The organism is Sorangium sp. So ce124 (genome assembly GCF_051525235.1).
Taxonomy (GTDB): domain Bacteria; phylum Myxococcota_A; class Polyangia; order Polyangiales; family Polyangiaceae; genus Sorangium; species Sorangium atrum.
In genome coordinates this window covers 4,170,297-4,285,639 of record NZ_CP150312.1, presented here as the reverse complement: position 1 = coordinate 4,285,639, position 115,343 = coordinate 4,170,297, and the positions used below count along the sequence as shown (strand labels likewise).

Here is a 115,343-nt window from a genome sequence, read left to right as displayed (position 1 = left end):
GCCGGCCGCGAGCAGCGGGAGCGCCTCGACGCCGCGCCGATTCGCAGCCTCGAAATCGGCTCTCCAGAAGTGGACGAGCGCCTCGCATGCGAGCAGCGCGCCGCGCGTCGGTCCCTCCGCGCCGCAGGAGAGGCCACGCGCGGTGTGGGAGAGCGCTCCTTCAAGGTCGAAGCCGTCGAGCGCCCTGTCCGCCGCGAGCGAGTAGAACCACGCTGCCCGGTCCGGCTCCAGACCGCGCTCGAAGTGCGCGGCGAGCACGAGCACGTCCGGCTCGCCGCGCTGCTCGAGCCACTCGCCCGCGAGCCGGTGGCCGAGCGCCCGATCCTCGCGGGTGAGCATCGCATGGGCCCCTTCGCGCAGGAGCGAATGCCGGAACGCATACTCCGCCTCTCCGGGAAACCGGCCCTCTCCGCGGCTGACGACGACCTCCCGCGCGACGAGCTCACTGAGCTGCTCCCGTACCCTGGAAGCGCCCTCCGCGCCGCCGAGCAGCGACGCGGCGCCCTCGGCCCAGAACACCTCGCCGAACACGCTCGCAGCCCGGAGCAGGCGCCTCGCCTCATCGTCCAGGGCGCCGAGCCGGGACTGCACCATCGCCACCACCGTCTCTGGCAGGTCGCCGCCTCGCCCCTCCGCCTCGCTGCGGATCAGCTCCTCCAGGTAAAAGGCGTTGCCCTCGGAGAGCTTGACGAGCCGCTCGAGCACGGCCCGGCTCATGCGCTCTCCCAGCACGTGGCGAGTGAGGCGTTCGATGGCCCTCGGGGTGAGCTCGCCGAGGTGGATCTCGTGCAATCGCCGCTCGTTCCAGAGGTTCGGGAAGAGCGCGCGCACCTCGGGCCGAGCCAGCGCGACGACGAAGAGATGTCTGTCGCGCAGATCCCTGAGCGCCTGGTCGAGGAGCTCGATCGTGGGCCGATCTCCCCAGTGGAGGTCTTCGAGCACCACGTGCACAGGGCCGGCCGCACACTCGGCAGCGAGGAAGTCGAGGAACGCTCTCCGCATCTGGTCGCTCATGAGCTGCGGTGCCTTGCGCGCCGCAGAGAGAGGCGGGCTCTCCTCGGCCGGAAACGGCGCGCCGACGATCTCGCCCAGGAACTCGGCGACCCTCCTTCGCTCGCTCTCCGCCACCCGCTCGCCCACGCGGGCGAGGAGCTTCTGCCTCCGGACCTCGATCGGCTCGGCGTCCTGGATCCCGGCGGCGCACCGGAGGACCTGACCGAGCAGGCCAAAGGCCGATCCCGCCCTTCGCTCGTCGCCCCGGCCGATCCAGATCGCGGCGGGCGCCGGAGGAGAAAGCGGCGTGGGGCCGCGCAGAGCCGTGCTGGACAGGAGGCCTTCGCGCTCGTGGACATACCGGACGAACTCGTGCAATAGCCGCGATTTGCCTGCTCCCGGCGGCGCCGTCACGAGCACCGCCTGGGCCACGCGCTCCTCCAGACACTCATCGAAGAGCTGCTCGAGCGTGTGGAGCTCCCGGTCTCGTCCCACGAACGGCGTCGCCTTCCCGAGCAGGGTGCGCGTCCCCTCGCCGAGCTCACGTTCTCCGCAAAGGACGATCCCACGCTCGGTCTCGCGCACGTCGAAGCGCGCGTCGAGCAGCCCCGCCGCGATCTCGTCGAGGAGTACGGGCGTCAGGCTCGGGGCGGCGTCCCCTGGCGACGACCCCCCGACGAGCCGTGCGGCTCGATCGATCGGGAGCCCCGCGAGCGACCGGCGCGCCGCCTGGTCCTGCCCGACGGCGAGCGCGATCACCCGACTCGCCCCGTGTGCGCGCAGCGCGAGGGCGCAGCGCGCCGCCTGGGCAGCCAGATCCGTGGCCAGGGCGGTACGCGTCAGCAGCACTGCCCCGGAGCCGTCCACGAGACGCTCGAAATGGCCGCCGTGGCGCCTCGCCTCGCGCCGGAGGAGATCGTCGGCGCGAGCCTTCATGATCTCCGCGTCGCCGTGGTCGTCGGCGCGCTCTCCCTGGAGCTCCGGCGCGCGGGTCAAGACGACCGCCACGGCGCGCTGCTCGCTGCCGGTCAACGCCGCTCGCGGACCGCACCGGGGCGGCTCGGCCGGAGGTGCATCCAGCCGATCGCCGAGCGCGCAGAGCGCCTCGACGACCGCGTGGCCGTCCGGGGGCCGATCGAGAGGGCGCTTTGCCAGCATCCGATCCACGAGCAGGCAGAGCCGCTCTGGCACCTCGGGGCGCCTGTCGCGCGCTCGCGGCGGCGCGTCGAAGAGCACCCTCGCCAGGCTGGCCATGCGGTGGACGCCCACGAACGCGGGCTCGCCCGTCAAGCACTCGAAGAGGACGCAGCCGAGGGAGAACACGTCTGCCCGCGCGTCCACGTGCGCCTCGCCCCGCGCCTGCTCGGGGGCCATGTAGCCCGGAGTGCCGATCGTCGCGCCGCTGGCCGTGAGGAGCGCGGAGCTCTCGAGCCGCGCGACGCCGAAGTCGAGGATCGTGGCCTGCTCGGGGTCGCCGTCGCGCAGGAAGACGTTCGACGGCTTGATGTCACGGTGAATGATCCCCCGCGCGTGCGCGGCCGCGAGCGCCGCGGCGACGCGCAGCCCGACGGCCCTGCTCTCCTGGATGCCGAGCCGACCGCGCCGGAGACGCCGGGCGAGGTCTTCGCCATCGAGCCACTCCATGGCGAGGAACCCCTCGCCGTCAGCGGTCTTGCCGTGCGCGATGTAGCGGACGACCGCGGGGTGATCGAGCGAGGCGAGGGCCGCCGCCTCGGCGGTGAAGCGGCGGATGCTTTGCGGGTCGGCCACGAGCGCCGCCGGCAGGACCTTGAGGGCGACCTTCCGCCGGCGCTCCAGATCCTCGGCGGAGTAGACGACGCCCATCCCACCGGCGCCGACGCGCGCGACGATCTCGAAGCCGCCGATCCGGGCTCCGATCCGATCGGGCTCGCCGGCGCAGAGCTCCGCTTCGGAGAAGTGAACGACATCCCGGACGAGGGAGTCGATGGCGGACCCGCCTTCGTCGGCGTCCTGCTCGTCCTCGTCCCTGGAGCGGATCATCGTTCGGCGACCCGGGCGCGAGCATACACCTGACCGACGCGCCGCGACAAAGGCGCGTCGTCAGAAAGTTGGTCACAAGCCGGGGCCTCCGGCGGCGATCCACCGAGACGCCAAGGAAGGCTGCCGTAGCGGCGAGCGGAGCAACGACCTTGCTGCCTCCGACGCGCGATGGGCCTGCGAGGACGAGCGATGGGCACGAAAATCGAGATCACGCGAAAGAGTCATCGTCCCCCGCAGGAGTACGTCGTCATCGTCGGGGGCCCCTCCAACATGTTCAACGGTTTTTTCCACGCGGTCGACGAAGACAACGACGCACCGGAGGAAGCCCCCAAGAGCACCGCCAAGGCCGAGATCAAGAAATACATCTATGGCCCCGGCGGCGTGCGCAAGCTCGATAACGCCCCCGACCGGACCGTCACCCACGATCTCTACTGGGCAAACTTCCTCTACACGGCGGTGAAGCTCTTCGAGACACGCCAGGTGCAGCCGCAGCCTGGAGACATCGCGACCATCGTGGTGTACTTGCCGCCCTATCTTCTTCGTCAGGCGACGGATTGGGCTGCATCGCCCTACAACCCTCGGCACTTTGCCAAGGCCTGGGTAAACAACAAATTCCCTTATGATTCCTCCTACCGCATCAGTGAGCAGGGGACCGGGGCCCCGGCCGTGAGGGTCCCCGCGCACTCGACGGCGCCCCCGATCCCCTCGATGCGGGAAGACGACATCGATTTCGAGATCTTCATGAACACCGTCGCAGAGGTCGACGTTCACGGGGTCGATCTCTTCGACGGGGGATTCTACAGGCGGCCGCAGTCCCCTGTCGCCTACCTGGAGCACATTCAGGACGTGCCGTACCGGCTCATCGGCCACGACAGTACGCCCGTCCGGTATGGGCCGCCGCTCCGCAACGTCCTCGTCAAGCTGCTTCTCCTCCGCAACGAGCAAGATCTCCTCGATTACCTCGCCATGGGCACCTGGGCCGGTGCCCCGTGGACGCGGAACGATCGGCTGAGCGACACGCGCACCCACGTCGCTGCGTCCACCTACTACCGCAGGACGCCCCCCGAAGAGTGGAGGGCGACCCCCTCGGTGGACCGAACCAAGGTGAAGATCAAGCGGATCGATTACATCGGCCACTCGGGGTACATAGAGGCTGGCACGCCGACGGAAGACAACGCCTTCTTCCTCCAGTACGGCTGGTACAACACGAAGGGCGAGCTACCTCAGCCAGAGGTGGTGATCTCATCGGTCACTCTCGAGAAGACGCTCTCGCCAGCCCTGTTCACGAAGGACGCGTCCGCCAAGTTCTGGGGCTGTCGCCTCGGGGACCTGATGGCGCCTCGGCTCTCGAAGCTCTTCCCCAACCGAATCGAGGCAACCAAAGCGCTGGTCGATTTCTCGTTCGTCCTCGAGAGCCCCACCGCCCTGCCTGCGCCTTCTAACAGCAGTCACAAGTTCAACAAATATCCGCCAGACCCGTGAGCGTGCGGAGGATTGAATGACGTCTTTTCTGGGATCACTCGCGCTGGCGTTGAAAGAGGCGCTCGATCCGCTGGCCGACAGCCTCTCGAGCCTCGGGGCGTTCCAGGCGCTCCTCAGGCGGCTCGGTTACGGCGTGAGCAGCGTGGACGACTCGTCGATGGCGGCGATCCAGGCCGCCTTCGCGATCGGGGACCTCTTCAAGGCGGCGGAGGCGCTCGCCGACGAGCTGGAGAAAGGGACCGGCGACGACCTCAAGCTCGCCGCCGACCTCGCTGGCGCGCTCGTCCCGATCATCGACGCCGTGCGCAAGCTGGCGACCACGCCGCCGACGGGTCTGCCCTACCCGCTGGACCAGAGCGGCTTCTGGCAGGATGCCCCGCTCGCCCTGGTCGACGATCTCCTGCTCGGCTACCTGGAGCGAAAGCAGCCGATCGCCTTCGGCGCGATCGTGTTCCTGGGGATCGCCGAGGTCGAGCAGGTGCCCGCCGCAGCGCCCGGGCGGATCACCTACGAGCGCCGGCGTCTGTACTGGGATCGGCTCGGCACCTTGCTGTCGGACCCCGAGGCGCATCTGCGCTCGATCTATCACTGGAACGATCCGGCCGAGCCCTTTGCGCACCGGCGGCTGTGGAACGCGTTGCAAAGGCTGCTCTGGTCGGCGGGCGTGCCGGCCCGCCTCCGCGACGCGCCGTCTGCCCTCATCACGAGCTATTACGCCTCTACCAACCCGGCGCTGCCCGCGGTCCGCGAGCTTGCCGTCCCGTTCGCTGCCAGCGAGTCCGGCGCGATGCTCGGCGTATCGCTCCTGCCGATCCCGGAGGGGCTCGCCTCTACCGAGCCGCCCTCCGGTTTCCTCCTGAGCCCTCTCGTGAGCGGCTCGTTCGCAGGAGATGCCGACGGCGGCGGAGATGCCGACGGCGCGCCGATCTTCTCCCTCGACCTGGCCGGGGGCTTCGAGCTCGACGGCGGCCTCGGCCTCGAGGTGCGCCCCGACTCCATCAAGCTCGTCACCGGCACCGGATCCATCAACGCGATCCTCTCGCTCTCCGGCCGCCCGAGCAAGCCATGGCTCCTCGTCGGCAGCCCTGGATCGCACCGCGTCGAGGTGGGCGGCGTCCTGGTCGCCGCAGGCGTGCGCGGAGCGATCACAGATCCGGAGTTCGTCCTGCGCCTGGGCACCGGTGATGGAGCGAATCCTCCCACGATCCGGCTCGTCATTCAGCTGCAGGAAGGCGATGGGTTCCTCAGGAAGGTCTTCGGCGACAAACCGCAGAGCCTCGACTTCGGAGGGGCGATCACGTGGTCGTCGAAGACCGGCCTCGCGCTCAGCGGCAAGGCTGGTATCGCGCTCGTCATCCCGCTCCACGTGAGCCTCGGCGGCGCGCTCGAGCTCGAGACGCTCTACGTGGACCTGGGCGTCTCGGGGAGCGGCGCGGCGTTGACCGTCGCTCTCGATGCGCGCGCCACCCTCGGGCCGGTGGCGGCGAGCGTGCAGCGGCTCGGCGTCAAGCTGGCCCTCGTGCCCGTACCCAGCGGCGGAAAGACAGGGACCTTCGGCGATCTCGATCTCCAGTTCGGCTTCAAGCCGCCATCGGGCATCGGCATCGCGATCGACGCCGGCCCCGTCTCCGGCGGCGGCTTCATCTCGTTCGACCCTGACAACGGGCGCTACGCCGGCGTGCTCGCGCTCTCCCTCTACAGCGTCAAGGTCACCGCCATCGGCCTGCTCGACACCAAGCTCCCCGACGGCAAGCCAGGCTTCTCCTTCCTCATCCTCATCGCCGTCGAGTTCACTCCCATCCAGCTCGGCTTCGGGTTCACGCTGAACGGCGTAGGCGGCCTGTGCGGCATCAACCGCACCCTTGTTACCCAGGCGCTCCAGGACGGCGTCCGCAAAGGGTCGCTCGACAGCATCCTCTTCCCCCGCGACCCGATCAAGCGCGCCGCCCAGATCATCACCGACCTGCGCATGATCTTCCCTCCCGCCGAGGGCCGCTACGTCTTCGGGCCTGTGGTCCGGCTCGGCTGGGGCCTCTGGGTCGAGGCCGAGCTCGGCGTCATCCTCGAGCTCCCGTGGCCTGTCCGGATCGCGATCCTGGGCAAGCTCGACGCGACGTTCCCGGCAAAGGAGGCCGCGGTCGTCGAGCTGCACCTGGACGTCGCCGGCATCATCGACTTCGAGAAGAAGCTGTTCTCCATGGACGCGAGCCTGCACGACTCGCGCGTCGCGCTCTTCAACATCGCCGGCGACATGGCGATGCGGCTGACGTGGGGCGACGACCCGAGCTTCGCGCTCTCGCTGGGCGGGTTCAACCCGCACTTCCAGCCGCCGGTCGGGTTCCCCTCGCTCAAGCGGCTCAGCATCTCGCTCGACCTCGAAGGGGTCGTGCACCTGAGCCTCGAGGCCTACTTTGCGCTGACCTCGAACTCGCTGCAGTTCGGCGCCCATCTCGCGCTCCACGTCACCCTGGAGGTCGCGACGATCGAAGGGTTCTTGAGCTTCGACGCGCTCTTCATCTTCTCGCCCTTCTCGTTCCTCATCGAGTTCGAGGCGGGGCTGTCGGTCAAGCTCGGGTCGCTGACGCTGCTCGGGATCCACCTGGCAGGGGCGCTGTCCGGGCCGACGCCCTGGCACCTCACGGGACAGGCGAGCTTGACGGTCCTGTTCTTCGAGATCGCGGTGAGCGTCGACGTGACGTTCGGCGACGACCAGAAGAACGCGCTGCCGGCGACGGATCCTTGGCCGGCGCTCAAGGCGGCGCTGCAGGACGCCCGCAACTGGGAGGGGCTGTTGCCGCCGAAGGCAGCGTCGGTGGTGAGCTTCTCGGCGCCCGAGGGCAAGGCGGCGCCCGTGCTGGTCGACCCCGTGGGCGCGGTGTCGCTCCGGCAAAAGGTGCTCCCCCTCAACCGGCAGATCACCAGGTTCAACGAGGCCACCCCCACGGGGCCCGACCACTACACGCTGACCAAGGTGACGCTGGGCGGTGAGGTGACGCCGTACGAGCCGCTGGAGGAGGACTTCGCGCCCGCGCAGTACCGTGACCTGCCCGACGACGAGAAGCTCTCGGGGCCATCGTTCGTGAAGATGCAGGCCGGCTTCACGGTGGCGAGCGAGGCCACACGGCTGGGCGCGGTGGTGAGCCTTCCGGTCGAGTACCTGACCACGACCTACGGCGGCGCCGAGGCGGCCGGCACCGGCGCCGCGCTCGCCGCTCGCGCGAGCGGGACGCGCTACGCGCTGGCCGCGAACAGGGCCAGTTGCCTCTCGGGACTCGGGCCGTCGGCGCGCGCCTCGCTGTCGGCGACGGGGATGGGCAAGTACGCGCCCGCGGCCACAGGGCTCGTGCAAATAGAGGACGAGGCCTACACGATCGTCGCGTGGCCGTCGAAGGCCCCGACGACGATCACGGCGGCGACGAGCAAAGGGCTGGCCCAGGCGGCGCTCGCAGAATACCTGTCTGGCCACCCCGAGGCGCGAGGCACCCTCCGCGTCATCAACGTGCACGACATCAACGCTTCGGGCAACGAGGCTGCGTGAGCTCCACCATGAACTCCAATTACCTGTTCATCCCCTGGCTGCGCCGCGGTATCGGAACCCATATCTCCCGCGTCGACGACGGCACGGACACCGCGGGTACAGGGCGGGCCACCTTCGTCGTCGGCGTCGAGCTCAACGACGGCGGGGAGGTCGCCGGAGGCGCCGACCGATCGACCACCGCGATCGAGCTCTCCCTGTACGGTCCGGGCGACATCTCCGCCTTCGACACCCGCGCGATCGTGCGGACGTGGCCGGCGCCCGACGTGTTCGAGGCCGAGACGAACTATTTCCCGCTCATCGAGTTCGGCCCGGCGGATCTCCCGTGGCGCTACACGCCCGCGAGCGCGTCCAGCGCGGACCGGCTGCGCCCCTGGCTGTGCCTCATCGCGCTGAAGGACGACGGCACCGAATACACCTACACGCCGCCCGCCAGGAGCGACGGTCGGCTGGCGCAGGTGACGGTCATCGACCCGAGCAAGCTCCCCGATCTGAAGCAGTCGTGGGCCTTTTGCCATACGCAGGTCCTCAACGTCGGTGCGAGCGCGGCGACCACCGGCGACGGCCGCTCGCCGGGGGCGGCGCTGGTCGCTGCGCTCGACGACCCCTCGCGCGCGGTGTCGCGGCTCCTTTGCCCCCGGCGACTCGAGCCGAAGACCGCCTATACCTGCTTCCTCGTCCCGGCCTTCATGCGCGGGCGGCTCGCCGGGCTCGGCCTTCCCCTCGGCGCCGCGCCCGACGGCATGACACCGGCCTGGGATCCGGCGAGGTCGCCCGCCAACCACACGTTGCCGGTCTATTACCAATGGCGGTTCCAGACGGGCGGAGAGGGCGATTTCGAGTCGCTCGTCATGCGGCTCGCGGCGTGGCCGCCGGACGGCCAGTTCCCCGACGGGTTCGGGCAGCGCGCGCTCGACATCAGCGCGTTCGCGCCGAGCTGGGGCGCGAGCGCGCCCAGGCCACCGTTGAACCCCCTGCCGCTCGCCTCGGCGATCCGGAGGCCCGGCGCGGATCCGACCGACTGGACGACGCTCGCCAGCGACGCCCTCAAGCGGGCGGCGGGCTCGCCGTACCGCGCCGGCTTCGAAGCGTGGGTGCGGGGGCTCGCCGGCCGCCTGAACGATCCGGCCCTGCAGATCGCCGGGACGTCCACGACCGCGGTGAACGACGCCCGCGTCGCTCCGCCGCTCTATGGGCGATGGCACCGCGCTGCCTCGCTCCAGTCTCTGAGCGCCACGCTCAGCGCCGCGCCGGACTGGTTCAACGAGCTCAACAGCGACCCGCGCATGCGCGTCGCGGCGGGGCTCGGAACACAGGTCGTCCAGCGGAACCGCGAACAGCTCCTCGCCGGGGCGTGGAGCGCCGTCGAGCAGCTCCGCAAGGTCAACGAGCAGCTCCGCTATGCGCAGCTGAGCCGCGAGCTCTCCATGAAGCTCTATGCGCGCATGTTCCCCATGGCGACAGCCGCGCTCGCGCCCGCGTCCCCCGGCGGGCCGGCCGAGGTGCGACCGCCCGCCGGCGACGCGGGACGCGCCGCCCCCGGCGCGCCGGCGAGGCGGGCGCGGACGCCGGAACCTTCGCGGCCGGCCGCCTCCGAGCCGACGCCGGCAGATACGGTGGAGGCGCGCTTCGCCGCGCTGCCCGAGCCGCGAGCGCCCCTCGGCGGCGGCGAGCTCCATCCAGCGGCGCTCGACCACGTCCTCGGGTTGACGGCGCGAGCAGTGCCGCTCGACCTCGAAGGGAGCCGCCTCTCCGCCAGCCTGATGTCACCGACGTTCCGGCGGCTCGCGCGGCTCAACGGGCCTGTCGCCGGTCGGCAGGAGCGTCACCTCGAGACCCCCGAGCAGCGGATGGAGCGTCAGGTGCTCGCGCGGTTCAACACCGGCAGCCTCTCGGTCGCTCCACCCCTGCGCGCCCGCAACGGCCTTCCGGCCGTCGAGCCCGGCGCTGCTGCCCCGGTCTCCGCGGAGGCGCGGCCGACGGCGTCCTCGGAAGCCTCTCTCTTGCCGCCGACGTCGATGCCGCAAGCCGCGACGCTTCCGCTCTTCTACGGTTACTTCCTCGACTGGCGCAACTTCAACTTCGGCGTGACGATGTATTACCTCCTCAATGGGAGGCTCACCGTACGCTGGCAGGACTCGACCGATCTCCGCCAACCCTGGAACCCTTACGTGGTGGGCCCGAGGACGATCGAGAACCCCGACGGCGACGCCTACGGCGATCGGAACCACAAGGCCCCTGTGCACGACACCTTTGCCTGGACCGAGGATCTCGCCGGCGTGAGCAAAGGCACCTCGCACTGGGCCAAGGGGTGGACGGACGCCACTCCCCCGGTCGCGAACGCGTGGACTCTCCGGTCGACTCCCCTGCCCGCGGCCGGCGCCAAGGACACGGCGGAGGCCATGGGCGCGGCGGGCTTCCGCGCGGCGATCGTCGCGATGATGAAGGACATCAACGAGACCTTCAACAGCGTCGCGCCCGCGGAGGAGAAGAAGGCCTTCGACCTGTCGAAGGCCGTCGCCGCCGCGAGGGCGGAGCTCGACCCGATGGTGACGATCGAGCGGGCGACGGCAGAGCGCCTCCGGTTCGACGCGAGCCGGGTCACGGTGACCCAGTCGACCACGGCCGACGTCCTCAACCCGGTCACGGCGGCGCCCGAGTTCGAGTTCCCGATGTACGAGGCGCTCGGCGACCTCTCGGCGGACTGGCTCTTCTCAGGCGCCGACCGTGTCCCGCCGAACTCCATCGCCCTGCTCGAGAGCAACCCGAGGTTCATCGAGGCGTTCATGGTGGGCCTCAGCTACCAGATGGCGCGGATGCTGCTGTTCAACGAGTTTCCGACCGACCGCCGCGCCACGTTCTTTCGCTATTTCTGGGACAAGCTGTCGGCGGACTCCCCGTCGCCGGACATCCTGCCGATCCACACCTGGACGAGGCCGCTCGGGCAGAACGGCGGCGCGCGCCCCGGCGCGGGGACGCTGCTCCTCATGATCCGCGGCGACCTCCTGCACCGGTATCCACACACCGTGATCTACGCCGTGCCGGCGCGGTGGAGCGGCTCAGCGCACGTGTTCGACGACAAGGCGAGCGAGACGTACCCGATCTTCCGCGCGACGCTGAAGCCGGACGCCACCTTCCTCGGCTTTCCGTTCGACCAGGAGAAGGCGCTCGGGGTGAAGAGCCCCCCCGCCGACGATCGCGACGGGTCCAGGGGCAGCGCGGGCTATTTCTTCGTCATCCAGCAGCAGCACACGGCCCCGCAGTTCGGGCTCGAGCCGTACACCGGCCCGCGGCTCACGGCGGACACCGTCGATCGAGACGCCCTCGAGTGGGGGCACTTCGTCGCCAGGGAAGCCGACCTGGCCGGGCTCAACTACATCGACCTCGACAAGGCTTTGCCGAAGGTCGGCGTGCGCGACGGCACGAGCGTGAAGGTCCCCCCGGACGTCAAGTGGCCTCAGAAGGACGGGATCCGCTCGAACGACGTCGCCTGGCTCGCGTGGCGCAGGCCCTACCGCATCGCCATTCACGCTTCTCGGCTCCTTCCACCCTCGACAAAGCCCTAGCACGGGGCCGCGGACGACCATGCCCACCATGATGCCTCCGGTGATCACCGACTTTTCTCTCGACTCGAGCTATCCGATGGTCCTCCTCCCCGTCCGGGTGGAGACGCGCTTCGGGCCCGACCAGCTCCGCGTCCGGATCTACCCCGACGAGATCTTCGCGGATACGCACGAGCCCGCGCTCACCGACGCCGAACTCGCGGACGGCCAGCAGTACTGGGTCGACGTGTGGCGGCGATCGGAGGACGACAGGAAGACGGCCTGGCGAAGGCTGCTTCAGCGTAACCGCGCGCAGCGTGCGGCGTGGATCGTGCGCGCGACCCAGCCGACGAACCTCGCCAGCATGGCCACGGACGCGGAGCCCAGGCCTCCTTCGGCCGTGGCGATGCGGAGCTCGTCGTGGACGCGGGGCGCGAGGGCGACGCTCTTGCCCGATCGCTGGACCGTGATCGCCTACCGCGCAGGCCGGACGGGCGGAGCGCTGCGCGTCCAGACGAGCGCGCTCCCGGCCGCCGGGCTCTCGCTGTCCACCGGCCCCAACCCCAGGATGTCGGATCTCGCGTATCAGCTCCAGTACGACGCCGCGTCGCTCTGGACCCTGGACTACGACGAGGCCGTCAAGGCGGGTATGGCGGTCACGATCGACAAGGCTGCCGGGCTCCTCGACGAGGATCTCCGGCTCGGGTTCGATCGGGTGGTGGTCCTCGGCGTGAAGACGTCCGCCACCGGCGAGAAGGAGCTCGCCGCGCTCCTCGACGCCCACCATTACACTGGCGGTCTCGCGCTGCTGCCTCAGGGGACGCCGACGAACAACACGGGGCGCGTGTCCTCGGCGTTCCCGGCCGCCGATCCCAACGGCGAGATGAGCTATGCCGTGGAGCGCTCGGCCTCGCTCCTCCGGCCCGGCAGCGACGGGACCCGGCTCGAGCAGGCGCTCGGCCTCTCCGCCCGCGCCGACGGATCGCGCGTGTTCGACCATATCCAGGGCGCCGGACGCGACGAGCTGTCGTCGGCGCGGGCCATGGCGCAGGCGCTCTTTCCGGCGACGCTCGGCTACTTCATGGAGCAGCTCGGGGCGCCGGTCTTCACGGAGCAGCAATACAAAGACGTGAGGAGCTACTTCGTCGACAACGTCCAAGGGCGCGGCCAGCTCCCGATCTTCCGCGTGGGGCGCGTCCCGTACGGCGTGCTCCCGGTGACCAACGTCCCGTCCTTCAAGCCGAGCGGGTCGACGGACCTCGAGAAGGCGCTCCCCGGGACGCTCGATACGATGGCCCGCTCCTGGATGACGGCCGCCGGGTACGTCGGTTTCGGGGTCAGCGCGACGGGCGAGGCAGCGGTCAACAACTCGGACTATATCGGTGAAGCCGCGGGGTTTCCGCGGATCTCACGGCGAAGCACGGATCCGGTGAGCGACCTGCACCGCGTGGTGGCGAGGGAGGCGAGCTCGACCGCCTTCAGGGTGTCGAAGGGCTTCGTGGGCCCCTCGGTCATGCGCAACTTCGCCCACTTCCTCAACGGCAGCGCCTTCTTCGACGCCAGCGTGAGCAACGACCGCATCGGGGCTCCGGTCACCCTCACGCCCCGCGACGACACGACGAACATCAAGAAGCTGTTCTCGAACTGGGTCCTCGCCGCCGAGGATCTGTACAAAGGCACCTCGACAACGCAGAGCCCCTGGCCCTCGAGCTGGTCAGAGGCGCGGATCGCCTGGACACAGCAGACGGGCGGCACGTACGCGTTCAACGGCCCGCTCGTCGGCGACCTCTCGTCGGAGACGGAGGGGCTCGACGATCCGAAGGTCAACGCCTCGTTCGGCTTCAACTACATCGCGTGGCTCGAGACCGCGGACCCCGAGGCGATCCGCGATCGAAAGGCCCCGGTCCCCGCGGGCAAGAGCGCTCCGACGGCGCTCCTGTTCGAGCTCCTGCGGAGGTCGGCGCTCAACATGTACCTGAGGCTCGCCTACGAAGCCACGGGCGACACGGCGCCGCGCTTCGACTCGGAGCTCCTCGTCCTCGACGGCAACTCACGCTGGGACCGCTTCTCGGCAAAGACGGGCGTGCCCGCGGGATCGGCCTACGCGTCGCTCGGCAAGTACCTGGCCTCCAGCGATTACGACGCCTCCGGGACCACGGAGCGGGCCGCGTTCCGCGCCGCCCTCGGCGTGCTCAAGGCGCTCCCCTCGGCCGAGCTCGAGAGGTTGTTCACCGAGACGCTCGACGTGTGCTCGCACCGCCTCGACGCGTGGATCAACTCGCTATCGACCACGCGCCTCTCCGAGCTGCGGAAGAGCAAGCCGACCGGCTGCTGGGTCGGCGGCTATGCGTGGGTCGAGGATCTGAGGCCGCTGGCGCGGACCTACGTCAGCGGCGTCAAGGACAAGAACAAGGACGGCACGGACGCCACGGTCACCATCGAGAGCGCGCCAGCGACGTCGGGCGGCTTCGTCCTGACTCCCTCGCTGAACCACGCCACCACCGCGGCCGTGCTGCTCAACGCGCCTCGCACCCACCCGGTCGATCCGGACATGTACACGGTCAACCTGTCTTCCTACCGCGTGCGCCAGGGCCGCTTCATCCTCGACGCCGTTCGCAACGGCCAGCCGCTCGGCGCCGTGCTCGGCTACCTCTTCGAGCGGTGGATGCACGAGTACTCCAGGAGGACGCCCGCATCCGCCGACGCGGAGGTCACGGACATCACGCCGTACATCTCCGATCTGCGGAAGAGGTTCCCGCTCACGACGGTTGGCCGCACGGTGGCCCCGGCGGACGCGTCGGTCTCGCCGACCTTCGCGGCGGAGTCGATCGACGCCCGCAACGTCGCGGACGGCTTGTCGATCTACAACCACAAGAAAGAGTTCGACGAATTCGCCCATTCGTACGTATCGCCTACCTCGACAGCGGGGCGGGACATCGAAGAAGCGCTGAAGATCATCTATATCCAGCTCGCCGATTGCGTCGACGGCCTGTCCGATCTGCTCCTGGCCGAATCGGTCTTCCAGGCGACGCGGGGCAACACCGGGGCGGCCTCGGCGAGCCTCGAAGGGATGGCGCAGGGGCTGCGACCGCCGGACCCGGATTTCATCCGCACGCCGGCGGCCGGCGCCTCGATCACGCATCGAGCCCTGTGGGTGCTCGTCGACGAAGGCGGCGCGCCGCTCAAGCTCCATCGCAACTGGCCAGACGCGGCGACCCCGCGGGCGGCCGCAGAGCCTGCCATCGACGGGTGGGTGGGGTCGCTGCTCGGAGACCCCGCGCAGATCGGCTGTCGCGTCGTCATCCCCGCGAGCGGCAGCGGAGGAGGGGGCGCCGCGAGCGCCGGCGTCACGCTCCAGGACCTCGGGCTCCGGCCGATCGACTTTCTGTCGCTCGCCAGGGCGGCCAGCCTCGGAGAGGCGGACTCCGAGCTCGACGGCCGCGTCCTCGACGCCGCCAGGGCCAAGCTGGGGATGGCGTCGCTCGAAAGCGCCCAGATCCTCTATGGCTCTCCCGGGCCCGGCGTGAGCCGCTCGTTCCACGAAATGCTCGAGCTCGGGGCGGCCATCCACGGCGTGCTCGGCCAGTCGCGGGCGCTCTCGCCGTCGGACCTGGCGCCGCCGGTCAAGGCAAAGGCCGCTGGGCAAATCGACGCGGGCAACGCCGTCGAGCGGGCCACCGCCGCGCGGCGCGGGCTCGTGGAGCTCGCGCTCGCGTCGACGATCGCCGACGTCGTCGCGAAGCGCAAGAGCGACGACGACCTGCGAGCCGTCCTGCGCTCTGCCGCGCTCTACGGCTTGCAGGGCGCCTATCCGCCGCCCGCGGGGACGATCTCGTCCAGGGATCTGCTCGCCGCGGCGCAAGCGGTCCAGAAGGAGATCGAGAGCCGTACGGGCGAGGGGGAGTCGAGCATCACCGACGCGGCCGGGGCGGGAAAGGTGCTGTCGGAGGTGTTCGGTCGCGACTTCATCTGGCTGCCGAGGTTCACGCTCCACACCGATGCGGCCGACGAGCTTGGCAATGCGCTCTCGGGCTCGGTGAGCTTCGGCGGCGACTCCGAGCTCATCGCGGTGAACAGGTGGTTCAACGGCGCGGCGCTGGTGCGCCCCGCGCTCGGCCGCTGGCGCAAGCTCCGGCTCTACACGCGCGCGCTCTCGAAGGCTGGCAACGGGTGGAAGGTCGCCCAGCTCCCCTATAAGTCGGGCGAGACCTGGGTGGGCGCCAAGCTCTCCGACCCGATGGCCTACCGGGGGAAGGTCTCCCTCGTGCTGCAGTGTGCCGGCTCGCCGCCGAAGGCCACCGACCGCCTGGCCGGGCTCTACGTCGACGAGTGGAACGAGCTGATCCCGAGCTCGAAGCGGACGGCGGGCGTCGCCTTCCAGTACGATAACCCGGGCGCCGAGGCGCCGCAGGCGATCCTCTGCGCGGTCCCGGCGGACGCGAAGAAGAAATGGGACATCAACGAGCTCGCCGCCGTCATCAACGTGGCGATGGATCTCGCCCGGATCCGCGCGGTCACGCTGAGCGAGACAGCGCATCTCCCCAACTATCTACCGTGGCTCTATTACCCGGTCAACGCCGAACACCCGGCGACCCAGGACACGCTGCACCCGCAGCTCACCAGGATCCCGTCTCTGTAGTGCTGGAGGAACGATGACGACCACGACGCCGACGGGAATGACGCCCAGGCCGACCTGCTCGCTGACCTACTGGAACCAGATCTGCCCGACGTTCTCCGACGAGGACGTCGAACGAAACCTCGCGGCGCCTGTCCGCGATGCGCTCTGGCTCCTGAGCCGCCAGTGGCAGGTCGGCGAGTTCCAGGGAGAAGACGCGGGCTCGCCGGCGTTCGTCTCGTTCACGACGGTGACCGCGCCGCTCGGCACCTGGCTCGCCCGGGACGCGGACGCCGCAGCCCCGCTGCCGGCTGATCGCCCGTTCGAACAGGCGTTCGAACAGGAGGCGATCGACTTCATGCAGCCGGGCTTCCGCGTCGAGCTCGGGGACTTCTTCGAGTCGCTGCTCGAGGACGCCGGGGGCGGCGCGGCGATCGACAGGTTCCGGCTCGCCTTTCCCATGCGACAGGACGGCGCCCTCCAGATCGGCAGTGACGTCGTGCAGACCGTCGATCCGCGCGATCAGGAGGGGCTCCGGTTCCTGCGCGTCGTCGGCGGGCGCTCGATCGACGGCATCGCGCTCTTGCAGGCGGTGTTGACCGCGACCGCGGCAGCCGGCAAGGACATCGCCAAAGATCCCCCGGTGGTCCCTGCCTTTCCCGGCGCCGTTTCCAGGCTGACCACGGAGGAAGAGGCTCGCGCCGTCAAGGCGCTCGCTGTGTTCATCGCCTGGTTCGTGCCCCGGTTCGCTCCGCTCGATCAGCGGATCGGCCCGGGCTGGGTCGCCGACAGGCTCGCGTACAGCGCTTCGGTCTTCGCGAGGACACCGTACAACGTCGCTCCTGAGTGGAAGGATCCGTCCAATGGCGCCTCCCGGATGACGGTCACGCCGGATCGCGATGGCGACGTCGACTGGTATTCATTCGATATCACCGGGTCCGTGGGCACGACCACGGCTGCCCGGGCGCCCACGGGGCTCACGGCGGGCGTCTACGATGCCAAGCTCGGCAACGTCAAGGCGTTCCCCGCCCACGTGCGCTTCCGCGGGATGCCGAACGAGCGGTGGTGGGACTTCGAGTCGAACGAGGTGGACTTCGGATCGATCGTGCCGGAGCGGCGCGATCTGGCCAAGATCCTCATGCTCGACTTCGTGCAGAGCCAGAGCAACGACTGGTTCTCCGTGCCGTTCGAGATGGACGCCGGGACCGTCTGCTATCCGGAGAGCCTTTACGTTCACGATGTGTTCGGGAACATCATCGACGTCAAGCACGCGAACACCTGGATGTTCCAGCCCCTTTCGTTCGTCTGGTCACGGCCGTCCACCCCCGCGCCCGGCTTCGTCGGCAGGGCGTTCATCTCGGCGCCCTCGGTGAACGCGGCGGTGCAGCAGAGCGCGCCGTTCGAAGAGGTCCGCTTCCTGCGCGACGAGCTCGCTGAGATGGCATGGGGGATCGAGAGCGTGACGCCCAGCGCGGTCGGCTCGCGGTGGAGCGGCTACGAGCGTGTGCAGGCTGCCAATCCCACGACGTCGCCGCCGGTGTCGCCAGCTTCGGCGGAGGCGCCGAGCCCCGCCGAGACGCCGCTCCGGTATCTGATCGAGACGACCGTCCCGGAGAACTGGATCCCGCTCGTGCCGGTGCTCACGGGCGGGGCAAGCTCGCGGATCGTGCTCCAGCGGTCCGCCGTGGAGCGCGTGAACGAGGGAGGCACGATCGAGACGGTCCAGCCGCTCGGGCGCATCCTCGGCTATGCGGTGACGCCCCCCTGGCGCGTCGCCGAGGAGGAGGTGCCGCGCGAGGGGCTGCGGATCACGCGCGTCTTCAAGCGTGCTCGCTGGGTCGACGGCTCCACGTGCCTCTGGATCAGCCGCGGCCGCGGCCCGGGACAGGGCGAGGCCCGCAGCGGGCTCACCTACGATCAGGCGCTGCCGCCGAACAGCTGAGATCGTGAGCAACGCGGGCACGGGGCCGGATGATGCGCCGGCGAGCTCATCCCCCGCTGGAGAAGATCGTGCGAAGATGCGACGCGTCGTAGAACTCCCTCACATGCCGGAGCTTGCCCCCCTCATCGAAGCTGAAGACCCCGATCCCGTCGATGACGACCTGCTCTCCTCGCTTGGTCCGGATGCGCGAAGACCATCGCGCCGCGATCTCGCCGCCGCAGGCGAAGACATCGCGGATCTCGTGGTCGACCTGCTCGATCATCGCCCTGCCAGCGAGGAGGAGCTCGCGGACCGCCTCTCGCCCGCGGTAAGGGGGCGTCCCGACAGGGTCTTCGAGGACGACATCCGGCCGGAGGAGAGCCAGGTAGACGTCGATGGGCTCGTTGAAAGCGGCGTTGAAGTATCTGTCCATGAACTGGCGCGCTTCGGTCTCGGTCATGATGCTCCTCCGGAATGCCGTATCTGTTCTGCTGCGCGGGCGCAACGCCGTGTCGCGGCGCCCGGTCCCTTGCGCACCTCTGACGAGGTAGTTCACGACGCGGGAGGATGTGATGCCCTGCGGCTCAGGGTGCTGCCGGGCTCGGCGCGCCGATCACGGGGCGACGCGGAGCGTCCGCGACGCCACGAGCGCCCGGCAGAGGGCGATCCGGTCGTCCAGGTCGAGCCCGGGCAGCTCGCGCACGTAGAAGATGCCGTGCCGGGCGATGAAGCGCAGCGCGGGCTCGCCCCAGGCGTCGACGCGCACGAGCACCGCGTCGCCGTCGACGAGCTCCGCCTTGCCGTCGCTCAGCCGGACCGACACCTCGCGATCGCGGATCACGCGGCGCGGGCCGCAGACGGACGAAGCGTCGCTCCACAGCTCGGGCGGCGGCTCGCCGTACAGGGCGCTGTACGCGTCCGCGAACTCGTCCCACGTCGCCTCGCGGCAGGCGTGCGCGACGGGCGCGTTGCTCGGCGCGTGGTGCAGGAAGCGCCCGAAGAAGCGCTGGCAGAAGTCGGCATATTCGATCGTGAAGAGGACGAACTGGTGCCAGGCCTCGTCGACGCGCAGCGAGAACATCGGGTAAGCGCGGGTGCGGTCGGAGTCGACGAGCCAGAGGTAGCGCACGAGCTCCCGGAACAAGGCCTCTGCCTCGCGCTCGGTGGCCACGGTCTTGTTCATGAGCAGCTTGCTGATGACGAACGGCGCCCGGTAGGCAAAGAGATCAGGCCGCCTGCGCGCGCTGGGCGTCACGACATCTGTCTGCGCGGGTTGCGCGGGTTGCGCGGGTTGCGTGGTTTGCGTGGTTTGCATGGGTCAGTTCTCCTGGGCTTCGAAGGGCTGAAAGGTCCCCCAGTCGACGAGGGCGCGGGCGAGCGCGAGCTGCTCCGCCTCCGCGAGGCCGGGGATGTCGCTGGGGCGGAGCTCCCGGGCGGCCGACACCGCGCGGAGAGCGGGTCCGGCCCACGCATCGACGCGGAGCAGGACCTGGGCGCGCGCGCCGCACCGCGCGACGAGCTCGGCGCGGCCCGCGCGTGGCGCCACGTCGAGATCCACGCCCGGCCAGCGGCGCGCGAGGACGGCATGCGTGCCGAGGGCCTCGGTAGCCTTGGTCCGGCCGAGCGCCCGCGCGGCGCGCCGCCGGGTCCCCGCGTCGCCGCGGGCGTGGAGGTGCGCGAGGAGCGCGGCGGCCTGCGGGCCCCGCCGCTCGAGGGCGTCGATCTGCGCCCGGCGCACGCACTCCCGCTCGTGCGCGAGGAGCGCCGCCGAGAGCGCGTCGTCCGGCTCCGCTCGGGGCGCCGCGGGGGTCAGGCCCTCGATGGGGCCCACCTGCGCCTCGATGACAGGACCGTCGTGAGGGCCGAACAGGTGCAGCGAGATGGACCAGCTCCCCGTCGGGTTTCGCGGGTCGTGGATGCACGGCCCGTAGATGTGGCCGACCCGCCCGGCCTCCGCGGAGAACAGCCGCTTCGGCACGAGCCGCCGCGCGCGGGCCGTCGCTTCCCAGTCGAAGGTCGCGACGTCGAGCGTGTTGTGGACGACCGCCGTGACCGTCCAGTCCGAGTGCTCGTGGGCGCCGGCCGCGCGCCCGGGCCGCCAGTACGCGAACGCGAGGCGCACGCCGAGCTCGGGGATGACGTGGAACGGCGCGAGCTCCGGCGCGCCGTCGCGACGCTCGATCTCGAGCGCGAAGAGGTCGAGCAGGAGCTCGTCGTCCGAGAGCCCGGCGCGGACCGCGCCCTCGACCGCGCGGACGTGATCGCGCGGCGGATGGCCGCGGTCTTCTGGGACCGGGAAATCGAGCCGCCCGAAGAGGGCGGTGAGCTCGGCGAGCCTCATGGCGCGACCCGGAGGAAGTCGCCCTTCACGAGCGGACGACAGAGCGCCACGCGCTCGCCGTCCTCGAGGCCGGGGAGCTCGCGGACATAGAAGTGATCGCAGTCGACGATGAACTGCAGCGCGTCCTTCGCCCAGGCGTCGATGCGCAGGAGGACCCGCGGCGGCTCCAGCGACCACACGAGATCCGCCCTCCCCTGCTCGACCCGGACGAAGATGGGGCGGCCGAACGTGACGCGGATGAGCCGCGTGTCGGGCGTCACGGCGAGCTCGTCGCTCCACGCCGCGGAGACGGGCCCGAAGAGCGCCTCGTACTCGGCGCGAAACTCGGCGCGGGTCATCTCGGGGCGCGATCCAGGGCCGCGAGGAGCCGTGTTGGCGGTGTGGTGGACGAACTCGCCGAAGAAGCGGTGCCCGAAGGCCGCGTACTCCTCGGTGAAGAGGACGAGCTGGTGCCAGACCTCGTCGATCCTCCGGGAGAACATGGGGACTTGCCGGGTCCGGTTCGCCTCGCAGAGGAAGAGGTATTTCTTTACCTCGTCGAGGAGCCGCGCCGCCTCCTCGCAGGAAGGGACCACCCGGTCCTTGACGAGCTTCTCTTCGAGCCACGGCGCACGGAAGGAGAGCAGTTCGGGGATGATTGACGTGTCCATCACGCCGGGCTCGTGCGAACCTCGTGCCGAGCGGCGCTCGCCCGCTTCGGATACGGGCCCATCTCGACGTTTTCGGTGCTCGGCGCACCGGAGTGCGCCTGCGCGCCGAAAACGCCGATCTGAGCCCGTCTCCTGTGCGGGTGAGCGCCGCTCGGGGATCCCATCGGGTGTACCGGAGCTGGTTGGAAGGGAAGGCCGATGCCCGACCGGTTTCCCCAACTGGGAAAGGGGTTGCTCAAGCGCGGCCGCTACCGCGCCAAAGCGGCCGATTCTGCGGCAAAAACGGCGTGGCACGGCGACTGCAATAGCCCTCCTCGCGGGACGTCGAGTCCCCGGATGGAAATAACCAACTCACTACGGAGCAATCGCCATGAACGAGCAGATCAAGGTCGAGGTCGAGGTCGAGTCGAAGCAGGAGACCGTCGAGGAGCGCCCTGCGCGCCTGACGGTGGAGGTCCCCACGGAGCTCCAGGCGGGCCTTGCCCCGCAGGTTTGCACCTGCCCGCCCGGCTGTTGCGGCTGCTGAGCCGGCGTCGAGGCGCGGGGGACCGCGGCCCGCGGCGACCGGCACCTCGAACCTGACGACACGACCGCGGAGGCCCGCGCTGCGATGAGCAGCGTCGGGCCTTTCGCGTTCAAGGCGCACGACGCGCCGGCGAGGCCGGCCGTTCGCGCCGGAGGCTCACAGATCGAAGCGACCCGACGCCTCGGGCTGATAGACGATGCGCTCGATCCGGAGCCGCCGGGTGCGGCTCGGCGTGGGCCACTCCACCTCGTCGGACTCTCGACAGCCGAGCAGCGCGAGCCCCATCGGCGCGAGCACCGAGATGCGGCCGCTCTTCACGTCGGCGATCCCGGGAAACACCACGGTCACGCAGAGCCGCTCCTCTGTGTCGAGATCGAGGAGCTCGACCTTGGAGTTCATGGTGACCACGTTCGGCGGGATATCCGCCGGCTTCACGACGTCGGCGCGCTCGATCTCGATCTCGAGCGCCTCCAGGTTCGGGGAGTCGCCCCCGGGCCGCGCGCGCAGCGCCTCGAGCAGGCGCGCGAGGCGATCGCGGTCAAATTCGGTGAGGACGATGGGGTTCGAGTGAGGTGCCATGAGCTGAGATCTCCTTGTGTCGTCGGTGCGATCCGGGCTCGGCCGAAGGTCCGCGCCGGCGAGCTGGACGGCGCGAGTGCTCGCCCAGGTCGCCCGCTGAGGCGCCCTCGATGCCAGGCCCGCTTCCTTCCGGGAGCGGCCAGCGAAAAACGCCGGGAGGCCGCTCCCCTACGAGCGTGCGGGCGACCTCCGGCAGAGGAGCCGGGATCGCAGGGGGATGAGCGCGCTACGCGCGCCGCGGCAAGGCCACGAACGCGACGCGACGGGGTGCAGGCAGACGCTCATTCCATGGGCATGGTAACACGACGGTCCCCCCCAGGGCCATGACAAGGGGCGGCGCGTCCGGGAAGCGGTCCTCATTTGCCGTTGTCGTCCGCCCGACCTTTCATCACTCCCAGGCGGGTCCCCCTCCCCCGCCGATTCATCGCAGAGCCCGCTGCTTCCGGCGATCGCTCGTCATCGACCGGTGTGTCTGGCGGCACTGTTCCGCGGGGGCGAACCGTCACAATCCGTCGGATTCTCCGGGATTTGGGAGAGCCTCGTGCCGAGCTCCCCACCTCGCTGCGCGCGCTCGACTCCTCCGCGAAACAGTCAGTCGCCAATCGTATTCGCGCCGTTCAGGAGCGGTACGCCGAAGTTCGGCGTTCCGTCTGCGTTCCACTCGAGCCGCTGGACGCGCGTGTGACGGTTCGGGTCGTAGAGCGGGTCCCCCGTGATCTTCTCGTAGTTCCGCGCGTGGTACACGAGCACGTCGATCGATCCATCCGCCGAGGTCGTGAACGAGTTGTGGCCCGGGCCATACAGCCCGTTTGCGCTGACGAACACTGGATTCTCGTTCTTCGTCCATGAGCTGGCGCTCAGCAGGTCGTCCGTCGCGCTCGCCGTGAGCAGGCCGAGGCAGTAGCGATCGTCCGTCGCGCTCGCTGAGTAGCTGATGAAGATCCGCCCATTCCGCTCGAGCACGGCAGCACCTTCGTTGACCGCGAACCCCGCCGTCTCCCAGGCGTGCTCGGGTCTGGCGATCCGCACGTTGGGCCTGGCCAGCGTCCACGGGTTCAGCATGGCCGCGATGAACAAGCTGCTGTTGTCGCCCTCGACGCTGGGGTCCTCCTGCGCCCACACGAGATAGCGCTTGCCGTCGTGCTCGAACGTCGTCGCGTCGAGCGCGAACGTGTCCGAGTCCGTCACGATCTGCCCTCGCTCGATCCACGTGCCATCCATCGGGTTGGCCGATGAGTTCTCGAGCACATACATGCGAATGGCCCAGATGTTGGTCGAGCTTCCGGCGGCGAAATAGATGTACCACTTGCCGTCGATGAAATGTAGCTCGGGCGCCCAGATGTGCGCCGCCACCGGGCCGGTCGCGTGCTTCGTCCAGACGACCTTCGGGGTCGCGCTGGCCAGGCCTCGTATCGTGGTCGCGCGCCCGATCTCGATGCGATCGTACGTCGGCACGCTCGCGGTGAAGTAGTAGTACCCGTCCGTATGCCGCTTGATGTGGGGATCGGCGCGCTGCGAGATCAAATAGCCGAGCGGCTCGAGCGCGAACGACGCCTCCGAGTTCTTGACCGCCGTGCCGTCGAGCACGTGCGCATAGATCTGGTAGTTCAGCTGCCGGAGATAACGTGTCGGGTCTGAGTACCACTGCAGCGAGACCATCGTCGGATCCCCGTTCAGCGCGGGCACGATCCGGAACGTGGCGTCGCTCCGGAACGTGGTGGTATCCGTGAACACGTCGATCCACAGAAGGTGACTCCTCTCTTCGGGTGGAGTCTGCCAGAGCCCGCTAGCCCGGTTGGCCGTCTCGCTCTGCAGCGGGTACCGGGTCGAATTCATCCTGTCGACGTGCAGGTAGCGACCGCCGAAACCCACAGGCTCGAACGACACCAGCGTCGGATCATCCGGGTTCGCCAGGCCGGGCACCACTCTCCACTGGAAGTCGGCAGGAAGCTGGTTGTTTGCCCTATCGTCGAGGTTGGTGATCATCGCGTGATAATAGGAGTGCGCGACGTAGAGCGGGGCGTCCTCCTTGTGCGTCGTGCGAAGCTGGTACCCCCCTCCGACGTCGTCGTCGAGATTGGATAGCTCGAGAGCAGCGGGGGCGGCGAGGGCCGCATACTCGGGGTCCTCGCTGGCCGGTGAGCCGAAGACGACACGTACGGGCTGAGCTCCGTCGGCCTGCCAGTCATCGACGCTGCTCAAGGTAACGGTCTGCGCCGTGCTCCAGTTCGCCTCCGTGAACGTCAGGTCGGCGTGGCTCAGCGTCGCCTCGGTCGTGTCGCTGACGCTGAGGGCGATCGTCACGGGCGCGCTCGGCTGCGACGCGAGGAGCACGGTGAACGTCACGGGCGCGCCGCGCTCGGCGAGGGTCCCCGACGGGTCGCTGACGACGATCGCCGCCGTCCCTGGACCGTCGTCGTCCGTGTTCGTGATGTCAGCGGACTCCGCGACGAGGCCGTCGCAGGCTGGGTCTGCAGAGACCGAGGGCCCGAAGCGGACGCGGAAGATCTGATCCCCGTCGCTGTCCGCGTCGTCCACGCCCGTGACCGTGATCTCTCGAGGGACGCTCCAATCCTCCGCCGTGAAGGAGATGGTCGCCGGTGAGACGGAGCCTTCGGTCGCATCCGAGGTCGAGACCGGCACCATGACAGGCCCGCTCGGCGCGCCGTCGAGCGCCACGCTCACGGTCACCCGCCCGCCGGACTCCGAGGTGCTGAGAGCCGTGACCGCCGGCATGATCCGCAATGAATTGGTCGACGCGTCCGGCGCATCGGTCGAGGGCCCATCCGAGCACCCGACCACCACGAGCAGCGCGGCGAAGGCGCCAGCTGCCGCCGTGAGCGCGACGCGTGGCGCAGAGAGGAAAGTGCGCTCTGGATGGGAAGAACTCGGTGCGCGCATGATGAGGGAACCTCTACCCATCAGTGGGTCCGGTAGGATGTTCAGTAATGGGCGATGACCGCGTCGAGCTCCGCCTGCGTGACCCGGACCGCGTTCGCGTGGCGCACGCCGGACGGAAAGCGGTACTGCGCGCTCGGGAGCTCCGTCCAAGAGCCCGGATCCGTGTCGAGATCCGTCGTGCTCCAGCACCCGAACACACCGCCGTTCAGGTAGTAGTCGGCGAAGAGGTACCATCGACTCTCCCGCGGATCCTTGATGACGAACGGTCCCTCGGTCGCTCGTCTCCTGCTCTGGGTCGACCCGCGCGTGATGTAGTCCGGACTCCATCGCGTGAACGTCGCCGGATCGAGCGCGAGCGTCGAGGAGCGCGCGATCTGGATGTCCTTGCCCGATCCGGTGAGCGCGCTCCCGCTGCTGTCCGTCTCGTCCTTGAAGAAGAGGTAGTTGCGGTCATTCCATTGCGTGATCGTCGCGTCGATGACGCTGTAGCCCGGATCGAAGAGCACGTCGGGCGTCGGGTTGACGATGGTGACGAAGTCCTCGGTGTAGCTGACGTAGATACGGTTCGCGCCCGTGGTGTCGTTCCCCGACCAGATGATCGCATAGAGCTTTCGATCGGGATCGTAGTAAGCCTCCGGGGCCCAGGCGTGCATCGGGGTGGCGCTGGGGCCCGAGAGGTTCGTGAGCGTGATCAACCGGGGATTCGTGAAGGTGATGAGATCGGTCGAGTCGGCCACGAAGATCTTGGAGCTCGGATGGTTCCAGTAGTTCGAGTCGTTTTCCGAGAGCGTCCAGTCCGTGGCGATATAGATGTACGTTCCATCGTTCTTGCGGAACAGGAACGGATCTCGGATGTGATTCGTGCCCATCCCGGTGAGCTGGTACGCCGGCTGTCCGTTGGCGAGGGCCGACCAGTGAAGCCCGTCGGTGCTGTAGGCGAGATGCAGCGAATCGCTCGCCACGTCCTGATTCGGCCCGAAGTAGCTCATCACCCAGGCACCCGGGGAGCAGCTGGTTGCATTCATCGTGGCCGTGAGCTCGCCGTTCGTACACTTGAGGCAGCTGCGGTCCGTGGTGCTGCTCCCCTCCGTACCGACGAGCTCCCCTGGCACGCAGTCGGTCCACGCGACGCATGTCGTCGCGGGATCGGCGTCGTCGTCCCAAGTGCCGTCCGCGCAATCGACAGACGCGGCGGTCCCACCTGCGCAGTACGTGCCCGGCGAGCAGCCGTCACACTGCGCGGGCGTGGTGCTCGTCCCAGGCGCGGTCTGCCTCGTCCCAGGCGCGCAGGGCGTGTGCATCCTGCAGCTCGGCGCGTTCATCGTGTCGCTGAAGGTGCCCTCCGGGCACGCCGTGCACCGCCGGTCCGCCGTAGGCGAGCCCTCGGCGCTCGCGAAGGTGCCTGCGGAGCAGCCTGTCCATGCGACGCAGCTCGTCGCGCTGTCGCCATCGTGATCCCAGGTGCCCTCGGAGCACGCGGGGGGCTCGGCATGGTGCCCTGCGTCTCCGCCGGTCGTCGTCACCGGGTCGCTGCACCCGGAAGTCCATAAGAGCGCCACCAGGAATCGTGCTCTCGATCTGCTTCCCAAACGTGCCATCTCGCTCCTCGGTTTCGCGCGTAGTTGCTGCGCCGATGGACGCCGACGCCCACCCGGTCCGATGTGCGTGGGGCACCTGTGTCCGCGATGACCGAGCGAGCGGAGCCGTGCCGGGATCGATCCCGAGGACGAGCGCCCTGCGCGCACGACGGCCTGTCCTGGACAAAGCGAAAGGGTGGTTCGCAAGCGACTGTGAACGCTCACATCGGCGGCGTCAACCGAAACGCTGGCGACGACACCCCTATGTCGAGCCGTCCTCCGCTCCCTCACGCTCACGGGTGCGCGATGACGATCAGCGCCGGCGCCCGCTCCAGCACGGCGCCAACGCACTCGCGGGCCGTCAGCGGATCCAGCGCGCCGAAGCTCTCGTCGAGGATCACGGCGTCCGAGCGCTGCAGCAGCGCGCGCGCCAGGAACAGCCGGCTCCGCTCTCCGTGCGAGAGCTGCCACCCCGTCTCGCCAACGACCTGATCGAGCCCCGAGGGCATCCTGTCCAGCAGCGGCCCGAGGCCCAGCTTGCGGCAGACGACCTCCGCCTCCCGCCGGTCCTCGGGCGGCGCGGGCCACGCGCGGCCCATCAGCAGGTTGAACGCGAGCGTCCCGGAGAGCACGTGGTTGTCGTGGAACTGCGGCGCGCTCGCGACGCGGCTGCGCCACGCGGCCCCGCCCAGCGTCCGCCGGTCGAGGCCGCGCAGCAGCACGAGCCCCGACGACGGCGCGTGAAGGCCGCTGAGCACGGCCGCGAGCGTCGACTTGCCGCCGCCGGAGCGCCCCTCGAGCAGCAGCCGGTCGCCCTTCGAGAGCACCAGATCGCAGCCGCGGAGGACCGGCTCGCCGCGCTCCCCGTCGTAGCGGAACGAGACGCCCCGCGCCTCGATCACGACGTCCGACGTCGCGGGGCGCCCGAGCACGGCCTGCGGGATCCCGGCGGGCTCGCGGCCCTCGGCCGCCGTGAAGAGCCGGGCGATCGAGCGCCACGAGACGGCGGCGGAGAGGAGCGCGCCGAGGCTCGTCGCCAGCGTCGCGAACGCGGCCTGCGCCTGGAGGATGCCGCCGGTCGCGACGACGAGCGGGCCCGCGCCCACCCCGCCCAGGACCGCCGGGACCAGGCCGAGCAGCCCGAGCGCGAGCCACCCGCGCGCCGGGAGCGACGCGAGGAGATCGCCCACGCCATCCATCCCCCGCGCGGCGCGGTGGTAGCGCTCGAGCGCCGCGTCCTCCTCCAGGTGGTGAAGGTGCGAGGCCTGCTGGGCGACGCGCGTCCGGTGCCCGACGACGTGCTCCACGAAGCCGCTCGTGATCGCGAACCGCTCGCCCGTCCACGCCGCCCGCTCCCGGGCGAAGCGGCGCCCGAGCAGCGCCACGGCGAGCGTCCACCCGAGGAGCAGCGCGACGTGGAGGCCGCCGCCGGCGCCGGCGGCGAGGACCGCCGCGGCGCTCGCGAGCTGCACGAGCGCGACGATCGCCCCGAGCGCGCCGCCGAGACCGGCCGTCTCGACCGCCTCGGACTCGGAGACCATGGCCAGCAGCTCGCCCGAGCCGCGCGCCCGGATCGCGGCAGGATCCATGCGGAGCGCGCCGCACAGCAGGCGCTGCTTGAGGAGCGCGGCGACGTCGATCGTGAGCATGCCCCCCGTGAACGAGGCGAACAGCTGCACGAAGAGCGCCGAGAGCGACAGGAGCACCCACGCGAACAGCCACCCCGGCTGCACGTCGCCGTCGAGCGCGCCCGCGCCGATCAGCCACCAGGCGAAGACGCCGAGCGCGATCTGCGAGGCGGCAGCCGCGAGGAAGATCGCGCCCCGGCGGAGCACCCCGCGCCTCGAGAGCAGGCGCCGGAAGCTCGACCCCGGATCGGGGCGGAGCAGCCACACGCCGTCGATGGGGCGATCCGCGACGAGCTGGGCGAGCAGCTCGTCGCGCGCCCGGGCGGCGCGCCGCGGCGGGACCTGCGCCGCGGCGAGCCACTTGTCGACGTGCGACGCGGGGCGGTCCTCGAGGTGCGCGGTGAGCGCCCGGCGCACGGTCTCCAGCGGGATCCGCGCCGACGTGAGCGCCGGCGTCAGCACCGAGAGCCCCCGCCGTCCCGCGGACGTCACCGCGAGGTAGCCCTGCTCGACGCGGACGATCGAGGGGCCGAGGGACGCGAGCGCGCCCCCGAGCTCGGCGAAGCTGCACTGGATGGCCTCCGCCTCGACGCCCATGCAGCCCGCGTACGCCTCGATCCACGCGGTGGGGTCGCCCTCCGGCGGCGCGCCGGGCGACGGGACCGCGCTGGTCGCGAGCCCGCACGCGGCGGTGAGCGCGCTCATCGCGTGGCCGAGCGCGGACGGCTGCCACACGACCCCCGCCAGCGCCGCCTGTGCGGCCTCGCCCGCCTTCACGCCGCCCCCTGGATGAGCCGGCCGCCCTCCATCGTCGCGCTCCTGAAGCGCTCCTTCGACCAGACCTCCTCGCGCGCCCGCGCGTCGGCCTCGGCGAGCGCGCGGTAGCGGCTCCGCGGGTCGTCCATGAGCTCGCGCGGCGCGCCGTCCTCGACGACCCTGCCCCCCTCGACGACCAGCACGCGATCGAAGCCGAGCGTGTCCATGACGTCGTGGCTGACGAGGACGAGCGTCGAGCGCCCCCAGTGCTCCCGCGCGCGCGCGAGCAGCTCCCGGCGCCGCTCGCGCTCGAGCCCGCGGAACGGCTCGTCGAGGAGCACGAGGCGCGCGTCGCCTTTCATGAGCGCCCGCGCTAGGCGGACGCGCTGCCCCTGCCCGCCCGACAGGCGCGCGCCCCCCTCGCCGATCGACGCCTGCAAGCCGTCGGGAAGGCTCTCCAGGACGCCGGTGAGCTCGGCCTGGCTCATGGACAGGGGCACGCGCGCGAGGGCGTCGCCGGCGTGGCCGAAGGTGATGTTCTCGAGGAGCGTGCGGTTCCAGAGCTGGATCGCCGGGTCCACCCACGCGGTCGCGCGGCGGAGGCGCTCGACCGCCGCGTCGTCGAAGGGGCGCCCGTCGACGAGGACCACCCCTCCGGACGCCCGCAGCCACCCGAGGAGCAGCGAGATCAGCGACGATTTCCCCGCGCCCGACGCCCCCACGATCGCGACGTGCGCCCCCGCCGGGACGCTCAGCGAGACGTCGGACAGGAGCGTGTGCCCTCCGGCCTTCACGCTCACGCCGCGGAGGTCGATCGAAGCGGCGCACGCGGCGCCCTGCGCGGCGCGCGCTGCGTCGACGGCGTCTTCGGCGGGCGCGCGGGGCAGGTCCATCTCCGGCGCCGCGAGCGGCGCGAAGAGGCGCACGGAGGCGTTGCGCACGTTCTTCCAGCCGAGCAGCGCCGCGACGAGCTCCTGCGCCGCGGCGGGGAGGCGCAGCGACCAGAACACGAGCAGGAGCAGCGCCGCGGCCGGGCCGCCGGAGGCGACGTAACCGCCGACGATCGCGACCGCCACGGCCGTGCTCGCGATCCCCTGGGCGGCCTGCATGGCGGTGGACTGCGCGTGCACCAGCCGGCCGGTCCGCGCCCACTCGACGAGCAGCGCCTCGTGCTCGCGCCGCACCGCACGCTCCGCGCCGTGGACGCGGATGGGCACGACGCCGAGCAGGGCGTCGAGGTAGAACCGCTCGAGCGACGCCGCGTGCGTCCGCAGGCGCATGAGGCTCTCCACGAGCGGCCGCCGCGCGAGGTACGGGGCGGCGAGCGCGACCGCCGCTGCCACGAGCGACAGCCACGCGCCGCCCGGGTAGAGCCAGACGACGCCGAGGAGCGTCGCGGCGAACGACAGCGCCGCGCGCGCGATGCGGGCGAAGAGCGCCGGGGCCTCGCGCATCAGGTGCATCGCGTGGCCGCGCGCGGTCATGTCCGAGGTCGGCCGGCTGCGCAGGTAGCGATCCTCGAGGCGCGGCAGCTTCTCCAGGAACGCCGCGCGGAAGCGCACCTCGAGGGCGCGCCCCAGGCGCGACACGGCGTGGGCCACGAAGATCTCGAGCGCCAGGCCCCCGGCGGCGAACGCGACGAGGGCGAGGAGCCCGAGCGCGCGCTGGTACGCGACGGTGACGCTCTTCACCGCGTCGAACAGCCCGCGGAGGACGACAACGTCGATCGCTGCGATGGCCGCGCTCGCCGCGAGCGCCACCCCGACGAGCGCGAGCGCCCCGCCCGCGTCGGCGCGCAGCATCCAGAAGAACAGGCGCGAGGGGGATGGCGTCGGCAGCTCGAGCTCCCGGCGAACGGACGCCGGAAGCGCCGCGGTCGCGGTCGCGCGCGGCGCCGGCCGGTCCGGCGCAACCCCGCGCGCGGCCTCGGGCGCGGCGCTGCCGCGGTAGCTCGGCGGCGGCGCCGCGGCGGAGGGCGCAGGCGCGCGCGCGGCCTCGCTGACCTCGCCCGCGGCGCGCTGACACGGGCCGACGTGGACGATGACGGCGCCGTGCACGAGGAGCTTCCCCGGCGCCTTGCCCTCCGTGGCCCAGAAGAACCCCTTCGGGATGGCGCCCGCCTCCCCGGCGAGCGCGCGCTCGAAGACGCCGTGGAGCACGCGCTGCGCCTCGCCCCCGCGCGCGATCGCGCCGCCGCGGACGAGGCGCGCCACCATCCGCACGGCCGCGTCGAGCGCCGCGAACGGCTTCCACCCCGGGTCCGCGTCGGCCCGGGCGATCAGCGCCTCCCCGTCCGCGCGCAGCGCGCGCAGCTTCGCGCGGAGCGGGCCGAGCGAGTCCGCGGACGACGCCCACCGCCGCCACCGCTCGATCGAGATCGGGATCGGGAAGTGCGGCATGTCCTCCATGAAGCGCGCTGAACGCACCCAGCGGCGCCCGCTCCCGGGGTCGAGGATCTGCACGAACGGCCCGAGCCGGCGCCAGACGACCACGAAGTGGAGCGCGCCGCCCGCGCCGCGCTTGACCACGATCGCGGGCAGGCAGTCGGCCTCTGGCAGGAGGAAGCTGTCGTGGGGGACGACCACCTCGGCGGTCGCGAGCCCGAGCTCCTGCCCGAGCGCGGCGAGCGCGTCGATGGAGGTCCCGTCCACGTCCGTCTGGCAGCGGTCGCGGAGCCACTCGTAGTGCACGTCGACGCCGAACCCCTGCAGCACCGCCTTGAGCGCGGCGGGGCCGCAGTCCATGAGCGACGCCTGCAGCACCTCGGGGACGAGGAACGCGCGCTTCATCGCGCGCCTCCCGGCGCCACGGCGCGCAGGAGGAGCGCCCACGGAGAGACGCGCTCCACCTCGACCTCGGTGGTCCCCGGCATCCCGTGCTGCACAGGGATCGACGCCGCGCTCTCCGGCCGCACGAGGAGCTCGACGCGGATCGCGCCGTCGTACGGCTCGCTCGCCACGTGGGAGACCTCCCCCTCGATCATGCCGAACTGCGTCCACGCGAACCCGTCGAGGCGCATCCGCGCCCTCTGCCCGGGGACGATGCGCCCGACCGCGTCGGACGGCGCGAAGAGCGCGACCGCGTGGAGGTCGTCGCCGGGGACGACCGTCGCCACGAGGTCGCCCGGCTTGAGCACGTCCCCCACCTGGAGCGCCGCGATGTTCCCGAGCTTCCCCGCGATGGGCGCGCGGACCTTGCGCCGCTCGATCTGCGCGAGCGCCGTGGCCACGGCCGCCTCGGCCTCCTGCTGCTCGGCCACCAGATCCCCGAGCGCGCGCGCCAGCTCCGCGAGGCGGGCCGCCGTCTGCCGCTCGTCGTGGTGCCCCGCGACCGAGAGACGCCGGAGATCGGCGCGCGCCCCCTCCGCCTTGAGCCGCTCGTCGGCGGCGCGGCTCTTCGCCTCGAGGTGGTCGGCCGTCGACGCGAGCCGCTCGTCGTGCAGGCGCTCGGAGATCGCGCGGAGCTCCTCGCCGTGCGCGGCGGAGAGATCCCGCTGGCGCAGGTCGATCCTGGCGCGCGCGACAGAGGCGTCCGACAGCTTCACCTGCCACGCGCGCACCTCCTCCTCGACCGCGATCTGGTGCTGCAGCGCGTCGATCTTCGGCGCGAGCGCGGCCGCCCTCGTCCGCTCCTCCTCCAGGCGCCTCTCCTCGACGGAGGCGTCCAGCTCGACGAGCACCTCCCCTTGCTCGACGTTGCGCCCGAGCGAGACCTGCACGACCGACACGCGCCCGGGCTCGGCGGCGGCCACGCGGTGGGCCATCCGGCTGACCTCCAGGCGCGCCTTCCCGGTCGTCGCGTAGACCGAGACGCGCGCCGCGTGCATCCAGGCCGCCCAGGCGCCGAGCACCGCGAGGATCACGGCGAGGCGGATCCAGATCCTCGGCCCGCGCTCGGTCTCGAGCGACCGCATCGTGCGGAAGAACGGCGAGGCCACGTCAGCACTCCTCCAGCGCGACCTTCTTGCGGGGCCGCGCGATGCCGTACGCGTTGAGCTTGTTGGTGAGGGTGCGCCGCGAGACGCCGAGCAGCTCGGCGGCGCGCGTCTGGTTCTGGCGGGCCTGCTCGAGCGCGGCGACGATGCGGTCCCGCTCGAAGGAGCGCAGATCGCCCTTGATCCCGGCCTCGACCGGCGCGCGCGGCGCCTCCAGCATCAGGTGGTCCGCGCCGATCGGCCCGCCCTTCGACATCACGACCGCGCGCTCGACCACGTGGCGCAGCTCCCGGACGTTCCCCGGCCAGGCGTGCGAGAGGAGCGCGGCGGTCGCCTCCTTCGCGAGCGGCGGCGCCGGGCGCGCGAGCCGCTGCGAGAGGCGCGCCGCGAAGAGCGCCGCGAGCGGCAGGATCTCGGAGGTGCGGGCCCGGAGCGGCGGGATCCGCAGGGTGATCGCGTTGAGCCGGAAGTAGAGGTCCTGGCGGAAGCTCCCCTCCCGCACCATCTGCTCGAGATCGCGGTGCGTCGCCGCGATCACCCGGACGTCCACGCGCCGCGGGCGCGTGCTCCCGACGCGGACGATCTCGCCGTACTCCAGCGTGCGGAGCAGCTTCGCCTGCGTGCGCGGGGACAGCTCCCCCACCTCGTCGAGGAAGAGCGTGCCCTCGTGGGCGGCCTCGAACAGCCCTTCGCGCGGCGCCACCGCCCCGGTGAACGCGCCGCGCTCGTGGCCGAAGAGCTCGCTCTCGACGAGCGACTCCGACAGGCTCGCGCAGTTGACCTTCACGAAGCGCTCGCGCGGGTGCCGCGACATGCCGGCGATCCACTCGGCCACCACCTCTTTTCCCGTCCCGGTCTCGCCGAGGATCAGGACCGGCAGCGGCGTGGGCGCCACGGTCTCGAGGGCCTCGCGCAGGCGCCTCATCTCCGGATCGAGCGCGAGAAAACCGCTGGAACAGTCATCCACCATGAAAGCTCCCCCTCGCGCCGAAGGCGCGGGACGCGCGTGTCGCAAGTGCGACCGAGTTCAGGAGCGAGCCGAAGCAAGTCGGTGGCCAACGCGCCGCTCCGTCCATGAACGAGCTGGCCAGGATGCCCCCCATGCTCCTCGGCGGCGCGAGGCATCGCCGAGGAGAGCGCGTATGAAGTTGCAGGCTGTCCTGCGCGGAGGTCGCGCGACGAGGCTCGCCGCGCCGCCTGGAGGCCGGAGCCTCCACCTGATGGCGGGAGCCGCCACCAGGAACGAGGAAGACGCTCGCGGCGCGAGCGCGCTGCCGTCATGACCTGTTATTGCACCGAGCGTCGATCTGGCCGGCCGGCCGGCCAGCGCGGGCGCCGACGTCGAGGGCAGCCGCGCCAGGTCGGCGCGACTTGCGCAACATCGGCACGTAGTGCGCCAGCGTGGTGGACACCTCGGTGCATGGTCCTCGCCGGAGGCCGAGCGGGTGTCCGTCCGCCCGGGGGCGCCTTCTGGACCGCTGGCGTGCAGCCATCAGGCTCCGGGCGCGGCGGGTGTTATCGCAGGATGCCGAGGGCGGTCTCGATCTGGTTGCGGGCGACGACGCCGTGATCGTCGACCGAGTAATCGTCGGCCTCGAGCCGGAAGGTGCGCGTCGCGGTGACGTCCGCCCTGCCGCTGAAGCGGTACGGGATGACGGGCGACGTGAGCGTCTCCCGGAGCAGCTGGAGGCCGAGATCGACGGGGACGCTGACGGGGACGCGGACCTGCGTCGTGCGGTCGGAAGGGAGCCATACGCCGTCGCCGTCGGCCCGGAAGTCGACCGGCAGCGGGTAGCGGCCGGCGAGCACGACCTGGCCGCGGACAGCGCGCACCGCCACGTCGTACGAGTTCGGGTTGTGGACGTTGACGACGATGGTCATGAGGATGCCGAGGCTCGGCGGGAAGGCGATGCGGATCCCTGTGATCTCGGCGTGATCGAGCTGCATCGTCGGCTTGCTCACGCAGGCGGCGCCGGCGATCGCCGTCAGCGCTGCGAGCGCGAGCGCGGGCAGGCGGCGCAGGCGGGTGGTCTTCCGGGGAAACGGCACGAGCGCGAGCTTAGCCGCGCAGGGCCACGCCGTCACCTCGCGGCGTGGCGGGGCGAGCGCGTCGAACGGCGGCGCGCGCTCGACGGGCCGCGGCGCTCGGGGACCGCGGCGCTCGGGGACCGCGGCGCTCCGCTCGCGCCGGCGATGCCCGTCGGCGAGCCGGATCCACGTTCCCAGGGGTCGTCGGCCGCCGGTCAGGACGAGCGCCCGGAGGAGCTGGCGGAGACGCTGTCGTGAAGCACCTCGCGTGTCCCGGCGCCGGCGACGAGCAGCCATGTCTGGAGCGTCTTCAGGTCGTGCGTGGCCTCCACGGCGGACTTCAGCGCCGGCGGCATGAGGCCGAACCGCTCTTCGTAGAGCTCGATCGTCGCCTGCGCCATCGCCTGCGCCATCCCCTCGGCGCGCCCCTGCTCGATGAATTGCCCGACGAGTTCCTTCCTGGCCATCACGGACTCCCCTTCCTCCCGCGTCGCCGGCCCGTGCTCGGCGACCTCCGCCCGCGAGCGTAGCAGGGGACCGAGCGCGATGTCGCGCGCCGGCGCCGCGTGCAGCGGCCGCCGGGGGTCGTCGATCGCCTGTCGGAGCGCGCGCCCCCTCATTGGCCGGATCAACGATCCCTGACGTATCAGGGCCTCGCTTGAGCGGTGGTGCGTGCCGGACGCAGGCGCCCCGAGACGGTCGCCGGCTACCGCGTGGCGGGTCTCAGGGCCGCTGTGCCCTCCGGGGCGATCATGTCGCCAGCCAGGTGGGCTTGAACAGCAGGAGGAGACCGAGGAGCACCATGATCGCTCCGCTCAGCAGCTTGAGCCATCGCCCCTCCTTTTCCTGCAGCCTGCGGCGGCTCAACGTCACCACCGCGACGCCGACCATGACGATGTCGTCCGCCATATAGGCCACGTTGTAGAGCCCGAGATAGGCATAGTGCTTCCACGCCGGGAGGCGCTTCTCGACGAGGAGCTGGGTGTAGAGCGCCGGCAGGCCCGCGGTGCAGAGGAGCTCGACGACGTTGACCATGACGGCGAGGAGGCACGCGGCGGCGAGCGCGGCGGGCAGGCTCTCCGCCCTGACGACGGCCCGCATCCTCGCGTAGATCCCTGGCTTCACCGACTCAGGGATGCTGAGCGACACGCCCCGCTTCCATGCGAAGAAGTCTTTGACGTGGACCGAACCGGCAAGCACGGCGATGGCTCCCAGCGCGATCTGCACGGCGCGCGAGGCGCCGACCAGGAGAAAGAAGTTCAGCCAGGCAGCCATGAAGGCGAAGTAAGCGAGACCGCTCACGAGCACGAATACGCCGGCAATCAGCAGCATCTTCGCCCGGCTCCGCAGCGTGGCGAGGAAGGAGAGGAGAAAGAGGAGCACCCACGTGGCGCACGGGTTGAATCCGTCCACGAGCCCCAGCAGGACGGTGAACGCCGGCAGGCCAAGATCGCGGACGTCCAGCCGCCCGAAGACGGGCACATCGACAACTCCCGCGCTCGGCCCGGCGCCGTCTGCCGGGCACGGTGGCTGCTCCGACGTGGGAGACGTCGGAGGCGTGAGAGGGCATGACGCAGCGGACTCGCCGGCCGCGGTGGGCGGCGGCGGCGCGTTGTCGAGCAACGCCTCGATGCGCCGGCCCGTCGCGTCGCGCCCCGCGTACCCGACGACGAGCACCCCGCGCACATAGAACGCGGGGACGCTCACGGCAGCGGTCGACTGCCCCTCGGCGATCGCCCTCAGCCGGTCGAGCGCCGTGCGGTCCTCGACAACATCCGAGACGATCGTGCGCAGGCCGGGTCGACGGCCCGCGAGCTCGGCCACGAAGCGCTTGGCCTCGTCGCAGCGAGGGCACCCCTCGCGCGCGAACAGCTCCACATCGGCGCGCGGCTCGATCGGCGCAGCTCGCCCGGAGTCGCTCCAGAGAAGCGAGAAGGCGAGCGCGCACATCACCAGCGCTCGCACGACGACGGCAGGTCGCATGCAGAGCGGCTGTCGCACGATGCATGCTCAGCGGATCACGTGATCAGCCCACAGTCACAGCGCGACGCACCTCGACTCGAGCGGCCGTCGCCGAGGAGCCGCGCGCTCGTCGTGTCGACGCTCTCCGGCCTGGCGGGCGGAGCCGCGGCGCACGCCGAGGGACACGCGCGCCTGGGAGACATGCTCTGGGCGGCCGGCGCGCTCATCGCCCTCGTCCTCGTGGGTTCGCGCATCCTGGCCGACGTGCTGAAGAAGCGGGCCGGCGTCGACGTCATCGCGCTCCTCGCCATCGGCGGCGCGCTCCTGCTCCGGGAGTACCTGGCGGGCGCGCTGATCGGCGCGATGATGGCGACGGGCAGCGCCCTGGAAGGGTACGCGGCCGCGCGCGCCCGGCGCGAGCTCTCCGCCCTCCTCGCGCGCGCCCCCCGCGTCGCGCACCGCCGCGAGGGGGCCGACGTCACGACCGTCCCGATCGGCGCTGTCACCCCCGGCGACCTTCTGCTGGTCAAGGCGGGCGAGATCGTGCCAGTCGATGGGGTCGTCGTGGGCCCTCAGGCGATCCTCGATGAATCGGCGCTGACCGGCGAGCCGCGGCCGGTGGAAAAGGCCCCCGGCGACCGCGTGGGCAGCGGGACCACGAACGCCGGCGCGGCCTTCGAGCTCCGCGCCGTCGCGAGCGCGGACGAGAGCACGTACGCCGGCATCGTCCGCCTCGTGCAGCAGGCGTCCGCCTCGAAGGCCCCGCTCGCCCGCCTCGCGGACCGCCACGCCCTGGCGTTCGCCGCGCTCTCGCTCGCCATGGCCGCCGCGGCGTGGGGCCTCACCGGCGACGCCGGCCGCGGGCTCGCTGTGCTCGTCGTCGCGACGCCCTGCCCGCTGCTCCTCGCGGTGCCCATCGCGATCATCGGCGGCATCTCGCGCTCGGCCCGGCGCGGCATCGTGGTGAAGGGCGGCGCCGCGCTCGAGGCCCTCGCCCGGGCGGAGATCCTGCTCCTCGACAAGACAGGCACGCTCACGTTCGGTGGCCCGCGCGTGACCGGAGTGACGTGCTTCCGGTCGATCGAGGACGACACGGAGGTGCTCCGCCTGGCGGCGTCCCTCGAGCAGATCTCGTCACACCCGCTCTCCACGGCCCTTGTGCGCGCTGCCCGCGAGCGTCGCCTCGGGCTGTCCTTCCCGGAGGGCGCTCGGGAGGCGCCCGGCGCCGGCATGACGGGCCGGGTGGACGGGCGCGCCGTCCGCGTGGGGAGCGCCGAATGGGCAGCGCAGGGCGCGCCGCTTCCGGAGGACGCCCGCGCCTTCCGGCGCCGCGCGTCCCGCGCCGGTGCGATGACCGTCTTCGTGGCCGTGGACAGCAGCGTCATCGGCGCGCTGACGCTCGACGACCCGATACGCCCCGATGCGCCGCGGACCTTGCGGGCATTGCGGAGGGTCGGCATTCGCCGTGTCGTGATGGTGACGGGCGACCACCCCCTCGTCGCCGAGACGGTCGGCGCCACGCTCGGCGTGGATCGCGTGCTCGCCCAGCGCTCGCCGGAGGAGAAGGTCGCCGCCGTGCGCGAGGCGCGCGCCGAGGGGCTCACCGTGATGATCGGCGACGGCATCAACGACGCTCCGGCGCTCGCCGCCGCCGACGTCGGCGTCGCGATGGGCGCGCGCGGGGCCACCTCGTCCGCCGAGGCGGCCGACGTGGTGCTGGTGGTGGACAGGCTCGATCGCTTCGCCGAGGCCGTGACCATTGCGCGCCGCGCCCGCGCGATCGCCGCGCAAAGCGCGATCCTCGGCATGGGGCTGTCGCTCTTCGCGATGGGCGCGGCGGCGTTCGGCTTCCTGCCGGCCGCCGCCGGCGCGCTCCTCCAGGAGGCGATCGACGTCGCCGCGATCCTCAGCGCGCTGCGGGCGCAGGGCGGCGGGCGCGGCGCGAGGAGGCCAGCCCTCGGGGAGGCCATGAGCCGCCGGCTGGAGCTGGAGCACGACCAGCTCATTCCGATGCTCGATCGGGTGCGGGTCGTCGCCGAGCGCATCGACCACCTGGCGAGGGAGGCGGCGCGCGCAGAGCTCGATGCGCTCGACCGCTTCCTCCGCGAACGGCTCCTACCGCACGAGCGCGCCGACGACGCCGAGGTCTATCCGGTCATCTCCCGGCTGCTCGGCGGCGAGGATCCTCTGGCGCCCATGAGCGCGACGCACCGGGAGATCTTCCGCCTGATCCGGCTGTACGAGCAGCTGCTCGGAGAGCTCGACCCGCGCGGGCCCACGGCCGCGGATGTGCAGGATTTCCAGCGGATCCTCTACGGGCTCCACGCGGTGCTGCGGCTCCATTTCGCGCAAGAGGAGGAGCTTTATGCGTCGCTGAGCGAGCGCTACCACGCGGAAGCCCCCGGCGAGCCGGCTCCGGGCACCCTCAAAACGCCTCTGGCGCACGCGACGCGCTCCGGTTGAGGGCCTCCCGGAGCAGCCGACAGACATCCTGCTCGGACACCGGCGAGTAATCCTCGTACCAGAGCCCGACCGAATAGACGGGATCGCGGATATGGCAGTACACGAACTCGCGCGCCCGCCCCGAGAGCTGCGCGTACGCCGCATACGATGCGACGGGAACGGCGATGACGATGCCCGCCGGGCCGCCTTGCTCGACCGCCGTCACGGCGGCGCGCATGCTCGCTCCGGTCGCCACGCCGTCGTCGACGAGGAGGAGCGTCCGATCCCGGATGTCAGGCGCCCTGTGGCAGCCGTAATAGACGCGCTCCAGGCGCTCCACCTCCCGGGCCTCCACATCGGCGAGCCATTGCACCGTCCTGTCCGAGACGCCCAGCGCTCGGCAGAGCTCTTCATCGACGACCCGAACGCCGCCGCTCGCGACGGCGCCGATCGTCATGTGATCATTGTTCGGCGCCACGATCCGGCGCGCGATCAGCACGTCCAGCGGCACCCGCAGGAGCTTCGCTATCTCGAAGCCCACCGGCACCCCGCCCCGCGGCAGCGCCAGGAGGGTCACGTCCTCCCGCCCCGCATAGGCGGTCAGCCGCGACGCGAGCTGGCGGCCGGCGTCGGCCCGATCTCGAAACGGCATGTTCCCCTCTCCAACCGGCGTCGCTGGGATCGCCGGCGATGCTCGGTGCAGAGTGCAATTGTCTCGCCAGGCGCCGCGCCTGACGCGGCCGGGGCGCTCTGGTCGCGTGGAGGCGTGTGCGACCGTTTCATCCCTTGGCCCGCGAGCTGCATGACTGGGCGTGAACGCACCTCTGCTGCGTATCTACGGAGATCATGTGATGAGCACCCGCCCGAGCCCGATCGCCCCGATCGCCGCCGAGCCGTCCGCCGCTGCGCGGCAGGCCAGGCGTTCGGTCGCGCCGGCGACCTCGATGCCTTTGAAGCGGGGCTTGATCGCCTGCGCGGCCTGCGTAGGTCTCGCGGCGTGCAGCGAGACCCACTCGACCCCCTCGCCGGAGCCGGCGCGGTTCGCCGATCGGATCGCTCCGCTGGCCGCCAAGCGATGTGACGGATGCCACGCCACGGCGCCGGGCGGATCCATGGCGGCATACCGCACCGCGAGATCGTTGGTCACGCCCGGCAAGCCCGACGAGAGCCTTTACTACACCCTGCCGGAGCGCCATCCGGCCGCGTGGGGAGACGCTGCCGGGCTGGTGCGCGCGTGGATCGAGGCGGGCGCGCCGGAGTAGCCTTGGCCGTGGAAGCGTGGGGGGCAGCGCGCACGCGCGTCGCTCGGCTGCTCTGGATCGCCGTCTACCTGGCGCTCGCCGCGAGCGTCCTCTTGCTGCTGCTCGTCGGCGCCGTCCCGAAAGGACGAGATCTCGCGGTGGAGATCGCGGCAGGGCTCGGCTACGTCGCGCTGGCGCTCCTCTCGCTCCAGCTAGCGCTGGGGGCGCGGGTACGGCGCGTCGTCAACGCGCTCGGCCTGGACGCGGTGCTCCTCTTCCACCGGCAGGCCGGGCTGTGGACCGCGGGCTTCGTCGCCGCGCACGTCGTGCTCCTCGCCGTCGCCGAGCCCTGGTACGTCGCGCACCTCCTCGACCTCTCCGCGAGCGCGCCGCGCGCGCTGGCCCTGATCTTCGCGCTGATGGGTCTCCTGCTGCTCGTGCTCGTCCCGCGCCAGCTGACCCGGCTGCGCATCCCCTACGAGGCGTGGCGCGTCGGGCACGGGCTGCTGGCGGTGACCGTCGTGGGGATCGCGCTCTGGCACGTGCTCATGATCGGACGCTCGAGCGCGACGCCGGCGAAGCAGGCCGCCGTCACGGCGCTCGTCGCTGTCCCGGCGGTGGCGCTGGTCGCGTCCCACCTGCTGCGCCCGCTGCTGGCGCTCCGGCGACCGTGGCGTGTCGCCGAGGTGCGCCGCGAGCGGGATGGCGTGTGGACCCTGGTCCTCGAGGCGGCCGGGCATGACGGGCTCCGGTTCCAGCCCGGCCAATCGGTCTGGCTCACGCTGGGCCGGTCGCCGTTCTCGCCCCGGCAGCACCCCTTCACCATCGCGTCGAGCGCGGCCTCGCCGCGGCGTGTGGAGCTCACGATCAAGGAGCTCGGAGACTTCACGCGCACGATCGGGCGGACCCCCGTGGGGACGCGGGCGTACCTCGCCGGGCCATACGGCGCCTTCGCGCTCGACCTCCGGGCTCCGCGCCCGCTCGTCTGCGTCGCCGGCGGGATCGGCGTCACGCCGATGATGAGCATGGTCCGCACGCTGCACGACCGGGGCGATCGCCGCCCGGTCCTCCTCGTGTACGCGAGCAGCACCGTCGATAAGATCGTGTTCGCGCAGGAGCTCGAAGAGCTCGCCCGCGCCATGGACCTCCGCGTTGTGCACGTGCTCGAGAGCCCGCCCCCCGGCTGGACCGGGCAGGTCGGGCTCATCGGACGCGAGCTCCTCGACCACCACCTGACCGACCGGTACGAGGGCGCGGAGGTCTTCGTGTGCGGCCCCGAGCCGATGATGAATGTCGTGGAGCGGGCGCTCCGCGACCGCGCCGCGCCCGGCGGGCGCGTGCACGCAGAGCACTTCGTGCTCGTCGGCTCGAGGCCGCCCGGGCGGCGATCGATGCGGGAGCAGCACATCCGCGCCCTCTCGGCGGGCATCGCGCTGATCCTCCTCGTGGCCGTGCTCCTCGTCGCCGCTGTCCGCGCCGCACCCGCGGGCTCCGCGAGTCCACATTGACCAAAGCAGACGATGAGCCCGGCGCTGAGGGCGGGCCGAGCTCGCGCTCAGCGCGAGAACCACGGCTCGCTCAGGTATTTCTCCCCTTCGTCCGGGAACAAGGTGACCACGTTCCTCAGCTCGGGGCGCTTCTCCTTGACCCGCCTGGCGGCCAGGAGGTTCGCCCCGGAAGAGACCCCGACGAAGCAGCCGTGCGTCCTCGCGATCCGCCTCGCCTCCTCGATCGCGTCTCCGTCCTCGATCAGGAGGACATCGTCGATGAGCTCGATGTTGTCCTCGATGAGCGGGGGCACGAACCCTTCGGCGATGCCCTCGATCCGGTGAGGTCGGCACACCGTGGGCAGTTGATGCAGACGCCCGTGGACGAGGGCGCACCGGGCAGGCTCGACGCCGAGGACCTTGACGTCGGGGTTGACCCGCCTGAAGGCCCTCGCGAGGCCGATCAGGGTCCCTCCGGAGCCGATCGCCGCGACGACCGCGTCGATCCTCCGGCGCCGGAGGGCGCGCAGGATCTCCCCGCCGAGGTGCTCTTCATGATCTTCCACGTTCCAGGGGCTCGCAAACTGGTTCACGTGGAAGTGATCCTCCCGCTTTCCCAGGGCGATCGCACGTTGCACCGCGAGATCCATCCGGTCCCGCGGGACGGTCCGCACGTCGGCGCCGAACGCCCTCATCATCTTGTAGCGCTCCGCGGACAGGCCCTCGGCGATGAAGATCGTCACCTTGTACCCTTTCACGGCGCCGACCATGGAGACGGCTGTTCCCGTGTTTCCGGACGAGGCCTCGACGATCGTGGTGTCCTTCTTCAGGAGCCCTGCCATCTCCGCCCTCTCGACGACGTACTTGGCGAGCCTGTCCTTGATGGATCCAGAGGGGTTAAGGTGCTCGCATTTCACGTGAATGCCGTCGAGCGTCAGCAGGGGCGTTTTGCCTATCGCGTCGAGTATCGTCTTCATGTCCATGGCCCGCGTCGTCCAGCGCGCGTACCGGCGCCACGGCCTCGCGCCGCGCTCCCGATGCGCTGCTAACCTGGCTCGTCGTGCACGACCCGGTCCGCTCGGCTGCGTCACCGCCGTAATCGCTCGCGAGGTGGTGAGATCCACGCACGGCACATCGCGCCGCGTCATGCTCCTCGTCAACCGGCGCCCGAGGTGTCCTCAGCCGCCGGGGCTCCTTCGCGAGGGGAACCTGCTCCCCGCTGTCGACGGGCGCTGCGGTCTCAACGAGGTTACGGAGTGATAATCGGTCGCCGCTTTGCCCTCTTCCACCGCTGATAGATGTGGTCGTCGCCGTCACCCGCCCTTGGCGGCTGCCCCTGTCGGGGCGGCTGTTCCTGCGTCGCCGCCTGACGTGAGTTGACTCTGGAGGTAGGTGCTCTCGCCGAGCTTCTCGATGAGGAAGAGCTGCGTCTGGATCCAGGCGATGTGCTCCTCCTCGTCAGTGAGGATCCTAGTAAACAGCTCCGCGCTCGCGTTGTCCCCCTGCTGGCGCGCGATCGCGATCCCCTCGTTCAGGCGCTTCACGGCGCGGTGCTCGAGCGCGAGGTCGTTCTGCATCTGCTCGGTGACGGTCTCGCCGACCTTCGGGTTATCCTTCATCCGCGGCTCCGGTGTGCCTTCCAGGAAGAGGATACGCTCTGTCACGCGGCCGGCGTGCGACATCTCATCGTTCGATTCCCTCTGCAGGACATCGGCGAGGCGCATGAACCCGCGGTTCCTGTTGAGCTTGGAATGCATGAAGTACTGGCTGACAGCGAGTAGCTCGGCAGCGAGAACGTCGTTCAGAACATCAACAACCTGCTTGGAACCTCTCATGTAGACCTCCCCCTCGTACAGCCCTGCCCCGATGCGCCTCGCGCCGAAGTCTGCGGGCGCTGCTCCACAAATCTGGGTTGCCAAAGACCCGGTGTCAATTAGGCCTTTTACGACTCCACGGCACGCTCGTACCGGCGGCGCACCCTCGTCTACGCCGGGCGGGGCGCGCTGTCCCCCACGACGCGAACGGGCAGAGACCGAGAGCGCCGATACGGGCTCTCGCGACCGACCCCACCGTCCCGAGTCTCCAATGCCGCCTATCGCCATCCTCGACAATTCGCTGGTGACTCTGGGGTATCACTCCGACAAGAAGATCGGTTAATATCCTATCCACTGGTTCGTCCGCAGGGCTGAATACGCAGAATTCCTGGTGGAGGGCGCGGCCGTCCTCGGGCGGCCCCGAGCTCGCCGGCGCTGAGCACCGGTGTCCACGCACCAGCGCCCGACGTGGCCATCGACACCCGCACGGCCGCCCCAAGCTCGCCGGCGTCCTCCTCGACGCTGCGGCCGCGATGCCTGCTCCGGCGTCATGTACGACGCCAGCGCGACCCGAACCGCGCGCCCTCTCGGCCAAGCAAGTCCCTCATCCAGAGCCACGACCCTACCGGCGCCGAGGTGCGGGGAATGAGCTCGCCGGGCGCGGTGAGCCCGGCGGCCGGGCGCACCGCGAGCGCGGACGCGGCGCGCGGCTGAGCTAACCTGCGTGGCCGACCGGAGAGACGGGTCGTGCCCGCACGGCGCTCACGGCGCCTCCTCCCCGGCCGTCCCGGTCGCCCCCGTGGTCGCCTCGAGCGTGGACAGGTCGCCCTCGGGCAGACCGAGCTCGCGCGCCCGGAGCAGCCGCCGCATGATCTTGCCGCTGCGCGTCCGCGGCACCGAGCCGGCGAAGGCGATCTCGCGCGGCGCGACCGCCGGCCCGAGGTGCTTGCGCGCGAAGCCGATGAGCTCCCGCTCGACGTCCGGGGATGGAGCGTGCCCGGGCTTCAGCGCGACGAACGCCTTGACGATCTCGCCGGCGATCGGATCCGGCCGCCCGATCACGGCGGCCTCGGCCACGGCGGGGTGCATGAGCAGCGTGCTCTCCACCTCGAAGGGACCGATGAGGTGCCCGGCGCTCTTGATGACATCGTCGTCGCGCCCGACGAACCAATAGTATCCATCCTCGTCTCGCCGCGCGAGATCGCCGCTCAGGTACCAGCCGCCCGCGAAGCACTTCGCATAACGCTCTGGGTTGTTCCAGTAGGCGCGAAACATCGATGGCCAGCCGGGGCGCAGCGCGATCTCCCCCTCCACGTCAGGCTGCTCGATCACCTCGACACCCCCCTCGGGTGTGCGGCGGACGATCGCCGCCTCCACGCCAGGCAGCGGGCGCCCCATGGATCCCGGGCGGACATCCACGGAGGCGAGGTTGGCGATCATGATCCCGCCCGTCTCGGTCTGCCACCAGCCATCATGGAAGGGGCGACCAAGCACCTCGTCGCTCCATGACACCGCGTCCGGATTCAGGGGCTCACCCACGCTGGCCATGAAGCGCAGCGCGCGGAGGTCGCGGGCGCGGAGCGGCTCCACGCCGGCTTTCATGAGCATCCTGATCGCCGTCGGCGCGGTGTACCAGACCGTGATGCGCTCTCGCTCGAGGATCTCGTACCAGCGCTCGGCGTCGAAATCGGCCTCGTCGACGACCAGGGTCACGCCGTTCGTCAGCGGCGCGAGGATGCCGTAGGACGTGCCTGTCACCCACCCCGGGTCCGCCGTGCACCAGAAGATGTCGTCTGGATGGAGGTCGAGGGCGAGCCTCCCGGTCACATGGTGCATCAGCACGGCTGCGTGGACGTGGAGGGCGCCCTTCGGCGTGCCCGTCGTCCCGCTCGTGAAGTGCAGCAAGGCCGGCGCTTCCGGGTCGGTCGGCGGGACCGGCGCCGCGGCGGGCGCCCCGTCGAGCAACCTCCGGTAGGAGAGCGTCCCCGGCGCCTCGCCGTCCACGAGGATCACATGCTCGAGCCGCGGCAGCTCGCCGCGGATCGGCGCGACCCTGCGCGCGTAGAGCCGCGAAGTGGTCACCAGCACGCGCGCCTCGCCGATGCTCATCCGCGCGCGCAGCGGCTCGGGGCCGAAGGCCGAGAACAGCGGACAGAAGATCGCCCGGTGCCTGAGCGCGCCGAGCGCGGCGACGTAGAGCTCGGGCGTCCTGCCGAGCAGCGTATAGACGCGATCTCCCGGCCGGACCCCCAGGCCGGCGAGCGCGCCGGCGAAGCGGGCCGTGAGCTCGGCGAGCTCTCCGTAGCGGATATCCACCCGCTCTCCGTCCTTGCCGAGCCAGCGGATCGCGACGCGATCCCTGCCAGCGCCCGCGGCATGGCGGTCCACGGCTTCGTAGGCCATGTTGAGCCCCTGTCCGCCGGGCAACCCGGTCAGCTCGGCCCGCGCCTCCGCCCACGAGAAGCGGCGGCACGCCTCCGTGTAGTCGGCGAGGTTCGGCGGCGGCTCTCCCGCGCCGCGAAGCTTCTTGATCTGCCTCGGCGCCTCCATCATCACCTCCCCTGACCGGCACGCAACCACCGTACCCGGCGCGGGCTCTTGCCCTCGGCGCTGAAGTGGCGACAAAGAGCCCACGCCGCCCAGGCGGCCACGGCCGCTCCACACGCTGCTCGCGCAGCGCACGCACACGGGCGCTGCGCCTCTTCCGCAGCGCCGGGCTGGCCTTCGCCGCGAGCGCCCCGGAGCTCGGGGTCGCCGTCACCTCCGTTCCGGGCGCGGGCTCACGCCTTTCGATCGGGCGCCGCTCTCTTATTGATCCGACTTGGTCCGGCGCGCCGCCGGCGCGCGGAGCGGGCGGCCCGGAGCGCAAGGAGAACGGCATGTCGTCCCTCATCTGGTCCCTGGTCGGCGCGTCGCTCGCGGCGGCCTTCTTCGGCGCGCTCGCCCGCTCCGTCCGCCGGCTCCTCGCCGAGGGCGCCACCGCGCGGGCGCTGCTGCTGCACGCGGGGCGGTGGCTCCTGCTGCTCTCGGCGCTCACCGCGATCGCGCGGCTCCACGGCCGCGCGCTCCTGCCCGTCGTGGCAGGGTTCGCGCTCGTCCAGGCCGTGGCTTGCATGGTCGCGCGGGCCTACCCGGGGCCGACGGAGGACAGGCGCGCATGAGCTCGCCGCTGGCCGAGCCCACCCTCTTCCACGTCGGTCCGGTGCCCTTCACGGAGACCATGCTCACGAGCGTCGCCATCACGGCGGCGCTCGGGGGCGCGAGCGCCCTGATCGGACGGCGGCTGTCCGTGAGGCCAGGCAGGCTCCAGGCCGCCACGGAGGTCGTCGTCGCCGCGATCGGCGATCAGATCCGCGCCATCCTCCGGCGCGATCCCGCGCCCTACCTGCCGCTCCTCGGCACGCTCTTCCTCTTCCTCGTCACCGCCAACTGCGCCGGCGTGCTCCCCATGGTCCATGCCCCGACCGAGCGCATCGAGACGCCGCTCGCGCTCGCGCTCATCGTCTTCTTCTCCGTCGCGGGCTACGGCGTCCGCGCGAACGGCCTGCTCGGCTATCTCAAGCACTTCTTCGAGCCGAGCCCGCTGCTCGCGCCGATCCACCTCCTCTCGCAGGCGACCCGGACCTTCTCCCTGATGATGCGCCTGCTCGGGAACATCATGAGCCACGGGCTCGTGCTCGCCGTGGTCGTCTCGGTGGCCGGCCTCCTCGTGCCCATCCCCGTCATGGCGTTCGCGCTGTTCGTGGGGGTCGTGCAGTCGTACATCTTCACCGTGCTCGCGGCCGTCTACGTCGGCGCCGCGATCGAGGAGCAGGTCGACGGGAGGGCCGCGTGAGCGCGGAGAGCCTGAGCATCCTCGGCGCCGTGCTCGCGGTCAGCGCCGGGGCCGTCGGGCCGGCGTTCGCCGAGGGCCGCGCGATCGTCGCGGCCATGGAGGCGATCGCCCGCCAGCCGGAGGCCAGCACGACGATCGCGCGGACCCTGTTCGTCGGCCTCGCGATGATCGAGGCCACGGCGATCTACTGCCTCGTGGTCGCGCTCGTCCTGCTCTTCGCCAACCCGTTCGTGCGCTGAGCCATGCACGTCTCCGGCTGGAACATCGCGCTGCAGACGGTCAATTTCCTCGTGCTCGCCTGGCTCCTCCAGCGCTTCCTGTGGAAGCCGGTGGCCAGGATCGTCGAGGCGCGGCAGCGGGACGCCGCGGCCGTGCTCGGCGATGCGCGCGAGGAGCGCGCGCGGGCGCAGCGGGCCGAGCAGGAGGCGCAGGTCAGGCGCGCGGCGCTCGAAGAGGAGGGACGCCGCGAGCTCGAGGCGTCGCTGCGCCGCGCCGACGGGGAGGCGCAGCGGGCCCACGAGGAGGCGGAGCAGAAGGCGCGCTGCCTGATCGAGCAGGCGCGGGCCGAGATCGCGGAGGAGCGGGCGCGCGCGCTCCGCGAGCTCGAGGCGCAGGCGACCGAGCTCGCGATCACGATCGCGGAGAGGCTGCTCCGCGAGGCGTCGGCGGGGCAGGACGCCCTCCTGGTCGCCCGGGCCATGCAGACCCTGGACGAGCCGGAGCAGCGGCGGCTCGTCGCCCGGCAGCTCGACCAGCTCGACGAGGCGCGCGTGGAGGTGGTCTCGGCGAGCCCGCTCGGGAAGGACGCGGAGCAGCGGCTCCGCGCGTGGCTCTCGGGGGTCGCCGCGCGCCCCGTGGCCCCGGAGTTCCAGGTCGATCCGTCGATGGTCGCGGGCCTGGAGCTGCGCTTCCCCCACGGGGTGTGGCAGCTCAGCTACCGGGCGTGGCTCCAGCGGATCGCGGCCGCCCTCGAGGTGCGGGATGGGGCTTGCTGAGGACCTCGGCGCCTGGGTCGGGCGGGCGAGGGACCGCGCGCGCGGCCTTCCTCTCGGACCGGAGGCGCGGGAGGTCGGGCGCGTGCTCCGCGTGGCCGACGGCATCGCGACCGTCAGCGGCCTGCCCAGCGCGAAGCTCGACGAGGTCCTCGTCTTCGAGGACGGCACGCGCGGCCTCGCGGTGGCGCTTGATCCCGGCGCGATCGGCTGCGTGCTGCTCGGCCCGGACAGGGGCATCGCCGCGGGCTCCGCCGTCCAGGGGACGGGCACGGTGATCGACGTGCCCGTCGGGGAAGCGCTGCTCGGGCGCGTCGTCGACCCGCTCGGCGCGCCGATCGACGGGGGCGGCCCGCTCGGCGGGGCGGTCTCCCGCGCGCCGATCGAGCGCGGGGCGCCGTCCATCGTCGATCGCGACCCCGTGTCCGAGCCGCTCTTCACGGGGATCCTGCTCATCGACGCGATGCTCCCGCTCGGGCGCGGCCAGCGCGAGCTCATCATCGGCGACCGCGGCACCGGAAAGACCGCGATCGCGGTCGACGCGATCCTGAGCCAGCGGGAGACCGACGTCGTGTGCATCTATGCGGCGATCGGCCAGACCTCGTCCTCGGTCGGCGCGGTGATCGACGCCGTTCGCCGCTACGGCCCGAGGAACCGGACCACGTGCGTCGTCGCCGCGCCGGACGCCACGGCCGGGCTGCAGTGGCTCACCCCCTACGCGGCCTGCTCGATGGCGGAGCACTTCGTCGAGCGCGGCGGGCACGCGCTGCTCGTCCTCGACGACCTCACGAGCCACGCCCTCGTGCACCGGCAGCTCTCGCTCTTGCTGCGCCAGCCCCCGGGGCGCGAGGCGTTCCCGGGCGACGTGTTCTACCTGCACTCGCGGCTGCTCGAGCGGGCCGCGAAGCTGACCGGGGCGCTCGGCGGCGGCTCCCTGACCATGCTGCCCATCGCCGAGACGCAGGCCAGCAACCTGAGCGCCTACATCCCGACCAACCTCATCTCGATCACCGACGGGCAGATCTTCCTCGACCCGCGCCTCTACAACGAGGGATGGAAGCCCGCGATCGACGTCGGCAAGAGCGTGTCCCGCGTCGGCGGCAAGACGCAGACGCCCGCGATGCGCGCCGTCGCGGAGAGCCTCCGGCTCGAGTACGCGCAGTTCCTGGAGCTCGAGCTGTTCGCGCGCGTCGGCGGGGGCGCGGAAGAGGCCACGAAGCGAGCGCTCGAGCGCGGTCGTCGAGCGCGCGCGGCGATGGCGCAGCCGCTGCACCGGCCGCTGTCGGTGGGGCGGCAGATCGCCTTGCTGATGGCGCTCCAGGAGGGCCTGCTCGACCCGCTCCCGGTGGCGGCGATCGACGCGCTCCGCGAGGCGCTCGACCGCGGGCTCCCGGCGCGGTGTCCCGCGGCGCTCGCGCGGCTCGAGGCGGGCGTCGAGCCCGCGCCGGAGGAGCGCCGCGCGCTCCTCGCCGAGCTGGCCGCGATGGCGGCCGAGGTCGGCGCTCGATGCGACGAGGGGCGAGGCGATGGACGCGGCTGAGCTCGCCGCGCGGATCCGCACGCTCTCACAGGCGGCGAAGGTGGTCGACGCGATGCGCTCGGTCGCGGCGTCGCACCGGCGGCAGGCCAACGACGCCTTCATGGGGTTCGAGCGCTACGCCGCGGCGACGCGGGAGGCGCTCGGCCAGGCGCTCGAGCTGCTCGACGCGGAGGAGGGGCGCGCGCCCTTCGAGGAGCCCGCCGGCGCCGCCGGCGCCCGGCGCGTCGTGGTCCTCTTCTCGGAGCACGGGTTCGTCGGCGCGCTCAACGAGCGGCTGCTCGACGCGGCGCTCCGCGTCGCCCGCGATGATCCGGGGCCGGCGGAGCTCGCCGCGCTGGGCACGCGGGGGCTCCGGCTCTGCCGCGACCGCGGCGTCGCCGCGCTGGCCTCGGGCCCGCTGCCGTCGACGATCTCGGGCGTCGGGCCGGCCGCGGATCGGCTCACGCGGGACCTGTTCGGCGCGATCGCCGGCGGCGCGATCGCCTGCGTCGATCTGGTGTTCGCGCGGCGCGCCGGCGCGCTCGGGTGGCGGCCCGAGGCGCTCCGGCTGTTCCCGCCGGAGCGCGGGTCCGGCGCGGGGGCGGCGCGGGGCGAGCCCCCGCTGCGCACGTTGCCGGCGGCCGCGCTCGTCGCGCGGATCATCGAGGAGCACTGCCTGGCCCAGGTGGTCTGGGCGCTCGGCGAGGCGTTCGCGAGCGAGCGCGCGGCGCGCCTCGCGGCGATGGAGGCGTCGCAGCGCAGCCTGCGGGATGAGCTCGACGAGCTCTCGCGCGCGGAGCGCACCGCGCGGCAGGAGGCGATCACGAGCGAGCTCCTCGAGATCGCCGCCGGCGCGGAGCCGCTGCGCGAGGCGGAGGGGTGACGATGGCGGGCGGCGGCGGAGCCGGCGCGGGGCGGGCCGAGGGCGCCGTGCGCAGGGTGCGGGGATCGGTGGTCGACGTCGCGTTCCCCGCCGGGGCGCTCCCGCGCACGGGCGAGGCGCTGGCGCTCGAGGTCGGCGGCAGCCGCCTCGTGCTCGAGGTGCAGCAGCAGCTCGATCCCGAGCACGTGCGGACGGTGGCCCTCGGGTTCACCGGAGGCCTGCAGCGCGGGGCGCGCGTCGCGGCCGACGGGGCGCCGATCACGGTGCCCGTGGGAGAGGCCGCGCTGGGCCGGCTGGTCGACGTCCTCGGTGACCCGCTCGATCGGCGCGGCGCCTTCCCGCCGGACACCCCGCGCCGCCCGATCTCCCGCCCGGCGCCGCCGCTCGAGGCCGAGGTGCGGGCGCGCGAGGTCTACCCCACGGGCATCAAGGTGATCGATCTGCTCGCGCCGCTCGCGCGCGGGGGCAAGGCAGGGCTCTTCGGCGGGGCCGGGGTCGGCAAGACGGTGCTCTTGATGGAGCTCATCCGGAGCACGATCTCGAAGCAGCGCGGCATCGCGGTGTTCGCGGGGATCGGCGAGCGATCGCGCGAGGGGAACGAGCTCTGGCTCGAGATGCGCTCCTCGGGGGTGCTCGACCGGACGGTGCTGGTCTTCGGCCAGATGAACGAGCCGCCGGGCGCGCGCTTCCGCGTCGGGATGACGGCGCTCGCGCACGCCGAGTTCTTCCGCGACGAGCGCGGGCAGGACGTGCTGCTGCTCATCGACAACATCTTCCGCTTCGTCCAGGCCGGCAGCGAGGTCTCCGGCCTCCTCGGGCGCCTGCCCTCCCGCGTGGGCTACCAGCCCACGCTCGCCACCGAGATCGCCGAGATCGAGGAGCGGATCGCCTCCACCGCGCGCGCATCCATGACGTCGATCCAGGCCGTGTACGTCCCCGCCGACGACATGACCGATCCGGCGGTCGCGCAGATCCTCACGCACCTCGACGCGGCGATCGTGCTCTCGCGCAAGCTGTCGAGCGAGGGGATCTATCCGGCGATCGACCCCCTGACCTCGAGCTCGATCTTGATGGATCCGCTCGTCGTCGGCGCGGGCCATTACCGGACCAGCGCGCAGGTCCGCCGCACGCTGGCGGAGTACCGGGAGCTCGCCGACATCATCGCGATGCTCGGGATCGAGGAGCTCTCGCCGGAGGACCGGCGCACGGTCGCGCGGGCGCGGCGGCTCCAGCGGTTCCTCACGCAGCCGTTCGTCGTGACCCAGGCGTTCACGGGGCGCGCGGGCGCGACGGTCGAGGTCGCCGAGTGCATCCGGGGCTGCGACGCGATCCTCGCCGGAGAGTGCGACGACTGGCCGGAGGCCGCGCTGTACATGGTGGGCACGCTCGACGAGGCGCGCGCGCGGGTGAAGGGATCGTGAGGCTCACCATCGTGACGCCGGCGGCGCTGATCGCGGAGGTGGATCCGGTCCGCCACGTCCGCGCCGAGGACCCGACGGGCTCCTTCGGGATCCTCCCGGGGCACGCGGACCTGCTCACGGTGCTCGTCGTCTCGGTGCTCGTGTACCGGGACGACGCGGGGCGCGAGCGCTTCGTGGCGGTGCGCGGCGGTGTGCTGACCGTCCGCGAGCGGCGGGCGGTCGAGGTCCTCACCCGCGAGGCCGTCGCGAGCGACGACCTGGACCAGCTCGAGCGCGACGTGCTCGTCCGCTATCGCCGCGCGGCCGCCGCCGAGGAGGAGGCCGCCCGCGGCCTGCGCCGGCTGGAGGGAGCGCTGCTGTGCAGGGTGGCCGACCACCTGCGGATCACAGGGCCGCGCCATGGGGTCCCTCGGCTGGAGCCGCGGTGACCTCCCCGGGAAGCGAGGGACCGGGGCGCGCGCCGAGGGAGCGCGATCCCTTGCACGAGGGCGTCGTCCGGTTCGGCGAGCGGCGCAGGCGCTGGGCGTGGGAGCGGGGGCGACCGCTGGGGCTCGCGCTGTCCCTGGTCGGCCTCGGGTGGCTCGTCGTGCTGCCGGCCCTGCTCGGGCTCTTCGTGGGGAGCTGGCTCGACGCGCGCTTGCGGACAGGCGTCATGCTCCGGGCCGGCCTCGGTCTGCTCGGGCTCTCGCTCGGCTGCGCGAGCGCGTGGCGGTACGTCGCGCGCCAGCTCCGGCGCGGTGACCGCGGGCGCGGCTGACGCTACGCCGCGCGCTGCGCGAGCGTCTTCGCCAGGTAGTCGGCGCACCCGCGAACCGTCGCGATCCGCCGGTAATCCGACTCGGGTACGCTCACGCCGAGCTCGCCGTCGAGGGCCGTCACGAAGCGAAGGAAATCCATCGAATCGATGTCGAGCTCCTCGCGGAAGTCACGGTCCACGCCGAGCGCCCCGATGTCCGCCTCCGGCGCGATGCGCAGGAGCTCCCGGCGCACGACGGCCTCGATCTCGTCCTTGTTCATCGGTCAAAGTCCCTCCGGTCGTTGCAGGAGCGCGTCGAGCGAGGCGAGGTAGGCGGCCGCGCGGTGGCCGTCCGTCACCCGGTGGTCCGCGGCGAGCGTCGCGTTCACGAGCGGCCGCGGCACCACGCGGCCGTCGACGACCCACGGCCGCTCGGCGATCTTGCCGAACCCGACGATGGCCACCTGCGGCGGGAAGATGACGGGAAACACCGTCTCCACGCCGCGCTCCCCGAGGCTCGTGACGGTGATCGTGGGGTCGCTCATCTCGGAGCTCCGGAGCGCCCCGGCCCGGGCGCGCAGGACCAGGTCCTTCAAGGCGGCCATCAGCTCGGCGAGCGGCAGCCGGTCCGCGTCGTGCAGCGCCGGCGCCACGAGCCCGCCGCCCCGGAGCGACACCGCCACGCCGAGGTGGATCCTCGGGGCGGGCGGGGCCTCGTCCCCCTCCCAGCGGGCGTTCAGCTCGGGGACGTCGCGCAGGGCGAGCGCCGCCGCCTTGAGGAGGAGCGCGCCCGGCAGGAGCCGCCCGGCCACGTTGCGCTCCGCGTTCTCCCGCTCGATCCAGGACATCGCCGTGCGGAGGTCGATGGTCGTGCCGAGGTAGAAGTGCGGCGCCTCGCGCTTCGATCGGGCCATCGCCGCCGCGATCGCCCGGCGCATGCGGGCCGACGCTTCCTTCGTCATGGCATCGGCCGCCGCGTCCTTCGTGCCGGCCGCCGCCGCCCGCTCGACATCCGCGGCCTCGACGGCGCCGTCCGGTCCTGTCCCCTGGACCCGCGTGAGGTCGACCCCGAGCTCCTGCGCCCGCCGCCTCGCGCGGGGAGACACGCGCGCCCCCTGCGCGAGGGCCGCGGGCGGCGCCGCGGCGGCCTCCTGCGGCGCCGCGGCGGCCTCCTGCGGCGCCGCGACGGCCACAGGGGGAGGAACCGGCGGCGCGGGCATGGCGGGCGCGGCAGGCGCGGCGGGTGGGGGCGCGCCGGCCGCTGCCTCACGCCCCTCGAGGATCACGGCCATCGGCGTGCCGACGGGCACCTTTTGCCCAGGATCCACGAGGAGCCGGTCGATGACGCCGCTCGTGAACACCTCGACCTCCACGAGCCCCTTCTCCGTCTCGACCTCGGCGATCACGTCGTCGCGCGCGACGCGGTCCCCCACCGCGCGGCGCCACTTCACAAGCGTCCCGGCCTCCATGTCCGCGCCGAGCGAGGGCATCAGGAACTCAGCCATCGCGCCGCACCGTCCTCTCCACGGCGGAGACGATGCGCGGGACCTGCGGCAGCGCCGCATCCTCGAGGTGGCGCGCGTAGGGGATCGGCACCTCGGCGCTGCACACCCGCGCGACGGGCGCGTCGAGCTCGTAGAACGCGCCCTCCATGATCCGCGCGCTCACCTCGGCGGCGAGGCTCCCGCTCCGCCACCCCTCGTCGACGAGCACGGCGCGGTGCGTCCGCCGTACGGTCGCGAGGATCGCCTCCTCGTCGAGGGGCCGCAGGCACCGGAGGTCCACCACCTCGGCCTCGACGCCGCGGCCCGCGAGCTGCTCGGCCGCGGCGAGCGCCTTCGGGACCGAGCCGCCGTGCGCGATCAGGCTCACGTCGCGGCCCGCGCGCCGCACCTCCGCGCGGAAGGGAGCAGCCGGGGGCGCCTCGTCGTCGAGGTCGCCCTCCATGGGGTAGAGGTACTGGTGCTCGAAGACGACCACCGGGTCTGGATCGTCGAGCCCGGCGAGCAGCATGTCGCGCGCGTCCTGCACCGTCGCGGGCGCGAGGGCCTTGAGCCCGGGCACGTGCGCGTACCAGTTCTCGAGGCTGTGCGAGTGCTGCGCGGCGAGCTGGCGGCCGCCCCCCGTGGCCATGCGCACGACGAGCGGGATCGAGAACTGGCCGCCGGACATGTGCCGGAGCGTCGCCGCGTTGTTCACGATCTGGTCGAGCGCGAGCAGGCTGAAGTTGACCGTCATCACCTCGACGATCGGGCGCGCCCCGCCGAGGGCGGCGCCGATGCCGGCGCCGACGAAGGTCGACTCGGCGAGCGGCGTGTCGCGGACCCGCTCCGGCCCGAACTCCTCGAGCAGGCCGGCGCTGCACGCGTAGGCGCCGCCGTAGCGGCCCACGTCCTCGCCCATCAGGAAGGCCCGCGGCTCGCGCCGGAGCGCCTCGCGCAGCCCGGAGCGGACCGCCTCGCGGTAGGTCGCCGTCCGCTTCACGTCACGGGTCCTCCCGGGCGCAGAGAGCAAGGGGGTCAGGGCCTCGACCGGCGAGGCGGGCCCTGCCGTGCTGCGCGCGTTCCTGGTCTGGCCGGGTGCCTCCCCTCATCACATTCAGGCTCCGAGAGACGCGGCCGAGCAACGAGCGTACCGGCGCCGAGGCGCTCGGGGCTGGCCCGCTCGGCGCTGCGAGCTCAGCGGCGAGGTGCGTCGTGATCTCCTGGTGGGGGGCGGCCGGACGTCGGCCGCCGTCGAGTTGGGCACCTGCGCACGGGCGTGCCACGCCGCGTGCGCTTCCCACGAGCTGGTGCAGCCGCTACCAGTATCGATGGCTGGCGTGTACGCGCGTCCCACCTGCACCCGCACGAGGCGGCTGGTATGCTCGCCCCGATGACTGAAGCCTCCCACGCCACGGGCGCGATCGAGCTCGAAACGAAGACGTTCAGCGTGGCCAAGCTTCTCGACGCGATCCGCACCGGACGCATGAGGATTCCGCGGTTCCAGCGTGGATTTCGGTGGAGCGACGAAGATCGCCGGCTGCTCTTCGACAGCCTTCAGGCGGGCTATCCGATTGGCACGCTCCTGCTCGCTCGCGGCGAGGCACCGTCCGACCGGGTCACCCTCGGCGGATATTCGATCGATGTGCCCCCTGCCCCCGACGCGCTTTGGGTCGTCGACGGGCAACAGCGCCTGAGCACCCTGGCGACGGCGCTCCTCGAGGATCACTCGGGTGCCTACCGCGCCATCTATTTCGACCTCGAAGCGGAGCGCTTCGAGATCGGCACCCGGCGCCGCGCTCCTCCGCCGCACTGGGTGCCCGTGCACACGCTATCGAGCTCGTCGACCCTCAACAAATGGCTACGCGAACGGGCGATGTCGGATCGGATCTCGGACCGCGCCGACGAGATATCGCGGCGAATCCGCGAATATACGGTCCCTGCGTACCTCGTTCCGTACGATGGACGCAACGACGCGTTGCTCAAGCAGATCTTCGCCCGCATCAATCGGCGCGGCAGGGCCCTCGAGAGCTACGAGGTCTTCCAGGCCTTGCACGCGAGCGTGCTCGGCGCGAGGGGCCCCATCGACCGCGTGCGCGACGACCTCGCACAGATGGGGTTCGGGCCCATCGACGCACGCCAGGTGGAGCGCGCGGCCCTGGCCGTCGCCGGCGGCGAACCGGGGGGCTCTCTCGAGAGGGACGTTCCCGAGGCGCAAGTTCCGGCGCTGTTCGACCGGGTCTTGAAGAGCCTCGCCGCTGCGATCGAGTTCCTCGCGAACGATGCGGGCGTGCCCCACGTAAACCTCCTACCCTACGGAGGGCCCCTGCCGCTCTTGGCGCGGCTCTTTGCGGAACACCCGACCCTTCATGCTCGCAATCGTGATCTCCTCCGGCGCTGGTTCTGGCGCGGCACCCTCACCGGGCACCATCGCACCGACAACAAGGCCGACCGGCCCAGATGGAGAGCCATCGTCGCGGACGAGCACGCCTCGGTGCAAGCCCTCCTCAAGCTGCTTCCGGCGGTGGCGGAGGACAGTCTCCCCGAGTCGCTGGCGCCTTTCCGGCGCGGGACCGCTCGGGTCAACATTGAGTTGCTCGCGATGTTCGCGCTCGGGCCGCGGGTGCTGAGCGGCGACGACCGAGGTGCCGAGATCTCGATCCCGTCGCTGATCAGCAATCCAGAGTTCCCGTGGCAGGTCGCCGAGCCCGCGCCCGGCCAGGAGAAGACGAGCGCCCTCTTCCTGATGCACGCCCCCATGGATCAAAGGGCCCTGCATGAAATCGATCCGTCCGACGAGCTCCTGTCGACGCACGCGATCGACCCAGCTGGGTTCAGGGCACTCCTCGCCGGGGACGTCGCAGAATTTCAGCGGCGTCGCGCCGGCAGCTTGCTCCTGCACCTGCGCGCGTTCCTCAGGGAACAAGCGGGGATCGGGGCGGCCGACCGCGACCGCCCGCCGCTCGACGCGTATTTCTCGGACGGGGACGCCTGATGCTCGACGTCCTGCTCCATGGCCAACGCGTGGGTACGCTGGTTCGCGAACCATCGACCCGGATCATCTCGCTCGTCCTCGAGGAAGCCTACATGGCGGAAGCAAACCGCCCGGTCCTTGGACAGCAATTCGAGGACCGCCGCGACCACCGCGTCTTCCGCCAGGCCGCGCGCCCCGGCAGGCTCCCCACGTTCTTCGCAAACCTGCTGCCGGAGGGAGCCCTGCAGGCCATCGTGGCGTCGCAGCGCCTGGCGGACGACGAGGCCTCCACCCTGGCTGTGGTGGGCGAGGACCTCCCGGGAGCCGTCGTAGTACGGCCCGCCGGAGCCGAGTCGGCCAAGGCGACCGAAGGCGACCGGACCTTTGACGAGCCGCCCGTCGCCCCTTCTTCCATCGGACCGGGAGGCTTGCGCTTCTCGCTGGCGGGGGTGCAGCTCAAATTCTCGGCGGTCCGCGATCCAAGCAATCGCTTCACGCTGCCCTTTCGCGGCCGAGGGGGCCGCTGGATCCTCAAGTTCGGATCGCCCACCTACCCTGGGCTTCCTGAGAACGAGCACTGGACGATGCAATGGGCTGCCCGGTGCGGGCTCGCCGTCCCGCGCAACGAGCTCATCGATGTCGCATCCATCCAGGGACTGGACCCCAGGTTTGCTGCCCTCGACAGGTACGTTTTCGCGATCGAACGCTACGACCGCACCGGCGACGACCTCCGGATCCATCAGGAGGACTTCGCCCAGGTGCGCGGCATCCTCCCCGAGCAGAAGTACGGGGGAGCGAGCTACGAGGCGCTGGCCCGCTTCATCGGTGATCTCTGCGGACACGACGATCTGCTCGAGTTCGTGCGGCGCGTGGTATTCACCATCGTGTCGGGCAACACCGACATGCACCTCAAGAACTGGTCGCTCGTCTATCCCGACCGACGCGGCGCGCGGCTCGCCCCCGCCTATGATCTGGTATTCGTGCGCCAGTATCTCCCCACCGATCAGCTCGCGCTGCCGCTCGTGAAAGAGCGCGATCCGCTCCGGATTGGCTGGGAGCATTTCACTCGGGTCGAGAAATTCCTCGCGCGTTTCGGCCTTGACCTCCAGGTGGTGGCGACTGCCCGGGAATTTCTCACGCGCTGCGTAGACGACCTGCGGACGCATCGGGACGAGCTCGAGGACCCCTATCGCAAGAGCCTGGAGGCGTACGTCGACGCGCTACCCCTCGTGCGCACCAGCTGATCGAACGCGCCCTCCGCGCCGGCCGGGCTCGGCCCGCCCTTCCTCACATCGCCCGGCGGCGTAGCAGCTCGTGTAGCTGCCCTGAGCTCACTCACGCGAAGATGCGCCGCATCAGCGCGCGTTTGATCGCCTCGACGATGGCGAGGTAGGTCAGCGTCGCGCCCGCGAGGAACAGGAAGAAGCCGGGCGGCAGCGGCACGAAGCCGAGCAGCCCGGCGAAGGGGCTGTACGGCAGCGCGAGGGCCACGGCCACGACGCCGAGCGTGGTCGCCGCGAGCGCGCGGCTCGGAGAGCTCTTGAAGGAGCTGCCCATCGTGCGGATCACGAAGATCACCAGCGTCTGCGTGGCCAGCGACTCGACGAACCAGCCGGTGCGGAAGAGCGGGGCCGGCGCGCGGAACACGCGGAGCAACACGTAGAAGGTGAGGAAATCGTACATGGAGCTGATCGGCCCGATCACCATCATGAAGCGGCGGATCAAGGCGATGTCCCACCGCCGCGGCTTCCGGACGAAGCTCGCGTCGACGTTGTCCGTCGGGATCGTGATCTGCGCGAGATCGTAGAGGAAGTTGTTCAGGAGGATCTGCGGGGGCAGCATCGGCAAGAACGGGAGGAGCACCGAGGCCCCGGCCATGCTGAACATGTTGCCGAAGTTCGAGCTCGTCCCCATGAGCAGGTACTTCATCACGTTGCCAAAGGCCTTCCGCCCCTCGAGGATGCCCGAGCGCAGCACGTCGAGCCTGCGGTCGAGCAGCACGATCTCCGCGGCGTCCCTGGCCACGTCGACGGCGCCGGCGACGGAGATCCCGACGTCGGCGGTGTGCAGCGACGGCGCGTCGTTGATGCCGTCGCCGACGTAGCCGACCACGTGGCCGCGGGCCTTGAGCGCGCGGAGGACGCGGTTCTTCTGCGCCGGCGAGACGCGCGCGAACACGCGGGTGCGCTCGGCGAGGTGGGAGAGCGCCGGGTCGTCGAGGCGATCGATCGCGCCGCCGAGGACGATCTCGCCGGGATCGAGGCCGACCTGCCGGCAGACGTGCCCGGCGACGAGCTCGCTGTCGCCCGTCAGGATCTTCACGTCGACCCCTTCCTCACGGAGCGCGCCCACGATCCCGGCGGCGTCGGGGAGCGGCGGATCGACGAACGCGAGCAGCCCCGCGAGCGTGAGATCGACCTCGTCGTCGCGCCCGTACGCCGGCCTGGCCGGCACGCCGCGGTAGGCGACCGCGAGCACCCGGTAGCCCTGCTGGCCGAGCGCATGGAACGCCGCCTCGCACCGCGCGCGGGCGCCGTCGTCGAGCGGCCGCACCTCGCCGCCGGCCTCGTACGAGGTCGCGATCGCGAGGACGCTCTCGGGCGCGCCCTTGGTCACGAGCAGCCGCTCGCCCTGGCGCTCGGCGACCACGCTCACGCGGCGCCGCTCGAAGTCGAACGGCAGCTCGTCGAGCTTGTGGAAGCCGTCGATGTCGGGGTGCTCGTGGCGCAGCACGGCCGCGTCGAGCGGGTTCACCGCGGATCTGCGGAGCACGGCCGCGTCGACGGGGTTGTCCACGCCGCTCTCGAAGTAGCTGTTCAGGTAGGCGAGGAGGAAGGGCCTCTCCGACGGCTCGCCGAGCGGGTCCACGTGGGCCTCGAGCTCCATCTCGCCCGTGGTGAGCGTCCCCGTCTTGTCGCTGCAGAGCACGTCGATGCTGCCGAAGTTCTGGATCGCCGACAGGTTGGTGACGATCACCTTCTCGCGCGCGAGCCGCACCGCGCCCTGCGCGAGCGTGACGGTGGTGATCATCGGCAGGAACTCCGGGGTGAGCCCCACGGCCAGGGCCACCGCGAAGAGGAGCGACTCGAGCGGATCGCGCCGGAGCGCGGCGGTGAACGCGATGACGAGGAGCACGAGGAAGAGCACGAGCTTGAGGATGAACGCCCCGAAATGCGCCATCCCCCGCTCGAACTCGGTCTGCGGAGGGCGGGTCGCGAGGGTGCGGGCGATGCCGCCGAACGCGGTGTCGGCGCCGGTCGCGAACACGACCGCGGTCGCGGTGCCGCTCACCACCGAGGACCCGAGGAACACCGCCTGGGTCATCTCGCCCGGGCTCGTCGCGGTCGAGGGCCCAGGGTCGGGGCTCTTCTCGGCGGGCAGCGGCTCGCCGGTGAGCGCGGCCTGGTGCACGTGCAGATCCTTGGCCGTGAGCAGGCGCGCATCGGCGGGGACCAGATCGCCCGCGGCGAGCCGCAGGACGTCGCCCGGCACGAGCTCGCGCCGCGGGAGCTCGCGGAACACCCCGTCTCGCAGCGTCGTCGCGGTGGGCGCGACCTGGGCGCGGAGCCGCTCGGCCGCGCGGTGGGACCGCCGCGTCTGCACCGACTCGACCGCGACGCTCAGCGCCACGATGACCACGACGACCGCCGCGTTCGTCAGGTTGCCGAGGAGCGCCGACACCACGCTGGCGAGCAGGAGGATGCTCACGAGCGGGTTCGCGAAGCGGCGCAACACCTGGACGACGGCCGCCTCTCGCCTCGTGGTGGCCGCGGGCTCGTTGGGGCCGAACCGCCCGAGCCGCTGCCGCGCCTCCTCGCTCGTCAGCCCGCCCGCTGAGGTCCCGAGCCGCTCGAGCAGCTCCGCGAGGGGTAGGCCCGAGAGCCGCTGCGCATTCGCGTCCATGCGCCCACGATATCCACGTTCTCCTCGCCGCACTTCCCGGGCGCGATCACGCCACCTCCCGGGCGTAGACGAAGCGGGTCAGGTCCTCCACCGGCTCGAGCGGCGCCTCCTCCGCGGCCTTCACGGCCGCCTCGACCTCGGCCGCGACCTCGCCCAGGAGGCGGGCGAGCGCGCCGTCGTCGAGCAGGCCGTCGGCGCGCAGCCGCGCGACGAACAGGTCGATGGGGTCGCGCTCCCGCCAGGCGGCCACCTCGCTTTTGTCCCGGTATCTCTCGGCGTCGTACATCGAGTGCGCGCGGAACCGGTACGTCAGCAGCTCGAGGAAGCGGGGGCCGGCAGCCTCCCTCACGGCCATGGCCGCTCGCCGCGTGGCCTGCTCCACCGCGAGCACATCCATGCCGTCGACCTGCTCGGCCGGCACGTGGTGGGCCGCGGGGAGGTCGATGAGCCGCGGGTTGGCGGCGTGGCGCGCGAGCGCCGTCCCCATCGCGTACTGGTTGTTCTCGCAGAGGAAGAGCACCGGCAGGCTCCAGAGCGCGGCGAGGTTCAGCGACTCGTGGAACTCCCCCTCGTCGGTCGCGCCGTCGCCGAAGAACGCCGCCGTGACCCGCCGCCGGCCGGCGAGCTTGTCGGCGAGCGCGAGCCCCACCGCGATGGGCAGGCCGCCGGCCACGATGGCGTAGCCGCCGTAGAAGCGCCGCTCCGCGCAGAACAGGTGCATCGACCCGCCGCGCCCGAGGGCGCAGCCCGTCGCCTTCCCGTACATCTCGGCCATCGCCGCGGCGGGCGAGACCCCGCGCTGCAGCGCATGGCCGTGCTCGCGGTAGGCGGCGACCACGGCGTCGTCGTCCTCGAGCGCCCGCATCGCCCCGACCACGACCGCCTCTTCACCGATGACCAGGTGGAGGAAGCCGCGGATCTTCTGGAGCGTGTACAGCTCGGCGCACCGCTCCTCGAAGCGGCGGATGAGCAGCATCGCCCGCAGCACGGCGAGCGCCTCGGCAGGAGGGATCCCGAGCGAGCTCATGAGGGCCCCTTCGAACGACGCAGCCTCCTTCTCGGCACGGGCGCCTCCATCCAGCACACCTCCGCGACAGGGCTCGGCTCGGGCAACGATCGTACCGGCGCGGGCGCTTCCCGTCGTTGGCACCGCTCATGAGTCCTCCTGCTCGCGCGCCGGCTCAGCGCGGAGGGCCTGCGGCCTCGCCGCGCGCGAGCAGCGCCTCCAGCGACCGGCCATCGTGGAGGAGCCGGATCGCCTCGGCCAGGAGCCCATCCAGGTGGACGAGCTCGACGGGGATCGCCGCGCCCGTGGCGGCAGCGACGCTGTCGGTCACGAGGAAGCGGCGCACCGGGAGCGCGGAGAGCCGGGCCATCGCCGGGCCGACGAAGAGGGCGTGCGTCGCGAGAACGGCGATGTCCGGGGCGCAGCCGGCCGCGAGCAAGGCGTTCACGGCGGCCTCGATCGTCCCGCCGGTGCTGATCATATCGTCGACGAGGAGGGGCGACCGTCCCCGGACCTCGCCCGTGATGGCGTGGACGCTGACGTCCTCGCCGCTCAGGCGGGTCTTGTGCACGAGGAGCGCACCGGCCTCCATGACCCTTGGGTATGGGCTTCCCGGAGCCGACGCCGGCTCCATGGAGCGCTCGTTGGGAGGAATGCCGTGACCACTGCGGGAGAGCTCTGCAATCGGCGCGTCGTCACCATCGGCAAGACCGAGACCGTGATCGAGGCCGCCCGCCGCATGCGGGCGCATCACGTCGGCAGCCTGGTCATCGTCGACGAGCCCGCCGGGAGGACCGTGCCTGCCGGCATCATCACCGATCGCGACATCGTGGTCGGCGTGGTGGCGAACGCGAGTCCCTACCTGGAGTCTCTCCAGGTGGCGGATGTCGCGACCGAGCCGCTGGTCACAGCGCGAGAGCAGGAGGACCTCCTGGACGTCCTCGGTAGGATGCGCGCCGAGGGCATCCGCCGCGTGCCGGTGGTGAACGACGAGGGGGTGCTCCAGGGGATCATCGCCTTCGACGATCTCATCGAGTTCCTGTCGGACGAGCTCTCCGAGCTGAGCGCGCTGGTGACGAGGCAGCAGCGGCGGGAAGCGCAGAGGAGGATCTGAGTGCCGGGTGTATCCACAGGGGCGAGGAGGTCACGGTCAGCACGCGACCGGCGCAGGGGGGTTCATGTTGTTTCGAGATCGCGTTGATGCAGGGCGCCGCCTGGCCTTCGCGCTGAGGCGCTACCGCGACGAGGCGCCCGTCGTCCTCGGGCTCCCGCGCGGCGGCGTCCCGGTCGCCTACGAGGTCGCCCGGGCGCTCAAGGCGCCGCTCGACGTCTGGGTGGTGCGCAAGCTCGGCGTTCCGGGGTACGAAGAGCTGGGTCTGGGCGCCATCTCGGAGGGGGGAGAGGTGTACCTCAATGAGGAGGTGCTCGCGGAGATCGACGTCCCCCAGGAGGAGGTCGCGGAGATCGTGGACCGCAAGGCCGCCGAGGTCGAGGACCGCGTGCGGCGCTTTCGGCGCGGCCGGCCGCCGGTCGACGTCGAGGGCCGCACCGTCGTCGTCGTCGACGACGGCATCGCGACCGGCGGGACCGTGCGCGTCGCGCTCCGGGCCGTCCGGCGGCGCGGGCCGAGGCGCCTCGTCCTCGCGGTCCCGGTCGCGTCGGCGACGACGCTCGAATCGCTGCGCCCCGAGGTCGATGAGGTGGTCTGCCTCGACGCGGATCCGCAGCTGTTCGCGATAGGCGCCTATTACCAGGACTTCCGCCAGACCACGGACGAGGATGTCGTGGAGTTGCTCGAGCGGGCGCGCATCGGCGGCGCGGGCGCGGAAGGCGAAGAGGGGCAGGCGGGCCCGCCGGAGCCGGCAGATGAGCTCCCCATCGAGCTCGAGCTCGACGAGGGCGCGCGCCTTCAGGGGAGCCTGACGATCCCCGCCGGGGCGACAGGCATCGTGCTGTTCGCTCACGGGAGCGGCAGCAGCCGGCATAGCCCGCGCAACCGGTACGTCGCCGAGGTGCTCCAGAGCGCCGGGCTGGCCACGTTGCTCTTCGACCTCCTCACCGGCGAGGAAGAGGCGGTGGATGAGCGGACTGGCCACCTCCGGTTCGACGTCGAGCTCCTCGCGGGGCGGGTCGTGAGCGCGGCCCTGGCCACGCGCGAGCAACCCGAGACGAGCGCGCTCCGGATCGGCTACTTCGGCGCGAGCACCGGCGCCGCGGCCGCGCTGATCGCCGCGGCGAGGCGTCCGGATCTCGCGGACGCCGTGGTGTCGCGGGGCGGGCGCCCCGATCTCGCCGGCGCGTACCTCGAGCAGGTCCGCGCGCCCACGCTGCTCATCGTCGGGAGCGCGGACACCGAGGTGCTCGCGTTGAACCGGCAGGCGCTCCAGCTCCTGCGCGGACCGCGACAGCTCGCGATCGTGGAGGGAGCGACGCACCTGTTCGAGGAGCCAGGGACGCTGGAAGAGGTCGCGCGCGCGGCCAGCGCCTGGTTTGTCCGCTACCTGGCGCCCCAGGCGCTCGATGCGACCGCGTAGCTGCACGAGGGCAGCGGCGCGATGCTCGCGGAATCAGCTCCAGCGCAGCAGCAGGCTGCCTTCCTCCCCGAGCTCGACGCGCGTCCCGAACCGCGCGCCCTCTCGGCTCAGCACGTCCCTCAGCCAGAGCGCGTCCTCTTGCGCGGCGCGGTGGAGGCGAAACTTGCTCATCCGCAGCGGCACCAGCTCCAGACCGACGAGCTCCCCGGTCCCCGCGCGCAGCGTCGCAAGGTACATCATGGCCAGATCGCCTCGATAGGCCTCGTGTCCGCTGATGCCCTCATAGTCGTTCACGAAGTCGCCGCAGCCGTAGAGGATCAGCCGCCCCGCGTGGACCTCGATCGCCTTCGGATGATGCGAGGAGTGCCCGTGAACCACGTCGACGCCGGCGACGTCGACGAGGGCGTGGGCGAGCGTGACCTGCTCCTCCGGGACCTCGTACCCCCAGTTGGGGCCCCAGTGGATCGAGGCCACGACGATGTCGCCCTCCCGCCTGGCGGCCCGCACCGCGCCCAGCACGCGACCGACCTCCGCGGGAGACGACTCATCAACCAGGTGAATGCCCGGGCGGTCCACCGAGGCGCCCCAGCGCCGCGGGACGCCGCTCGTCTCCGAGCCCAGCGAGAAGATGAGGACCCTCCCCTCGCCCTCGATCTCGATGAGCGCCGGCGCCGCCGCCTCATCGAGATTGCGGCCCGCGCCGGCCGTCGTCACGTTCACCGACCGGAGCGCGGCGATCGTGTCGATCAGCCCGGCAACTCCCCAGTCGAGGACGTGGTTGTTGGCCAGCGCGCAGCAGTCGATCTGCGCCGCAGTGAGGCACGAGACGTTCCCTGGGTGCATCCGGTAATTGATACCCTTGAGACACGGCTCATCGCTGGTCGTGATCGCCGTCTCGAGGTTGACCAGCCGGACGGCGGGCGCCCGCCGGCTCCACGCTTCGAGCGCGGCCCCCCAGACGTACGAGAAATCGACGGGCCGGGGAATGGGGCCGCTCGCGCGCTCGGCGAGCTCGACGTACCCCCTCGCGTCCTCCACGGCCAGCTCGTACAGCACCGGATCGCCGGGGCACGGCAGGATCTGATCGATCCCGCGGCCGGTCATCACGTCACCGCAGAGAGAGATGGTGACACCATCTGCAGTCGACGTGCCCTGGGGCCGCTTCCTCGCCGCGCCTTGCATCATGGGTGATCGCCCCATCCGAGCTGCAAGGGAGAGACCAGGTGGCTCATGCGGGCGGCGCGGCTCATCGAAGGATCCACGGGTCCGCGAGTTGCACCGAGCGTGGAGCGAGATGCCGTTGCCCAGGATCCGCGCCGCCAGGCTCATGACCGAGACCCCCCGGACAGTGCGGGTCGACGACCCCATCGGCGAGGCGGTGGACGTGCTCCAGACGACGGATTTTCGGCACCTTCCGGTCGTCGACGAGCTGGGTGAGCTGGTCGGGATGCTCAGCGATCGCGATCTGCGCGGGCTCCAGCTGCCCTGTGCGGAGGACACCGCGGCGGTCGACGCAGCGCTACAGAAGGCCCGCGTGCCGGTGTCCATGATGATGATGAGCAGCAATGTCGTGAGCGTCGGTCCGGACGCGGACGTGACCGAGCTCATGGAGCTCATGGTCGACAACAAGATCGGCGCGGTCCCGGTCGTCGACGGAGAAGGTGCGTTGCTCGGCATCGTCAGCTATGTGGACGTCTTTCGCGGGATCCTCGGGGAGCGGTGATCCGTCTCCCGTTGCTGCGGCGGCCGCCTCGAAGCGCCGCTGCGGCCGAATTCGAAGTTCCCGGATCGATGCCCATGATCGCCATGGTCGACCTCCGCGGGCGGCCCGCTCCTCGTCCACCCGCCGGCCAGCCGCCGAGCGTTCGCCGCTCCGATGCCCGGCGACTGCTCCCTCACATGCCGGATCGCCATCGATCCGCCCTGCACTCGGACGCTCACGCTGCGGCCCGCTCCTCGAGCTTCCCGACCGCGGCGTAGTCCAGAGCGATGGCCGTCGGTCGACCGAAGATCGAGATCGTGACCTTGAGGTTGAGCTTGTCCGGATCCACCGATTCGACCGTGCCCGTGAAGTTCGCGAAGGGCCCCTCGTTCACGCGGACCGCGTCGCCGACGGCGCGGTTCCTCGATCGCGTGCGGCGGAACGAGCTGGGCTGACGGCGACCAGGGTGCCTCCGCGGCGCGAGGTGCGGGTGGGGTGAGGCAGAGCACGGCGCGAACCCTGGTCGAGGCCGCGACCCTGCACGACCTCGCGATCACGGAGATCCCTCACGGCGCAGCCGTGACCGTCGCCTCGACGTCTGAGACGCCCTCACGACGGCGCGCCGCGGACCCCAGGACGCCGCCGGCCAAGCCCAGCTCTTGCAATGCTCGGGAACGATGGCTCCTCCCGGATCACCCTTCGGATCATGGTGGATCGACCGGTTCGAGGCCGGGCGCAGCGAGATCGCCTCCGTGCGAGGTGGATAGGACACCGATCCCGTTGACCGAGCGAGAAATGAACCGCCGAGACACCAAGGACGCCAAGATAGCTCTCCGTTCTTGGCGTACTCGTCTTGGCGTACTCGGTGCGCTTGGCGGTCCGAAGTCCTGCGCTTTTCATGCGGTTTTAACCCGCTTGCAGCTCCAGGAGATCGACGTGAAAGCACAGGACCTGCGAAAATGGCTCCAGCAGGACACGGAGCGCGCCAAGGAGCTCTTGTTGAAGAATGTATCGCGTCCGGGATCCATCCCAGGAGCGATCGTGGCTTCCCCATCTCGATCGAACCCGAACTACTATTTCCACTGGGTTCGGGACTCCGGCATCGCGGTGAAGGCCATCCTCTCCCTGTACCAGTCGGCGACGCAGCCCGCGGCCCGGCAACGGTATTTCAACCTGCTGATGGACTTCGCGGATTTTTCCAGGCACATCCAGCGGACTGCCCTGCACAGCCCTGCAGGGCTGGGTGAGCCGAAGTTCACGATAGACGGAGAGCCCTACTCGGGGCCATGGGGACGTCCGCAGCACGACGGACCTGCCATTCGAGCCATCGAGCTCACCCGTCTGGCCTTCGTCCTTCTGAGCGAGGGCAAGCGGGAGCTGGTGCGTGAAAAGCTCTACGACGCGAAGCTGCCGACCGACTCGGTGATCAAGACGGACCTGGAGTACATCTCGCACCACTGGCGCGAGCCCTGCTTCGATCTCTGGGAAGAGGTGTGGGGACACCATTTCTTCACGCGGCTCCTGGAGCGGACGGCGCTCATCGAGGGGGCCGCGCTCGCGATGAAGCTCGAGGATGCTGGCGCGGCCCGCTGGTATCTCGAGCAGTCGCGAGCGCTGGGCGATGAATTGCTCTTGCACTGGGATCCCGGGCGCAATCACCTCGTCGCGACCCGTGAGCAGGACGGACAGCCGAGCCCTCGGAGCGGCCTGGACAGCTCGGTCGTCGTCGCGACGTTGGGCGGATATGCCACGGAAGAAGATCTCCACCTCGAAGGGGGCTCTGTTTATCCAGTGGACCAGGAGCAGGTGCTCGCGACGGCCGCGGCGCTGGAGCGTACCTTCGAGGCCATGTACCCGATCAACGATCCATCGAGGCGCATCGAGGGGACTGCCATCGGCCGCTACCCGGAAGACCGCTACGATGGATATCGCGTGGATTCGCTCGGCAACCCGTGGCCAAGTCTCACGATCGCCTTCGCGGCGTATTACTACAAGCTGGCCGAACGCTACCTGAGGCTGGAGAGGGCCGTCCTCACCTCCACGAGCCTGCCGTTCTTCCAGAGGCTGCCGCTGGGAGACGCGCGCTTCCGCCCAGGCGAGGAGCTCCTCCTCGGCGACCCGCGCTTCGACGAGGTCGTCCTTGCGCTCCGGCGCAAAGGGGATGCGTTCCTGGGTCGAGTGCATCACCACATCAATCCCGGAGGATCGCTGTCAGAGCAGATGAATCGATTCACCGGTCATCAACAAGGGGCCCCCGATCTGAGCATGAACTATGCTGCTTATATGCTCGCAGCCGAGATGAGCGGACATCTGCCGTCTTCTCGCTGAACCGCGAAGAGAATCGGTCGTCGCCGCCGCGCAGCGCGCGGCGCAGGGGGCGCTCATCCAGCCGATGACAGCGAGGCGTCGCGCCTGCGCCGGCCGATGAGCTCGAGGAACTCCGCGCGAGGCGCGGTGTTCGCGATGTCCGCCCCAGCGCACCAGCCCCGCCGCGCCTGATCGATCCCGTGGCGCATGAAGTCGAGCTCCCCCACGGCGTGCGCGTCGGTGGCGACAACGAGCTTCGCGCCTGCCTCGCGCGCGAGGCGGACGTGGACGTCGCAGAGGTCCAGGCGCTCGGGCTGCGCGTTGATCTCGAGCAGCACGCCGAGCTCGCGCGCGGCGCGCGCGATCCGCGCGACGTCCAGCGCGTACGGCTCGCGCTTGCCGAGGAGGCGCCCGGTCGGGTGGCCGAGGGCCGTGACGAACGGGCTCTCGAGCGCGCGGAGGACGCGGCGCGTCATCGCGGGCTCCGGCATCGTGAGCTTCGAGTGCACGCTGGCGACGACGTAATCGAGCGCCGCCAGCGCGGCGTCGTCGAGGTCGAGCGACCCGTCCTCGAGGATGTCGACCTCGGCGCCGTGAAGGATCGCGATCCCGCCGATCGTCCGGCGCAGCCTGTCGACGGCCCTCGCCTGCTCGCGGAGCCCGCGGGCGTCGAGCCCGCGCGCCACGCGGACCGCCTGCGTGTGATCGGTGATCGCCACGTAGTCGTACCCGCGCGCCTTGCACGCCCTGACCATCACCTCGAGCTCGTCGCGCCCGTCGGTGTACGTCGTGTGCACGTGCAGGTCACCCCGGATGGCGCCGACCTCGACGAGCTCGGGCAGCCGGCGCTCGCGCGCGGCCTCGATCTCGCCGGCGTCCTCGCGCAGCTCGGGCGGGATCCAGGGCAGTCCGACCGCGCGAAAGACGTCCGCCTCCGCCCGCCCCGCGATCCGCCGATCGTCCCGGAAGATCCCGTATTCGTTGATCTTGAGCCCGCGATTCACGCCCAGCGTGCGGACGGCGATGTTGTGGGCCTTCGAGCCCGTGAAGTAATGGAGGGCCGCGCCGTAGGACTCCGGCGGCACGACACGGAGGTCGATCTGGAGCCCGGACCGCAGCACGACCGAGCACTTCGTCGCGCCGTGGGCGAGCACCTGCTTGATGTCCGGGTACGCCATCAGGCGCGACGCGACGGGCTCGCCCTGGCTGGCGGACACGAGGATGTCGACGTCGCCCACCGTCTCCTTGCGGCGCCGGAGGCTGCCAGCCACCTCGACGGCCAGGGCCCCGCGCGCCGCCCGGAGGTGCTTGAGCAGCGGCGCGACCTGCGCCTCGGCGTCCGCGAGCCGGACGCGCCCGGCGGTGGCCCGCCGCTTCACGCAGCCGTCGAGGATCGTCGCGGCGAGCTTCTCGCCGAAGCCGCGCACCTCGAGGAGGCGACCCGACCGCGCGGCCTGCTCGAGCTCGTCCACCGTCTCGACGCCGAGCCTCTCGTACAGCAGCCGCGCGCGCTTCGGCCCGAGCGACGGGATCCGCATCATCTCGACGAGGCTCTCGGGGGTCTTCGCCGCCAGCTGCTTCAGCAGCGGCAGCTCGCCGGTCTCGAGGAGCTCGACGATCTTGCCCGCGAGATCCTTGCCGATTCCAGGCAGCGCGGTGAGCGCGCCCGCACGCTCCACGAGCCCGGCCACGGGCTCACCGAGCGCCGCCAGCGTGCGCGCCGCGGTGCGGTAGGCCCGCACGCGGAACGGGCTCTCGTCCTGGATCTCGAGCAGATCCGCCACCTCCTCGAAGACGCGCGCGATGTCGACGTTCTCCATGCGACCCCCGTTCACGCCTGGACGAGCTTCCGGAGCTCGCCCTCCGTCAGCAGGGCGAAGCCGAGCGCCCTTGCCGTGTGAAGCTCTTCGCCGGGGCTCTCGCCCAGCACGACGTGGTCCGTCGACGCTCCGACGCTTCCGGCCGCGCGGCCGCTTCGCCCTGTCGTCGGGGCGCCCTGCCGGATGAGCTGCCGATCGCGCGATCGAGCGGCCCTGCTCGTCGACTGGCTGAACGACCGCATCGTCCGCACCGAGGTCGAGGGCAGTTCCGAGCTCCTCCGGCGGCGCAGCTCGTCGCGGGATCCGCTGGTCCGCGAGTTGCATTGAGCGAGGAGGAGATGCCGATACCCAAGATCTGCGCCGCCGAGCTCATGACCGAGAATCCCCGGACCGTGCGGGTCGACGACCCCATCGGCGAGGCGGTGAACGTGCTCCAGACGATGGACTTCCGCCACGTGCCGGTCGTCGACGAGCAGGGTGAGCTGGTCGGGATGCTCAGCGATCGCGACCTGCGCGCGCTCCAGTTGCCCTACTCGGAGGACGCCGCGGTCGTCGACAGGGCGCTGCGGAAGGCCCGCGCGCCGGTGTCCACGATCATGAGCGGCAATGTCGTGAGCGCCAGTCCGGACGCGGACGTGACCGAGCTCATGGAGCTCATGCTCGACAACAAGATCGGCGCGCTCCCGGTCATCGACGGAGAAGGTGCCCTGGTCGGCATCGTCAGCTATGTGGACGTCTTTCGCGGGCTCCTCGAGGAGGAGTGACCGCGCTGCGCCGTTTCGCGGCGGAGCTCGGTCGTCGAGACTACCGCCGGCCGCGTACGTTCTTAAGCACCTCGGCAGAAGCAGACGTTATCGACATCGATCCGAGGCATTCATCCCAAACGATCATGCAAGCGCTCATCCAAGACGACGTGGCAATTCAGGAACTTTTGCTCGATCCCTCTGCCTACTTCCGCCGCTGGCGCCACGATGAGCCGGTCCGTTGGTCTGAATCGCTCCACGGCTGGGTGCTGACGCGCTATGACGACGTTGTCGAGGCATTCCGAGACCCGCGCCTGCGCCAGAGGCGGCCGCAGGCGATCGTCGACGCGCAGCTACCACCGGGGAAGCGCGAGGTCGCCCGCGACTTCGTGCGCCTCTTCGGAGGCATGATGCTGATGAAAGAGGGCCCGGAACACGCCCGCCTGCGCCGTGTGGGCAACCAGGGGTTCACGCAGGGCGTCCTCGACGGGTTCCGGCCGCTCCTCCAGCGCGTGACGGACGAGATCCTCGACAAGGTAGAGCCGCACGGTCGCATGGATATCGTGCGTGACTTGGCTCAGCCATTGCCAGCCACGGCGATCGCCCACATGTTCGGCATCCCTGACGCAGATCGGGGGTCGTTCCAGAAGTGGTCCGAGGACGCCGCGCGGTTCTTCGGCGGCACGATCCTGGACGTCGAGGAGGACGCCAGATCAGCCAACGAAGCGATATGCAATCTGGAGCGCTATTTCCTCACCATCATCGACGAGCGGCGCATGCGCCCGAGCAACGACCTGGTGAGCATCTTCGTGGCCGGACAGCAGGAAGGAAAGCTGTCTGCGGAGGAGGTCACGGCTCAATGCATCTTGGTCCTCGCGGCCGGACACGTCACGACCATCGACCAGCTCGGCAACGCGGTCCATGCGCTCCTCATGCACCCAGACCAGTTGAATCAGCTGCGCGAGAACCCGGCGCTCATCAGGTCCGCTGTCGAGGAGTGCCTGCGCTACGACGGATCGGTGCCGTTCGTTTGCCGGGTCGCGGCAGAAGATTTGAAGATCCGCGACAAGCGCATCCAGCGATGCCAGACCGTCTTCCTCGGCACAGCATCGGCGAACCGGGATCCAGAGATCTTCGACGAGCCCGATCGTTTCGACATCACGCGCGCGCCGGGCAAGCACATTGCGTTCGGTTTTGGTCCGCACGGGTGTCTGGGCGCCGGCCTGGCGCGCCGGGAGCTCGAGATAGGGCTCGCCAGCCTGATTCGCCGCATGGCAGGCCTGAAGCTCGACGAACAGAGCCCGCCGGTGCGGAGATGCGAGAGCGTCATGTTCCGTGGTTTTCGTAGATTGCCGGTCGTGTTCTCGAGAGCTCGGATGGACGAGATCGCCTGATGGCCGATGAACCCGACGCGCCGCTCATTCGAGCGAGCGGGGGCGCGGCCGCCCGCTCCTTCGCCGCCGGCTCGGGCACATCGGTCAACGTCGCCTCCGTCAAGAGCAGCACGCTCGCCACCGACACGGCGTTCTCGAGCGCGACGCGCACCACCTTGGTCGGGTCGATGATGCCCGACTCGACGAGATCGACGTACGCGCCGCTCGCCGCGTCGAACCCGAGATTGCCGCCGCCGGCGCGCATCCGCTCGAGCACGACGCCGGCGTCGACGCCGGAGTTCTCCGCGATCTGCCGCGTCGGGGCCTCGAGCGCGCGGCGCAGGATGCGCACGCCGGTGCGCTCGTCGCCGTCGCAGCGCTGCTCCTCGTGCTCCACCGCGACGCTCGCGCGCAGGAGCGCGAGCCCCGCGCCGGGCACGACGCCCTCGACAACCGCCGCCTTGGTCGCGCTGATCGCGTCCTCGAAAGCCTCTTTCCGAGACTTCATCTCCGTCTCGGACGGCGCCCCGACCCGGACGACCGCCACGCCCCCGACGAGCTTCGCCAGGCGTTCCTCGAGCTTCTCGCGATCGTAGTCGCTCTTCGCCTCCCGCCTCTGCCGCCGGAGCAGCTCGACCCTCGCCTGGATGGCGTGCGGGTCGCCGGCGCCGCCGATGATCGTCGTGTTCTCCTGCTTCACGACGACCCGCGCCGCCCGCCCGAGCTGGTCCCGCGTCACGTGCTCCAGCTTCACCCCTGCTTCTTCGGCGATCACCTGTCCCCCGGTCAGGATCGCGATGTCCTCGAGCATCGCCTTGCGTCGGTCTCCGAAGCCGGGCGCCTTGACCGCGACGCACGCGAGCGTGCCGCGCAGCTTGTTCACGACGAGCGTGGCCAGCGCGTCGCCGTCGACCTCCTCCGCGACGAGCAGAAAGCTCTGCCTCTCTTTAGCGACCTCCTCGAGCAGGGGGAGCAGGTCTTTCATGACGCTGATACGCTTCTCGTGGATCAGGATGAGCGGCTCCTCCAGCACGCACTCCATGCGCTCCGGGTCCGTCACGAAGTAGGGCGAGAGGTACCCGCGGTCGAACTGCATGCCTTGCACGACCTCGACCGCCGTCTCTGTCCCCTTCGCCTCCTCGACGCTGATGACGCCCTCTCCGCCGACCTTCTCCACGGCGTCGCCGATGAGCTCGCCGATGGCCGCGTCGTTGTGCGCCGCGACCGTGGCGACCTGGACCTTCTCCTGGCGGCTCAGCACGGGGCGGGAGAGCGACCGCACCGCTTCGACGGCCGCGTGGAGTCCCCGCTCGATGCCGCGCTTGAGGTCGATCGCGCTCGCGCCCGCGGCGATGTTGCGGAGCCCCTCCGCGAAGATCGCATGAGCCAGGAGGGTGGAGGTCGTCGTGCCGTCGCCGACCGCGTCGCCCGTGCGCTCCGCCGCCTCGCGGATGATCTGTACCCCGACGTCCTCTTCGGGGTCCTTGAGGCTCAGCTCCTTGGCGATCGAGACGCCGTCGTTGCACACGGTGGGGCGCCCCCACGCGCGCCCGATGAGCACGCTCTTCGACTTCGGGCCGAGCGTCACGCGGACCGCGTCGGCGAGCGCCGTGGCGCCGCGAAGGACCTTCTCGCGAGCAGCGGCGTGGAAAAGGAGTTGCTTGTGGGGCATCGCGGAAGATCTCCTGGGCGGGTCCGGCCGCCCTTCTGTGGTCGCCCTCCAGGATGCAACCTCAGGGCCTGCTTTGTCGGGTGCCGATCGCGCGCTCCGGTCGTCGCCTCCCGAGCGCCCGAGAGATCGACGGCTCGCCTGGGCCTGTGATGCCAGCTGCCGTGATTCCTGTCGGAGGCGCCATCAGGGCACGGGCTCATCCTCGGATACGGCGACCCGGCCACCCACGCGGTCACGGTGGGCCTGTCCGCATCCTCGACGCTGCTGGGCGCGGCTGCAGGCGCGGTGGTCGCCGTGCCGGCTATCGCCACGAGCGCATCTCGAGCGGCACCCATCTCCCGAACGCGTCGAGGCCCGTGTGCTTCACGTAGGCCACATAGCCGAACAGCGCGAACAGCGCCGCCGAAGCGGCGAGCAGCGCGCCTGCTGCGCGCCGCGCCAGCGCGGACCTGCCCATCGCCGGAGCGATCAGCAACCCGAGGCCGCTCGCGCTGTACATCGCCGCGGCGAGCGCCGGGTTCTGCGTCATCCCGTGGCGCGCGATGGCCAGCGCGAGCACCAGGTTGGTGATGCCCCCGAGGGCCCCGAGCAGGAGCAGGGGTCCCAGGCGCTCGCCGAGCGACAGCGCCGGTGCGCCGATCACGAGCAATGTCCCGAAATAAACGAGCGGCTCTCCGAAGACGATGTTGTACCCGCCCGGGATGGGCCATGTCAGCACGAGGTGGAGGCCCGTGATGAGCAGGATGAGCCCGCACGCCCCGAACGCCCAGGCAAAGCTGCGGCGGCGAGCCTGCGAGTCACCGGGGGCGGGCGTGCCGAAGAGATACCAGGCCCCGAGCGCCAGCGCCGCCGCCGCCGTGACGAGCGGAAGCGTGAGATAGTTGATGTACATGGATTCCTCGTCGTCGTGCGAGCTGGTCGTCGCCGAGCCAGCGCCCGACGCTGCCGAGCCGCGCCGGAGAACGTAGAGCCGGCGTGTCCGTGCCGGCAGCGCGGAGACGCCCGCGGGAGACGCGACGTACGTCAGCCAGGCGCGGGCGCGTCCGCGTCCAGCCGATCAAAGCAACGGAACGGGTCCTCCAGCATCTCGCGCACTGTGCGCGCCAGCACGCTCGCGTGGAAGCCGTCGATGAAGCGGTGATCGAACGTGGCGCTCACGCGCATCACCTTGCCGGGCACCACCTTGCCGTCCTCGACCACCGGCTCGTCGCTCACCACGCCCGGGACAACGAGGACCGGCGTCCGCGTATACGGCACGAGCGGCACATAGGCGTTCTCCAGGCCCAGCGAGCCGACGTTGGTCACCGTGAGCGCGCCGAACGGGTCGCGCGGAAGCCCGAGCTTCGACAGGTCCAGGTTGAGCGTGTACATCACGAATGAGAGCAGGCGCAGGAAGAGGTTCATGAAGAGGAACGGGACGTGTCGGATCGTTCGCTTCGTCTCTTCCACCGCCCTGTCGCGCCGCTGGCGCGCGCGCTCGATCGTCCGGTCCAGCTCGTCGACGATCTGCACCAGGCTCTTCTCATGGGCCCGCTCGATCGTGGTCACGGTGAGATCCACCTCGCCGTCGCCGCTGGCCGCCTGCACGACCAGCACCGAGACGGTGACGCCGCGCCGGAGGTAGATCTTGTTCCAGCGCAAGATCGCGTTGGCGTCGGGGCAGCGGCGCAGCGCCTCGGCGCAGGCCTTGGCGACCAGGTGCGTCACCGTGAGCCGACGGCCGGTGCTGCGCCGGAACGCCTGGATGTAGTCGAGCGCGCGGTCCATGCGCAGCGTGAGCGTGCCGTACACCGACGGATCGTACGCGGTGCGCCAGGTGCCTATGGCCAGCTTGCGGAAGCTGGAGATCTTCTGTTGGGGCACGAGATCAAGATTGGGCATGATCCACCCGGCCATGGCCCGCGGGCTGCACGGCTCGGGCCAAGGCGCGCAGCGCGCTCCGGGTCCTCTCGCGAGCGGAGCAACAGCGCCTGGGAGTCAGCATCCAGCGTTGCTCACCGCGCTTCCTGGCCGGCCTTGCCGGTCGCCCCCCGAAGCACGGGAGCCGGCGGAACGCCGCGGAGATCGAAGCCACCCCCGCGTCGAGCGGCCCGGGCCCTAGTCAGGACAGGGCAGCGTGAACCGGAAGGTCGCCTTCCCGGGCTCGCTCTCCGCCCAGATCCGCCCCCCGTGGGCCTCGACGAGCCCTCGCACGATGTAGAGCCCGATGCCCAGCCCGGCGGCGCCTCCTGCCTTCGCCTCGCTCGTCCGGTAATAGCGGGCGAAGAGCCTCGGCAGCTCGTCCGGAGCGATCCCCTTCCCCTCGTTCTCGACCGCCACGAGCACCTCGCCGCTCCGCCGTTCCACCCCGATCCTGATCGGCGTCCCGGGCGCGCCGTACTTGGCCGCGTTGGACAGCAGGTTGGTGAGCACCTGCTCCAGGCGCCCGGGATCGGCCCAAAGCGGCGGGACGCCGTCCAGCACCTCGACGTCGACCCGATGTCCCTTCGTCGCGTCGGCCGTCCGCTCCACCGTCGCCCGGATGAGCGCTGGCAGATCGACCTCGACGCGCCTGAGATCCAGCCGACGCGATTCGAGGCGGGAGACGTCGAGCAGATCGTCGATCATCCGGTTGAGCTGCATCGCGCTGGCCAGGATGTGCTGCGCCTTGTCGCTGCACTGCGGTTGCCTTGCGAGCATGGCGGCCTTGAGGACGATCGTGGTGATCGGCTGGCGCAGGTCATGGGCGATGACGCTGGTCCACTCCTCGCGCATCCGCGCGAGCTCCTTCAACGGGCTGACGTCCTCGCCAGCGACGACGGCCCCGGTGATCGTGCCCGCGCTGTCGCGGAGCGGCGCGGCGGCGACGAGGAAGGTCCGGCACGAGCCGTCCGTCTTGGTGACGATGAGCTCCTCGCCGGGGATCGTCTCGCCGCGCAACGCCCGGCTCGACGGCAGCTCGTCCAGCGTGAGGGCGGTGCCGTCCGGGCGGCGCAGGCGACCGACGTAGTGGCCCCGCTCCTCCGCGCCCCCGGTGAGATCTCGCGCGTGCGGGTTGCCGAGCATGCGCTCCGGATCGTTTCTGTCGATGAGCAGGAGCGGGATGGGCGCGCTATCGAAGATGATTTGCAGCGTCCTGCGCTCGGCGTCCAGCTGCGCGAGCAGGCGCTCCCGCTCCTCCTCGGCCTGTTTGCGCGCCGTCACGTCCTCCACCTGGGCGATGTAGTGAACCGGCTCGCCTTCCGCCCCGCGCACGACGGACCCGTGCAGGATGACGGGGATGACCCTTCCATCCTTGTGGATGTATCGCTTGGCGAGCTGATAGCGCGGGATCTCGCCGCGGCGCAGCTGCTCGGCCAGGCCGACGTCGGTGTCCACGTCGTCGGGGTGGGTGATGTCCTGGAAGCGGAGCCTCGAGAGCTCTTCCGCCGAGTAGCCCAGGATCTCGCAGTAGACGTGGTTGACGCGGATGAACCGCCCGTCGAGCCCGACGATGGCCATGCCGATGGGCGCGTTCTCGAAGGTGAGCCGGAAGTGCTCCTCGCTCTCGCGGAGCGCCCGCTCCGTCTGCTTGCGCTGGGTGATGTCGCGCCCCTCCGGTGCGGCGCGCTCCGTGACCTCGCGCGGCGCCGCGCCGGCCTCGTGGGGCCCGCTCCGGCAGGGCGACGACGCGCAGGCCCCCTCGTCTTCGCGGGCTCCCGACGGATCCATATTATGTGTCCACACCATGACCCCGCCTCGATCGGCCGATAGTTGCACGAGACCCACAGCCACGCCGCCCCCTCCCTCGAGGGGTGACTCCAGCATTGGCATCCACTCCGAACGGCCTGACCGAGGCCGAAGCGGTGAGGAGGCGCGCGAACCCAGCCTGGGCCGCTCGCCGCTCAAAGGAGGTGGTCTGGGCTACCGTGGCTGACCTGCCAGCAGGCCGATGATGGGGAACGAGAGCAGGACCGAGGAGGAAATTCCCATCATTCAGCGCATCCATTCGAGCAGCGAAGACGCCAGAAGACCCACGAGGGTGTAGGTGACAGAGTGGGCCACGGCCGTCTTGACCACGATCTCGAGAAGCGTTGGTCGCACTTGACTCACGGCATGCCCCTTGTGAGACGATGTTGTGTGCGCTGTACAGTGTTGCCAGAATAGCGATCACGTTGTTCAAGCGAGAAATTAACCGCCAAGACACCAAGGACGCCAAGATAAGATTCTCTTCTTGGCGCTCTTGGTGTCTTGGCGGTTCGAAATTCCTCGCTTTTCAGGCGATTTCAACCCGTTTGTCGCTAGTTGCAGTCGCACGATGCGGCGATCGTGGTCACGCACATCGGCGTCGCTCGAGGAGCCTGCTGCTGCCGGGCCGCCCCGCGCAGGCGAGGCGCGCCGGGTGCCACGGAGCCTGACGCGGCGCCCACGTGAACCGTGGTGCTCCGCAATCGTATCGGTACCGTGTTGCAGGGCACGTGCCAGCGATCGCCCCGGCCGCGTCGAGCCACGCCGGGGCTGCCTGACCCCAGCCGTCCGGAGCGCGCTGGCCTGGGCTCCTTGTCCACCTCCAGGCCCGGGGTAACCCGCGCGCGGACGTCCCACCGGGCTTCATCGCGAGCTGGCAAGGTGGCGTTGCCGAGGATCCGCAGCGGTGATCATGGGCAGCGACCTGCAGTTCTTGCGTCAACGCGAACGACACGCGCACGCGCTTGACCAGCGGTATCCGGACAACCTGTGGGCCCGGTAAACGAGCCCTCGGACGTAGAGCCCGAGGCCCAGCCCGGCGGCGCCTCCTGCCTTCGCCTCGCTCGTCCGGTAATGGCGGGCGAAGAGCCTCGGGGCTTGTTGCTTGCTACTCCGTTGCCGAGGCCTCGGAAGTGAGTCGATCGTCCTCTCCTGTCGCCGCGGCCGGACAGGCAAAGCCGTCTCACGCCACCGGCGCTAAACCGCGCATCCATCCCTCGGAGCTCGCCGCGCTCTCCGTCGAGGAGCGAATCCAGGCATTGCGATCCAATCCAACTGGATTGACGGACGTCGATGCGGCGAGGAGGCGGCTCGCTTGCGGCGACAACGAGCCCGCGCCGCCCAGGCGATCACGTCCGCTCCGGACGCTGGTCGCGCAGTTCACGCACACGCTCGCGCTGCTGCTCTGGCTCGGCGCCGGGCTGGCCTTCGCAGCGGGCGCCCCGGAGCTCGGGTTCGCGATCGTCGCTGTCGTGGTGCTCAACGGCGCGTTTGCGTTCATCCAGGAGCACCGCGCCGAGCAGGTCGTGAGCAGCCTGATGCGCCGGGTGGCCGTGCGCGCCCGCGTCGTCCGGGCGGGCGTCGAGCGGCGAGTGCCGGCGCGCGAGCTCGTCCCGGGCGACGTGGTCCGGCTCGCGGCAGGCGAGATCGTCCCGGCCGACTGCATCTTGCTCGGCGCAGACAGCCTCTCGCTCGACCTCTCGATGCTCACGGGCGAGACGGCGCCGGTCGATCGCGACGCCGCGCCGCTCGCCTCGCCGGGCCGAGGCGCGGAGGAGCTCACGCTCCCGAGCCTGCTCCCGAGCGGCGCGTCCGTGGTGACCGGCGCGGGCGAGGCGCTCGTGTTCGCGACAGGCGCGGAGAGCGCCGCGGGCAAGATCGCCAGGCTCCTCGAGCAGGGCGGGCGCGAGGGCTCGCTGCTCGAGCGCCAGGTCGCGCAGCTCTCGCACGTCACCGCGGCCATCGCGGTGATCGCCGGCGCGGCCACGCTGGTGCTCGCGCAGGCGTTCCACCGCGTCGGCGCGCTCGGCGCGCTCACGTTCGCGATCGGCGTGATCGTGGCGCTCGTCCCCGAGGGGCTGCTCCCGACGCTCAGCGTCTCGCTCGCGATCGGCGCGCAGCGGATGGCGGCGCGCGGGGCCCCGGTGCGGCGCCTGTCCGCGGTCGAGGTGGTCGGGTCGGTGACGACCATCTGCACGGACAAGACGGGGACCCTCACGCAGAACGCGCTCTCGGTGCGCTGCTTCATCCCCGCGCGCGGCGCGCCCCCGGACGCGGAGCAGGCGGCGCGGCTCGCGGCCGCGCTGTGCAACGACGCGCGCCCGGCGCCGGCGGGCGGCGATTGCGAGGGCGATCCGGTGGACGTGGCCCTCGCGCGCTGGGCCGCGGCCGGCGGGGTGGACCTGGCCGAGGCGCGCGCCCGGTGGCCGCGGATCGCCGACACCGCGTTCGACGCGCGCCGGCGCTACATGGCGGTGACGTGCGCGGAAGGCGGCGCCACGCGGGACTTCGTGAAGGGGGCGCCCGAGGCGGTCGTCGCGCTGACCGGCGCGCCGGCGCCCGCGGGCCTGGACGAGGCGGTGGTGGGCGCGGCCGAGCGCGGCGAGCGCGTCCTCCTGCTCGCCGTGAGGGAGGCCGGCGGCCCGCTCACGTGCCTGGGCCTCGCCTGCCTGCACGACCCGACGCGGCCGGAGGTCCCCGCGGCGATCGCCGCGTGCAGGCGCGCGGGCGTGCGGGTCGTGATCCTGACAGGCGATCACCCCGCGACCGCGCGCTCCGTGGCCGCCGCCATCGGGCTGGAGGCGGACCGCCTGGTCGAGGGGCCCGAGATCGACGCGATGGACGACCGGACGCTGCTCGAGCTGCTCCAGGCCGGCGCGAGCCTCGCGCGCACGACGCCGGAGCAGAAGCTGCGGGTCGTGCAGGTGCTGCGGCGGTCCGGCGAGGTGGTCGTGGCGACCGGCGACGGCGTGAACGACGCCCCCGCGCTCCGCGCCGCCGACGTCGGCGTGGCCATGGGCCTGCGCGGCACGGAGGTGGCAAAGCAGGCGTCGGACATCATCCTGTCCGACGACAACTTCGCCACGATCGTCGCGGCCATCGAGGAAGGCCGGGCCATCAAGCAGAATATCCGCCGCTTCGTGAGCTATGTGTTCACGAGCAACGTCGCGGAGCTCGTCCCGTTCCTTCTCTACATCTTCTTTCCGATCCCTCTCCCGCTCGCGATCGTGCAGGTGCTCGCGATCGACCTGGGGACCGACGTGCTCCCCGCGCTGGCGCTCGGCGTGGAGCCGCCTTCGCCCGCGACCTTGCTCGTCCCTCCGGAGCCGCCCCGCAAGCCGATCCTCACCCGGGCGCTCGCGCTTCGGACTTTCTTCCTTTATGGGACCGTGGAGGCGCTGCTCGGCGTACTGGCGTATTTCGGCTTTTATTCGGCGCATGGCTGGAGGCCGTTCGACTCGCTCGATCCGCTTCGCGCGCTGGAGCGAGAGGCTGCCACCCTGACCTTCATCGGAATCGTCTCGGGTCAGATAGGGTGTCTGTTCGCTCAGCGCGACGGGCCTCTCCGGAAGCGCCTCGCGTTCTGGTCGAACCCATGGGTAGCCGCCGGGCTCTCGATCGAGGTCGCGCTGGCCATCGCTCTCATCTACGTGCCGGGGCTGAATGGGCTGTTCGCGATGACGTCCGTGGGGCCGGCGTGGCTCCTCGTGCTGCCCGGAGGCGCGGCGGTGATGATGCTCCTCGATGGCCTGCGGCGCGTCAGGACGGAGCCGCCTTCGTCGGGCTCGTAGGCCTGGAGCTCGCAGCGGACGCAGTGACGCGCACCGCTCACCGGTCCTCGAAGGCGAGGCCAGGACCTCCGGCTCCTTGAGGGCGCCGGCGCTGCCCGTCCGGACCGCGCCGCTTCAGGTCGCACGCCCCGTCAAGGCCCCTCCGGGCGAACATGCCGTGAACCATGCGGCTACTTGGCGGCGTGTGCCGAGGGGGTCGCCATCCGCCGGCATGCTTCGATGTTGTCTTCAGGACCGCCGCGCCCGCCGGACGGCCATCAGCGACAGCAGCTCGAACGCCAGGTTGGCGGCCAGGATCGAGGTGATATCGCCATGATCGTACGGCGGGGACACCTCCACGACATCGCACCCCACGAGCTCGACCCCGCGCAGCCCTCGCACGAGCTGCAGCATCTGCTGGCTGGTGAAGCCGCCCACCTCCGGCGTGCCGGTGCCCGGCGCGAAGGCCGGGTCGGCGGCGTCGATGTCGAGCGAGACGTAGATCGGGCCGCGGAGGGCCTCTCGCATCATCCGGACGACGGCGGGCATGCCGAGCTCCACGACGTCATCCATCGTGATCGCGCGCACGCCGCGCTCGCGCGCCCACTGCCAGTCTATCGCCTCGGGCGTCGGACCGCGCAGCCCCACCTGGACATAGCGCGAAGGATCGATGATCTTCTCCTCGATGGCGCGTCGAAACGACGTCCCGTGGCTGTAGGGCTGCTCGTCGAACTCGCGGTGCCAGGTGTCCGGGTGGGCATCGAAGTGCACGACCCCGAGCGGGCCGAACTTCCTGGCGTGAGCGCGCATCAGCGGCAGGCTGACCGAGTGATCGCCGCCGAGCGCCAGCACCGTCGCGCCCGCCGCCAGCACGGCGTCGGCTCTGGCCTCGATGTTGGCCATCGACTCGGTGATGGATGGAGGAATGACGTTCACGTCGCCGTAGTCCACCGCCTTGAGCACGTCGAGGGGCTTGACCGCGAGAGCGTTGTTGTACCCCCACAGCACCACGGACGCCTCGCGGATCCGTCGCGGCCCGAGGCGAGCGCCGCTGCGGTAGGACGTGCCGCCGTCGTACGGTACGCCGACGACGGCCACGTCCACGCCGGTCAGGTCGCGTGTGACCGGAAGACGCATGAACGACGTTATCCCGGCGAAGGGCTCGAGCTCGGCGCCAAAGCCGGATTCCGGTGTGGTCATGAGGCGCTCCTGCGGTGAGGGGACCCGCGCCATCCTGACCGCTCCCGCACGCTCCAGCCAGCGCTCCGATCGACGCGCCGGACAGCGCGGACAGCGCGAGTCCGTCGCCCTGGTCCTCGCGGGCGCCGGAGACGCGGGGGGCAGCGCCGGCATCTCATGCTGCCGGGGCGCGGGCCCGGGCGTGCGCGCGACCACCACGGCTCTCGCGCGCAAACGCCGAGACGTGCCGCGCGGAACCCGGACGTCCCGGAGGCGAGGACGATGCAGCGAGAACCAGATTACCTCACCCGCGTGCCGCTGGCCTACTTCGTCACTTCTGGATACGGAGACACCGACTACGGTGGTGGGCTCGATCCATGGCATACAGGGTCGTTCGATCTGGCCCTGGCGATGGGCGGGATCGAGAACTTCAATATCATCCTCTGCAGCTCGGTAATCCCGCCGGAGGCGTACGAGATCCCCATCGAGGTCGCAAAGCCCCACTTCCGCCACGGTGCGGTGATGGAGGTGATCATGGCCTCGGTGAACGGGAGGGCCGGCGAGACCGTCACGGCGGGGCTCGGCCGCGTCCGCGTCCGCGATCGGCTGACCGGCGCCTGTCTCGGCGGGTTCGCCGCCGAGTACGAGGGGCACGACGACGCCGCCACGGCCGCAAGCACGCTCCGTCGCGAGCTGGAGGGAATAGCGCTGCGCCGCTACGGCGCCGCGCAGGTGGACCTCGAGTACGCCGAGCCGGCGATCGCCTCGCGCCAGGTACAGAACAGGTACGGCACCGCCATCGCCACGCTGTGCTGGCTCACCTATTCGTTCCCGCAGCTGACCGACCCGCAGCGGGAGGCGCTGCGCGCCGCGGCGAAGGCGGATCGTTGGTCTCCGGCCCGCGCGAATCGGTGAAGGCGCCCCGGCCGATGCGCTCGAATTCGCGTGGACGGGCGCCGCGGCGGAGGCACGCGATGGGCTATCCTCGACCGCCGAGGTAGGCGGAGCTCACGGCCAGGTCCGTGCTCAGCTCGCCAGCGGAGCCCTGCAGGGTGATGCGGCCCGCCTCCAGGACATACGCGCGGCTCGCCACGCGGAGCGCCGCGCGGGCGTGCTGCTCGACCATGAGCACGGTCGTGCCTGCCTCGTTGATCTCCCGGACCGTCCGGAAGATGAAGCGCCGCAGGTTCGGCGAGAGCCCCATGGACGACTCGTCGAGCATGAGGAGCACGGGGCGGGCCATCAGCGCGCGGCCGAGGGCGAGCATCTGCTGCTCGCCTCCGGAGAGCGTGCCTGCCAGGTGGCTCCGCAGCCCGAGGAGCTGGGGGAACATCGCGTAGATCCTGCGCATGTCCTCCTTCACGCGCTCCCGCTGCGCTCGGACCGAGAACGCCCCCACGAGGAGGTTCTCCTCGACGGTGAGCGGCTCGAAGACGCGCCGGCCCTCGGGCGCTTGCACGACGCCCATGCGGACGATGTCTTCGGGGCGACGCCCGGAGATGTCCTTGCCCCGAAACCAGATCTCGCCCTGTGTGGGCTTCACGATGCCCGAGATGGCCCCGAGCACCGTGCTCTTGCCAGCGCCGTTGTTGCCCAGGAGGGTCACGATCTCCCCCTCGTCGACGTGGAGGTCGACGCCCTTGAGCGCCTCGACCGTGCCATGGAAGGCATGGACGCCCTTCAGCTCAAGGAGCTTGTTCGATGTCCTCATCCGACTCCCTCCCGAGGTAGGCATCGATCACCCTCGGGTCGCGCCGGATCTCGGCCGGCGCCCCCTCGGCGAGCTTCTCTCCATGATCCAGCACGATCAGCCTGGAGGTGATCGACATGATCAGGGTCATGTCGTGATCGATGAGGAGGAGGGTGACGCCGGCGTCGCGGATCCTGTGGATGACATCCGTGAGCGCGATCTTCTCCGGCGTGCTCAGCCCCGCGGCCGGCTCGTCGAGGAGCAGCAGCGTGGGGCGGACCGCCATGGCGCGGGCGATCTCCAGGCGGCGCTGGGCGCCGTAGGGCAGGTTGCCGGCCGCCCGCCTGGCCTCGCCGGCGAGGCCGACGAACTCCAGCCAGCGCCGGGCCTGCGCTCGGGCCTCCCGCTCCTCGCGCACCTGCGAGGGCAGGCGCAGCACGGAGGAGACGAGCCTGGCCCGGGTGCGGCAGTGCGTGCCGGACAGGACGTTCTCCTCCGCAGAGAGCTGGGGGAACAGGCGCAGGTTCTGGAAGGTGCGGGCCAGCCCCAGGGCCGCGCGCTCGTCGGGGCGCAGGCGCAACAGCGATCTCCCGCCGAACACGATCGAGCCGGCGGAGGGACGATAAAAGCCGCTGATGCAGTTGAACACGCACGTCTTGCCGGCGCCGTTCGGGCCGATGAGCCCCAGCGTCTCTCCCGCCTCCACGGAGAAGCTCAGGGACCGGATCGCGGTGTGGCCGCCGAAACGAAGGCTCATTTCCTCGACCTCCAGCAGCGCCACGGCGCTACTCCTCTGCTCCCCTCGGAGCAGGCCACAGCCCGGTCGGGCGGAAGAGCATGAGCAGCACGAGCGCCGCGCCGAAGATCAGATAGCGGAACCCGGCGACCGGCCGGAGGAGCTCGGGGAGGATCGTGACCAGCGCGCCGCCCAGGATGGCGCCGGGCACGCTGCCGGCGCCGCCCACGATCACGGCCAGGAGAAAGAGGACGGAGCGCATGAAGCCGAAGCTCGCCGGGGCGACGGCGGTCATCTTCATCGCGAAGATCGCGCCGGCGACGCCGGCGCAGAAGGTGCCTATCTGGTAGGCGAGGAGCCGGTAGCTCAACGTGCGAATGCCCATGGCCTCTGCGGCCTCCTCGTCTTCCCGCAAGAAGGCCCAGGCTCGTCCGATGCGGGATTCGCGCAGGCGAGCCGCGGCGCACGCGGCGATGACCAGCAATGCCAGCGTCGTGTAGTAGTAGTGCACGGGTCGCTCCAGCCGGAGCCCGAGGAGCGACGGAGGAGCGAGGCCGAAGATGCCGCTGGGGCCGCCGAGCGCGTCCAGGTTGGTGGCGGTGATCCTGGTGATCTCGCCGAAGCCCAGCGTCACGATGGCCAGATAATCGCGGCGGAGCCGGAGCACGAGGAGGCCGATGAGGGAGCCCAGCGCCATGGCGACGGCGCCGCTGGCGGGCAAGGCCAGCGTGAAGGAAAGCCCGGCGCGCTGGGTGAGGAGCGCCGCCGTGTACGCGCCGACGGCGAAGTATGCTGCGTGCCCGAGATCGAGGAGGCCGGCATAACCGACGACGACGTTCAGGCCCACGGCCACCGTCATGTAAATGAGGGCCATGACCGCGATGTCCATGAAATAAGGATCCTGCACCCCGAGCGGCAAGGCGACCGCGAGCAACAGCAGCGCTGCGGCCCCCCACCGCCGGGCGAGCCGCCCTGTGCCGGAGCCGAGCGCAGCGAGGCGCCCCACCCTCACATCCTCTTGCCGACGCGCTCGCCGAGCAGCCCGGTGGGCTTGATGAGCAGGATGGCGATGAGGGCGGCGAACGCGAAGACATCCTTCCACTGGCCGCCCACGCCCCGCGTCCCGATGACCTCCAGGAGCCCGAGCATCATCCCGCCCACCACGGCGCCCGAGAGGTTCCCGATGCCACCCAGGACCGAGGCGGTGAACGCCTTGATCCCGACGATGAAGCCCATCAGGAAGTTGATCTGGCCATAGTACAGGCCGGCCATCACGCCCCCTGCCGCCGCCATGACGGCTCCCAGGAGAAACGCGAGGGAGATCATCCTGTCGACGTCGATGCCCATCAGCTGTGCTGTCTCGGCGTCGAACGCCGTGGCACGCATGGCCAGGCCGACGGTGGACCCCCCGATGATCCTGCGCAAGGCCCACATCAGCGCGAGCGCGGTCGCCAGGATGGCCATGTGGGCATATCCCACGTGGACGCCCAGCAGCGACGTCCCGGCTCGCGTCAGGGTGACGGGATATACACGGAAGCTGGGCCCCCAGGGCTCGAAGAGCATGATGGCATTCTCCAGGAGGAGCGACATGCCGACGGCCGTGATGAGGAGGACGAGCTTGGGAGAGCGGCGCAGCGGGCGATAGGCGACCCGCTCCATCAGCGCGCCCACGCCGCCCGTGACGGCCATGGCGGCGAGCAAGGCGAGGCCGATCCCGAGCGCGCCCGCGCCGAGGAAGGACCCGCTCGCGAGCGCGAGGGCGCTGTAGCCGACGAAGGCGCCGAGCGCGTAGAGGTCGCCGTGAGCGAAGTTGATCATGCGCATGATCCCGTAAACCATGCTGTATCCCAGGGCGACGAGGGCGTAGAACGAACCGATGACCAGCGCGTTCAAGAGCTGCTCGAGCGCGTTCGAGAGGCGGCTCGTGGAGCGAGCGGGGGGCCCGGGCTCCGCCGCCGCGCGCGGCGGCGGAGAGGGCGCGGCATCGGCGCGCGGGGCGGCGGGCCCCTGGACGAGCGCGAATCTGCCCTTCCTGATCTCGAGGACCACGAAGGCCGCGTTCTGGCGCCTGCCGGAGGCGTCGAAGGAGACCGCGCCGGTCACGCCGTCGTGGTGAATGGCGCGAATGGCCGCGGCGACCGCGGCGCGGTCGGTGGAGCCCGCCGCCTGGATGGCCGCTGCGACGATGTGCGCGGCGTCGTACGCCTGCGCGCTGTAAGGGCCTGGCTCGCCGTGAGCCGCCGCGTAGCGCCGCGCCCAGCCCGCGGCGCCCGGGAGCTCGGCCGCGCTCGGGGGGCTCGTGACGAACACGCCCTCTGCGCTGGCGAGGCCGGCGGTGGCGATGAGGGCGGCGTCGCGCGAGCCGTCGCCGACCATGATCGAGGCGTCGATGCCCTGACCACGGGCCTGCCTGATGATGAGGCCCCCCTCGGCGTAGTATCCAGTCCAGTAGATGGCGTCCGGGCGCCTGGCCTTGAGGTGCGTCAGCACGGCGGAGAAGTCCCGCTCGCCGGGCGTCACCGCATCGAAGGCGACGACGCCGGCCTTTCCGCGGAGCTCCTCCCGCGTGAGCTCGGCCAGCTCCCTCGCGAACGCGGAGTTGTCGTGGAGGATGGCGATCCTCCGTTTGCCCAGCGTGGAGGTGAGGAAGTCGGCGGCCGTACGCGCCTGGACCTGATTGTTCGGGAGCATCAGGTTGATGTTGTCAAACCCCTGCATGGTCAGCTTGACCGCGTTGGCCGCCGGGACGACGGCGCCCATGCGGGCGCCGTGATAGACAGGCTCGGCGGGCAGGAGGGCGCCGCTGCAATAGCCGGAGATGGCCGCGACGGCGCCCCGGGCGGCGAGCTTGTGGGCCGCGGCCACCGCGGCCTCTGCGTCGCAGGCGTCGTCCTCGAACCTGACCTCCAGCCTGCGATCCAGCACGCCGCCGCGACCGTTGATCTCGTCGACGGCCATCTCGATGGCCTGTCTCATGTCCTGCCCCATCTTGGCGCTGGAGCCGGTGAGCGGGACCGCCGAGCCGACGACGATGGCGTCGCGCCCGTCCCCCGAGCTGCGTTCGCCGCGGTTCGAGCCGCACGCCCCGGCGGCGAGCGCCGCGCAGGCGGCAAACAGGCGCAGCCGGCGACGGGGCGAAGGGGGTTGGCCAGGGACCATATCGCCGAGCGCCTATTGAGCGCATGACGTGGATGTCAAGCTGACCACCGCGCATGACCCGGGCAGATCCATCGCCCCTCTTAACCACGCCTGTCCGGCGCCTCGGAACGCCTGTCGCCACGCGCCCGACGTGACGTCCGCCGCGGCGCGTCCCATATGCGCACTTGGCGGTTACGCAGCAGCGGAGCACGCCAGAACGAGCTGGCGCGAGCAGGCGGACCCAGGAGCACCCATGGCAAGTCTGTCACATGTCCTCTCTGCCATCGACACCCACAGCGGTGGCGAGCCGAACCGCATCATCATGAGCGGTTTGCCGCCCCTACCGGGAGCCACCATGGCCGATAGAAAGGAGTACATGCGCGCGCACCTGGATCACCTCCGCACGCTGGTCGTACAGGAGCCCAGGGGTCACGGCGACATGCTCGGCGCCGTGCTCACGCCGCCTGTGACGGCCGGCGCCCATCACGGCGTGATCTTCATGGAAGGAAGAGGCTACCCCGACATGTGCGGCCACGGGATCATCTGCGTCGCGACCGCGCTCCTCGAGACCGGCGCAGCCCTGCACCACGCGCAGGAGAGCGTCCTGGTATTCGATACGCCCGCAGGGACCGTCGAGACGCACGCGCGGGTGGAAGGGCAGCAGGTGGCCGATGTGGAGGTGGTCAATGTCCCATCCTTCCTCTATGCCGACGGCGTCGAGGTCGAGGTCCCCGGCTGCGGGGAGGTCGGCGTCGCCGTGGCGTTCGGTGGCAACTTCTTCGCCTTGGTCAGGGCGGAGGACCTCGGGGTCTCGATCCGTCCGGAGAACGCAGCGAAGCTGATCGAGCTGGGCGTGAGGCTGAGGAGGGCCGTCAACGAGGCGATCCGGGTGTACCACCCGACGGCGCCGCACATCACCACGGTCGAGATGGTCGAGATCTACGAGGCGGCACCCGGGGGCCGCCGCGCGAAGAACGCCGTCATCTTCGGAGCGGGCCAGCTCGACCGCTCGCCGTGCGGTACGGGCACCTCGGCCGCCATGGCCATGCTCCACGCGCGGGGAGAGCTCGCTCTGGGCGCCGAGTTCGTCAACGAGAGTATCCTGGGGACGAGGTTCGTCGGGAGGCTCGTCCGGCAAGCGCAGCTGGGCGAGACGCGCGCGGTCGAGCCGGTCTTCATCGGACAGGCGTACCTCACCGGCCTCCAGCAGCTGCTCGTCGACCCGCTCGATCCCTTCAAGTTCGGCTTCGTCCTGGGACGATAGCGGGCGCCACTCTCCGGCCCTCACGGCCGCCGCGCCGCATCGAGCAAGAGCCGCCGCTCGGCCGCCGCGATGACCTGGCGCGCCGCGGGCTCGGCGTCCGGGTTCACCGAGATGGAGGTGATGCCGAGCCGCACGAGGTGCTCGGCGAACTCGGGGCGGTTCGACGGCGCCTGGCCGCAGAGCGACGAGGTGATCCCCGCCGCCCTGCACGCCTGGATGATCCGCCCGATGGCGTCGAGCACCGCCGCGTCGGACTCGTCGAACAGCTCGGCGCACACGGCGGAGTCGCGGTCCACCCCGAGCATGAGCTGGGTCAGGTCGTTCGAGCCGATCGAGACGCCGTCGATGCCCATGCGCGCGTACTCCGGGATCCAGAACGCGACGGAGGGCACCTCGGCCATGACCCACCGGTGCAGCCCGCGCTGGCGGCCGAGCGGGCTCCGATCGATGAGCTCCAGGCAGGCGGCGAGCTCCCAGCGCGTGCGGACGAAGGGGATCATAACATGCAGGTTCGGCGTCTCCTCGCGGACGCGGGCGAGCACCTCGAGCTCGAGCGCGAACAGCTCCGGCTCGCGGACATACCGGTAGCAGCCGCGGTATCCGATCATCGGGTTGTCCTCGGCGGGCTCGAATTGCTCACCCCCCTTGAGCCCGCGGAACTCGTTCGTACGGAAATCGTACGTCCGGTAGATGACCGGACGGGGCTGGAAGGCGCGGGTGATGCGGAGCAGCGCGGCCGACATCTTCTGGAGGAACTCGTCGCGGCCGCCGGACGCGATCAGGGCCTTCGGGTGCACGCCGCCGAGCGCGTCGAGCAGCATGAACTCGGCCCGGAGCAGCCCCACGCCGTCGACGGGCAACGCGGCCACCTCCTCGGCGCGCTCGGCGATCGCCAGGTTCACGTAGAGCCGCGTGCCGAGCACCGCCGGCGAGCCGGCGGCGCTCGGCACGCGTTCGACCCGCGCCTCGGCCTTCGCCGCGGACCCGGCTCGCGCATCCGCGGGCGCCCCGTCCGGAGCGGCCCCGGGCGCCTCGGCGGCGGCCCGGGCCCCTTCGAGGACCTTGCCGTGCGCGCCGTCGACGGTGACGGTCTCGCCGTCCCGCAGGGTCCGCGTGGCGGCGCGCGTGCCCACGACACAGGGGATGCGGAGCTCGCGGCTGACGATCGCGGCGTGGCAGGTCATCCCGCCGCTGTCCGTGACGAGGGCCGCCGCGCGCCGGATGGCGGGCACCCAGTCGGGCGACGTCATGGGCGCCACGAGGACCTCGCCGGCCTTCAGCCGTTGCCCCTCCTCCGGCGAGCGGAGCACGCGCACCGTCCCGGAGGCCGTGCCGGGGGACGCGCCGAGCCCCGAGACGAGGAGCTCTCCGGCGGCGGGGTGCGGCGCGCCCAGCGTGGTGATCGGGCGGGTTTGCACCAGGTACGTCGCCCCCCCTTCGACGGCCCACTCGATGTCCTGGGGGGCGTCGTAATGCCCTTCGACCTTCAGCGCGAGGCGCGCGAGCTCGAGCACCTCGTCGTCCTTGAGCACGCGCCGCGCACCCTCGTCCTCCGGCAGATCCACGCGCTGCTCTCCGCCGTCCGGCGCGCGCACCAGCTTGAACGCCTTGTGGCCGACGCGCGCCTCCAGGAGCCGCGGCCCGCGCTTCGCGACCGTGTACGTGTCCGGCTCGACCTGCCCGCCGACCACGACCTCGCCGAGCCCGAACGCCGCCTCGATGACGAGGCGTGACGTGTCCTTCGTGGCGGGATCCGCGGTGAAGATGACGCCGGAGCGCTCGGAGCTCACCATGCGCTGGACGACGACCGCCAGGGCGGGCTCCTCCGTCAGGCGCTGCGATTTCCGGTAGCTGACCACGCGCTCGCCGAAGGCGGAGGCCCAGCAGTCGCGCACGCGATCCACCAACGCTTGCTCGCCGGTCACGTCGGTGTACGTCTCGTGCATTCCGGCGAACGAGGTCGAGGCCGAGTCCTCCGAGGTGGCGGACGACCGGACGGCCACGATGGTGTCGAGCCCCAGCCTCCGGTAGGCATCGACGATCTCCGCCTGGATCGCTGCCGGGAGCGGCGCGGCCCGGACGAGGCGCCGCAGCGCGGCGCAGGTCGCGCGCAGCGCGGCCGGGTCGCTCGGATCGGCCTCTGTGAAGAGATGGACGAGCTGCTTTCGCACGCCCGCGGCGTCCATCGCCGCGAGGTACGCGTCCGCGGTGATGACGAAGCCCGGAGGCACGGGCAGGCCGGCGCGCGTGAGCTCCCCGAGGTTGCTGCCTTTTCCGCCGGCGGACGCGACGTCCGCGCGAGACAATGAATCGAACCAGAGTACGTGCGCGGTCACCGTGTCTCCTCATCGAGATCTGGATGCCTCCGCTCGGCGCTACTGCGCCGGCGGACGCTCGATCGCCCGTGCGTGCGTCGGAGCAACAAGCGGACCCGCCGCGGCGCGGGTGTTGGTCGTCTGCTGCTCGAATCCAGCGGCACGTACCGTGCTCACCGGCCCCGCATGAGCGGCGCAGAGACCGGCTTTCACCCTGGCGATCGCGCCGTGCTCGGCCGGCCGGGGATCGCCGCGCTCCTCCAGGGCTTGCGGGAGGAGGGATACCGCCTCATCGGTCCCACGCTCCGCGGCGGGGCCGTCGTGTACGACGAGATCCAGGGCGCGGAGGAGCTCCCCGCCGGCTGGACCGAGCAGCAGGAGGCCGGCCGCTACCGGCTCGCCAGGCGCGCGGACGAGGCGCTGTTCGGCTACGCGGTCGGGCCGCGGTCGCTCAAGCACCTCCTGTTCGTGCCCCGGCTTCGCCTGGTGCAGCTCAGGCGGCGAGGCGGATCCATCTCCCGGACCGACGAGGCCGAGCCCCCTCCGCGCCTCGCCGTCGTCGGCGCGCGGGCGTGTGATCTCGCCGCGGTCGACGTCCAGGACCGCGTCTTCGTCGACGGCCCGCACCCGGATCTCGACTATGTGGCGCGCCGCAGGAGCCTCTTCGTCATCGCTGTGCAGTGCGGGCAGGCGGGCGGGACGTGCTTCTGCGTGTCGATGAGGACGGGGCCGCGCGCCGAGCGCGGCTTCGACCTGGCGCTGACCGAGCTCCTCGAGGACGGCCACCGCTTCTTCGTCGAGGTGGGCAGCGACGCCGGCGCCTCCTTGCTCGCTCGCGTGGGCGCGCCCCGCGCGGGCGAGGACGACGCCCGCGCGGCCTTCGAGGTCTCGCGCCGCACGGCGACCCGGATGGGCAGGAAGCTCGAGACGGACGGCATCAAGGAGCTCTTCTATCGAAACCTCGAGCACCCCCGCTGGGATGACGTGGCCGAGCGCTGCCTCGGATGCACGAACTGCACGCTCGCGTGCCCGACGTGCTTCTGCAGCACGATCGAGGACGCGACAGACCTCCCGGTCGACGCCGGTGAGGACGTCGTGAACACGGGTCGGGACCCCGCGGGTCCCTCCGTCCACATGGGTCGGGACCCCGCGTTCGCGGGTCCCTCCGGCGAGACGGCCGAGCGCTTCCGGCGCTGGGACTCGTGCTTCTCCATCGACCACTCGTACCTGCACGGCGGCAGCGTCCGCGCCTCGCTCCGGGCCCGCTACAGGCAATGGCTCACGCACAAGCTGGCGACGTGGATCGATCAGTTCGGCACGTCCGGCTGCGTCGGCTGCGGCCGGTGCATCACGTGGTGCCCCGTCGGGATCGACATCACCGAAGAGGCGGCCGCCATCCGGGCTGGAGACGGCGCGGTCGCCGCCGGGAAGGGGTAGGCGCCGATGATGGCGGACGAGCTCCTCTCCATTCTCGGAGCCCACCCGTTCCTGGACGGGCTCCCGGCCGCGCACCTCGCGTGCCTGGCCGAGGGCGCGTTTGCGCGGAGCTTCCCGGAGGGGGCGTTCCTCCTCCGGGAGGGAGGCGAGGCGGACACGCTCTACCTGCTCGCGCAGGGGCGCGTGACGCTCGAGATCCACCGCCCCGGCCGCGACCCGGTGCAGGTCGAGAGCCTTGCGGGCGGGGACATCCTGGGCCTGCACTGGCTCTTCCCGCCGCGGCGATGGGTGCTCGACGCGCGGGCGGTCACGCCGGTCCGCTCGATCGGGCTCGACGCAGCGCACCTGCGGGCGTGCTCGGACGCCGATCCCGCGCTCGGGTACGCCGTGTCCCTGCGCCTCCTGCGGCAGCTCTACGCGCGGCTGGAGCGCGTGCGGCTGCAGCGGCTCGACGTCTACAGGGCCGAGCCATGACCTTCGTGCCGCGGGACATTCCGCTGCCCTTCGCGCCGGGCGCCGGGAGCCCCGGCTCGCCGCCTGGGGCCGCGGGTCGCCTGGCGGCGCCAACCCCCTGGGCGCCGGAGCCGGCGCGCGTGCGGCGCGTCCACCGCGACACGGCGACGACGTTCACGGCGACGATCGACCTGCCGGGCCGCCCGGGCGGCCTCGTCTTCGCGCCCGGCCAGTTCAACATGCTCTACGCCTTCGGGGTCGGCGAGGTCGCGATCTCGATCAGCGGGGATCCCGCGCGGCCCGATCGGCTCCTGCACACGATCCGCGAGGTCGGCCCGGTCACGCGCGCGCTCGGGCGCCTCCGCGCGGGCATGGCGCTCGGGCTGCGCGGCCCGTTCGGGAGCCCGTGGCCCGTCGACGAGGCGCGCGGAGCGGACGTGCTGCTCCTCGCCGGCGGGCTCGGGATGGCGCCGCTGCGGCCGGCGCTCTGCCACATCCTCCGGCACCGGGCCGCCTATGGCCGCGTCGCGCTGCTCTATGGCGCCCGCGGGCCCGAGGACCTGCTCTACCGCAGGGAGCTCGATCGCTGGAGCCGTCGCGCCGACCTGCAGGTGCTCGTGACCGTGGATCGCGCTGGGCCCGGGTGGCGCGGGCACGTCGGGGTCGTCCCGGCCCTCCTGCGCCTCGCCGACTTCGAGCCGGGCCGCTCGGTCGCGTTCGTCTGCGGGCCGGAGGTGATGATGCGCTTCACGGCGCGCGAGCTCGAGCGCCGCGGCGTCCCCGGCGAGCGCGTCCACGCCTCGCTGGAGCGGAACATGAAGTGCGCGGTGGGGATCTGCGGCCGCTGCCAGCTCGGGCCGAGCTTCGTCTGCAAGGACGGCCCCGTGCTCCGTTACGACCGCGTGGGACCGCTGCTCGCGGTCCGGGAGCTGTGAGCGCCATGGCGCGCCGCGCGAAGCCGAAGCTCGCCGTGTGGAAGTTCGCCTCGTGCGACGGCTGTCAGCTCAGCGTCCTCGACCTCGAGGACGAGCTCCTGGCGCTCGCCGCCGCGATCGACATCGCCTACTTCAAGGAGGCCACGAGCCTCGAGCGCGAGGGGCCGTTCGACCTGTCGCTGGTCGAGGGGTCGATCACGACGCCCGCCGACGCCGAGCGGATCCGCGAGGTCCGGCGGCTGTCGAAGTCGCTCGTCACGATCGGCGCCTGCGCCACGGCCGGGGGCATCCAGGCGCTGCGCAACTTCGCGGATGTACGTGAGTTTCTGTCGGTCGTGTACGCCTCGCCCGCGTACATCGAGACCCTCGCCACCTCCACGGCGATCGCCGACCACGTCCCCGTCGACTTCGAGCTGCGCGGCTGCCCGGTGGACAAGCGCCAGCTCCTGGAGGTGATCAGCGCCTTTCTCCACGAGCGCCGGCCCAATGTCGCGAGCCACAGCGTCTGCGTCGAGTGCAAGAGCCGCGGCAACGTGTGCGTGATGGTGACCGGGACGCCTTGCCTCGGCCCGGTGACGCACGCGGGCTGCGGCGCGCTCTGCCCGACCTACCAGCGCGGCTGCTACGGCTGCTTCGGGCCCATGGAGGCGCCGAACATGGAGTCGCTCTCGCGCGCGTTCCGGGCGGCGGGCGTGCCGGAGCGCGACCTCGTGCGGCTCCACCGCACCTTCAACGCGAACGCCCCGGCGTTCCGCGCGGAGAGCGAGCGGCATGAACGGTGAGGGCCACAATGACGCTCGGGGCTCCGGGTCGCCTGGCGGCGCCCTGCGCCCCGAACCCCGCACCATCGCGGTCGACTACCTGGCCCGCGTCGAGGGCGAGGGCTCGCTGACGCTCGTGATCGAGGACGGGCGGGCGAAGGAGGCGCGCCTCTCGATCTTCGAGCCGCCGCGGTTCTTCGAGGCGTTCCTCCGCGGCCGGGGCTACGCGGAGGCGCCCGACATCACGTCCCGCATCTGCGGCATCTGCCCGGTCGCGTACATCACGAGCGCGTGCCGCGCGATGGAGGACGCGCTCGGCATCGAGCTCGGCCCGGAGCTCCGCGCGCTCAGGCGCCTCCTCTACTGCGGCGAGTGGATCGAGAGCCACGCCCTGCACGTCTTCCTGCTGCACGCGCCCGACTTCCTCGGCTACCCGGACGCGGTCGCCATGGCGCGCGATCACCGCGACTGGGTCGCGAGGGGCCTCGCCATCAAGAAGGCGGGCAACGCCATCGTCGCGCGCCTCGGGGGCCGCGAGATCCACCCGGTCAACACCCGCGTCGGCGGCTTCTACAGCGCGCCGTCCCGCGCGGACCTCGAGGGCCTGCTCCCCGAGCTGCGCGCCGGGAGTGAGCGCACGCGCGCGTGCCTCTCCTGGATGGCGACGCTGCCGTGCCCGGAGCTCGATCGGCCCTACGAGTTCGTCGCGCTCCGCAGCGACGACGTGTACGCGATCACCGAGGGGCGCCTCGTCTCCTCGGGCGGGCTCGGCATCGAGGTGCGCGACTACGACGCACATTTCATCGAGGAGCACGTCTCCTGGTCGACCGCGCTGAGATCGAGGATCCACGGCAGCGGCAGCTACCTGTGCGGGCCGCTCGCGCGCTTCAACCTGAGCTTCGATCGCCTGCTCCCCGAGGTCCAGGACGCAGCGCGCGCCGCCGGCCTCGCCCTCCCGTGCCGCAACCCGTTCCGGAGCCTGCTCGTGCGCCTCGTGGAGATCCTTCAAGCGTTCGAGGAGTCGATCCGGATCATCGAGGCGTACGCGCCCCCGCCGGCGCCGTTCGTCGCGCCTCCTGCGCTCCGCGCGGGCACGGGCTACGGCGGCTCCGAGGCGCCGCGCGGCTTCCTGTACCACCGCTACACGCTCGACGCCGAGGGGACAATCCTGGACGCCAAGATCGTCCCGCCCACGTCGCAGAACCAGCTCTCGATCGAGGAGGACCTCTGCGCGCTGTCGCCGTCCTTGGCGTCGCTGCCGCTCCGCGAGGCGACCGCGCGCGCCGAGCAGGCCGTGCGCAACCACGACCCCTGCATCTCCTGCGCGACGCACTTCCTCACCCTGCGCGTCGAGGAGGCGCCGCGGTGACCACGCGGATCATCGGCCTCGGGCAACGCGCCGCCAGGGACGACGCTGCCGGCCTCGCCGTGCTCGAGGCGCTGCGCCGCCGGGGTCTGCCGAGCGACGCGGAGGTCGTCGAGGCGAGGGACACGACCGCGCTCGTCTCGCTCCTCCAGACGCCCTCGACGGTCGTGGTCGTCGACGCCGTGCTCGCGTCGCCGCCCGGGGAGGTGCTCGATCTCTCGCCCTCGGACCTCGCCGCCGGTGCGCCTGTCCCGGTCTCGACGCACGGCCTCGGCGTCGGGCAGGCCATCGAGCTCGCTCGCATCACGGCGCCGGACCGGCTCTCACCCGACATCCGCATCGTCGGCGTGAGCATCGGCGGGCGCAGGGCGCCGTCAGGCGACCCGGAGCCCCGAGCGCCGGACGAGCCCGGCCTCTCGCCCGACGTGGCCGCGGCGGTCCCCCGGGCTGTCGCCCGCGTCCTCTCGTTCCTCGGAGGGTGAGCCCGTGCACGAGTCGTCCATCGCTCGACAGCTGCTCTCCGCCGCGCTGGACCGCGCCGCGGCCGAGGGGGCGACGCGGGTCGTCTCGGTGCGCGGCTGGGTGGCCGAGGCCGAGGCGCTCTCGCCGGAGAGCCTCTCGCTCCACTTCGCGGCGCACGCGCGCGGCACGCCGGCCGAGGGGGCGCGCCTCGATCTGCGGCTCCACCGCGTCGAGGCGCGCTGCCTCTCCTGCGGCGGCACGTACGCGCCCGACCATCACGTGCTGCTCTGCCCGCGCTGCGGCGGCGACCAGGCGACGCTCCTCGGGCGCTCGGGGCTCGGCCTGGATGCCATGGAGGTGGAGTAGCCGTGCCGCGCCTCGCGCTCCGCGTGGACGGCATCGTCCAGGGGGTCGGCTTCCGGCCGTTCGTGTACCGGCGCGCGTCCGCGCTCGGCCTGGGCGGCTGGGTGCGGAACCGCCCCGGCGGGGTCGAGATCGAGGTGCAGGGGCCGGAGCGCAGCCTGCACGCCTTCGTCGCCGGCCTGACCCGCGAGCCCAGCGCGCCCGCGCGCGTCGAGCGCATCGAGATCGAGCGGCGGGCCGAGGAAGATGCCGGCCCGTTCCAGATCCTCGCCAGCGAGGCGGGGAGCGGGGCGCGCCCGTCGGTGCCCGCGGATCTCGCCGTCTGCGAGGAGTGCGCCCGCGAGGTGGACAGCGAGACCGGCCGCCGCCGCGGCTACCCCTTCACGAGCTGCGCGCAGTGCGGCCCCCGCTACACGATCCTCTCGGGGCTCCCGTACGACCGGGCCAGGACCACGATGGATCGCTTCCCGATGTGCCCCGCGTGCGCCGCGGAGTACGCGGACCCCTCGGACCGGCGCTTCCACGCGGAGCCCATCGCCTGCCCTGCATGCGGCCCGCGCGTCCAGCTCGTCGCCGCAGCCGGAGACCCGATGGAGCCCGGCATTCGGGGCTCCGGGTCGCCTGATGGCGCGCTCCGCGAGGCCGCGGCCGCGGTGCTGGCGGGGAAGGTGGTCGCCGTGAAGGGGCTCGGTGGTTTCCACCTGCTCGTCGACGCGACATCGCCGGACGCTGTCGCGCTCCTGCGCCGGCGGAAGCGCCGCGACGCCAAGCCGTTCGCGGTGATGTTCGGCTCGCTCGACGCCGTGCGCGGCGCCTGCCGCGTGTCTCCCGCGGAGGCCGACGCGCTGCGCGGCCCCGAGGCGCCGATCGTGCTGCTGCGGCGCCTCTCGTCCGCCGCCGCGCGGGTCGCCGTCGCCGACGCTGTCGCGCCGGGGACGCCGCGCCTGGGTGCGCTGCTGCCCTACACGCCGCTCCACCGGCTGATGCTCCAGCTCGTCGGTCGGCCCGTGGTCTGCACGAGCGGCAACCTCTCGGACGAGCCTATCTGCACCGACACATCGGACGCGCTGGAGCGCCTGAGCGGCATCGCCGACCTGTTCCTCGTGCACGACCGGCCGATCGTGCGCCCCCTCGACGACTCCGTGGCCCGCGTCGGGCCGGCCGGCGTCGAGCTCCTCCGCCGCGCGCGCGGCTTCACCCCGTTGCCTCTCCCGCTGCGGGTCGACGCCCCGCCGATCCTCGCCCTCGGCGGCCACCTGAAGAGCACGACGGCGCTCTTCTTCGACGGCCAGGTGGTCGTCAGCCAGCACCTCGGCGACGCGCACACCGCGGAGGGCGCCGCGCTCATCGAGCGCACGGCCCTCGACCTCGCGCGCCAGTTCCGGGTGCGGCCGGAGCGCGTCGCCTGCGATCTCCACCCCGACTACGCGTCCAGCCGCATCGCCGAGCAGCTCGCGGCGGCCTTCCGCGCGCCGCTCGTCCGGGTGCAGCACCACCACGCGCACGTCGCCGCCTGCGTGGCCGAGCACGGCCTCGACGGACCTGTCCTCGGCCTCGCGTGGGACGGAGCCGGCTACGGGCTCGACGGCGCCCTCTGGGGCGGCGAGGCGCTGGTCGTGGACGGGGCGTCTTTCCGCCGCGCGGCGCACCTCCGCTCCTTCCCGCTGCCGGGCGGCGAGCGCGCCATGAGGGAGCCGCGCCGCTCCGCGCTCGGCCTGCTCTGGGAGCTCCGCGGCGAGGGCGCCCGGGACCACGCGCGCTCCTGGTTCCGCGAGGCCGAGCTCGGCCCGCTGCTCTCCATGCTCGCGCGCGGGACGAGCTCGCCGCGCACGACGAGCGTGGGGCGCCTGTTCGACGGGGTAGCGGCGCTCGCGGGCCTGCGCGGGGCGGCGAGCTTCGAGGGGCAGGCCGCCATGGAGCTGGAGTGCCTGGCCGAGGCGGCCGGCGCGCAGGCGGGCTATCCGCTGCCGCTGCGCGCTGGCGCGCCCGGTGTGCCGGCGGTGCTCGACTTCGGACCGCTGATCGACGCGGTGCTCGACGATCGGCGTGACGGCGTGACGCCGGGCGTCATCGCGGCCCGCTTTCACGCGGCGCTCGCGGACGTCGCCGAGGCGCTCGCTGCAGCGAGCGGCCTCGGGCGCATCGTGCTCGCGGGCGGGTGCTTCCAGAATGCGCTCCTCGCCGCGTCGATCCGCGAGCGCCTCGCGGCGCGAGGCGTGGAGGTCTACGCGCCGAGGCTCTACCCGCCGGGCGACGGCGGCCTGTCGCTCGGCCAGGTTCTCGTGGCCGCGCGGCGCGGCGCGGACGCGGAATCGGACGTGGAACCAGACGTGGAATCGCACGCGATGGAGATGTGACGATGTGCCTCGGCGTCCCCGGCAAGGTCCTCGGCGTCGCGGGTGGCGATCTCCGGCTCGGCCGCGTCGCTTTCGGCGGGATCGTCAAGGAGATCTGCCTCGCCTACGTGCCGGAGGCGGAGGCCGGCGATTACGTGATCGTGCACGCGGGCTTCGCCATCAGCCGCATCGACGAGGCGTCGGCGCGACGGACGCTCTCCTACCTCGACGAGCTCGGCGCGGCGCGCGAGGGGGAGGAGCCGCGATGAAATTCATCGACGAGTACCGCGACGCGCAGCGCGTCGGGCCGTACGTGGAGGCGATCCGGCGGGTGGTCTCTCGCCCCTGGGCGATCATGGAAGTCTGCGGCGGTCAGACGCACGCCATCGTCCGCTTCGGCCTGGACGAGCTCCTGCCCCCGGAGATCTCGCTCCTCCACGGCCCGGGCTGCCCGGTGTGCGTCACGCCGGTCGAGCTCATCGATCGTGCGCTCGAGATCGCCTCGCGGCGCGAGGTCACGTTCTGCTCGTTCGGCGACATGCTGCGCGTCCCCGGATCGAGCGACGACCTGTTCGCGGTGAAGTCGAGGGGCGGCGACGTGCGCGTCGTCTACTCGCCGCTCGACGCGCTCGCGCTCGCCGAGCGCCTGCCGGATCGTGAGGTCGTCTTCTTCGCGGTCGGCTTCGAGACCACGGCGCCCGCGAACGCGATGGCGGTGTTCCAGGCGCGACGCCGCGGCATCCGGAACTTCTCGCTCCTCGTGTCGCACGTGCTCGTGCCGCCCGCGATGGAGGTGATCCTCCGGGCGCCGGATCGGCGCGTCGACGGGTTCCTCGCCGCGGGCCATGTGTGCACGGTGATGGGCATCGACGCTTACCGTCCGCTCGCCGCCGAGCACCGCGTCCCCATCGTGGTCACGGGCTTCGAGCCGATGGACATCCTCCAGGGCATTTTCATGTGCGTCCGGCAGCTCGAGGAGGGCCGCACCGACGTGGAGAACCAGTACGCCCGCTCGGTGCGCGAGGCCGGCAACGAGGCCGCGCAGCGCATGATCCGGGAGGTCTTCGAGATCGTGCCCCGGACCTGGCGAGGCATCGGTCCCATCGCCGGGAGCGGGCTCGGCCTCCGGGCGCCGTACGCGGACCACGATGCAGAGCGGCGGTGGGCGCCGTCAGGCGACCCGGAGCCCCGAGCGTCGACCGACTGCAAGAGCGGCCTCGTGCTCCAGGGGGTGCTCAAGCCGCCGGACTGCCCCGCGTTCGGTACACGCTGCACGCCGGAGACCCCGCTGGGCGCCACGATGGTCTCCTCGGAAGGCGCGTGCGCGGCCTACTACCGTTACCGGAGGGCGGCCCCGCCGTGCGGTTCGAGATGAGCTGCCCCGCGCCGCTGCGCGAGAGGACGATCCAGCTTGCCCACGGCGGCGGCGGGCGGCTCATGCGTGAGCTCATCGAGCGCGTCTTCCTGCCCGCCTTCGACAGCGCTCCTCTCTCGACCCGTCATGACGGCGCCGTGGTGCGGCTCGGCGGCGCGTCCCTCGCGTTCACCACGGACACCTACGTCGTGCATCCGCGCTTCTTCCCCGGAGGCGACATCGGCAAGCTGTCCGTCTATGGCACGGTGAACGACCTGGCCATGACGGGCGCCCGGCCCGCTTACCTGAGCGCCGGCTTCATCGTCGAGGAGGGGCTGCCCATCGGCGAGCTCCAGCAGATCGCGCTGTCGATGCGCGCTGCTGCGGACGCGTGCGGGGTCGAGCTCGTGACGGGCGACACCAAGGTGGTCGACCGGGGCAAGGGAGATGGGCTGTTCATCAACACCGCTGGCATCGGCGTGGTGCCCGAGGGCGTGGTCCTCGCGCCGCGCCGGGTCCGGCCGGGCGATGCCGTGCTCGTGTCCGGCGACGTGGGGCGGCATGGGATCGCGGTGCTGTCCGTGCGTGAGGCGCTCGCGTTCGAGGAGCCCGTGGAGAGCGACTGCGCGCCGGTCCACGGCCTCGCTGCGGCGCTGATCGACTCGGAGATCGACGTCCACTGCCTGCGGGATCCGACCCGGGGCGGGCTCGCGGCCGTATTGAACGAGATCGCGCTCGACGCGGGCGTCCACGTCGAGGTGGAGGAAGCGCAGATCCCCGTGGAACCTGCGGTCCTCGGGGCGTGCGAGCTCCTCGGGCTCGACCCGCTTTACGTGGCGTGCGAGGGCCGGCTCGTCGCGTTCCTGCCGGAAGCCCAGACGGAGCGCGCCCTGGCGAGCCTGCGCGACCACCCGCTCGGCCGGGGGGCCGCGCGCATCGGTCGGATCGTCGGGGACGGGAAAGGGAGCGTTGTCCTGAGGACCCGGCTCGGGACCCGGCGCACGCTCGATCTGCTCTCCGGCGAGCAGCTCCCGCGGATCTGCTGAGGCCGCGGATCGGAGCGCGCGGAGCGTTCGTGTCGGGCGAGCCGTGCAGGGCTGAGCGACACGGCACCGCGGGCGTCGAGATCGTTGCCCGTCGAGCTGGTCACGACCTCATCACCCCATGTCGTGCGCGCTTCTTACCTATCTTGCTCTATGTCCACCGAAGGAGCGTGTCCCCGCCATGGCGAGCGGCGATGTCGGCGGTCGCCTCGTAGTCGAGCCGCCGGAGTGGTGGTACCGTCGGCCCACCTATGGATGTCGTCTCCGACGGGCCGCTCCCCGTCGCCTCGCTCCTCTGGCAGGTGCGCTCCTTGACCTGGGTGCTCACCGTCGTCTGCAAGGCGACCTTCACGCTCGCGCCGGGCGAGTCGCCGCTCGCGCCCGCGCAGGAGCCGATCCGCGAGCGCGACGCGCACCTGGACGACGACCCCGCGCGCAGCCTGATCGAGGCGAGCGATCTCGCGCCGCTCAAGCAGGGCGCCGATGTCGTCCTCGTCGGCCACGCCCACGCGCCCGGCGGCAGCCCCGCGCGGTCCCTGATCGCGCGGATGGCGGTGGGCGAGATCGATAAACCCATTCAGGTGTTCTGCGATCGCCTGTTCACCCAGGAGGGCGAGCTCCTGGAAGGAGCGCACTTCACGACGATGCCGCTCGCCTACGAGCGCGCCGCGGGCGGGCCGGACACGGACAACCCTGCGGGCATCCATCGCGAGGCGCGCGACGCCCGCGGCAGGGCCGCCGTCCCGAACCTCCTCCCCGTGGATCGGGTCGTGACCAGCCTGGACGACCCCATCGCGGCGGTGGGCTTCGGGCCCATCGGCCCCACCTGGCCTTTGCGGCACCGCAGGCTCGGCAAACACGCGGCGGCCTGGTCGTCGGGAGCGCTCCTCTCGAGCCCGCTGCCGGAGGATTTCGACCGCACCTTCTTCAACGTCGCTCCGCTCGATCAGCGCCTGCTGCAGCTCCGCGAGGACGAGCAGCTCGTGCTCGAGAACCTCCATCCCCGCCACCCGCGCCTCGTCACCAGCCTTCCCGGCGTCCGCCCGCGGGCGACCGTCACCGGCCGCGCCGGCGGGCCGCGCGATCTCTCCATGCGCTGCGACACGCTCCTGATCGACACCGATCGCCTCCTCTGCACGCTGACCTGGCGAGGCCAGCTCCCGCTCGCGAGCCCCAAGGAGTCAGGGCAGATCCGCGTCTCGCTGGAGCGGCCGGCGAGGCAGGCGCCCGCCGAGGCGGCCACCCCCTCGGCCCCGGGGCCCCAGCCGCCGCCGCGGGTGGGCCCGGCCGGGCCCAAGGTGAAGCCTCCCTCCCTCGGCCCGTCGACGTTGACCCTCGACATCCACGCGAAGTCGCCCGACGCCCCGCGGGCGACGATCATGCCCTTTCGCGCGGGACCGCCTGCGCCGCCTCCCCCCGAGGCGCCCGCTCCGCGGCCGGCCGAGCCGCCCCGTTTCCGGTCGAAGCGGAGCTCGATCGAGGGCGAGACCGGCGACATCACCGAGGAGGCGACGAAGGTGCCTCTCCCCTTCGTCGCCCCGTCCTCGGCGCCGCCCCCCGCCGCCGCATCCAACACCCCTTCTTCGAACACCCCTTCTCCGATCCCTGCCCCGCCGATCGCCAGGGCCTCGCCCGGCGAGCCGGTGAGCCCCTGGGCGGCCGGCGCTCCGCAGCCCGGGTCGGGCGCCGCGGGCATGATCCCGCACGCGCCGGCGGCCCCGCAGACCATCGGCGCGATGTTCGCGGGCACGGGCGGGGCGGCGGACGCGAGCGCCTCGTTCGCGCCGGCGGCGGCGCGGCGGGACGCGCTGACGCTCGTCTGGTTCGATCGGAAGAGCGTGCCGCGCATCGTCCGCAAGCCGGCCTGGCAGCGCCTGCTCGACGCGATGGAGGACGAGCCCCTCGATCCGGAGGCCGACGATCCGGCCCTCTCCGACGAGCCCGCCGAGATCGAGGATCGGGCGCAGGTCTTCGAGATCCTCGATCGCGGCGCGGCCACCGACGTCGCGGGCGTGCACGGGGCGCTCGCGCGCGCCGCCGGCAAGCGCGGCATGCCGCTGCCGCCGCTCGAGCTGGTCGAGGGCGAGCTCTCGCTGTCCTTCGACGAGGTCGAGACGCTGAAGGCGCTGGTCTCCACCGCGACGCCGCTCGCGACCGGCGACGACGCGCTCGCGGCGGCGCTCGAGACCGCCGAGAGATTCCTCGCCACGCCGGGCGTCTCGACCGCGCCCGCCGTGGCCGCAGCGCTGTGCGGGAGGATCCGCGAGGCGCTCGCCCACGGAAAGAGAGGCCGGGTGGAGCTCGCGAGCGAGCAGGTGGAGCGCGCGCTCCTGGAGCAGCGGCACTACCAGAAGCGCAAGGTGCTGGGCGGGCCGCACCTGCGCGCCCTCTTGCACGTGGCGGGAGAGACGCAGCCGCTCGTGATCTACCTGCCGGCCTCGATCGCCGAGGCGCTGCCGCTCTCGGCGCGCTTCCGGGCGCGGGCGATCGCGGCGGTGCACCCCGCGATGGACGAGCGGGAGGCGGAGCCGGTGGCGCTCCAGGCGGTCGCGCTGGGGCGGGTGGTGCAGGTCCGGCAGAGCCGAGCATCATGACGGTTCGACAGCGGGAGAGGCGCTCGCGCCCCCTGCCCGTCCGCGGCCCGCGATGGCGGAGATCCTCGACGTTCGGCTCCCAGCGCCGTCACCCGCACCCGAGCCGCAGCACCTCGCCCGCCTCACCCTCGACAAGGAATCCGCCGATCTCCGTCCCCACGATCTCGCTCCGCTGCCTCACCGAACACGACGGCAGGAACGACCGCAGCACCCGCGGATCGTAGAAGCGGAAATAGAGCCTCCTCCCCGTCTCTTCATCCCTCACGATCAGCGACCGCCGCAGTCTCTGCCGCACTTCTCGGAGCGGCCTCCGCCCGGTCAGGTAGACTCCCCAGCTCTCGCCCCACCCCTCGTTCACCAGCACCGGCAAGAGCGCCGACCCCTTCTCGATCCGCACCAGGTGCGGCGCCGCCCGGGCCATCGCCTCGCCCGCGACCCCCTCGAAGAGCGAGCGATTCTCCTCCTCGCAGGCGCGCAGCAGCGTGAGGATGCGCCCGTCGCGGGCGGCGTCGAGGAGGGCGAAGAGCGGCTCCGGCTCGCTCTGCAGCGCCGCGAGCGCGGCGGCCCGCGCCGCGAGCAGCTCCCGTGACGGCGGCGGGCGCGGCGGCGCGGGCGGGAGCTCGGCGCCCTGATCGTCGGGCACGAGCCGCAGCAGGAAGTGGGTTTGCCCCGCGACGACGAGGGCGCCGTCGCCGATCGTGGCCTCGGCGACCGCCTTGCCGTCGACCAGCGTCCCCCGGCGGCTCCGATCGAGGAGCCGGCAGACGGCGCCGTCCCACGCCACCTCGAAGTGCACAGGCGCCATCTGCTCGTCCTGCGAGATCACGAGTCCGGCCCGCCCGAGGCGCCCCACGCGCAGCGCCTCGCCGGCCTGGAGGCGCACGCGCCGCCCGGCGAGCAGCCCTGATGTCACGTGGAGCAGCGCCTTCACCCGGCGCCGCCCATCCGGCAGCTCTCGCAATCGAGGAATGGAGTCCCCGACGCGGACGCGGCGAGCAATGCGTCGATCTCGGGGGTCGAGCCGATGTTCACCGTCGGACACCCGGTCACGATCGCGCCCTTCGGCGCCGTCTCGTCGCCGAGCCGCGCGGCCATGGCGCCCTCGATGAACACGGTCGCCGAGCCCTCGACGATCGCGGCGCTGGCCGGGCACGCGGCGCGATCGCCGACCCGCGCCGCGGGCTGGAAGCCGATGTTCACCGTCCTGGCCGACGTGACGATCGGCGTGGGCCCAGGGTGCGTCTGGCAGGTGTGCAGATCGGTGAGGCGCGCGGCGGCGGGCATGATCTCGCTCCTCCTCGTCTCAGGGAGACGGCGTGTCCTTGGGGTGCGCCTCTTCGGCCTGGAGCGGCGCCGCCGGGTTCGCGCCCTGGCCGGCGCCCGGCGCGCCGCCGCTGTTGATGTTGACGACGGTTCCCACGATGTCGATGCCCCCCGGGTGGATGTCGATGAAGCCTCCAGGCCCCTTGATGGTGAGCCGCTGGCCCGCCTCGAGCACCAGGGTCGCGCCCGCCTTGATGTGGAGCTGCCCGCCGGCCTCGAGCGCATGGTTCCCGCCCACACGCTCGTCCCGGTTCACGGCGACCGTGAGCGACACCGAGCCGTCGACCGCCTGTCGCTGATCCAGCTTCACGTGCACGTGGTCGCCCCCGTGGACGAGCTGTTTCCGCGCGCCCTTCACGACCACGTGCTCGTCGCCTCCCACGGTGCTCCGCTTGTGGCGCGCGGTGCGCTCGACCTCATCGCGCTTGACGAGCTGGCTCCTGTCGCGCTGCGCCTGCATGTAGACGAGCTCCTGGCCCGCCTGGTCCTCGAACTTGATCTCGTTGTAGCCCGCGCCGCCGGGCGACGAGCTGCTCTTCCAGGTGCTCACCGTCTTGTGATCAGGCAGCTTGTACGGCACGAGCTCACGGCCGTTGAAGGCGCGCCCGGCCACGATGGGGAGATCGGGATCGCCGTCGAGGAAGGCCACGAGCACCTCCTGGCCGACGCGGGGGAGCATGAACATCCCGAAGCCGGCTCCCGCCCAGCCCTGGCTCACGCGCATCCAGCACGAGCTGTTGTCGTCGAGCTTGCCCTCGCGATCCCACGGAAACTGCACGCGCACCCGCCCGAGCTCGTCGGTGTGGATCTCGGCGCCCGGCGGCCCCACCACGGTCGCGCTCTGCAGCCCGGGCGCGACCGGCCTGGGCGTCTTGCGCGCAGGCCGGTACGGGACCTTGGAATCGGCGAAGAGCGCGCGCCCGCGCACGCTCCACGGCTCGTCGAGCGAGGCCGCGATCTCGAGCTCGGCCACCATCAGCGGCCCTTTTCCCACCTCCGGGTGCGGGTGCTGATCGACGGAGAAGACCCGGCCCGGGTAGAGGTCGATCACGTTGGCCTCGAAGAGCACGGCGCGCTTGTCGGCGCGCATCGCCGCGAGGACCCGTGTCGACAGATCGGCTCCGTGCTTCGGGTCGTGGCGGTAAACGCCCTTGGCGTCGCCGACGGGCGCGCCGCCCCCGGCGCTCGCGGCGAGGAACGCGCCGGGCTCGTAGCGGTACTGCTCGTATTTCGCCTCGGGCGCGGGCGCCGGGGGCGCCTCGCCGGTGAGCGCGAACGAGGGTTTGCGGAAGTCGTGGCCGCGGATCGTGCTCGCGCCGGGCCGGACCTCGTGGCCGAGCCGCACCCTGGTGACGAACTCGCGCTCCGATGTCTCGAGGGGGTTGTCGACGTAAGGCAGCGGCGGCCCCGGCCGCAGCGGCTCCGACTCGAGCTTGTCGCTCAGGGTGAGCTTGGCGTCCTTCCCGCTGTCCGGGAAGGTGTAGGCGATGCCTGCCTCTTCGAGGAGGCGGCAGAGAAAGGCGTGGTCGCTCTCGCCGTGCTGGACCTTGTACTCGAGCCTGGGATACGCGCCGCGATCGATCTTCCACGCCGGCTCGATCGCCCACTCGCCGAGGAGCGCGTCGACGATGTCGGGGATGGAGAGGTGCTGGTAGATGCGGTGTCCGCGGCGCTGGGTGAGCAGCCAGAGGCGCGGCACGATGCGGAGGTAGTATGTCGAGAGCCCCGTCGGCTCGGCCTGCACCTGCTCCACGTGGCTGCACACGCCCTGCCAGAGCCTGCTGCTCAGCCAGTGGAGGTGCTCGGCGTCGGGCTGGATCTGGAGCGACGCGCTCTGGCCGACGAGCGGCTCCAGCTCGAGATCCGAGAGCCTGGACCGGGCCCACACCGAGACGGTGAAGAGCTCGGAGACGGCCTCCTGGATCACGACACGGCGCACGGAGAGCGAGGCCTCTCCGGACTGGAACGAGAGCTCGAAGATCGACATTCGGATCGGTCCTGGGTGCGAGCGCCGCCGCGGGAGGCTGCGGGGAGCGGATGGTAGCCCACCTCAGGAGAGAACGGGGACGTGGCAACGGGGTCGAGCGAATCGGGCCGCACCGGAGCGCCGCGTTCGTCGAACACGGGGCCGGGTCAGCGGCCGCGTCCCCACGAGTGCGCCGGGGCGAGCCGCGCCTCGAACCAGCAGAACGTCTCGCGCACCCGGAACGCGCCGCCGTCGCCGTGCTGCTCGGCGAACCGCGAGAGCGCCGCGGGCTCGACGGTCCGCGGGTCGAACCGGTCGTGGGTCGTCGCCTGCCACCACCTCAGCAGCGCGTCGAGCGTCGGATACACGTGAGTTCCATGCTGCTCCTCCAGGCGGAGCAGCTGCAGCCCGGCGCCCTCGACGTGGTGCGCGAGCGCTGCGGCCTCCTCGAAAGCGAAGTCCCGCAGGATCCGCTCCCCCGAAGGGTCGGCGAGCCGCGAGAGCTCCCCGACGAGCGCAGGGAGCGACGAGACGCACTGGACGAGGATGCGCCCCGCGGGGCGGAGCAGGTCGCGCATGAGGCGGAGGACCGCTCGCTTGTCGCGGATCCAGTGGAACACGAAGTTCGAGAAGACGAGATCGAAGGGGCGGTCCCGGACGACCTCGCCGAGGGTCTCAGCCGCCCCCACCTGGAACTCCAGGTTGGGCGCGCCGGCGGTGCGCCGGGCGAGCTCGATCCGCGCCTCGTCCGGATCGATCCCCAGGACGCGCCCGTCGGGGCCCACGAGCTCGGCGAGCTGCCGCGTGAGGCCGCCGGTGCCGCAGCCGAGATCGAGCACGAGCTCGCCCGGCCTCACGCCGGCGAACGCGATGAGGCGCTGGCCGCGCCCCCTCTGCCAGAGGCTCGCGTTCCGGTAGGCCTGCGCGGCGCTCGACGCGGCCACGGCGGGCCCCCTCACGCCGGCGTCCCTGTCGAGGTTCCGAGGAAGGTCACGTCTCATCTCGCGCCCCCGTCATCGAAGCGCACGGCGATGAGGTAGCCAGAGCCCCGGACCACGTTCGCGGAGTGCGGGACGCCCGGCGGGATCCAGATGCTCGTGCTCTCGGTGACGTGGTGGACGCGGGAACCGAGCTCGATGCGGTACTCGAGGCCCGTGGGATCAGGGAGGATCACGTTGATCTCCGGGCCGTCGTGGGTGTGCAGCGCCGTGTAGTCCCGGCGCGCCGCCTCGGCGCTGTCCACCCGGTGGATCGCCAGGTGAACCGGGAACCCCGCGGCGAACGACCTACGGATGCACTCGACGTCCTGATGAAACGCGACAGAGGACAGCGGGCTCGGCACGTTGGCGCGGAGGAGCGCCCCGTCGATCGGCTCTTCGACAGAGAGGGACCTCGTGAGGAGATTCATTGTCGTCATCGGTATCGGCGCAGACATCATGACGCTCCGCTCCGTGTGATGGCGCGGCGGTGCCGCGCGCCCCTGGACGGGTGTTGCGAGCCATCGAGTCATCGAGCCATCGAGTCATCGAATCATCGAGTGACTTTGCAACGCGCATGCCGCCAGGCGCGCCCTCGCCGGCGTGACGTGGATTGGGGCAGCGCACGCGTACCGATGGGGCCAATCCGGCCGAACTGGGCGAGCCGCGGCGCGCGCCAGGCCAGCGGGTCGACCTCTCCGCCCGGCGAGCCGCCGTGACATGTCACGCCCCCGGCCGTGACATCGGGTGTGACATGTCACGCCCCCGGCCGTGACATGTCACACCCGATGTCACACTCTCACCGTCACATCGCGCGCTGCCTGGAACGGTCTGCGCCTCGGCGACGGCTCCCCTGCGGCATGTACCGCCCCCCCGTCGTCAGTCGGTGATCGTCTCGTATTGCAGCATCGTCCCGCACGCCGCGGCGAAATACCCGAGGAGCAACATCATGTCCACGCCCGGCCCGAACGCCGTCATATTCGCCGAGGAGAAGAACGCGAACAGGATGTCTCCCGCGGCCATGAGCGCGCAGCCCGCGAGCAGCGATCCCCAGATGGCCCACACCTTGCCGCCGCGGAAGGCCCGCGTGATCCGCAGCATCACCAGCGCGGGGACGAGCGCGATCTGATCGAGGACGGGATAGGCGATGTTGATGAGCCGCTCGCCGAGCGGCACCGGCGCGCGCGCGATCGGGGCGAGCACGGGATAACCGACGATCGCCATCGCCGCCGCCGCGCCCGCGGCGATGCCGAGGTGCTCGCGCGCGCTGCCGACGGGAAAGCCGGCGGCGCGGTACACGAAGACGAAGCGCACCGACGCGGCGATCAGCAGCGCATATCCGAGGAGGAAGGCGGCGTCCGCGATCGACGGCAGCGGCGTGGGCGCGCGCGCGACGAGCGGGTAGTACACGAGCCCGACCTGGCCCAGGGTGAAGAGCGCGAGCCAGGCGCCGAGGAGGAACCACGGGCCGCGCGCCGGGTTGTCGCGCTCGAGGCGCGCGGCGCTGCGCAGGCCGAACACGGCGGCGACCGCGAGGCACGCGAGCCGCACGAGCGGACCCACTGTATCGACGACCGGCGTGGGGAGGAGCCGCTCCGAGAGCGCCGCGGCCTGCGGCACGAGGCGCGGGACGTACACAGCGCACACGATCGTCACCACCACCGGCGCCACGCGGCGAACGGGGACTCGCGTCATGGAGCTCCTCCCGGCGCGCCGATGGCGGCGCGCGCCTGGTCGAGGATCCGCTGCGCCTTGTCGCGCCCGACGAACACGCCGAGCCCCGGCGCGACCGCGGCGAGCAGGCGCTCCACGTCGGCCGGGGACAGGCGCCCGTGCTTGAACCCCAGCTTGTCCGCCTGGCTGCGCACGGCCGCGCGCGCCATGTTCTCGCCGAGGTACGGCGCGAGCACGTGCACGAGCCTCTTGATGACCTCGTCCGCCGGAAGCATCGCCTCGCTCAGCAGCGACGCGCCATGGCGGCCGGGCGCTCGCCTTGGCGGACGACGTGGAGGTTCATGGGGGCGGTCGCACGGTAGATCGCGTCGCGCGAGAGGGTCAACGAGCCAGAAGACGCGCCCGCGGGCCGCCCGACATGCTCCGTGACGATCGCCGAGAGCTCATCGAGCAGCCCACTCGCGCGCCGGCGCCCGAGAGCCGCGGCGCTCGCGCCGCAGGGTGAACGCGATACCCTCCTTCAGGGTTCGAGGCGCCACGAGGCCGCCGAGGCGCGTCCAGGGAGCCGACCAGCGGCATCGCGACGACCTGATCCGTCACCGGCCTGAGCGGGGTCGACAACTCATGACGACGATCAGCCATCGGTACAGCTTCACTTTTCCAGGCGGAAGCCGGATGGCGCAACGCGCCTTTCATCACCTGGGGTGAGCGGCGAATCACCCTTGACTTATTAAAAACTCTTTACTTTCCCTTCCCCCACGCCTCATCCAAAGACGGCGACGATCGTTTCGCAGCAAATTTACACCCGCTTCTCCGCTCGAAAACCTCGTGCTACGCAAATGCTACCGGCGGTTGGCCGATGCTCCATCTGGCGTCTGGCTCAGCGGCCGCGCGGAAGCATGCGCCCGGCACCCAGCGGTCCGGCATCCAGCGGTAACGAGGAGCACCATGCGAATCAACGATCAGGCAGGTCCGTCCACCGTGTCATTGGGCAAGATCTCGCAACGCACATTCGGATTACTCTCGTGCATTACCGCCTTGGTGCTGGGAGCCTGTAGCGGCGAAGATCCCGACGCCGGGGGCACCGGTGGAGCAGGCGGCAGCGACGTGCCCACCTCCACCTCGACTTCGTCGTTGACCGGCACCGGCACCAGCACCGGTCCCGGCGCCAGCACCAGCGGCGCCGGCGTCCCCTCCACCTCCACCGCGACGACGGGCTCCTCCTCGTCCACCGGAGATCCCGCCGGCGGCACCGGCGGATCGAGCGGAACGGGCGACACGCACCCGAAGGATCATTGCGTGGACGGTTACGATCCCCATCCCAGCGACGCGACGATGAAGGACGGTTCGGCGGAGTTCACGAAGAACGGCCAGATCGATCTCACGGTTCAGCCGGAGGTCATCTCCTGGATGGAGGAGAACGAATGGCAAGCCGCCCACTTCGAGTGGCATAGCATCCGGCGCTGCACCGGCGGCATGGGCATGAGCAGGGTCAATATCTGCAAATCGGCGGTCCCGGTCCCGTCGGACCAGGAGTGCAAGAGCACAGGCGACGGCTTCCAGTTCCTCGCCATGCACCGGCACATGATCCAGTCGCTGAAGCAGCTCTGGCCGAAGCACTCGGAGCAGTTCGAGGGCTTCAAGAAGTTCCCCACGACGGCGGAGGAGGTGCCTCAGCAGTGGAGATCGGACTTCAGGCCCTGGAGCGCCACGACGCTCGCCAACGCGAAGATCGGCGACGAGATCGACAAGCCGGAGAACCTGAGCCGCTTCCCGGACGAGGGCGCGCTCGGCATGTGGCTCCAGTGCTTCGCCGGCCAGGCCATCCCGGGCACCAACCAGCAGGCCAGCGGCCTGCACGGCGATCTCCACTTCAAGTGGGTGCGCTCCCAGAACACCGACCACGGCCTCGGCAACCAGTTCACGAACATCGACAACTACATGTTCTGGAAGCTGCACGGCTGGATCGACAATGTCTGGGAGAAGTACCGTGTCGCCAAGGGCATGTCGCCCGCCGATCAGAAGCTGAAGGACGCGGTCGCTGCCCAGTGTTACGAGATGGACGCGATCGCTCAGGTCATCAACCCCGACCTGACGCCGGATCCGGATCCCGGAAATCCCCTGCCCGAGGAGTCCGGCGTCTTCCACGAGACCATCCGTCCGATCTTCGAGAGCGCGATCCACAAGTGCAGCGGCTGCCACGCTGCGCCGTCGACCGGTCCCCAAGCCGGTCTGTCGCTCGGCGGCGACATCAGCTCGGCGGACATCGTCGCGGGCCTCGTCAACAAGACGGCCAGGGGCGGCGGGCAGTTCAAGCTCGTGGTCCCGGGAAACCCGGACCAGAGCTGGCTCTACCTCAAGGTCGCAGGGACGGCCGGGAACGCCGGATGCAGGCCTTCCGCCGGCGGCACCTGCCAGACGGGCGTCATGCCGCAGGCCGCGGACGGCAAGCCGAGCCTGACGAGCGCCGAGCTTTCGGCCCTCCGCAGCTGGATCCAGAGCGGCGCGCCCGCGCCGACGAAGAAGTAGGCTCGCCCCGCTCCGCCCTCCCCGCGGCCCGCTGCATGAGCGGCCCCTGGGGGGCAATCCCCCGTCAACACACGCCTCTCCATCGCCATCGATGAACGCCGCCGGCTCGACGCCGCCCCACACGGCGCACGAGCCGGCTGGCGATCCAACGCGCCCTCGAGCGGGCCCGTGGGGCTCTCGCTCTCGGTCACGCCGATGACCATGCGGGCGGTCGGCTCGCATCTTACGGCTTGGTTACCTCGAAGGACGCGACCTTCACCGAGCCGCCCAGCGACTGCGTGGCGTAGTTGAAGATGCCGAACCGGTAGCCGAGGAAGTACTGCCAGTTCTTGTTCATGCTGAGCGTGTTGCCCAGGTTGGTGAAGCGGGTGCCGTCCGTGCTGTAGGAGAAGCGCGCCTGCGCGCCGCCGCCATCCGAGCGGACGTTGGCCTCCACGCGCAGCCAGATCTTGCCGCCGGACACGTCGGCGCCAGCCGCCTCGGTGCCCTTGCCCGTCGTGGCCCAGGAGGTGTTCATGTTGACGCCGTTGGTCATCACGACGCGCGCTCCCCCGCTGGCCTTCTTGACCCCGATCCACGCCGATACGTCGCGCAGGGCGGCCAGGCCGGCGACGTCGCCGTTCTGCATCTTGCTGTAGTCGAGCTCGATCGTCCCGATCGAGACGGGCCCTTCGATACGGCGCGTCAGCGTGTTTCGAGCGGCGTACAGATCGTCGGTCACCGTCGCCGTCTGCAGCGTCAGCCCAGCCCCTGAGGACCACTTGGTGCTGTCGGGGTTGTGGTTCCACTCCCACTCTGGACGCAGGGTCGCCTCCGCGAAGGTGTCCTTGGTCACAGGCGGCTTCACTCGATTCGATCCGCAAGGCAGGTTCGGGAAGGGGTACGTACCTCCCCACTTGCCGTCCACCAGCGTGAGCGAGGGCCAGCCGTCTTTCCAGGTCATCGGGGCCATCACCGGGATGCGGCCGGCCGGGTACGAGTCGTTGAATCCCAGGTAGTACCAGTCGCCGTTCTGCGTCTGGACGATGCCGCCTTGGTGCGGGGAGCCGCCGGAGCCCGGAGCGCCGGCGTAGGGCACCCTCACCGCGAAGGGCCG

At 71.4% G+C, this 115,343-nt stretch carries 89 protein-coding genes and 2 pseudogenes (2 of these 91 cut by a window edge); 42 read left to right on the top strand and 49 right to left on the bottom strand.

The features are described 5' to 3' along the window. Window positions 1–3,015, bottom strand: partial view of a serine/threonine-protein kinase gene (locus tag WMF19_RS16210; protein WP_437899934.1) — the 5' portion only. The gene continues 1,065 nt to the left of window position 1, outside the view; the window shows 3,015 of its 4,080 coding nt (coding positions 1–3,015); the start codon lies at window positions 3,013–3,015; the stop codon falls past the left edge of the window. A 189-nt stretch (window positions 3,016–3,204) separates the two neighbouring features. On the opposite strand from WMF19_RS16210, the gene WMF19_RS16205 reads away from it, so the two are divergent. From WMF19_RS16205 to WMF19_RS16185, 5 genes are read left to right on the top strand one after another with little or no spacing between them, the layout of a single operon-like run. Beyond that, a complete protein-coding gene (locus WMF19_RS16205) occupies window positions 3,205–4,497 on the top strand; it encodes a hypothetical protein (protein ID WP_437899933.1) in 1,293 nt (430 codons plus the stop codon). Window positions 4,498–4,513: 16 nt separating this feature from the next. Beyond that, window positions 4,514–8,035: a DUF6603 domain-containing protein gene (locus tag WMF19_RS16200; protein ID WP_437899932.1), complete on the top strand. Its 3,522-nt coding sequence runs from the start codon at window positions 4,514–4,516 to the stop codon at window positions 8,033–8,035. Beyond that, window positions 8,032–11,598 carry a hypothetical protein gene (locus tag WMF19_RS16195; protein WP_437899931.1) on the top strand — a complete coding sequence of 1,189 codons (3,567 nt, stop codon included), beginning with the start codon at window positions 8,032–8,034 and terminating at the stop codon, window positions 11,596–11,598. The genes WMF19_RS16200 and WMF19_RS16195 overlap by 4 nt, the downstream gene beginning before the upstream one ends. Before the next feature lie 28 nt (window positions 11,599–11,626). After that, a complete protein-coding gene (locus tag WMF19_RS16190) occupies window positions 11,627–16,213 on the top strand; it encodes a hypothetical protein (RefSeq protein WP_437899929.1) in 4,587 nt (1,528 codons plus the stop codon). Window positions 16,214–16,226: 13 nt separating this feature from the next. Next, window positions 16,227–18,131 (top strand): hypothetical protein, encoded by a 1,905-nt coding sequence (locus WMF19_RS16185; protein ID WP_437899928.1) that lies wholly within the window; start codon window positions 16,227–16,229, stop codon window positions 18,129–18,131. Window positions 18,132–18,177: 46 nt separating this feature from the next. On the opposite strand, the gene WMF19_RS16180 is transcribed toward WMF19_RS16185, so the two are convergent. The 4 genes from WMF19_RS16180 to WMF19_RS16165 form a co-directional block, all read right to left on the bottom strand. After that, a complete protein-coding gene (locus tag WMF19_RS16180; protein ID WP_437899927.1) occupies window positions 18,178–18,570 on the bottom strand; it encodes a nuclear transport factor 2 family protein in 393 nt (130 codons plus the stop codon). Between the two features lie 153 nt (window positions 18,571–18,723). After that, complete coding sequence (locus WMF19_RS16175; protein ID WP_437899926.1) at window positions 18,724–19,425, bottom strand: glycine-rich domain-containing protein; 702 nt, start codon at window positions 19,423–19,425, stop codon at window positions 18,724–18,726. 3 nt (window positions 19,426–19,428) lie between these two features. Beyond that, on the bottom strand, window positions 19,429–20,451 hold the full coding sequence (locus tag WMF19_RS16170) for a hypothetical protein (protein ID WP_437899925.1): 1,023 nt from the start codon (window positions 20,449–20,451) through the stop codon (window positions 19,429–19,431). Continuing rightward, entirely contained in the window at window positions 20,448–21,104 is a 657-nt protein-coding gene (locus tag WMF19_RS16165; RefSeq protein ID WP_437899923.1) for a hypothetical protein, read from the bottom strand. The genes WMF19_RS16170 and WMF19_RS16165 overlap by 4 nt, the downstream gene beginning before the upstream one ends. A 367-nt stretch (window positions 21,105–21,471) precedes the next feature. Here WMF19_RS16165 and WMF19_RS16160 point away from each other — a divergent pair, with 367 nt between their 5' ends. After that, the gene (locus tag WMF19_RS16160; RefSeq protein WP_272103759.1) at window positions 21,472–21,627 is read left to right on the top strand and encodes a hypothetical protein; all 156 of its coding nucleotides are present in this window, start codon (window positions 21,472–21,474) and stop codon (window positions 21,625–21,627) included. A gap of 156 nt (window positions 21,628–21,783) precedes the next feature. Here the strand turns inward: WMF19_RS16160 and rnk are convergent, their stop codons facing one another. From rnk to WMF19_RS16110, 10 genes are all read right to left on the bottom strand, one after another. Further along, window positions 21,784–22,206 carry a nucleoside diphosphate kinase regulator gene (gene rnk / locus WMF19_RS16155; protein ID WP_437899922.1) on the bottom strand — a complete coding sequence of 141 codons (423 nt, stop codon included), beginning with the start codon at window positions 22,204–22,206 and terminating at the stop codon, window positions 21,784–21,786. A gap of 591 nt (window positions 22,207–22,797) precedes the next feature. After that, on the bottom strand, window positions 22,798–25,107 hold the full coding sequence (locus tag WMF19_RS16150) for a family 43 glycosylhydrolase (protein ID WP_437899921.1): 2,310 nt from the start codon (window positions 25,105–25,107) through the stop codon (window positions 22,798–22,800). A gap of 41 nt (window positions 25,108–25,148) precedes the next feature. After that, window positions 25,149–26,666 carry a hypothetical protein gene (locus tag WMF19_RS16145; protein ID WP_437899920.1) on the bottom strand — a complete coding sequence of 506 codons (1,518 nt, stop codon included), beginning with the start codon at window positions 26,664–26,666 and terminating at the stop codon, window positions 25,149–25,151. 311 nt (window positions 26,667–26,977) lie between these two features. Continuing rightward, window positions 26,978–29,089 carry an ATP-binding cassette domain-containing protein gene (locus WMF19_RS16140; protein WP_437899919.1) on the bottom strand — a complete coding sequence of 704 codons (2,112 nt, stop codon included), beginning with the start codon at window positions 29,087–29,089 and terminating at the stop codon, window positions 26,978–26,980. Further along, the gene (locus WMF19_RS16135; RefSeq protein ID WP_437899918.1) at window positions 29,086–31,857 is read right to left on the bottom strand and encodes an ATP-binding cassette domain-containing protein; all 2,772 of its coding nucleotides are present in this window, start codon (window positions 31,855–31,857) and stop codon (window positions 29,086–29,088) included. Before WMF19_RS16135 ends, WMF19_RS16140 begins: the two co-directional genes overlap by 4 nt. Next, the gene (locus tag WMF19_RS16130) at window positions 31,854–33,005 is read right to left on the bottom strand and encodes an HlyD family secretion protein (protein ID WP_437899917.1); all 1,152 of its coding nucleotides are present in this window, start codon (window positions 33,003–33,005) and stop codon (window positions 31,854–31,856) included. The genes WMF19_RS16135 and WMF19_RS16130 overlap by 4 nt, the downstream gene beginning before the upstream one ends. A 1-nt stretch (window position 33,006) precedes the next feature. After that, window positions 33,007–33,972 carry a sigma-54 interaction domain-containing protein gene (locus tag WMF19_RS16125; RefSeq protein WP_272103749.1) on the bottom strand — a complete coding sequence of 322 codons (966 nt, stop codon included), beginning with the start codon at window positions 33,970–33,972 and terminating at the stop codon, window positions 33,007–33,009. Between the two features lie 545 nt (window positions 33,973–34,517). After that, complete coding sequence (locus WMF19_RS16120) at window positions 34,518–35,051, bottom strand: LEA type 2 family protein (RefSeq protein WP_437329474.1); 534 nt, start codon at window positions 35,049–35,051, stop codon at window positions 34,518–34,520. A 194-nt stretch (window positions 35,052–35,245) separates the two neighbouring features. Then, window positions 35,246–35,650 carry a hypothetical protein gene (locus WMF19_RS16115; RefSeq protein WP_437899916.1) on the bottom strand — a complete coding sequence of 135 codons (405 nt, stop codon included), beginning with the start codon at window positions 35,648–35,650 and terminating at the stop codon, window positions 35,246–35,248. Window positions 35,651–35,780: 130 nt separating this feature from the next. Continuing rightward, window positions 35,781–37,031: an NrdH-redoxin gene (locus tag WMF19_RS16110; protein ID WP_437899915.1), complete on the bottom strand. Its 1,251-nt coding sequence runs from the start codon at window positions 37,029–37,031 to the stop codon at window positions 35,781–35,783. Between the two features lie 93 nt (window positions 37,032–37,124). On the opposite strand from WMF19_RS16110, the gene WMF19_RS16105 reads away from it, so the two are divergent. Beyond that, the gene (locus WMF19_RS16105; protein WP_437899914.1) at window positions 37,125–39,455 is read left to right on the top strand and encodes a heavy metal translocating P-type ATPase; all 2,331 of its coding nucleotides are present in this window, start codon (window positions 37,125–37,127) and stop codon (window positions 39,453–39,455) included. Here the strand turns inward: WMF19_RS16105 and WMF19_RS16100 are convergent. Both WMF19_RS16100 and WMF19_RS16095 read right to left on the bottom strand, forming a co-directional pair. Beyond that, complete coding sequence (locus WMF19_RS16100; RefSeq protein ID WP_437899913.1) at window positions 39,418–40,086, bottom strand: phosphoribosyltransferase; 669 nt, start codon at window positions 40,084–40,086, stop codon at window positions 39,418–39,420. The genes WMF19_RS16105 and WMF19_RS16100 overlap by 38 nt on opposite strands. 192 nt (window positions 40,087–40,278) lie before the next feature. Then, complete coding sequence (locus WMF19_RS16095; protein WP_437899911.1) at window positions 40,279–40,506, bottom strand: hypothetical protein; 228 nt, start codon at window positions 40,504–40,506, stop codon at window positions 40,279–40,281. Between the two features lie 40 nt (window positions 40,507–40,546). On the opposite strand from WMF19_RS16095, the gene WMF19_RS16090 reads away from it, so the two are divergent. Together WMF19_RS16090 and WMF19_RS16085 are read left to right on the top strand one after the other, a co-directional pair. After that, window positions 40,547–40,696, top strand: coding sequence for a hypothetical protein (locus WMF19_RS16090; protein WP_437899910.1), 150 nt, complete (start codon window positions 40,547–40,549; stop codon window positions 40,694–40,696). An 8-nt stretch (window positions 40,697–40,704) separates the two neighbouring features. Beyond that, complete coding sequence (locus WMF19_RS16085) at window positions 40,705–42,183, top strand: ferredoxin reductase family protein (RefSeq protein WP_437899909.1); 1,479 nt, start codon at window positions 40,705–40,707, stop codon at window positions 42,181–42,183. Window positions 42,184–42,230: 47 nt separating this feature from the next. Here WMF19_RS16085 and WMF19_RS16080 read toward each other — a convergent pair whose 3' ends face one another. The 3 genes from WMF19_RS16080 to acsA form a co-directional block, all read right to left on the bottom strand. Continuing rightward, window positions 42,231–43,139, bottom strand: coding sequence for a PLP-dependent cysteine synthase family protein (locus WMF19_RS16080; protein ID WP_437899908.1), 909 nt, complete (start codon window positions 43,137–43,139; stop codon window positions 42,231–42,233). A gap of 336 nt (window positions 43,140–43,475) precedes the next feature. Beyond that, on the bottom strand, window positions 43,476–44,081 hold the full coding sequence (bfr, locus tag WMF19_RS16075; protein WP_437899907.1) for a bacterioferritin: 606 nt from the start codon (window positions 44,079–44,081) through the stop codon (window positions 43,476–43,478). Window positions 44,082–44,738: 657 nt separating this feature from the next. Then, window positions 44,739–46,526: an acetate--CoA ligase gene (acsA, locus tag WMF19_RS16070; protein ID WP_437901638.1), complete on the bottom strand. Its 1,788-nt coding sequence runs from the start codon at window positions 46,524–46,526 to the stop codon at window positions 44,739–44,741. A gap of 329 nt (window positions 46,527–46,855) precedes the next feature. On the opposite strand from acsA, the gene WMF19_RS16065 reads away from it, so the two are divergent. From WMF19_RS16065 to WMF19_RS16025, 9 genes and pseudogenes are all read left to right on the top strand, one after another. Further along, window positions 46,856–47,137 carry an N-ATPase subunit AtpR gene (locus tag WMF19_RS16065; protein ID WP_437899906.1) on the top strand — a complete coding sequence of 94 codons (282 nt, stop codon included), beginning with the start codon at window positions 46,856–46,858 and terminating at the stop codon, window positions 47,135–47,137. Then, window positions 47,134–47,811 (top strand): F0F1 ATP synthase subunit A, encoded by a 678-nt coding sequence (gene atpB / locus WMF19_RS16060; protein WP_437899905.1) that lies wholly within the window; start codon window positions 47,134–47,136, stop codon window positions 47,809–47,811. The genes WMF19_RS16065 and atpB overlap by 4 nt, the downstream gene beginning before the upstream one ends. Further along, on the top strand, window positions 47,808–48,050 hold the full coding sequence (locus WMF19_RS16055; protein WP_437594783.1) for a F0F1 ATP synthase subunit C: 243 nt from the start codon (window positions 47,808–47,810) through the stop codon (window positions 48,048–48,050). The genes atpB and WMF19_RS16055 overlap by 4 nt, the downstream gene beginning before the upstream one ends. Window positions 48,051–48,053: 3 nt before the next feature. Next, window positions 48,054–48,806, top strand: a complete 753-nt coding sequence (gene atpF / locus WMF19_RS16050; RefSeq protein WP_437899903.1) for a F0F1 ATP synthase subunit B — start codon at window positions 48,054–48,056, stop codon at window positions 48,804–48,806. Next, on the top strand, window positions 48,793–50,343 hold the full coding sequence (locus WMF19_RS16045) for a F0F1 ATP synthase subunit alpha (RefSeq protein ID WP_437899902.1): 1,551 nt from the start codon (window positions 48,793–48,795) through the stop codon (window positions 50,341–50,343). The genes atpF and WMF19_RS16045 overlap by 14 nt, the downstream gene beginning before the upstream one ends. Further along, a complete protein-coding gene (locus WMF19_RS16040; protein ID WP_437899901.1) occupies window positions 50,330–51,205 on the top strand; it encodes a F0F1 ATP synthase subunit gamma in 876 nt (291 codons plus the stop codon). The genes WMF19_RS16045 and WMF19_RS16040 overlap by 14 nt, the downstream gene beginning before the upstream one ends. Before the next feature lie 2 nt (window positions 51,206–51,207). Continuing rightward, window positions 51,208–52,732, top strand: a pseudogene (gene atpD / locus WMF19_RS16035) (F0F1 ATP synthase subunit beta); the annotation flags it as partial. Further along, entirely contained in the window at window positions 52,623–53,054 is a 432-nt protein-coding gene (locus tag WMF19_RS16030) for a F0F1 ATP synthase subunit epsilon (RefSeq protein ID WP_437901637.1), read from the top strand. The pseudogene atpD and the gene WMF19_RS16030, both read left to right, overlap by 110 nt. Beyond that, on the top strand, window positions 53,051–53,383 hold the full coding sequence (locus WMF19_RS16025) for an AtpZ/AtpI family protein (protein ID WP_437901636.1): 333 nt from the start codon (window positions 53,051–53,053) through the stop codon (window positions 53,381–53,383). Before WMF19_RS16030 ends, WMF19_RS16025 begins: the two co-directional genes overlap by 4 nt. A 2-nt stretch (window positions 53,384–53,385) precedes the next feature. Here WMF19_RS16025 and WMF19_RS16020 read toward each other — a convergent pair whose 3' ends face one another. The 3 genes from WMF19_RS16020 to WMF19_RS16010 are packed head-to-tail and all read right to left on the bottom strand — an operon-like array spanning window position 53,386 to window position 55,846. Further along, a complete protein-coding gene (locus tag WMF19_RS16020; RefSeq protein WP_437899900.1) occupies window positions 53,386–53,643 on the bottom strand; it encodes an acyl carrier protein in 258 nt (85 codons plus the stop codon). 3 nt (window positions 53,644–53,646) lie between these two features. Further along, window positions 53,647–54,867, bottom strand: coding sequence for a dihydrolipoamide acetyltransferase family protein (locus WMF19_RS16015; RefSeq protein WP_437899899.1), 1,221 nt, complete (start codon window positions 54,865–54,867; stop codon window positions 53,647–53,649). Then, window positions 54,860–55,846 carry an alpha-ketoacid dehydrogenase subunit beta gene (locus tag WMF19_RS16010; RefSeq protein ID WP_437899898.1) on the bottom strand — a complete coding sequence of 329 codons (987 nt, stop codon included), beginning with the start codon at window positions 55,844–55,846 and terminating at the stop codon, window positions 54,860–54,862. The genes WMF19_RS16015 and WMF19_RS16010 overlap by 8 nt, the downstream gene beginning before the upstream one ends. Before the next feature lie 390 nt (window positions 55,847–56,236). Here WMF19_RS16010 and WMF19_RS16005 point away from each other — a divergent pair, with 390 nt between their 5' ends. Together WMF19_RS16005 and WMF19_RS16000 are read left to right on the top strand one after the other, a co-directional pair. Further along, window positions 56,237–57,838 carry a DUF262 domain-containing protein gene (locus WMF19_RS16005; RefSeq protein WP_437899897.1) on the top strand — a complete coding sequence of 534 codons (1,602 nt, stop codon included), beginning with the start codon at window positions 56,237–56,239 and terminating at the stop codon, window positions 57,836–57,838. Beyond that, window positions 57,838–59,061, top strand: coding sequence for a type II toxin-antitoxin system HipA family toxin (locus tag WMF19_RS16000; protein ID WP_437899896.1), 1,224 nt, complete (start codon window positions 57,838–57,840; stop codon window positions 59,059–59,061). Before WMF19_RS16005 ends, WMF19_RS16000 begins: the two co-directional genes overlap by 1 nt. Window positions 59,062–59,152: 91 nt before the next feature. Here the strand turns inward: WMF19_RS16000 and mgtA are convergent, their stop codons facing one another. The 3 genes from mgtA to WMF19_RS15985 all read right to left on the bottom strand — a co-directional run bounded on the left by mgtA (window position 59,153) and on the right by WMF19_RS15985 (window position 63,318). Then, window positions 59,153–61,720 carry a magnesium-translocating P-type ATPase gene (gene mgtA / locus WMF19_RS15995; RefSeq protein WP_437899895.1) on the bottom strand — a complete coding sequence of 856 codons (2,568 nt, stop codon included), beginning with the start codon at window positions 61,718–61,720 and terminating at the stop codon, window positions 59,153–59,155. A gap of 46 nt (window positions 61,721–61,766) precedes the next feature. Further along, a complete protein-coding gene (gene pdhA, locus WMF19_RS15990; RefSeq protein ID WP_437899894.1) occupies window positions 61,767–62,747 on the bottom strand; it encodes a pyruvate dehydrogenase (acetyl-transferring) E1 component subunit alpha in 981 nt (326 codons plus the stop codon). Window positions 62,748–62,901: 154 nt separating this feature from the next. Then, window positions 62,902–63,318, bottom strand: a complete 417-nt coding sequence (locus WMF19_RS15985) for a phosphoribosyltransferase family protein (protein ID WP_437899893.1) — start codon at window positions 63,316–63,318, stop codon at window positions 62,902–62,904. 66 nt (window positions 63,319–63,384) lie between these two features. Here WMF19_RS15985 and WMF19_RS15980 point away from each other — a divergent pair, with 66 nt between their 5' ends. Next, window positions 63,385–63,840, top strand: coding sequence for a CBS domain-containing protein (locus tag WMF19_RS15980; RefSeq protein WP_437899892.1), 456 nt, complete (start codon window positions 63,385–63,387; stop codon window positions 63,838–63,840). 64 nt (window positions 63,841–63,904) lie between these two features. Beyond that, entirely contained in the window at window positions 63,905–65,260 is a 1,356-nt protein-coding gene (locus WMF19_RS15975; protein WP_437899891.1) for a phosphoribosyltransferase family protein, read from the top strand. 33 nt (window positions 65,261–65,293) lie between these two features. On the opposite strand, the gene WMF19_RS15970 is transcribed toward WMF19_RS15975, so the two are convergent. Then, window positions 65,294–66,445, bottom strand: coding sequence for a CapA family protein (locus WMF19_RS15970; protein WP_437899890.1), 1,152 nt, complete (start codon window positions 66,443–66,445; stop codon window positions 65,294–65,296). Window positions 66,446–66,554: 109 nt separating this feature from the next. Here WMF19_RS15970 and WMF19_RS15965 point away from each other — a divergent pair, with 109 nt between their 5' ends. Further along, the gene (locus WMF19_RS15965; protein ID WP_437899889.1) at window positions 66,555–66,983 is read left to right on the top strand and encodes a CBS domain-containing protein; all 429 of its coding nucleotides are present in this window, start codon (window positions 66,555–66,557) and stop codon (window positions 66,981–66,983) included. Between the two features lie 214 nt (window positions 66,984–67,197). Here WMF19_RS15965 and WMF19_RS15960 read toward each other — a convergent pair. Continuing rightward, window positions 67,198–67,362 (bottom strand): annotated as a pseudogene (locus WMF19_RS15960) (KOW motif-containing protein); the annotation flags it as partial. A 395-nt stretch (window positions 67,363–67,757) separates the two neighbouring features. On the opposite strand from WMF19_RS15960, the gene WMF19_RS15955 reads away from it, so the two are divergent. Continuing rightward, entirely contained in the window at window positions 67,758–69,290 is a 1,533-nt protein-coding gene (locus WMF19_RS15955) for a glycoside hydrolase family 15 protein (protein ID WP_437899888.1), read from the top strand. 53 nt (window positions 69,291–69,343) lie between these two features. Here WMF19_RS15955 and polX read toward each other — a convergent pair whose 3' ends face one another. Together polX and WMF19_RS15945 are read right to left on the bottom strand one after the other, a co-directional pair. Continuing rightward, complete coding sequence (gene polX / locus WMF19_RS15950; protein ID WP_437899886.1) at window positions 69,344–71,089, bottom strand: DNA polymerase/3'-5' exonuclease PolX; 1,746 nt, start codon at window positions 71,087–71,089, stop codon at window positions 69,344–69,346. A gap of 11 nt (window positions 71,090–71,100) precedes the next feature. Then, window positions 71,101–71,331 carry a hypothetical protein gene (locus WMF19_RS15945; RefSeq protein WP_437899885.1) on the bottom strand — a complete coding sequence of 77 codons (231 nt, stop codon included), beginning with the start codon at window positions 71,329–71,331 and terminating at the stop codon, window positions 71,101–71,103. 96 nt (window positions 71,332–71,427) lie between these two features. Between WMF19_RS15945 and WMF19_RS15940 the strand changes: the two genes are divergently transcribed. Together WMF19_RS15940 and WMF19_RS15935 are read left to right on the top strand one after the other, a co-directional pair. Further along, window positions 71,428–71,853 carry a CBS domain-containing protein gene (locus tag WMF19_RS15940; RefSeq protein ID WP_437899884.1) on the top strand — a complete coding sequence of 142 codons (426 nt, stop codon included), beginning with the start codon at window positions 71,428–71,430 and terminating at the stop codon, window positions 71,851–71,853. Then, on the top strand, window positions 71,850–73,226 hold the full coding sequence (locus WMF19_RS15935) for a cytochrome P450 (protein WP_437899883.1): 1,377 nt from the start codon (window positions 71,850–71,852) through the stop codon (window positions 73,224–73,226). The genes WMF19_RS15940 and WMF19_RS15935 overlap by 4 nt, the downstream gene beginning before the upstream one ends. Here WMF19_RS15935 and groL read toward each other — a convergent pair. The 4 genes from groL to WMF19_RS15915 all read right to left on the bottom strand — a co-directional run bounded on the left by groL (window position 73,159) and on the right by WMF19_RS15915 (window position 78,567). Continuing rightward, the gene (groL, locus tag WMF19_RS15930) at window positions 73,159–74,877 is read right to left on the bottom strand and encodes a chaperonin GroEL (protein WP_437899882.1); all 1,719 of its coding nucleotides are present in this window, start codon (window positions 74,875–74,877) and stop codon (window positions 73,159–73,161) included. The genes WMF19_RS15935 and groL overlap by 68 nt on opposite strands. Before the next feature lie 301 nt (window positions 74,878–75,178). Continuing rightward, window positions 75,179–75,769 (bottom strand): DUF981 family protein, encoded by a 591-nt coding sequence (locus tag WMF19_RS15925; RefSeq protein WP_437899881.1) that lies wholly within the window; start codon window positions 75,767–75,769, stop codon window positions 75,179–75,181. 131 nt (window positions 75,770–75,900) lie between these two features. Further along, window positions 75,901–76,758, bottom strand: coding sequence for a 2-oxo acid dehydrogenase subunit E2 (locus WMF19_RS15920; protein WP_437899880.1), 858 nt, complete (start codon window positions 76,756–76,758; stop codon window positions 75,901–75,903). Between the two features lie 216 nt (window positions 76,759–76,974). Further along, on the bottom strand, window positions 76,975–78,567 hold the full coding sequence (locus WMF19_RS15915) for a PAS domain S-box protein (protein ID WP_437899878.1): 1,593 nt from the start codon (window positions 78,565–78,567) through the stop codon (window positions 76,975–76,977). Window positions 78,568–79,715: 1,148 nt separating this feature from the next. Here WMF19_RS15915 and WMF19_RS15910 point away from each other — a divergent pair. Then, complete coding sequence (locus WMF19_RS15910) at window positions 79,716–82,373, top strand: cation-translocating P-type ATPase (protein WP_437899876.1); 2,658 nt, start codon at window positions 79,716–79,718, stop codon at window positions 82,371–82,373. Window positions 82,374–82,601: 228 nt separating this feature from the next. Here WMF19_RS15910 and speB read toward each other — a convergent pair whose 3' ends face one another. Further along, complete coding sequence (speB, locus tag WMF19_RS15905; protein ID WP_437329424.1) at window positions 82,602–83,552, bottom strand: agmatinase; 951 nt, start codon at window positions 83,550–83,552, stop codon at window positions 82,602–82,604. A gap of 261 nt (window positions 83,553–83,813) precedes the next feature. On the opposite strand from speB, the gene WMF19_RS15900 reads away from it, so the two are divergent. Next, on the top strand, window positions 83,814–84,446 hold the full coding sequence (locus WMF19_RS15900; RefSeq protein ID WP_437899875.1) for a pyruvoyl-dependent arginine decarboxylase: 633 nt from the start codon (window positions 83,814–83,816) through the stop codon (window positions 84,444–84,446). Between the two features lie 64 nt (window positions 84,447–84,510). On the opposite strand, the gene WMF19_RS15895 is transcribed toward WMF19_RS15900, so the two are convergent. Genes WMF19_RS15895 through WMF19_RS15880 form a run of 4 tightly spaced genes read right to left on the bottom strand, consistent with a single transcriptional unit; the run spans window position 84,511 to window position 89,116 of the window. Beyond that, on the bottom strand, window positions 84,511–85,242 hold the full coding sequence (locus WMF19_RS15895) for an ABC transporter ATP-binding protein (protein ID WP_437899874.1): 732 nt from the start codon (window positions 85,240–85,242) through the stop codon (window positions 84,511–84,513). Continuing rightward, window positions 85,217–86,002, bottom strand: a complete 786-nt coding sequence (locus WMF19_RS15890) for an ABC transporter ATP-binding protein (RefSeq protein WP_437329421.1) — start codon at window positions 86,000–86,002, stop codon at window positions 85,217–85,219. Before WMF19_RS15890 ends, WMF19_RS15895 begins: the two co-directional genes overlap by 26 nt. Window positions 86,003–86,006: 4 nt before the next feature. Continuing rightward, window positions 86,007–86,963, bottom strand: a complete 957-nt coding sequence (locus tag WMF19_RS15885; RefSeq protein WP_437899873.1) for a branched-chain amino acid ABC transporter permease — start codon at window positions 86,961–86,963, stop codon at window positions 86,007–86,009. A 2-nt stretch (window positions 86,964–86,965) separates the two neighbouring features. Further along, the gene (locus WMF19_RS15880; RefSeq protein ID WP_437899872.1) at window positions 86,966–89,116 is read right to left on the bottom strand and encodes an ABC transporter substrate-binding protein; all 2,151 of its coding nucleotides are present in this window, start codon (window positions 89,114–89,116) and stop codon (window positions 86,966–86,968) included. Window positions 89,117–89,348: 232 nt separating this feature from the next. On the opposite strand from WMF19_RS15880, the gene WMF19_RS15875 reads away from it, so the two are divergent. Next, window positions 89,349–90,359 (top strand): proline racemase family protein, encoded by a 1,011-nt coding sequence (locus WMF19_RS15875; protein ID WP_437899871.1) that lies wholly within the window; start codon window positions 89,349–89,351, stop codon window positions 90,357–90,359. Between the two features lie 20 nt (window positions 90,360–90,379). Here the strand turns inward: WMF19_RS15875 and ppsA are convergent, their stop codons facing one another. Further along, window positions 90,380–92,695 (bottom strand): phosphoenolpyruvate synthase, encoded by a 2,316-nt coding sequence (gene ppsA, locus WMF19_RS15870; protein ID WP_437899870.1) that lies wholly within the window; start codon window positions 92,693–92,695, stop codon window positions 90,380–90,382. Window positions 92,696–92,860: 165 nt separating this feature from the next. Between ppsA and WMF19_RS15865 the strand changes: the two genes are divergently transcribed. From WMF19_RS15865 to WMF19_RS15810, 12 genes are all read left to right on the top strand, one after another. Then, window positions 92,861–94,111, top strand: coding sequence for a 4Fe-4S dicluster domain-containing protein (locus WMF19_RS15865; RefSeq protein ID WP_437899869.1), 1,251 nt, complete (start codon window positions 92,861–92,863; stop codon window positions 94,109–94,111). 6 nt (window positions 94,112–94,117) lie between these two features. Beyond that, window positions 94,118–94,585, top strand: coding sequence for a cyclic nucleotide-binding domain-containing protein (locus WMF19_RS15860; protein ID WP_437899868.1), 468 nt, complete (start codon window positions 94,118–94,120; stop codon window positions 94,583–94,585). Then, a complete protein-coding gene (locus WMF19_RS15855) occupies window positions 94,582–95,499 on the top strand; it encodes an FAD/NAD(P)-binding protein (RefSeq protein ID WP_437899867.1) in 918 nt (305 codons plus the stop codon). The genes WMF19_RS15860 and WMF19_RS15855 overlap by 4 nt, the downstream gene beginning before the upstream one ends. Window positions 95,500–95,504: 5 nt before the next feature. Then, window positions 95,505–96,281: an oxidoreductase gene (locus WMF19_RS15850; RefSeq protein WP_437899866.1), complete on the top strand. Its 777-nt coding sequence runs from the start codon at window positions 95,505–95,507 to the stop codon at window positions 96,279–96,281. After that, entirely contained in the window at window positions 96,271–97,629 is a 1,359-nt protein-coding gene (locus tag WMF19_RS15845; RefSeq protein WP_437899865.1) for a Ni/Fe hydrogenase subunit alpha, read from the top strand. The genes WMF19_RS15850 and WMF19_RS15845 overlap by 11 nt, the downstream gene beginning before the upstream one ends. Next, entirely contained in the window at window positions 97,626–98,108 is a 483-nt protein-coding gene (locus WMF19_RS15840; RefSeq protein WP_437899864.1) for a hydrogenase maturation protease, read from the top strand. Before WMF19_RS15845 ends, WMF19_RS15840 begins: the two co-directional genes overlap by 4 nt. A 4-nt stretch (window positions 98,109–98,112) precedes the next feature. Beyond that, a complete protein-coding gene (locus WMF19_RS15835; protein ID WP_437899862.1) occupies window positions 98,113–98,454 on the top strand; it encodes a hydrogenase maturation nickel metallochaperone HypA in 342 nt (113 codons plus the stop codon). 2 nt (window positions 98,455–98,456) lie between these two features. Further along, window positions 98,457–100,808 carry a carbamoyltransferase HypF gene (gene hypF / locus WMF19_RS15830; RefSeq protein WP_437899861.1) on the top strand — a complete coding sequence of 784 codons (2,352 nt, stop codon included), beginning with the start codon at window positions 98,457–98,459 and terminating at the stop codon, window positions 100,806–100,808. A gap of 2 nt (window positions 100,809–100,810) precedes the next feature. Further along, complete coding sequence (locus WMF19_RS15825) at window positions 100,811–101,056, top strand: HypC/HybG/HupF family hydrogenase formation chaperone (RefSeq protein WP_437768474.1); 246 nt, start codon at window positions 100,811–100,813, stop codon at window positions 101,054–101,056. Next, window positions 101,053–102,162 (top strand): hydrogenase formation protein HypD, encoded by a 1,110-nt coding sequence (hypD, locus tag WMF19_RS15820; protein ID WP_437899860.1) that lies wholly within the window; start codon window positions 101,053–101,055, stop codon window positions 102,160–102,162. The genes WMF19_RS15825 and hypD overlap by 4 nt, the downstream gene beginning before the upstream one ends. Next, complete coding sequence (gene hypE, locus WMF19_RS15815; protein WP_437899859.1) at window positions 102,159–103,187, top strand: hydrogenase expression/formation protein HypE; 1,029 nt, start codon at window positions 102,159–102,161, stop codon at window positions 103,185–103,187. The genes hypD and hypE overlap by 4 nt, the downstream gene beginning before the upstream one ends. Window positions 103,188–103,435: 248 nt before the next feature. After that, on the top strand, window positions 103,436–105,778 hold the full coding sequence (locus tag WMF19_RS15810; protein ID WP_437899858.1) for a DUF2169 family type VI secretion system accessory protein: 2,343 nt from the start codon (window positions 103,436–103,438) through the stop codon (window positions 105,776–105,778). 88 nt (window positions 105,779–105,866) lie between these two features. Here WMF19_RS15810 and WMF19_RS15805 read toward each other — a convergent pair whose 3' ends face one another. The 8 genes from WMF19_RS15805 to WMF19_RS15770 all read right to left on the bottom strand — a co-directional run bounded on the left by WMF19_RS15805 (window position 105,867) and on the right by WMF19_RS15770 (window position 112,998). Beyond that, entirely contained in the window at window positions 105,867–106,691 is an 825-nt protein-coding gene (locus tag WMF19_RS15805; protein ID WP_437899857.1) for a DUF4123 domain-containing protein, read from the bottom strand. A 14-nt stretch (window positions 106,692–106,705) separates the two neighbouring features. After that, the gene (locus WMF19_RS15800; RefSeq protein WP_272103715.1) at window positions 106,706–107,062 is read right to left on the bottom strand and encodes a PAAR domain-containing protein; all 357 of its coding nucleotides are present in this window, start codon (window positions 107,060–107,062) and stop codon (window positions 106,706–106,708) included. Between the two features lie 19 nt (window positions 107,063–107,081). Further along, window positions 107,082–109,088, bottom strand: coding sequence for a type VI secretion system Vgr family protein (locus WMF19_RS15795; protein WP_437899856.1), 2,007 nt, complete (start codon window positions 109,086–109,088; stop codon window positions 107,082–107,084). A gap of 146 nt (window positions 109,089–109,234) precedes the next feature. Beyond that, on the bottom strand, window positions 109,235–110,068 hold the full coding sequence (locus WMF19_RS15790; RefSeq protein ID WP_437899855.1) for a class I SAM-dependent methyltransferase: 834 nt from the start codon (window positions 110,066–110,068) through the stop codon (window positions 109,235–109,237). Beyond that, the gene (locus WMF19_RS15785; RefSeq protein WP_437899854.1) at window positions 110,065–110,484 is read right to left on the bottom strand and encodes a hypothetical protein; all 420 of its coding nucleotides are present in this window, start codon (window positions 110,482–110,484) and stop codon (window positions 110,065–110,067) included. The genes WMF19_RS15790 and WMF19_RS15785 overlap by 4 nt, the downstream gene beginning before the upstream one ends. A 439-nt stretch (window positions 110,485–110,923) precedes the next feature. Continuing rightward, on the bottom strand, window positions 110,924–111,739 hold the full coding sequence (locus WMF19_RS15780) for a hypothetical protein (RefSeq protein ID WP_437899853.1): 816 nt from the start codon (window positions 111,737–111,739) through the stop codon (window positions 110,924–110,926). Continuing rightward, window positions 111,736–111,993, bottom strand: a complete 258-nt coding sequence (locus WMF19_RS15775; protein WP_437899852.1) for a hypothetical protein — start codon at window positions 111,991–111,993, stop codon at window positions 111,736–111,738. The genes WMF19_RS15780 and WMF19_RS15775 overlap by 4 nt, the downstream gene beginning before the upstream one ends. Before the next feature lie 687 nt (window positions 111,994–112,680). After that, a complete protein-coding gene (locus WMF19_RS15770) occupies window positions 112,681–112,998 on the bottom strand; it encodes a hypothetical protein (RefSeq protein ID WP_437899851.1) in 318 nt (105 codons plus the stop codon). A 19-nt stretch (window positions 112,999–113,017) separates the two neighbouring features. On the opposite strand from WMF19_RS15770, the gene WMF19_RS15765 reads away from it, so the two are divergent. Continuing rightward, window positions 113,018–114,247, top strand: a complete 1,230-nt coding sequence (locus WMF19_RS15765) for a hypothetical protein (RefSeq protein WP_437899850.1) — start codon at window positions 113,018–113,020, stop codon at window positions 114,245–114,247. 223 nt (window positions 114,248–114,470) lie between these two features. Here the strand turns inward: WMF19_RS15765 and WMF19_RS15760 are convergent, their stop codons facing one another. Then, window positions 114,471–115,343: the 3' portion of a glycoside hydrolase family 43 protein gene (locus tag WMF19_RS15760; protein ID WP_437899849.1), read on the bottom strand. 870 nt of this gene lie beyond the right edge of the window; 873 of the gene's 1,743 nt are visible here — the last part of the coding sequence; its start codon lies off the right edge, out of view; its stop codon occupies window positions 114,471–114,473.

Coding starts and splice junctions, on each gene's coding strand:
- WMF19_RS16205 (WP_437899933.1), top strand. CDS start 3,205: ATGGGCACGAAAATCGAGATCACGCGAAAGAGTCATCGTCCCCCGCAG.
- WMF19_RS16200 (WP_437899932.1), top strand. CDS start 4,514: ATGACGTCTTTTCTGGGATCACTCGCGCTGGCGTTGAAAGAGGCGCTC.
- WMF19_RS16190 (WP_437899929.1), top strand. CDS start 11,627: ATGATGCCTCCGGTGATCACCGACTTTTCTCTCGACTCGAGCTATCCG.
- WMF19_RS16185 (WP_437899928.1), top strand. CDS start 16,227: ATGACGACCACGACGCCGACGGGAATGACGCCCAGGCCGACCTGCTCG.
- WMF19_RS16180 (WP_437899927.1), bottom strand. CDS start 18,570: ATGACCGAGACCGAAGCGCGCCAGTTCATGGACAGATACTTCAACGCC.
- WMF19_RS16175 (WP_437899926.1), bottom strand. CDS start 19,425: ATGCAAACCACGCAAACCACGCAACCCGCGCAACCCGCGCAACCCGCG.
- WMF19_RS16170 (WP_437899925.1), bottom strand. CDS start 20,451: ATGAGGCTCGCCGAGCTCACCGCCCTCTTCGGGCGGCTCGATTTCCCG.
- WMF19_RS16160 (WP_272103759.1), top strand. CDS start 21,472: ATGAACGAGCAGATCAAGGTCGAGGTCGAGGTCGAGTCGAAGCAGGAG.
- rnk (WP_437899922.1), bottom strand. CDS start 22,206: ATGGCACCTCACTCGAACCCCATCGTCCTCACCGAATTTGACCGCGAT.
- WMF19_RS16150 (WP_437899921.1), bottom strand. CDS start 25,107: ATGCGCGCACCGAGTTCTTCCCATCCAGAGCGCACTTTCCTCTCTGCG.
- WMF19_RS16135 (WP_437899918.1), bottom strand. CDS start 31,857: ATGAAGCGCGCGTTCCTCGTCCCCGAGGTGCTGCAGGCGTCGCTCATG.
- WMF19_RS16125 (WP_272103749.1), bottom strand. CDS start 33,972: ATGGTGGATGACTGTTCCAGCGGTTTTCTCGCGCTCGATCCGGAGATG.
- WMF19_RS16115 (WP_437899916.1), bottom strand. CDS start 35,650: ATGAGGGGGCGCGCGCTCCGACAGGCGATCGACGACCCCCGGCGGCCG.
- WMF19_RS16100 (WP_437899913.1), bottom strand. CDS start 40,086: ATGCCGTTTCGAGATCGGGCCGACGCCGGCCGCCAGCTCGCGTCGCGG.
- WMF19_RS16090 (WP_437899910.1), top strand. CDS start 40,547: ATGGCGGCATACCGCACCGCGAGATCGTTGGTCACGCCCGGCAAGCCC.
- WMF19_RS16080 (WP_437899908.1), bottom strand. CDS start 43,139: ATGAAGACGATACTCGACGCGATAGGCAAAACGCCCCTGCTGACGCTC.
- acsA (WP_437901638.1), bottom strand. CDS start 46,526: ATGGAGGCGCCGAGGCAGATCAAGAAGCTTCGCGGCGCGGGAGAGCCG.
- WMF19_RS16065 (WP_437899906.1), top strand. CDS start 46,856: ATGTCGTCCCTCATCTGGTCCCTGGTCGGCGCGTCGCTCGCGGCGGCC.
- atpB (WP_437899905.1), top strand. CDS start 47,134: ATGAGCTCGCCGCTGGCCGAGCCCACCCTCTTCCACGTCGGTCCGGTG.
- atpF (WP_437899903.1), top strand. CDS start 48,054: ATGCACGTCTCCGGCTGGAACATCGCGCTGCAGACGGTCAATTTCCTC.
- WMF19_RS16045 (WP_437899902.1), top strand. CDS start 48,793: ATGGGGCTTGCTGAGGACCTCGGCGCCTGGGTCGGGCGGGCGAGGGAC.
- WMF19_RS16040 (WP_437899901.1), top strand. CDS start 50,330: ATGGACGCGGCTGAGCTCGCCGCGCGGATCCGCACGCTCTCACAGGCG.
- WMF19_RS16020 (WP_437899900.1), bottom strand. CDS start 53,643: ATGAACAAGGACGAGATCGAGGCCGTCGTGCGCCGGGAGCTCCTGCGC.
- WMF19_RS16015 (WP_437899899.1), bottom strand. CDS start 54,867: ATGGCTGAGTTCCTGATGCCCTCGCTCGGCGCGGACATGGAGGCCGGG.
- WMF19_RS16005 (WP_437899897.1), top strand. CDS start 56,237: ATGACTGAAGCCTCCCACGCCACGGGCGCGATCGAGCTCGAAACGAAG.
- WMF19_RS16000 (WP_437899896.1), top strand. CDS start 57,838: ATGCTCGACGTCCTGCTCCATGGCCAACGCGTGGGTACGCTGGTTCGC.
- mgtA (WP_437899895.1), bottom strand. CDS start 61,720: ATGGACGCGAATGCGCAGCGGCTCTCGGGCCTACCCCTCGCGGAGCTG.
- pdhA (WP_437899894.1), bottom strand. CDS start 62,747: ATGAGCTCGCTCGGGATCCCTCCTGCCGAGGCGCTCGCCGTGCTGCGG.
- WMF19_RS15985 (WP_437899893.1), bottom strand. CDS start 63,318: ATGGAGGCCGGTGCGCTCCTCGTGCACAAGACCCGCCTGAGCGGCGAG.
- WMF19_RS15975 (WP_437899891.1), top strand. CDS start 63,905: ATGTTGTTTCGAGATCGCGTTGATGCAGGGCGCCGCCTGGCCTTCGCG.
- WMF19_RS15970 (WP_437899890.1), bottom strand. CDS start 66,445: ATGATGCAAGGCGCGGCGAGGAAGCGGCCCCAGGGCACGTCGACTGCA.
- WMF19_RS15965 (WP_437899889.1), top strand. CDS start 66,555: ATGCCGTTGCCCAGGATCCGCGCCGCCAGGCTCATGACCGAGACCCCC.
- WMF19_RS15955 (WP_437899888.1), top strand. CDS start 67,758: ATGAACCGCCGAGACACCAAGGACGCCAAGATAGCTCTCCGTTCTTGG.
- polX (WP_437899886.1), bottom strand. CDS start 71,089: ATGGAGAACGTCGACATCGCGCGCGTCTTCGAGGAGGTGGCGGATCTG.
- WMF19_RS15945 (WP_437899885.1), bottom strand. CDS start 71,331: ATGCGGTCGTTCAGCCAGTCGACGAGCAGGGCCGCTCGATCGCGCGAT.
- WMF19_RS15940 (WP_437899884.1), top strand. CDS start 71,428: ATGCCGATACCCAAGATCTGCGCCGCCGAGCTCATGACCGAGAATCCC.
- groL (WP_437899882.1), bottom strand. CDS start 74,877: ATGCCCCACAAGCAACTCCTTTTCCACGCCGCTGCTCGCGAGAAGGTC.
- WMF19_RS15925 (WP_437899881.1), bottom strand. CDS start 75,769: ATGTACATCAACTATCTCACGCTTCCGCTCGTCACGGCGGCGGCGGCG.
- WMF19_RS15920 (WP_437899880.1), bottom strand. CDS start 76,758: ATGCCCAATCTTGATCTCGTGCCCCAACAGAAGATCTCCAGCTTCCGC.
- WMF19_RS15915 (WP_437899878.1), bottom strand. CDS start 78,567: ATGGATCCGTCGGGAGCCCGCGAAGACGAGGGGGCCTGCGCGTCGTCG.
- speB (WP_437329424.1), bottom strand. CDS start 83,552: ATGACCACACCGGAATCCGGCTTTGGCGCCGAGCTCGAGCCCTTCGCC.
- WMF19_RS15900 (WP_437899875.1), top strand. CDS start 83,814: ATGCAGCGAGAACCAGATTACCTCACCCGCGTGCCGCTGGCCTACTTC.
- WMF19_RS15895 (WP_437899874.1), bottom strand. CDS start 85,242: ATGAGGACATCGAACAAGCTCCTTGAGCTGAAGGGCGTCCATGCCTTC.
- WMF19_RS15880 (WP_437899872.1), bottom strand. CDS start 89,116: ATGGTCCCTGGCCAACCCCCTTCGCCCCGTCGCCGGCTGCGCCTGTTT.
- WMF19_RS15875 (WP_437899871.1), top strand. CDS start 89,349: ATGGCAAGTCTGTCACATGTCCTCTCTGCCATCGACACCCACAGCGGT.
- WMF19_RS15865 (WP_437899869.1), top strand. CDS start 92,861: ATGAGCGGCGCAGAGACCGGCTTTCACCCTGGCGATCGCGCCGTGCTC.
- WMF19_RS15860 (WP_437899868.1), top strand. CDS start 94,118: ATGATGGCGGACGAGCTCCTCTCCATTCTCGGAGCCCACCCGTTCCTG.
- WMF19_RS15855 (WP_437899867.1), top strand. CDS start 94,582: ATGACCTTCGTGCCGCGGGACATTCCGCTGCCCTTCGCGCCGGGCGCC.
- WMF19_RS15850 (WP_437899866.1), top strand. CDS start 95,505: ATGGCGCGCCGCGCGAAGCCGAAGCTCGCCGTGTGGAAGTTCGCCTCG.
- WMF19_RS15845 (WP_437899865.1), top strand. CDS start 96,271: ATGAACGGTGAGGGCCACAATGACGCTCGGGGCTCCGGGTCGCCTGGC.
- WMF19_RS15825 (WP_437768474.1), top strand. CDS start 100,811: ATGTGCCTCGGCGTCCCCGGCAAGGTCCTCGGCGTCGCGGGTGGCGAT.
- hypD (WP_437899860.1), top strand. CDS start 101,053: ATGAAATTCATCGACGAGTACCGCGACGCGCAGCGCGTCGGGCCGTAC.
- hypE (WP_437899859.1), top strand. CDS start 102,159: ATGAGCTGCCCCGCGCCGCTGCGCGAGAGGACGATCCAGCTTGCCCAC.
- WMF19_RS15810 (WP_437899858.1), top strand. CDS start 103,436: ATGGATGTCGTCTCCGACGGGCCGCTCCCCGTCGCCTCGCTCCTCTGG.
- WMF19_RS15800 (WP_272103715.1), bottom strand. CDS start 107,062: ATGCCCGCCGCCGCGCGCCTCACCGATCTGCACACCTGCCAGACGCAC.
- WMF19_RS15795 (WP_437899856.1), bottom strand. CDS start 109,088: ATGTCGATCTTCGAGCTCTCGTTCCAGTCCGGAGAGGCCTCGCTCTCC.
- WMF19_RS15790 (WP_437899855.1), bottom strand. CDS start 110,068: ATGAGACGTGACCTTCCTCGGAACCTCGACAGGGACGCCGGCGTGAGG.
- WMF19_RS15785 (WP_437899854.1), bottom strand. CDS start 110,484: ATGACGACAATGAATCTCCTCACGAGGTCCCTCTCTGTCGAAGAGCCG.
- WMF19_RS15780 (WP_437899853.1), bottom strand. CDS start 111,739: ATGACGCGAGTCCCCGTTCGCCGCGTGGCGCCGGTGGTGGTGACGATC.
- WMF19_RS15775 (WP_437899852.1), bottom strand. CDS start 111,993: ATGCTTCCGGCGGACGAGGTCATCAAGAGGCTCGTGCACGTGCTCGCG.